The 111,156-nt window shown below is 67.4% G+C and carries 92 protein-coding genes, 1 tRNA gene, 3 pseudogenes and 1 riboswitch; of the genes and pseudogenes, 41 read left to right on the top strand and 55 right to left on the bottom strand.

The genetic code is table 11. The features are described 5' to 3' along the window. The first annotated feature begins 719 nt into the window (after window positions 1-719). Window positions 720-3,377: an McrB family protein gene (locus ACXC9Q_RS38880; RefSeq protein WP_457061788.1), complete on the top strand. Its 2,658-nt coding sequence runs from the start codon at window positions 720-722 to the stop codon at window positions 3,375-3,377. After that, complete coding sequence (locus ACXC9Q_RS38875; protein ID WP_457061787.1) at window positions 3,349-4,590, top strand: McrC family protein; 1,242 nt, start codon at window positions 3,349-3,351, stop codon at window positions 4,588-4,590. Before ACXC9Q_RS38880 ends, ACXC9Q_RS38875 begins: the two co-directional genes overlap by 29 nt. 884 nt (window positions 4,591-5,474) lie before the next feature. On the opposite strand, the gene ACXC9Q_RS38870 is transcribed toward ACXC9Q_RS38875, so the two are convergent. The 4 genes from ACXC9Q_RS38870 to ACXC9Q_RS38855 all read right to left on the bottom strand — a co-directional run bounded on the left by ACXC9Q_RS38870 (window position 5,475) and on the right by ACXC9Q_RS38855 (window position 15,067). Continuing rightward, window positions 5,475-10,601: an FtsK/SpoIIIE domain-containing protein gene (locus ACXC9Q_RS38870; RefSeq protein WP_457061785.1), complete on the bottom strand. Its 5,127-nt coding sequence runs from the start codon at window positions 10,599-10,601 to the stop codon at window positions 5,475-5,477. Then, on the bottom strand, window positions 10,585-12,162 hold the full coding sequence (dptG, locus tag ACXC9Q_RS38865) for a DNA phosphorothioation-dependent restriction protein DptG (protein ID WP_457061784.1): 1,578 nt from the start codon (window positions 12,160-12,162) through the stop codon (window positions 10,585-10,587). The genes ACXC9Q_RS38870 and dptG overlap by 17 nt, the downstream gene beginning before the upstream one ends. 122 nt (window positions 12,163-12,284) lie before the next feature. Further along, entirely contained in the window at window positions 12,285-14,204 is a 1,920-nt protein-coding gene (locus tag ACXC9Q_RS38860; protein WP_457061783.1) for a hypothetical protein, read from the bottom strand. Continuing rightward, a complete protein-coding gene (locus ACXC9Q_RS38855) occupies window positions 14,201-15,067 on the bottom strand; it encodes a helix-turn-helix domain-containing protein (RefSeq protein WP_457061781.1) in 867 nt (288 codons plus the stop codon). The genes ACXC9Q_RS38860 and ACXC9Q_RS38855 overlap by 4 nt, the downstream gene beginning before the upstream one ends. Before the next feature lie 155 nt (window positions 15,068-15,222). On the opposite strand from ACXC9Q_RS38855, the gene ACXC9Q_RS38850 reads away from it, so the two are divergent. Further along, the gene (locus tag ACXC9Q_RS38850; protein WP_457061779.1) at window positions 15,223-15,762 is read left to right on the top strand and encodes a hypothetical protein; all 540 of its coding nucleotides are present in this window, start codon (window positions 15,223-15,225) and stop codon (window positions 15,760-15,762) included. A 325-nt stretch (window positions 15,763-16,087) separates the two neighbouring features. Here ACXC9Q_RS38850 and ACXC9Q_RS38845 read toward each other — a convergent pair whose 3' ends face one another. Next, window positions 16,088-16,780 carry a hypothetical protein gene (locus ACXC9Q_RS38845; RefSeq protein ID WP_457061778.1) on the bottom strand — a complete coding sequence of 231 codons (693 nt, stop codon included), beginning with the start codon at window positions 16,778-16,780 and terminating at the stop codon, window positions 16,088-16,090. Window positions 16,781-16,880: 100 nt separating this feature from the next. On the opposite strand from ACXC9Q_RS38845, the gene ACXC9Q_RS38840 reads away from it, so the two are divergent. The 3 genes from ACXC9Q_RS38840 to ACXC9Q_RS38830 all read left to right on the top strand — a co-directional run bounded on the left by ACXC9Q_RS38840 (window position 16,881) and on the right by ACXC9Q_RS38830 (window position 20,945). Then, window positions 16,881-18,290 carry a hypothetical protein gene (locus tag ACXC9Q_RS38840; protein ID WP_457061777.1) on the top strand — a complete coding sequence of 470 codons (1,410 nt, stop codon included), beginning with the start codon at window positions 16,881-16,883 and terminating at the stop codon, window positions 18,288-18,290. Beyond that, the gene (locus ACXC9Q_RS38835) at window positions 18,287-20,110 is read left to right on the top strand and encodes a DEAD/DEAH box helicase (RefSeq protein ID WP_457061775.1); all 1,824 of its coding nucleotides are present in this window, start codon (window positions 18,287-18,289) and stop codon (window positions 20,108-20,110) included. Before ACXC9Q_RS38840 ends, ACXC9Q_RS38835 begins: the two co-directional genes overlap by 4 nt. A gap of 127 nt (window positions 20,111-20,237) precedes the next feature. Then, window positions 20,238-20,945 (top strand): DUF3883 domain-containing protein, encoded by a 708-nt coding sequence (locus tag ACXC9Q_RS38830; protein ID WP_457061774.1) that lies wholly within the window; start codon window positions 20,238-20,240, stop codon window positions 20,943-20,945. Between the two features lie 153 nt (window positions 20,946-21,098). Here the strand turns inward: ACXC9Q_RS38830 and ACXC9Q_RS38825 are convergent, their stop codons facing one another. Beyond that, window positions 21,099-21,554, bottom strand: a complete 456-nt coding sequence (locus ACXC9Q_RS38825) for a very short patch repair endonuclease (RefSeq protein WP_457061773.1) — start codon at window positions 21,552-21,554, stop codon at window positions 21,099-21,101. Window positions 21,555-21,680: 126 nt separating this feature from the next. Here ACXC9Q_RS38825 and ACXC9Q_RS38820 point away from each other — a divergent pair, with 126 nt between their 5' ends. Further along, window positions 21,681-22,667 carry a DNA cytosine methyltransferase gene (locus tag ACXC9Q_RS38820; protein ID WP_457061772.1) on the top strand — a complete coding sequence of 329 codons (987 nt, stop codon included), beginning with the start codon at window positions 21,681-21,683 and terminating at the stop codon, window positions 22,665-22,667. Window positions 22,668-22,773: 106 nt separating this feature from the next. Here ACXC9Q_RS38820 and ACXC9Q_RS38815 read toward each other — a convergent pair whose 3' ends face one another. The 3 genes from ACXC9Q_RS38815 to ACXC9Q_RS38805 all read right to left on the bottom strand — a co-directional run bounded on the left by ACXC9Q_RS38815 (window position 22,774) and on the right by ACXC9Q_RS38805 (window position 25,670). Continuing rightward, a complete protein-coding gene (locus tag ACXC9Q_RS38815) occupies window positions 22,774-23,616 on the bottom strand; it encodes an HNH endonuclease (protein ID WP_457061771.1) in 843 nt (280 codons plus the stop codon). Window positions 23,617-23,920: 304 nt separating this feature from the next. Beyond that, complete coding sequence (locus tag ACXC9Q_RS38810; protein WP_457061770.1) at window positions 23,921-24,250, bottom strand: hypothetical protein; 330 nt, start codon at window positions 24,248-24,250, stop codon at window positions 23,921-23,923. A 502-nt stretch (window positions 24,251-24,752) separates the two neighbouring features. Then, entirely contained in the window at window positions 24,753-25,670 is a 918-nt protein-coding gene (locus tag ACXC9Q_RS38805) for a hypothetical protein (RefSeq protein ID WP_457061769.1), read from the bottom strand. Between the two features lie 1,238 nt (window positions 25,671-26,908). Between ACXC9Q_RS38805 and ACXC9Q_RS38800 the strand changes: the two genes are divergently transcribed. Then, window positions 26,909-27,334 carry a hypothetical protein gene (locus tag ACXC9Q_RS38800; RefSeq protein ID WP_457061768.1) on the top strand — a complete coding sequence of 142 codons (426 nt, stop codon included), beginning with the start codon at window positions 26,909-26,911 and terminating at the stop codon, window positions 27,332-27,334. An 81-nt stretch (window positions 27,335-27,415) separates the two neighbouring features. On the opposite strand, the gene ACXC9Q_RS38795 is transcribed toward ACXC9Q_RS38800, so the two are convergent. The 10 genes from ACXC9Q_RS38795 to ACXC9Q_RS38750 all read right to left on the bottom strand — a co-directional run bounded on the left by ACXC9Q_RS38795 (window position 27,416) and on the right by ACXC9Q_RS38750 (window position 40,720). Then, complete coding sequence (locus tag ACXC9Q_RS38795; RefSeq protein WP_457061767.1) at window positions 27,416-28,336, bottom strand: bifunctional DNA primase/polymerase; 921 nt, start codon at window positions 28,334-28,336, stop codon at window positions 27,416-27,418. A gap of 303 nt (window positions 28,337-28,639) precedes the next feature. Beyond that, complete coding sequence (mobF, locus tag ACXC9Q_RS38790) at window positions 28,640-33,316, bottom strand: MobF family relaxase (protein WP_457061766.1); 4,677 nt, start codon at window positions 33,314-33,316, stop codon at window positions 28,640-28,642. 244 nt (window positions 33,317-33,560) lie between these two features. Further along, complete coding sequence (locus tag ACXC9Q_RS38785; protein WP_457061765.1) at window positions 33,561-35,006, bottom strand: DUF2637 domain-containing protein; 1,446 nt, start codon at window positions 35,004-35,006, stop codon at window positions 33,561-33,563. Further along, window positions 35,003-35,761 (bottom strand): hypothetical protein, encoded by a 759-nt coding sequence (locus ACXC9Q_RS38780; protein ID WP_457061763.1) that lies wholly within the window; start codon window positions 35,759-35,761, stop codon window positions 35,003-35,005. Before ACXC9Q_RS38780 ends, ACXC9Q_RS38785 begins: the two co-directional genes overlap by 4 nt. Beyond that, on the bottom strand, window positions 35,761-36,591 hold the full coding sequence (locus ACXC9Q_RS38775; RefSeq protein ID WP_457061762.1) for a deazapurine DNA modification protein DpdA family protein: 831 nt from the start codon (window positions 36,589-36,591) through the stop codon (window positions 35,761-35,763). The genes ACXC9Q_RS38780 and ACXC9Q_RS38775 overlap by 1 nt, the downstream gene beginning before the upstream one ends. Next, window positions 36,588-38,876 carry a type IV secretory system conjugative DNA transfer family protein gene (locus tag ACXC9Q_RS38770; RefSeq protein ID WP_457061761.1) on the bottom strand — a complete coding sequence of 763 codons (2,289 nt, stop codon included), beginning with the start codon at window positions 38,874-38,876 and terminating at the stop codon, window positions 36,588-36,590. Before ACXC9Q_RS38770 ends, ACXC9Q_RS38775 begins: the two co-directional genes overlap by 4 nt. Then, a complete protein-coding gene (locus tag ACXC9Q_RS38765; protein ID WP_457061760.1) occupies window positions 38,873-39,388 on the bottom strand; it encodes a Pycsar system effector family protein in 516 nt (171 codons plus the stop codon). The genes ACXC9Q_RS38770 and ACXC9Q_RS38765 overlap by 4 nt, the downstream gene beginning before the upstream one ends. Next, complete coding sequence (locus tag ACXC9Q_RS38760) at window positions 39,385-39,807, bottom strand: hypothetical protein (RefSeq protein ID WP_457061759.1); 423 nt, start codon at window positions 39,805-39,807, stop codon at window positions 39,385-39,387. The genes ACXC9Q_RS38765 and ACXC9Q_RS38760 overlap by 4 nt, the downstream gene beginning before the upstream one ends. Before the next feature lie 92 nt (window positions 39,808-39,899). Then, on the bottom strand, window positions 39,900-40,220 hold the full coding sequence (locus ACXC9Q_RS38755) for a helix-turn-helix domain-containing protein (protein ID WP_457061791.1): 321 nt from the start codon (window positions 40,218-40,220) through the stop codon (window positions 39,900-39,902). 119 nt (window positions 40,221-40,339) lie between these two features. Next, entirely contained in the window at window positions 40,340-40,720 is a 381-nt protein-coding gene (locus tag ACXC9Q_RS38750) for a DUF6284 family protein (RefSeq protein ID WP_457061758.1), read from the bottom strand. Between the two features lie 550 nt (window positions 40,721-41,270). On the opposite strand from ACXC9Q_RS38750, the gene ACXC9Q_RS38745 reads away from it, so the two are divergent. After that, the gene (locus ACXC9Q_RS38745; protein ID WP_457061756.1) at window positions 41,271-42,464 is read left to right on the top strand and encodes a helix-turn-helix domain-containing protein; all 1,194 of its coding nucleotides are present in this window, start codon (window positions 41,271-41,273) and stop codon (window positions 42,462-42,464) included. A gap of 882 nt (window positions 42,465-43,346) precedes the next feature. On the opposite strand, the pseudogene ACXC9Q_RS38740 reads toward ACXC9Q_RS38745, so the two are convergent. Further along, window positions 43,347-43,548: pseudogene (locus ACXC9Q_RS38740) on the bottom strand (helix-turn-helix domain-containing protein); the annotation flags it as partial. 2,092 nt (window positions 43,549-45,640) lie between these two features. Here ACXC9Q_RS38740 and ACXC9Q_RS38735 point away from each other — a divergent pair. Together ACXC9Q_RS38735 and ACXC9Q_RS38730 are read left to right on the top strand one after the other, a co-directional pair. Then, entirely contained in the window at window positions 45,641-46,327 is a 687-nt protein-coding gene (locus ACXC9Q_RS38735) for a polymorphic toxin type 5 domain-containing protein (protein WP_457061754.1), read from the top strand. Window positions 46,328-46,335: 8 nt separating this feature from the next. After that, window positions 46,336-46,695, top strand: coding sequence for a hypothetical protein (locus ACXC9Q_RS38730; RefSeq protein ID WP_457061753.1), 360 nt, complete (start codon window positions 46,336-46,338; stop codon window positions 46,693-46,695). A 1,505-nt stretch (window positions 46,696-48,200) separates the two neighbouring features. Here the strand turns inward: ACXC9Q_RS38730 and ACXC9Q_RS38725 are convergent. From ACXC9Q_RS38725 to ACXC9Q_RS38715, 3 genes and pseudogenes are all read right to left on the bottom strand, one after another. Beyond that, window positions 48,201-48,938, bottom strand: coding sequence for a tyrosine-type recombinase/integrase (locus ACXC9Q_RS38725; RefSeq protein WP_457061790.1), 738 nt, complete (start codon window positions 48,936-48,938; stop codon window positions 48,201-48,203). 279 nt (window positions 48,939-49,217) lie between these two features. Next, window positions 49,218-49,535, bottom strand: a pseudogene (locus ACXC9Q_RS38720) (hypothetical protein); the annotation flags it as partial. Between the two features lie 85 nt (window positions 49,536-49,620). Beyond that, window positions 49,621-49,693 (bottom strand) — tRNA-Thr (locus ACXC9Q_RS38715). A 30-nt stretch (window positions 49,694-49,723) separates the two neighbouring features. On the opposite strand from ACXC9Q_RS38715, the gene ACXC9Q_RS38710 reads away from it, so the two are divergent. Next, complete coding sequence (locus ACXC9Q_RS38710; RefSeq protein ID WP_457061752.1) at window positions 49,724-50,932, top strand: MFS transporter; 1,209 nt, start codon at window positions 49,724-49,726, stop codon at window positions 50,930-50,932. Here the strand turns inward: ACXC9Q_RS38710 and ACXC9Q_RS38705 are convergent. After that, window positions 50,862-52,049: an MFS transporter gene (locus ACXC9Q_RS38705; RefSeq protein ID WP_457061751.1), complete on the bottom strand. Its 1,188-nt coding sequence runs from the start codon at window positions 52,047-52,049 to the stop codon at window positions 50,862-50,864. The two genes, ACXC9Q_RS38710 and ACXC9Q_RS38705, sit on opposite strands and share 71 nt — an antisense overlap. 77 nt (window positions 52,050-52,126) lie before the next feature. On the opposite strand from ACXC9Q_RS38705, the gene ACXC9Q_RS38700 reads away from it, so the two are divergent. Next, window positions 52,127-53,506, top strand: coding sequence for a pyridoxal phosphate-dependent decarboxylase family protein (locus ACXC9Q_RS38700; RefSeq protein ID WP_457061750.1), 1,380 nt, complete (start codon window positions 52,127-52,129; stop codon window positions 53,504-53,506). Here ACXC9Q_RS38700 and ACXC9Q_RS38695 read toward each other — a convergent pair. Continuing rightward, window positions 53,462-54,070, bottom strand: a complete 609-nt coding sequence (locus ACXC9Q_RS38695; protein WP_457061749.1) for a TetR/AcrR family transcriptional regulator — start codon at window positions 54,068-54,070, stop codon at window positions 53,462-53,464. The two genes, ACXC9Q_RS38700 and ACXC9Q_RS38695, sit on opposite strands and share 45 nt — an antisense overlap. A 53-nt stretch (window positions 54,071-54,123) precedes the next feature. Here ACXC9Q_RS38695 and ACXC9Q_RS38690 point away from each other — a divergent pair, with 53 nt between their 5' ends. Together ACXC9Q_RS38690 and ACXC9Q_RS38685 are read left to right on the top strand one after the other, a co-directional pair. Then, the gene (locus ACXC9Q_RS38690) at window positions 54,124-54,888 is read left to right on the top strand and encodes a GAF and ANTAR domain-containing protein (RefSeq protein WP_457061747.1); all 765 of its coding nucleotides are present in this window, start codon (window positions 54,124-54,126) and stop codon (window positions 54,886-54,888) included. Window positions 54,889-54,960: 72 nt separating this feature from the next. Further along, window positions 54,961-55,257 (top strand): DUF4287 domain-containing protein, encoded by a 297-nt coding sequence (locus ACXC9Q_RS38685; RefSeq protein WP_457061745.1) that lies wholly within the window; start codon window positions 54,961-54,963, stop codon window positions 55,255-55,257. Here ACXC9Q_RS38685 and ACXC9Q_RS38680 read toward each other — a convergent pair. Next, window positions 55,247-55,978 carry an ACT domain-containing protein gene (locus ACXC9Q_RS38680; protein ID WP_457061744.1) on the bottom strand — a complete coding sequence of 244 codons (732 nt, stop codon included), beginning with the start codon at window positions 55,976-55,978 and terminating at the stop codon, window positions 55,247-55,249. The genes ACXC9Q_RS38685 and ACXC9Q_RS38680 overlap by 11 nt on opposite strands. 195 nt (window positions 55,979-56,173) lie before the next feature. Here ACXC9Q_RS38680 and ACXC9Q_RS38675 point away from each other — a divergent pair, with 195 nt between their 5' ends. From ACXC9Q_RS38675 to ACXC9Q_RS38635, 9 genes are all read left to right on the top strand, one after another. Next, entirely contained in the window at window positions 56,174-58,732 is a 2,559-nt protein-coding gene (locus ACXC9Q_RS38675; RefSeq protein ID WP_457061743.1) for an ATP-binding protein, read from the top strand. A gap of 157 nt (window positions 58,733-58,889) precedes the next feature. After that, window positions 58,890-59,738: a DUF11 domain-containing protein gene (locus ACXC9Q_RS38670; protein WP_457061742.1), complete on the top strand. Its 849-nt coding sequence runs from the start codon at window positions 58,890-58,892 to the stop codon at window positions 59,736-59,738. Window positions 59,739-59,920: 182 nt separating this feature from the next. Further along, a complete protein-coding gene (locus ACXC9Q_RS38665; protein ID WP_457061741.1) occupies window positions 59,921-61,540 on the top strand; it encodes a sugar ABC transporter substrate-binding protein in 1,620 nt (539 codons plus the stop codon). Between the two features lie 3 nt (window positions 61,541-61,543). After that, window positions 61,544-62,503 (top strand): ABC transporter permease, encoded by a 960-nt coding sequence (locus ACXC9Q_RS38660; protein ID WP_328524014.1) that lies wholly within the window; start codon window positions 61,544-61,546, stop codon window positions 62,501-62,503. After that, window positions 62,500-63,375: a carbohydrate ABC transporter permease gene (locus ACXC9Q_RS38655; RefSeq protein WP_328524013.1), complete on the top strand. Its 876-nt coding sequence runs from the start codon at window positions 62,500-62,502 to the stop codon at window positions 63,373-63,375. Before ACXC9Q_RS38660 ends, ACXC9Q_RS38655 begins: the two co-directional genes overlap by 4 nt. Before the next feature lie 29 nt (window positions 63,376-63,404). Continuing rightward, on the top strand, window positions 63,405-64,409 hold the full coding sequence (locus ACXC9Q_RS38650; RefSeq protein WP_457061740.1) for a LacI family DNA-binding transcriptional regulator: 1,005 nt from the start codon (window positions 63,405-63,407) through the stop codon (window positions 64,407-64,409). 35 nt (window positions 64,410-64,444) lie between these two features. Further along, entirely contained in the window at window positions 64,445-65,155 is a 711-nt protein-coding gene (locus ACXC9Q_RS38645) for a phosphotransferase (RefSeq protein WP_457061739.1), read from the top strand. A 4-nt stretch (window positions 65,156-65,159) separates the two neighbouring features. Beyond that, window positions 65,160-65,699, top strand: coding sequence for an MOSC domain-containing protein (locus ACXC9Q_RS38640; RefSeq protein WP_457061738.1), 540 nt, complete (start codon window positions 65,160-65,162; stop codon window positions 65,697-65,699). Window positions 65,700-65,921: 222 nt separating this feature from the next. Then, complete coding sequence (locus tag ACXC9Q_RS38635) at window positions 65,922-66,425, top strand: sortase domain-containing protein (RefSeq protein WP_457061737.1); 504 nt, start codon at window positions 65,922-65,924, stop codon at window positions 66,423-66,425. Here the strand turns inward: ACXC9Q_RS38635 and ACXC9Q_RS38630 are convergent. The 6 genes from ACXC9Q_RS38630 to ACXC9Q_RS38605 form a co-directional block, all read right to left on the bottom strand. After that, window positions 66,409-68,349, bottom strand: a complete 1,941-nt coding sequence (locus ACXC9Q_RS38630) for a hypothetical protein (RefSeq protein WP_457061735.1) — start codon at window positions 68,347-68,349, stop codon at window positions 66,409-66,411. The two genes, ACXC9Q_RS38635 and ACXC9Q_RS38630, sit on opposite strands and share 17 nt — an antisense overlap. Window positions 68,350-68,498: 149 nt before the next feature. Next, window positions 68,499-68,822, bottom strand: coding sequence for a hypothetical protein (locus ACXC9Q_RS38625; RefSeq protein ID WP_457061734.1), 324 nt, complete (start codon window positions 68,820-68,822; stop codon window positions 68,499-68,501). Between the two features lie 284 nt (window positions 68,823-69,106). Then, window positions 69,107-69,529 carry a hypothetical protein gene (locus ACXC9Q_RS38620; protein ID WP_457061733.1) on the bottom strand — a complete coding sequence of 141 codons (423 nt, stop codon included), beginning with the start codon at window positions 69,527-69,529 and terminating at the stop codon, window positions 69,107-69,109. 42 nt (window positions 69,530-69,571) lie between these two features. Continuing rightward, window positions 69,572-70,309, bottom strand: a complete 738-nt coding sequence (locus ACXC9Q_RS38615) for an SAM-dependent methyltransferase (RefSeq protein ID WP_457061731.1) — start codon at window positions 70,307-70,309, stop codon at window positions 69,572-69,574. A 76-nt stretch (window positions 70,310-70,385) separates the two neighbouring features. Further along, on the bottom strand, window positions 70,386-71,111 hold the full coding sequence (locus ACXC9Q_RS38610) for a hypothetical protein (protein WP_457061730.1): 726 nt from the start codon (window positions 71,109-71,111) through the stop codon (window positions 70,386-70,388). A 24-nt stretch (window positions 71,112-71,135) separates the two neighbouring features. Then, a complete protein-coding gene (locus ACXC9Q_RS38605; protein ID WP_405071157.1) occupies window positions 71,136-71,903 on the bottom strand; it encodes an SDR family NAD(P)-dependent oxidoreductase in 768 nt (255 codons plus the stop codon). A gap of 200 nt (window positions 71,904-72,103) precedes the next feature. On the opposite strand from ACXC9Q_RS38605, the gene ACXC9Q_RS38600 reads away from it, so the two are divergent. Genes ACXC9Q_RS38600 through ACXC9Q_RS38590 form a run of 3 tightly spaced genes read left to right on the top strand, consistent with a single transcriptional unit; the run spans window position 72,104 to window position 75,560 of the window. Continuing rightward, on the top strand, window positions 72,104-73,294 hold the full coding sequence (locus ACXC9Q_RS38600) for a neutral zinc metallopeptidase (RefSeq protein WP_457061728.1): 1,191 nt from the start codon (window positions 72,104-72,106) through the stop codon (window positions 73,292-73,294). 23 nt (window positions 73,295-73,317) lie between these two features. Next, window positions 73,318-74,640: a neutral zinc metallopeptidase gene (locus ACXC9Q_RS38595; protein WP_457061727.1), complete on the top strand. Its 1,323-nt coding sequence runs from the start codon at window positions 73,318-73,320 to the stop codon at window positions 74,638-74,640. Further along, window positions 74,640-75,560, top strand: coding sequence for a neutral zinc metallopeptidase (locus tag ACXC9Q_RS38590; RefSeq protein WP_457061726.1), 921 nt, complete (start codon window positions 74,640-74,642; stop codon window positions 75,558-75,560). The genes ACXC9Q_RS38595 and ACXC9Q_RS38590 overlap by 1 nt, the downstream gene beginning before the upstream one ends. On the opposite strand, the gene ACXC9Q_RS38585 is transcribed toward ACXC9Q_RS38590, so the two are convergent. Beyond that, window positions 75,553-75,705, bottom strand: a complete 153-nt coding sequence (locus ACXC9Q_RS38585; protein WP_457061724.1) for a hypothetical protein — start codon at window positions 75,703-75,705, stop codon at window positions 75,553-75,555. The genes ACXC9Q_RS38590 and ACXC9Q_RS38585 overlap by 8 nt on opposite strands. Window positions 75,706-75,945: 240 nt before the next feature. Beyond that, window positions 75,946-76,401: a GNAT family N-acetyltransferase gene (locus tag ACXC9Q_RS38580; RefSeq protein ID WP_405071163.1), complete on the bottom strand. Its 456-nt coding sequence runs from the start codon at window positions 76,399-76,401 to the stop codon at window positions 75,946-75,948. A gap of 235 nt (window positions 76,402-76,636) precedes the next feature. Between ACXC9Q_RS38580 and ACXC9Q_RS38575 the strand changes: the two genes are divergently transcribed. Continuing rightward, window positions 76,637-77,434 (top strand): mechanosensitive ion channel family protein, encoded by a 798-nt coding sequence (locus ACXC9Q_RS38575; RefSeq protein WP_457061722.1) that lies wholly within the window; start codon window positions 76,637-76,639, stop codon window positions 77,432-77,434. A gap of 60 nt (window positions 77,435-77,494) precedes the next feature. On the opposite strand, the gene ACXC9Q_RS38570 is transcribed toward ACXC9Q_RS38575, so the two are convergent. From ACXC9Q_RS38570 to ACXC9Q_RS38510, 13 genes and pseudogenes are all read right to left on the bottom strand, one after another. Next, the gene (locus ACXC9Q_RS38570) at window positions 77,495-78,022 is read right to left on the bottom strand and encodes a hypothetical protein (RefSeq protein WP_457061720.1); all 528 of its coding nucleotides are present in this window, start codon (window positions 78,020-78,022) and stop codon (window positions 77,495-77,497) included. A gap of 33 nt (window positions 78,023-78,055) precedes the next feature. Next, a complete protein-coding gene (locus tag ACXC9Q_RS38565) occupies window positions 78,056-79,435 on the bottom strand; it encodes a P-loop NTPase fold protein (protein ID WP_457061719.1) in 1,380 nt (459 codons plus the stop codon). Beyond that, a complete protein-coding gene (locus ACXC9Q_RS38560; RefSeq protein WP_457061718.1) occupies window positions 79,393-81,078 on the bottom strand; it encodes a P-loop NTPase fold protein in 1,686 nt (561 codons plus the stop codon). The genes ACXC9Q_RS38565 and ACXC9Q_RS38560 overlap by 43 nt, the downstream gene beginning before the upstream one ends. 99 nt (window positions 81,079-81,177) lie before the next feature. Then, window positions 81,178-82,197 carry an N-acetylglucosamine kinase gene (locus ACXC9Q_RS38555; protein ID WP_457061717.1) on the bottom strand — a complete coding sequence of 340 codons (1,020 nt, stop codon included), beginning with the start codon at window positions 82,195-82,197 and terminating at the stop codon, window positions 81,178-81,180. After that, complete coding sequence (locus ACXC9Q_RS38550) at window positions 82,188-83,441, bottom strand: 6-phospho-beta-glucosidase (protein ID WP_457061716.1); 1,254 nt, start codon at window positions 83,439-83,441, stop codon at window positions 82,188-82,190. Before ACXC9Q_RS38550 ends, ACXC9Q_RS38555 begins: the two co-directional genes overlap by 10 nt. Window positions 83,442-83,451: 10 nt before the next feature. Beyond that, window positions 83,452-84,639 (bottom strand): ROK family protein, encoded by a 1,188-nt coding sequence (locus tag ACXC9Q_RS38545; protein WP_457061714.1) that lies wholly within the window; start codon window positions 84,637-84,639, stop codon window positions 83,452-83,454. A gap of 152 nt (window positions 84,640-84,791) precedes the next feature. Continuing rightward, complete coding sequence (locus tag ACXC9Q_RS38540) at window positions 84,792-85,769, bottom strand: DUF2891 domain-containing protein (protein ID WP_457061713.1); 978 nt, start codon at window positions 85,767-85,769, stop codon at window positions 84,792-84,794. A 22-nt stretch (window positions 85,770-85,791) separates the two neighbouring features. Further along, window positions 85,792-86,196 (bottom strand): hypothetical protein, encoded by a 405-nt coding sequence (locus tag ACXC9Q_RS38535; protein ID WP_457061712.1) that lies wholly within the window; start codon window positions 86,194-86,196, stop codon window positions 85,792-85,794. 19 nt (window positions 86,197-86,215) lie between these two features. Further along, window positions 86,216-86,893, bottom strand: coding sequence for a uracil-DNA glycosylase (locus ACXC9Q_RS38530; protein WP_457061710.1), 678 nt, complete (start codon window positions 86,891-86,893; stop codon window positions 86,216-86,218). Window positions 86,894-87,033: 140 nt separating this feature from the next. Continuing rightward, window positions 87,034-87,597 (bottom strand): DUF1990 family protein, encoded by a 564-nt coding sequence (locus tag ACXC9Q_RS38525; RefSeq protein WP_457061709.1) that lies wholly within the window; start codon window positions 87,595-87,597, stop codon window positions 87,034-87,036. Further along, window positions 87,594-88,109, bottom strand: a pseudogene (locus tag ACXC9Q_RS38520) (YndJ family transporter); the annotation flags it as partial. The gene ACXC9Q_RS38525 and the pseudogene ACXC9Q_RS38520, both read right to left, overlap by 4 nt. A gap of 111 nt (window positions 88,110-88,220) precedes the next feature. Then, on the bottom strand, window positions 88,221-89,243 hold the full coding sequence (locus ACXC9Q_RS38515) for an LCP family protein (RefSeq protein WP_457061708.1): 1,023 nt from the start codon (window positions 89,241-89,243) through the stop codon (window positions 88,221-88,223). Window positions 89,244-89,327: 84 nt separating this feature from the next. Further along, a complete protein-coding gene (locus tag ACXC9Q_RS38510) occupies window positions 89,328-90,167 on the bottom strand; it encodes a helix-turn-helix domain-containing protein (protein ID WP_457061707.1) in 840 nt (279 codons plus the stop codon). 34 nt (window positions 90,168-90,201) lie between these two features. On the opposite strand from ACXC9Q_RS38510, the gene ACXC9Q_RS38505 reads away from it, so the two are divergent. Both ACXC9Q_RS38505 and ACXC9Q_RS38500 read left to right on the top strand, forming a co-directional pair. Further along, a complete protein-coding gene (locus ACXC9Q_RS38505; RefSeq protein ID WP_457061706.1) occupies window positions 90,202-90,981 on the top strand; it encodes a phytanoyl-CoA dioxygenase family protein in 780 nt (259 codons plus the stop codon). Window positions 90,982-91,108: 127 nt separating this feature from the next. Continuing rightward, window positions 91,109-91,402 (top strand): HU family DNA-binding protein, encoded by a 294-nt coding sequence (locus ACXC9Q_RS38500; RefSeq protein WP_328523980.1) that lies wholly within the window; start codon window positions 91,109-91,111, stop codon window positions 91,400-91,402. A gap of 5 nt (window positions 91,403-91,407) precedes the next feature. On the opposite strand, the gene ACXC9Q_RS38495 is transcribed toward ACXC9Q_RS38500, so the two are convergent. Then, window positions 91,408-92,412: an SMP-30/gluconolactonase/LRE family protein gene (locus tag ACXC9Q_RS38495; RefSeq protein WP_457061704.1), complete on the bottom strand. Its 1,005-nt coding sequence runs from the start codon at window positions 92,410-92,412 to the stop codon at window positions 91,408-91,410. Between the two features lie 126 nt (window positions 92,413-92,538). Between ACXC9Q_RS38495 and ACXC9Q_RS38490 the strand changes: the two genes are divergently transcribed. Further along, window positions 92,539-94,494 (top strand): M13 family metallopeptidase, encoded by a 1,956-nt coding sequence (locus ACXC9Q_RS38490; RefSeq protein ID WP_457061702.1) that lies wholly within the window; start codon window positions 92,539-92,541, stop codon window positions 94,492-94,494. Window positions 94,495-94,554: 60 nt separating this feature from the next. Here ACXC9Q_RS38490 and ACXC9Q_RS38485 read toward each other — a convergent pair whose 3' ends face one another. The 6 genes from ACXC9Q_RS38485 to ACXC9Q_RS38460 form a co-directional block, all read right to left on the bottom strand. Then, window positions 94,555-96,066, bottom strand: a complete 1,512-nt coding sequence (locus tag ACXC9Q_RS38485; protein ID WP_457061701.1) for an aminopeptidase P family protein — start codon at window positions 96,064-96,066, stop codon at window positions 94,555-94,557. Window positions 96,067-96,102: 36 nt separating this feature from the next. Next, window positions 96,103-96,525 carry an aspartate 1-decarboxylase gene (gene panD, locus ACXC9Q_RS38480; protein WP_457061700.1) on the bottom strand — a complete coding sequence of 141 codons (423 nt, stop codon included), beginning with the start codon at window positions 96,523-96,525 and terminating at the stop codon, window positions 96,103-96,105. Between the two features lie 140 nt (window positions 96,526-96,665). Continuing rightward, on the bottom strand, window positions 96,666-98,087 hold the full coding sequence (locus ACXC9Q_RS38475; RefSeq protein WP_457061698.1) for an FGGY family carbohydrate kinase: 1,422 nt from the start codon (window positions 98,085-98,087) through the stop codon (window positions 96,666-96,668). Window positions 98,088-98,105: 18 nt separating this feature from the next. Beyond that, on the bottom strand, window positions 98,106-99,503 hold the full coding sequence (locus ACXC9Q_RS38470) for an alpha,alpha-trehalose-phosphate synthase (UDP-forming) (protein WP_457061696.1): 1,398 nt from the start codon (window positions 99,501-99,503) through the stop codon (window positions 98,106-98,108). A 7-nt stretch (window positions 99,504-99,510) separates the two neighbouring features. Further along, the gene (locus ACXC9Q_RS38465; RefSeq protein WP_457061694.1) at window positions 99,511-100,512 is read right to left on the bottom strand and encodes a Gfo/Idh/MocA family protein; all 1,002 of its coding nucleotides are present in this window, start codon (window positions 100,510-100,512) and stop codon (window positions 99,511-99,513) included. Continuing rightward, window positions 100,503-101,906 (bottom strand): amidase, encoded by a 1,404-nt coding sequence (locus ACXC9Q_RS38460; RefSeq protein WP_457061692.1) that lies wholly within the window; start codon window positions 101,904-101,906, stop codon window positions 100,503-100,505. The genes ACXC9Q_RS38465 and ACXC9Q_RS38460 overlap by 10 nt, the downstream gene beginning before the upstream one ends. Before the next feature lie 149 nt (window positions 101,907-102,055). Here ACXC9Q_RS38460 and ACXC9Q_RS38455 point away from each other — a divergent pair, with 149 nt between their 5' ends. Genes ACXC9Q_RS38455 through otsB form a run of 3 tightly spaced genes read left to right on the top strand, consistent with a single transcriptional unit; the run spans window position 102,056 to window position 103,832 of the window. Then, entirely contained in the window at window positions 102,056-102,364 is a 309-nt protein-coding gene (locus tag ACXC9Q_RS38455; RefSeq protein WP_457061691.1) for a DUF3263 domain-containing protein, read from the top strand. A 2-nt stretch (window positions 102,365-102,366) separates the two neighbouring features. Beyond that, the gene (locus ACXC9Q_RS38450) at window positions 102,367-103,002 is read left to right on the top strand and encodes a LytR C-terminal domain-containing protein (RefSeq protein ID WP_457061690.1); all 636 of its coding nucleotides are present in this window, start codon (window positions 102,367-102,369) and stop codon (window positions 103,000-103,002) included. Next, window positions 102,999-103,832 carry a trehalose-phosphatase gene (otsB, locus tag ACXC9Q_RS38445; RefSeq protein ID WP_457061688.1) on the top strand — a complete coding sequence of 278 codons (834 nt, stop codon included), beginning with the start codon at window positions 102,999-103,001 and terminating at the stop codon, window positions 103,830-103,832. Before ACXC9Q_RS38450 ends, otsB begins: the two co-directional genes overlap by 4 nt. Here otsB and ACXC9Q_RS38440 read toward each other — a convergent pair. Then, entirely contained in the window at window positions 103,798-104,151 is a 354-nt protein-coding gene (locus tag ACXC9Q_RS38440) for a hypothetical protein (RefSeq protein WP_457061686.1), read from the bottom strand. The genes otsB and ACXC9Q_RS38440 overlap by 35 nt on opposite strands. A 226-nt stretch (window positions 104,152-104,377) precedes the next feature. On the opposite strand from ACXC9Q_RS38440, the gene ACXC9Q_RS38435 reads away from it, so the two are divergent. From ACXC9Q_RS38435 to ACXC9Q_RS38405, 7 genes are all read left to right on the top strand, one after another. Continuing rightward, window positions 104,378-105,541: a Fic family protein gene (locus tag ACXC9Q_RS38435; RefSeq protein WP_457061684.1), complete on the top strand. Its 1,164-nt coding sequence runs from the start codon at window positions 104,378-104,380 to the stop codon at window positions 105,539-105,541. 29 nt (window positions 105,542-105,570) lie between these two features. Continuing rightward, the gene (locus ACXC9Q_RS38430; protein WP_457061682.1) at window positions 105,571-106,518 is read left to right on the top strand and encodes a DNA-3-methyladenine glycosylase family protein; all 948 of its coding nucleotides are present in this window, start codon (window positions 105,571-105,573) and stop codon (window positions 106,516-106,518) included. Window positions 106,519-106,545: 27 nt separating this feature from the next. After that, the gene (locus ACXC9Q_RS38425; RefSeq protein WP_457061680.1) at window positions 106,546-107,802 is read left to right on the top strand and encodes a cation:proton antiporter; all 1,257 of its coding nucleotides are present in this window, start codon (window positions 106,546-106,548) and stop codon (window positions 107,800-107,802) included. Between the two features lie 65 nt (window positions 107,803-107,867). After that, window positions 107,868-108,007: riboswitch (SAM riboswitch) on the top strand. 13 nt (window positions 108,008-108,020) lie between these two features. Then, window positions 108,021-109,283: a threonine synthase gene (gene thrC / locus ACXC9Q_RS38420; protein ID WP_457061678.1), complete on the top strand. Its 1,263-nt coding sequence runs from the start codon at window positions 108,021-108,023 to the stop codon at window positions 109,281-109,283. Next, complete coding sequence (locus ACXC9Q_RS38415; RefSeq protein ID WP_328523962.1) at window positions 109,280-109,555, top strand: ubiquitin-like small modifier protein 1; 276 nt, start codon at window positions 109,280-109,282, stop codon at window positions 109,553-109,555. The genes thrC and ACXC9Q_RS38415 overlap by 4 nt, the downstream gene beginning before the upstream one ends. A gap of 50 nt (window positions 109,556-109,605) precedes the next feature. Beyond that, entirely contained in the window at window positions 109,606-109,986 is a 381-nt protein-coding gene (locus tag ACXC9Q_RS38410) for a VOC family protein (RefSeq protein WP_457061676.1), read from the top strand. 13 nt (window positions 109,987-109,999) lie between these two features. Next, on the top strand, window positions 110,000-111,022 hold the full coding sequence (locus tag ACXC9Q_RS38405) for a zinc-dependent alcohol dehydrogenase family protein (protein ID WP_457061675.1): 1,023 nt from the start codon (window positions 110,000-110,002) through the stop codon (window positions 111,020-111,022). The last annotated feature ends 134 nt before the right edge of the window (window positions 111,023-111,156 follow it).

Raw genomic sequence — 111,156 nt, 5'->3', positions numbered from 1 at the left:
TTCTTCCAACCCGCCCGCGGCATGCACCCAAACTACACGACTGTCATCTTAACTGAACGGTATTGGGCCTTGAGGGGCATTCACGAGCAAGACCGGCAACGGTCGCCGGTTCCACGATCTAGTGATCACGCTGCCAAAGCGCTCCGAAAGCGGTCACTTCGATCCGTGTGGGATACGCATATGCCCAGTCCAGGCTGCGATGCGGCAGACGCTCAAACTCGATTTGCCCCCGTTGAAGCCATAAGCACTCGACCCGGAACGCCGCACCGGCGATCTTCCACAGCAGCTCGCTGGATCGGCCAAGTCGCTCGGCGGTTGGGGTGGCCTCGTGCGACAAGTGCGTGACGGAAGTCGGCGCCGAGCAGCGTCAGGACGTGCGCGGAATGGTAGCGCGCCTTCTATCCGGAACTCCGGGTTGCTTGGTCAGACAATAGTGGTCGGCGCGGATCTATGTCGCCGGCGGATTGGGCCAAATTGAGTTGTTGCTCGACGCAACCGGCCAATGGCCTGCACATCACTTCATAATCCAGATCTCTAAACCGACATCAGCGGCCGCCGCATCCTTTGACTAGGTCAAGTACTCCGGCTCGAAACCTTCCCTCTGGCGCAGCGCACGATCCGGCCCAGAACTAAACTGGGAGGTCGGCCCCGCGCCGAGCTCGCGAACCATGAGTGGTGCTATCGGTGACGTATGTGATCTGAGCTGCAACAATCACTGCATGGTGGAGCGATCTTGGCAGAACGTCTGGGCGCAGATCATCGACAGCGCGTGGATGCATCGACTGAGTGGTGAGCGAATACTGACGCTGGACCGCGAGGTGCCCAACACGATCGTCGAGGTCACACCGTTGGCGATCCGGCGACGTTCGGCGCTGCCCACGGGCAGCGATGGTGCGAGCAGCATCCCCGCATCGGCGGTAGAGAATCTCTGGCGACAGTTGGTCGAACGCGGGGAGACGTACCAGTCTGGGCCGGTCGCTTTTGCGTATGCGCTGATTGGGCGTCTAATCCCGGGCATCGGATACGCGACCGAGCCTCTGCGGCTGTCGATCACGGATCCGGCAGCCGCCATGGCGGCGTGGTCTGGGCCGGCATTGATGCACGTGTTGTTGAAATGGTCACCAAGCCGGAATCCAGCCACCATCGAGTCTCATCGCACGATTGCTGAGCAGCGGGGCAGTGTCTGGTGGGGCTACATCGGCAGTCAGCCACCGGCAGACCAGCGCGAGCGGATGTACCGGATCGAGCTCGAGGGTGGTGCGGACGTCTTCGCGTACCTCTATGAAACCGGGTCAGACCCAAGCGAGGCTCGGTGCACTCGGGCGCGCGTGGTCGACATCTCAAGCAGTGGTGAGGCCATTGACGACGTTGATCGTCCTGACTACTACAGCAAGTCCGACTGCAGCTTCTTCTTCCGTTTGACCGACTTTGAAGAACTTCCACCCGGTTGGGCGGCCGACAACCTGGCCCATATCGACAAACCGACGGCGCCGCATGGCGGTCTGCAGACTCAAAGCGGGCTTCTGTACGTAGTGCACCGCGTCGACGCCGATGAGCCGGTAGAACGCCTCATCCACACGTGGTGGGTGAACCAGGGCAGCAACTACAGTCAGGAGCGCGCCGGAGGGTTCGTGTGGGCACCGATCAAGACACAGGCAGGCTACAGCGTGGCACACCACACGAACGTGTCCCGTCTGCGCCCTGGCCACGTTGTCATCCACTACGCGAACTCCGCGATTCAGGCCATCGGCCAGGTCACTGGATGGCCTGAGAGACGAGCCAGGCCTGGTGCCACCGCCACTCGACCGGGGGACGAGGAAGGACACCTCGCGCCGGTGACCTACTACCCGATCGACACGCCCATTTCGATCACTGACGTGGCCGGCAGGGCCGCCGGGGTGGGACCGTTCGCCGCCTCGGGCGCCGTAAAGCAAGGCTACCTATATCCCCTTGACGCGACCTTCGCTCAACGGCTCAGAAATGACTTCATTGACACGTGGCCGCTCGAATCACCCTGGTCCTCCACTAGTCCCGAGCGTTGGCTGTTCCAGGCTGTGCCCGACAGGTGGGATCTCGCTGAGAACCTGGAGACGTGGGCAGTCGGCGACGAGGACACCTGGACGGCGACGAGATACCGCAAGCGGATGCGCCCGGGCGATGTCGTTGCCCTCTGGTCCGGTGGATCGCGCGCTGGCGTCCTCGCGCTCGCAGAACTGACTGGTGTCCCGTTCGAAGACACGGCGCCGGACTGGATGCAGCCAACCGAGGAGCACACCAGCTGGCGCGTGCCGCTTCGGCTGACCCGAGTCCTCGAAACACCGATAATGAAGACAGACCTGCAGGATCACCCCATTTTGAAGGACCTGCAGATACTGAAAATGGCACAGGCGACGAACTTCGAGGTCACCAACGAGCAGTGGGACGCCCTGCTGGCTCTCGTCGACGAGCCTGAATCGGAGTCGGGCGCGAACACGCTGGTTGACCTGGGAAAGCAGCTTCATCTACAGCCAGAGGACTACCTACTGGAAGTGGAGCAGCTCCTGCGAGACAAGCGTCAGGTGATCTTTTATGGACCACCAGGAACCGGGAAGACCTACATTGCCAGAGCGCTCGCACGGTTCTTCGCCCGTGACATGAGCCGAGTCGAGATTGTGCAGTTCCATCCGTCGTACGCCTACGAAGACTTCGTGCACGGATACCGGCCCGTGCTACAGGCGGGCACGGTCGGGTTCAGTCTCCAGCCCGGGCCCCTGCTGCGGATCGCTGACCAGGCGCGCCTCGACCCGCAGCACATCTACGTGTTGATCATCGACGAGATCAACCGCGGCAACGTCGCGAAGATCTTCGGTGAGCTGTACTTCCTGCTCGAATACCGTCGCGAATCCATGACGCTTCAGTACTCGAACGAGCCGTTCTCGATGCCGGAGAATGTGTGGATCATCGGCACCATGAATACTGCCGACAGGACCATCGCTCTGCTCGATGCAGCGCTCAGGAGACGATTCCACTTCGTGCCGTTCTACCCCAACCGACCTCCGGTCGCGGGCTTGCTGCGACGCTGGTTGCAACACAACAAACCTGCGCTGGAATGGGTTGCGGATGCGGTGGATGCAGTTAACGACAGCTTGCCGGATCCGAACCTCGGCATCGGCCCCAGTCATTTCCTCAAGGAGACCCTCGACGAGCGGTGGGTACAGCTCACCTGGGAGCACTCCGTTCTGCCCTATCTCGAGGATCAGTTCCTCGGCGAGGAGGACCGGCTAGCCGAGTATGGCTTCAATGTGGTACGGGCCAAGGCGAAAGCGGCCAGCCTGACGCCCACGGATGACGACTCGTTAGTGAGCGACGATGAGCAAGCGCCGCCAGCTGACGCTTAGAGAGTACGAACCAAGCGCAAGCGTCGCGCTCAGTGAGTCAGACGTCGACGGCTTGCGGCAGGCTGTTCCGAGCCTGCGCATCACGCCGACGATTGGCCGCGGGGGGCACTTCGACCTTGTCCCTGGAGCAGTCATCGGGGCGATCACTACCAACGGCCTCGATGTCGTCATCAACCCAAAGATCCCGCTCGATCGTCTGCTGTTTCTGCTGTCGTACACACTCAACCCTAAGCACTGGAGGCCGACCTCGTTTACGTACGAGGCGCACGCGTCGATCGTCGACGCCGTCATCCCGAGCTTCCTGTCCCTCGCAGAGTCGGCGCTGCGACGAGGACTCCTGCAGGGGTACCTGAGCGTTGAAGACGCGTTGATGGGCGTTCGCGGCCGCGTACAGTTCGACGAACAGCTTCGCCGGCGGCAAGCAATTCCGCTCCCAATCCAGGTCCGATGGGACGAGTTCACGGAAGACATCGAGGAGAACCGCCTACTCAAAGCAGCGACCCGAATCTTGAGAACCCTGCGTCCTCGGTCGCCGGCCTATGGAGTGCGGATGCGACGCCTCGAGGCGCAACTCGAGCCAGTAGCCGCGGTGCGATACGACCCACGCGCCGTCCCGGAGCCCATCATCACGCGGCTCAACGCGCACTACGAACCAGCGCTGCGACTGGCCCGCATGATCATCCAAAACACGACGTTCGAGATCCGGCACGGCCACGTGACGGCCTCGGCGGTCCTTCTCGACATGAACAAGGTCTTTGAGGACTTCGTCGTCATCGCACTGCGCGAGGCCCTTGGGCTGAACAAGCGCGATTTCCCACAAGGCGCTCGTGGCCGACAGTTACGTCTCGACGACGCACGAGAAGTCCGTCTTGAACCGGACGTCTCGTGGTGGCGTGAAGGGCAATGTCTGTTTGTCGGGGATGTGAAGTACAAGCGGGTTGCCGTTGAGGGCATCAATCATCCGGACCTCTACCAGGTCCTCGCCTACACAGTGGCCGCTGAACTCCGGCGTGGTCTATTGATCTATGCGGCAGGTGAAGCGCCACAGGTGACGCACAAGATCTCGGCACTCCAGAAGGAGCTGGTTGTCCGCACGCTCGACCTCTCCGGCGAGCCTAGCGAGGTACTCGAGCAAGTAGATGCATTGGCCGTCGCCGTGAAGTCAATGTTCGCTCAGGCGCGGATCGAGGCGGCCGACACCGTCATGGCATAGCGGACCGCGACTGGCGACAGCCTCCAAGCTGCCCGGGTCGCCCATTCTCGTCCGGGGTCTTCCTAGTCCAGCTCCCGCGGCAAGCCGAGTGGTGTGTAGACGATACGCATCCAGTCGGATGCCGATCCGCACGGTCACGCCGAACCAAATCGGACGGGAACGGCCGCCGCGTACATCGCTCCGCGACGTGCGACCTACAGAGTAGTTCCTCGCATCCGCTGCCGCCTAAACTCACCGTCGTGCCGATTGTGAGCAAGAACGTTCTCTGTCGGTCCGCCTGGATACTCGACCACTCCGCCGGCCGGATGATCCTGGTAGAGACAAGCAATCCGTTTGGTGAGCAGCCACCCTGGTTCGTTTGCTATGCAGTACTCCCATCGTGGCTAGCCAGCCCCGCCCCAGTGGGCATGTCGTAACCGTCAATACTCGACCGGGCTCGGGACCTGCCCTTCGCGAAATCAACATGATCTAGACGGCACAACACTTCCGCGGCTTGCGAGAGTCGCACACCACGCCAGCGGTCGCCACTGGCCGCCTGATGCTGAAGGAAGGCTTGTTCAATCTTCCCTCGCCGGATCGAACAGACGCTGGCGACCGCTGGGCCGGCGCGGTTGGCGGAGACCTTCCGGAACGCGATCAGAAAGGAACGGACACAACGAGCGAGCGCAGTGGCTCAGCGGGTTTGCAGCGGCTGAACCAGGTCCGCTGTCCCGACGACCTCTTAGTCACTTTGGCGGCGCGTCCCGGCCCGGCTGCCTGAGTTCACGGGTACCGAAGTCGATCGAGACTGGATACGACGATCCCGCCGCTCAGAGAGTCAGCTCCTCCGCCATGTAGAGGATTCTGTCTTAGCCGGCGGGCCAGGATTCGGGCCGATCTTCGCATCACAAGATGACCTTCCTTACGTCCTTCAGCGTCGTAAGCGGTGCCTGCAGCCGCTCGATTCGGCCGTTGCGGTAGAAGAGGAGGTCGCCGTCGCCCAGAAGATCTTCGGCCCCGTTGCGGTCCAGCACGGTCCTAGAATCCGTGCCGCTTGGTAAGGAGAAGGCGATACGCGCGCTCAGGTTGGCCTTGATACTTCCTGACACAACGTCGACGCTGGGCCGTTGTGTAGCAAGGACAAGGAAGATGCCGTAGGCGCGGGTCAATTGAGCGTAGCGCTGAATGAGTTCGCTGAACGCCCTTCGATCCGAACCGGCGAGGACCAGATCCGCGAACTCGTCGACTAGGATCACAAGTTGGGGCAGGTCTTCGAGACGGCCTCCCATCTCGTAGTATTCCGCGGCCGAGCTGACACCGGCATCTTCCAGGATTGGCTGCCGAAGCGTGATCTCCGCCTCAAGCGTGGCTGCGAGGAGGTCCAGCGCCTCATTCGGGTCGAAGATGATCGCATTGCCTCGCACGTGGGGGGCGCGGGCGAACGCGGCGAAGTCCAAACGCTTCGGATCGACAATTAGAACCTGGAGTTGTTCGGGAGTTCGCGCCCGAAGCAACTCGAGCAGCATCCCGCGCAGAAAGACGCTCTTGCCGGAACCTGTTGCGCCCGCGACGAGCAGATGAGGGAGCCGCGACAAGTCGGATACTTCGATGCGACCGCTGGGCGCTACACCTGCGATGAATTGGAGAGCGCCTGGCTTGCCGGGGCTGCTGTCCAGGATGGGTAGAACAGACGCGAGCGGAACTGTGTCGCGTTCAGTGCGCGGCACATCCACCGTAACGAAGCCTGGCTCGTCACCCACCTGAACCTCCCCCGGGGCCGCAATCTCCCTGCCGATGTCCCGCGCTCGGCCCTCAACTGCGGTGATTGACAAGCGGCCCAAGGTCCGGGTGCGGAACCGGACCAGGCTGGGACCGACCTGGGCAGGAGCGGCGTTGAACGGTTCCACCGCTAAGCCGTACTTGGCGAAGGCAGCGTCCAGTCGACTCGACATGATCCCAACCTCGGTTAGCGTCGATTCGGCTGGCTCGTCCACAAGTCTAGGTTGCGGCGATGGAGCCGCTGTGTCTGCTGGTGCTGAAACGACGGGTCGATTGGCCGGACCTGGACCTGGGGGTGCGGGTGAGCTCGGCTCCTGTTGGACCGATTCGTCGTCGTGTTCGCCGCCGTACCTGACATCGGGAAGCGACTCGGATCGTGGAATTGGTTTGCCCGCGGCGATCGCCTCGAGTGCGGGACGTCCGAGGCGCACGTGCCCGAGCGCCAGCCCAGCGCCAGCGAGCAGCTGCCTGTGCACGGGCGCCCCGCTGTCGCCTTCAATGGAGATGAAATCGCCGTTGAGGCTGGCGGGACCTGCGCGATAGTCGAGTCTGAGCTCAAAATCCCCTCGCGAGATTGCCTCGAACGCGGGTTCCAATGCTGCACGGTCGTCGGGCCGGATCAGACCGAAGGCGGATGCTCGGGTCGCAGCTGCACGCAACAGTTCCGACAGATCGCGCGCCCGGAACGCTCGCTGAGGGGTATCCCTATCAGCGTATGTGGTTAGCAGCCACTTGTGGGCTCGCTCAAGCTGGCGTCGAGCGTACGCTGCAGCGCTCGGATCGGTCGAACCGCGATACTTCACTTCGAGCAGGCGCCCTTGCAGCAATATCGTGCCGGTGTCGCTGTCCGGGATGCGAACGTACAGTAAATCGTCGCACATGCGGTCCTTGCTGGGTCGCGCGCCGGGGGGCAGCGCGTCAAGCATCTCGTCCATTGGAACGATTACGCCGACCGGACCGTCAGCATGGAGCCCTCCTTCCAGGTCATGCACCGCGGCAATGGCGCACGCCAGTCCAATCCGCTCATGCAAGTCGTTTGGATTGGCACCGACGAGGTCAAGTGCCCAGCGCCCGCTAACGCCATTGAATAGTTGCAGGAGCCGGTCGAGGCCTGCCTCTGTGGGACGACCGAGCTCAGTTAGCGCCTGCCTTAACGCTCGGCGGTAGGGCTCCACGCGGTCCGTGGCAGTGATTGCGTCGAGGCCCGGCTGCGTGAGATCGAGCCGGTCCTCGTAGTCGATGAGATACCGCGCGTGCCGCCCTGCCGCGTCGGGCGCGAAGGCCTCGAGCCCGAGCAGCTTGTCGAGGTGAACTACCCAGGCGCTGCCGCGGTAGAGATTCGCAAGGAAGTCGCGCCCAACGCGCGCGGACGGCATGCGGGTGCGGCCGAGCGCGATTGGGTCTCGCGGCATCCCACTGACGAGCTCGAGCGTCTTATGCGTCAGGCCTGGAAGCCACCCCCCGCTGTGCACCGAGCCCGTGAAGGTGCCCCACATGAATGTGGTCTCGTTGCGCCCTGGCTCGATGTATCTGCCGGGAACTGCAGCAAGGCCGTCGGCGAAGAGGGTGCTTGCTCGCGCGTTGAGGTCGACGGCAGCGGGCTGCCGCAACAGGGTTGACTCAAATACGAAGGACAAGTGCGCGAATCCAGCCACTCCTTCCTCTGGAGTTACGCGAACCACCTCCAGCCTGTCCTGCAGGAGACGGTCAGTAGGTGTGTCGGCTTCACCCGAGTGCACTTCGCCAGAGACTAGGGCCTCGATCCTCGTAGCTGCTTTGCTTGAGCTGACAATGGTGACTGCCAAACGTGGTACGGGGTCCGTCGTCTTTCCGTTCGCGCTCGGGCGGACCAGTGCTCGTAACGCGTCCAAGATCACAGCTCCGTCGCCGGGCTCATGGAACGCGAGCGAGAGTCGCTGGCGTACGTCTCGATATTCGGGGTGGACCCGCATGAAGTGGTTCATCCTGCGGGCGATGTAGGAAGGCCTCTGGTCGCTCGACACGCCCACGGACGTTGGGCGGTAGCGTCGCCAAAGCAGCGGCGCAGGGGCGCCTGTTTCGTACCAGTCGCCGTCAAGTGAGAAGTATGGGACTAGGTGGCGCATGGTGCATGCTTCGATGTCCTCGCGGAGCACCTCGCTGGCTCTGTGGAGCCATGTGTCGAATTTGTCGCCCAGCGCAAGCAAGTATGCAACGCTGAGCGGGCTCGTCGGGGCAATCAGCAGCTCGCCTGACTCCCCGTCAGCTACCGCATCACAGAGGAAGATCTTCTCGTATTCGGCGGAAAAGCGCCCGCCTGCCAAGACAGCGTCGAGCAATGCCGAATATGTCTCGAGGTACGCCTGCACTTCCGCCTTTCCCACGCCGGCCACCATTGCGTGGACGGATCCCTTCGGCCCTACGGCGCCGAAGAATGTCTCACGGGCCGCAAGGAAATCGTTGAAGCCGGGGACGCCTGACACGTCTAGCGTGTCAAGGTGTGGATGGCGGTCGAGCTTCGCTCCTTCGCTTGTGCGAGTCACAACGAATGCGGTGGTGCGCGGGTTGTCAAGGATCTGGCGCTCCAACTCAAGCCCCTCAAGACCTTGGGCAAGCCGCTGAGGCACTAGGTCAAACCTGCCCGGAGTGATGATGTTGCCGGTGCGGCGTCCATCGTCATCAGTGGTTACGAAGAAGTCTGCCGGTCCGAGCTCTTGCCCTGCCCGGCTGGCGGCCAGCCGGGCGTGAGCTACCGACGCCGCCTGTGGTGCGTGCAGATCAGACACTGACTCGGTGTCGGGTTCGGTCGATTCGGGGTCGTCGGATGGAGCCTGCTCGTCTCCGGATCCTGGCAGGTCTCCGTCGAAGCCGTTGCCGGTCGTCTCTTCTTCAATCAGAAGATCTATTGGGTGGCGTTCGCCCAGCATGACTGCACGACAGTGCTCGAGTTCACCGTCCGCGGCTGATTCACTTGGCCGCTCGAGTGCGGGCTGTCCGGCGAGCTCGCCGCCGGGGCCCAATGCTAGGAGGCGCATCTGGCTGCTGCCACGAAAGGCGGCAGAATCGAGATCGAGGTCGAGGCCCGCTTCGAATGGAGCCCACTTACCTTCGTCCAGGAAGACCGCGAGCTCCGCACTCAGACCCGACGGTAGATCGAGGCGGCCGAATCGCCAGCCTGTCCCATCCGCGCTAAGCCGGATCTCTCGGTCGCCTGCAGCAATTGGAAGGTCCACGGTGGCGCCGCTGCCGGACCAGGTGACCGAGGCGCTGGCATCCGCTGATGCCGGCGCGGCGAGAGACACGCCGAAGGACCCCCCTTTGGGCTTCCACACAATGGCTCGGTTGCCTAGCGAGGCGCAGACTGCGTTCGTCGTGGCGAGGGGATAGGCCAGTCGCAATGGCCTTCGCTTGGGCTGGTCCGTTGGAAGGTCGTCAAGCGTGAACCCGGAGTAGTTGAGGCCGAAGGGCGTGCGAGAGGCGAGCACGCGACCTAGACCAGGGGCGCTCCCGTCGAGGTAGCGGTTAGCAAGCGACTTCTCAAAGTCCTGTCCCGGAGCGAGCCATCCTTCAAGCGTGACGCGCCACTTGGCGGCCTTTCGAAGTCGGCGGGTCGGATCGCGGTAAGCCTCAGGATCAGCGACGTAGCAGCCCAGCTCCTGGAGTGCGATTCCCGCCTGGATGACGTCGGGAAGCTGCGCCAGCCGCCGCAATGCGCCCAGCGCGATGTGATTTCGAGGCAGCCGTCCATACGCATTGTCGTCTGCGAGGATCGCAGCGAGCAATGGCCTCAGCGATGCGCGCGCACCGGCGACGGCGGCATGCGCCAGTGTCCGCCATTGCAGGCTGTGGAGTGTCGCCGCGTCCTCTGCGGCCGTGCGAACAGTCTCGACGGGCGTCGCATCGAGGATAAGAAGGACGTGGCGTCCGTCGCCGCTAGGAACCTCGTCCCGGAGCAGAGCAGCAAACCCAGCAGTTCCGCTGTTCGCGCCAGCCTCTCCGACTAGATATGGAACGAGAAGTCGACGATCTCCCGGCTCATCTCCAGGAAGTGTGATCGCATGAAGTGTCACTGGCTCTCGGCCGGCGCTGATTGTGACGAACGCGTTCGGGTCCATTCGATCCGACAGGCTTGCGAATATCGCGTCCGGCGTGACGTCGAGAAAAGTGCGGAGGAGCAGGCGGCGGTGCCCTGTGGATGCCGCGGCCTCGCTGAGAAGCGCGTCGGCAATTAGGTTGGCCGCAAACCGCAGATCCGAGTCAGGCGTAGTGAACAAAGGATGCCTCCCCGGCGTCCGAGTACCTGTCGAGCAATCCCAGTCGTTCCAGAGTGTTCGCGAGCGCATCTCGCTCAGTGTCATCTTGTGGTGCTAGACCGTAGGCCCGCAGTTCGCGCAGAAATGTGTCAAATGGCACCTCACGGTCCACGCATACGAGGCGCACTAGGAGGACAAGAAGCTGCTCGTCGATCTCGAAGTAGCCGTAGCTAGGGCCATTGCGTGAGATCAGTGATCCGCGTCCGACTGTCCCCTTCAGCATGAGTGAGTTGACGACAGAACTGCTGATCCGCCGTAGGTCGCGGCTTCGCATATGCCGGATGTCTTCGCGCAGAGCGTGAAGGCCGGGCAGCGTGTCGCTAGTTCGGCTGGCGTGCTCCAGCTCCTCACGCGTCGACTCCCCTTTCCTGCAGGCGTCATGGTGGAGGACAGCCATCGCTGCCGCTGCGGCGCCCATCGATCGCCTGAGGTCCCGGTCGGAGCCGAGGGCAATTGCCAGGGCTCGCATGTCATTCCTTTCTGCAGCGGCGCCGCCACCAAGGGCTTGCCATGCGCGGCTCGCGAGGTTGCGCGTGATAAGCGTCGGCAGGAGATCGAGCAATCTTCGGCGGTCGACTTCGACATAGGCCGCCCGGCAGCCGTCGGTTCCTTGGACGCGCCGGAAATGGCCACTTCCAGTGCGGAACCGCAGCAGGCCGGCTAGCGCGCACGACTGTAACTGTTCTGGGTCGCGGCCTATGCAGGAGCAGCCTTGCGCGCCGGGCGGTGGCGGGATCTGTGCAGATGCAGCAATGACGCGGTCAATGTCGCCTCCTAGGGCGACGGCGATCCGGTAGAGGCGCAGCGCCAGGTGCAGGCTGATGAGTATCGTGAGCCATTCGGCGCGCTCGGGGCGAGGTAGTTCAGTAGCGAGAACGGTCTCGAGATCTCGCCTGAAGAGTGCGAGGCTCGGCTCGCAAAAGGGGCCGCCTCGGGATTGGAACTCGGCCGCAAGCTCCTTCTCGTACCGGCTGACGAGCTCTCGGGCGTCGGGTACCGCGTTCGGACGAGGTGCTTCCTCCAGCGCGATGTCGAGGAACCGGCGGTCCAGGATCGTCAACTCGTTAGAGGTGGCGGCTCCGTCCAGCAAACTCTGAATGACTTGCTCGCTTATGCCGTCGGACCCGGAATCCCAAAGCAGGTACGGCAAGACCTTACCGTCGAACATCTTGTAGCCGACCGGGATGGACTTGCCATTGCGTAAGCGCGCGTGCCGGTAGTTGAGGGGCAGAGCCGCATGGACTGCGAGCATTGTCGAGGCTGTCCTGCTGCTGAAGAACCGCTGCTTCAGAGCCTCTGCAGCTACCCGCGAGGCCTCAAGGCCGAGGCCGAGGCGGCTGGGCAGCTGCTGAGCTAGGCGAAAGTCATCCAGCAATGGACCCGCCGATTTAGGTGCTGACTCGGCGATGATGTGCCATAGCAATTTATCGCGGTCATCACCGTGCGGCACGGTTGGCAGCAGGCCGGCTATTCCAAGAAGATCGCTCTTCTCGCCGCGCAGCATCGGCTTGCCCTTGTCCATGCCTGCGTCTTGAACGGGCAGGGGAACGATTCTCCCGGCGACCGATAGGTGTGTGCCATTGAAAGTAACGTCAACACCGGTTTGGGAGCTCACGGACTCGAGGGCGGCTCTTACGTTCTCACTCATAGTGCCTCCGTGGCTCGCAGAACGCGGGCAGCCGCGTTTCGAGTGACGATTCGGAATTTCCGGCCCCCCGGCCCGCGCTCACGAACGAGCAAAGGCCGATCCGGTTCCGCCGCGGCGCGGACGCCGACCACGCGAATGGCCTGCCGCAGCGCGAGGAACCGTTCCAGGTCGATGGCAGATGGCGCAGCCCCGCGTGCGGCCTCTCGGAGGAGCTGCCATAGCGGGTAGTCGACTGCGATAGAGCGGTGCGCAGCCCGTGCAGAGCTCGGCGGCGTATGCGAGCTCTTCGTCGGGTCGTCCAGCTCAAGGGAGATAGTCAGCGGCCGGTACCTGACGAGCGACGACCCCACAGGGTTGTGCTGCGTGACCGGATCCGGCCGTGTCTTGAGCCAGCCCTCCTCGATTAGCCGGACTCTCACCATCAGATCCGCAGCAGCATCCGCCGAAGGGCTCGATGTCGGGTAGTAGTGCTCAAGACCCGTTGCCAGACCAAAGACAATCGCAAGTCCCTCCTCGACGGTTCCCAAAGCCAGCTCGAGGGCGCGGCCCTGGGGTGAGTCATCAAACTCGGTCGCATTCGAAGCCTGCGCGGCGAGCGCGTCAGCGAAGTCTTCGGACAGCCCGCTACGCCCTTCAAGATGGCCGCCAAGCCAGGCCGCTCTAGCCACGACACGTCCCCAGACTCTCTCGCCTCCATGCGATGTCGTACGGCCGTGCCGGAGTGCGTCCGCCGCTCGGACGACAGCTGGGTGAGGCTCTGCCAAGCCACCACGGAGATTACTGAGGAGCAGATCCGCGTCAGCATCCGGATCCAGCCCCGCATCGGCGATCAGCTTGTGGGCCGGAAATGACGCCTCATAGCTTGGATCCCGAGACGCTATCTCTGCAACCAGACTCCCAGGGCTGGAAGGAGCAAGCATCCCGTCCTCAAGCAGCACAGGTCCAAGGGCGCCGTTGCAGGCCATTGCGTGGAGGAGCAGCGACTCGTCCCTCGCCGCCGCGAGATCAGCGATCGCAAAGCACGGGTCACGGCCATCCCCTCCGCTGAGGTCGAGGCCGCCGAGCGCGAGTTCAGCTGCAGCATCCCAGAGCGACCGGGGGGCAAGCTGCCGGCCGCGGGCCAGGGCTACGTCACCGGCAGCAATGTTGAGCGCGCGGCGCCCCTCTTCGCTGGCGACCAGCGCCGCATTTGCCATCGGCCAGCACCAGTCCCGCACACCGCAGGTTGAGCATCGCGGCGTTCCCTCCAGTACGCCGTCCGGGTCGGAGGGGTCGAAGCGGCTGAGGATGTCCTCGAATAGGGAACCGGGCGGCCCTGCCGTAGTGCGGTGGTCCAGGTTGACGACCAGAATGCCCTCGCTCATCCATTCGGGCGGCGTCGGCGCACCTGGCAGCGGCGGGAGGTTGAGGCGGGCGCGCAGCAGGGCCTCGAGATGGGTCAGCTTCGGGGCTCCGTCGAGCCCCGGGAGATCTGTGAAGAAGCGAAGTGCCATGCCGGTGTTCATCGCGATCGCGCGGCATGGCTGGGTAGGTTCTAGTGACCCGTCCGCGAACGGAGTAAAGAACTCCGCAAGGCGCTCGGCCTGGTTCCTGTCTGGCGCGTCGGCGTGGGTGGCGTCGGCGAGGTGGTCGCCGATTCGGCCGGCCGCAGTTTCTGCCTCTCGTTGCAGTAAGTGGTTCAAGGTTGCGGATTTTCCGCTGCCGGCGCTCCCGGTGAGCACGAGAAGCCGTCGATGAGCGTCAGGTCGGAGTGCTTCCCAGATCGCGTCCTCGAGCGAGCCCCACCGGGCCATGAGCAGCTGTACATCGCTCGGCTTTTGATCCCGGACCACGGCCTCACTGGCGCCTGCACGCAGCTGCTCGAGTCGGCCGATCGGGCTTGGCAGCTCCGTGTTGAACGGCTCTTCTGCATTCACAGCTGGTCCCCTAAGTAGTAGAGCATGGCGTCCTCATCGAGCAGGGCTTCTTCAGCCAGCCGCCGCAGGGCCATCCAACCGGGTACGGAGAGGCGCTCGGCGACCGCCGCAACGACGTCTCCCGATCGGAAGGTCCACGGGTTCTGGGCATCTTCCTCGAGCTCCCGCTTGACTGTCTCAACCGCGCGGTCCAGTAGGGATCGAGGACAGAGGAGATGGGCAGCGACGTCGACAGCTTGCTCCTCGTCCTGAATCATCCGAGGAAAGGCGCACGACCGTCGTCCGATCAGGACGTGAGCGACCGCGTGTGCCACGAGAAAGCGCACTCTCGGCGAGGCCGCAACATCGCCAGGCGAGCCGGGATCAAAGATCGTGACCACATCCCCGTCAAATGTCGCTGCCGGGCGGTCCTCACCAGAGCGCACCTGCAGACGCAACCCAAGAGTTCGACCCAAGGTCTCAGGATCCACCCGGCCACCCTCAATGCCGCGGCCCGGAGCCTGCTGGAAGAGCGAGCTCGCCAGCGCTCCAGCGTCGATCCGCCGGAGCGCTGGCACAGTTTGATCGGATAGCGCAGGCTCAATCAGCGCATGCGGAAAGTTGGCTAGTACCCGTTCCGCTGTTGGGGTCACCATACCGGCGGCGGACGTGAGCCGCGCCCCCATCTCGGGACCAAGCACTTGGGCCAGGCGGCTGAGCAGGCCCCGGCTGATCTCGCGACCCGCTCGCCCACGTTCGAGCCGCGAGAGGTGCGTGAAGTCGCTGCCGGATTGGCGGGCGAGTTCGCGCAGTGTCAGCCTGCTCGCGGTGCGCAACTCGCGGAGCCGGTCGCCGAAGCTATCCGGCCTCTCGCCCTCTGTCATGACAACCAAGGTCACGCAGATTGCGAGGGATGTCTAGGTAGACATGTTGTGTTTTGCCGCAACAACCAACACCGATTGCTTGCCCACCCAGGGTGAATCGATCACCGTGGGAGGCGAACAGGTGACGGACAAGTAGATCGAGGGAAGGAGGAGCGGTGGCCGCGCGGTCCGCGTTCGTTGATGAATCAACCACGCAGCACGACTATGTCGTCTGTGCGATCCTGCTCGGACCGCACAAGCTGGAGGATGCGCGCCGTGCTCTGAAGCAGCTGCGCATGCCGGGCCAGCGGCGGATCCACATGACTAAGGAATGCGACAGCAGACGTCGGCGGATCCTGAGCGCCGTAGCCGACCTCGAACTCGAGGCGGTGCTGTACCGCGCTCTTCTGGACCGTCGGCCACATCGGGAAGCGCGGGATGATTGCCTGCGGGCGATGGTCCCCGACCTGCTCGCCCGTGGCGCCGCGCGCCTTGCCATAGAGTCCTGCGATCAGGACCGCCAGGACCGCCAGATCATCGGCGACGTTCTGGCGAAGGAAAGGGCCCACGACCGCCTCGCATACCGCCACGAGAAGCCGTCCAGCGAGCCGCTGCTGTGGCTTCCAGACATCATCGGGTGGGCTTATACCAGGGGTGGCGACTGGTACCGCCGTGCGCGCTCCTCGAGCATTGAACTTCGCGTGATCGACGCTTAGATGCGCGAAACCCGGCCGACTCACCGTCCGGAAAGCTGCCGGGCTCACTTCCACAGGCCACCGCCCGCGGCGCAACCATTCTTACACACACTTTCGTTTCTATGGATGTCCCGGACAGGCCCCTACGGCACGACGACCGACTCGCGACAGCAAGGCGCCCCCGACGGGTACTGACGTCGGGGGTGGCGGAACAGCAACACTTCGCGTGTACGCAGCCTGTACACGGACCGTCGTCGCTGTCGCCCGAACATCTATGCGAGCCTGTCTGACGTCAAGTGCTGAGCGCTTGCTGTGGTCGGCGCGCGGCGCCGAGATCGGTGAAGCGTCAGGCAAGGCCCAAATCTCTGACGATCTGCTCCTTCGACTGAGCAGGCATGCGCCTGTAGGTGGTCCACGCTCGATCGAGTGGTGTGGGCCCTCGATGGGCTCGACGCATCCACCGGTAGATCCGGTCCTGGTCGACCTTGTCGAGGTTCCGGACATCTGCGAGCAGTCGGCCGATATCGGCACGGTCTGATCGCTCAGTTCCGGCGCGGCAGAGCTTGCATACCGTCACCAACTGCTCGGCGTCCGTCCCGTCCGGCAGAGCAACGCTACGCAAGGTGACGGACAGAACGGCGGTCTGGTGGGGTGCCTCTGGATAGGGCTCGCCGCCGGCTATGCCGCAGGTGGTGCACTGATAGTTGTCAGCTGCGAGCGTGGCCTGGCGCTGCTTGGCCGAGATCGTCGTGATCGTGGCCTCGCGGCGGGCGTTGCTGTCCCACACTGGTATGCCGATCTTGACGAGGCGCTGCTCCCCGGACGCGAGCGAGGCGTCGTCGGTGTTGGTGTGGATTACCCATCCGTAGTCGCGAAGGTCGCGGATCCGCCGGTCGGCTTGGGATATCCCTGGGAACGCCTGCCGTACCTGCTCCTTGGTGAAGACCCCTCCCTCACCAACTTCGGCAGCGAGCCACAGGGCGCCCTTGATCATCGTGCCCGCCTTCAGTGTGGGATCGTCCCACCTAGGAACACTCACGGTAGCTCCGCAAAAGCCGGCTGCAGGGTCATGGGTTCTCACTGTTCGTGATCGCTGGCAAGATTACACGGACGCCGAACGAATCGGGGAAGGGGCTGGCGTGACAACCAGAAGCGACGTGCCGCCGCAGGGTGCGCAGATTCATTCGATGGTGAAGGAGCGGCTGGAGGAGGCGAGCAAGGCCAACGGGGAGAAGCTGACGATCGAGTGGCGGGGGGAGCAGCGGCATCTCTATGTCGTCTCCATGCCGGTCGATCTCCTGTTTTACAACCCGGACACGCACCGGATTCGGGCACAGCGAACGCTCGATCCAGAGCGCGATCGTGCGCTCGACGAAGACCCGTGGAGCCAGGCGAGCCAGGACTATCTTGACCGGCTGCTGAAGTCGCAGCCTTCCGACCCGGACAAGATAGATCCAGACTTCGAGGCGTTGCGTGACAACCTTGAAACGTTCGGCCAGATGACGCCTGGCCTGATCACCGTGTTCGGTGTGCTGGTCAACGGGAACACCCGGTGTGCTGGGTTGCGCGAGCTCGGTGAGAAGTACATCCGCGTCGCCGTCCTGCCGGAGACCTCAACATGGGATGACATCAGCACCGTCGAGCTGGCGCTCCAGCTCCGCAAGGAGCACAAGCGGGACTACTCCTACATCAATAGGCTGATTGCCGTCGACGAGCAGCTCAAGCTGGGACGGCGCCCAGAAGACATCGCCAGAGACTTCCACGTCAAGACTGCGACTCTCGAGCAGGACCGCTGGGTCTACACCGTCATCAAGGACGCCATCGCGCGCAGCCAGACCGATGATGGAGCCGCTCTCCGCATGGTGGACTTCGAGGATCATCAGGAGAAGCTGCGGGAGCTTTATCGGGCGTACACGAAGACTGCGGCGAGCGACCGTGATGAAGCGGAAGCGCTGAAGGAATCGCGGCTGGCGATGATCGTTCTGGGCTACGCCAAGACTGATGTCCGGCTGGCTCAGGCGGACTTCCACACCAAGTACTTGGATCCGAAGCTCCCGGAAGCCATCAAGCCATCGGTATCGTCGGCGAGCGCGGTTGCCGTTCCCGGCTTGGGGGACCTGACCGTTCCCGAGACGACCCCAACGGCGAAGGTCAACAAGGCGCTTACGGATTCGCTGTTGAAGGCCAAGGCCCAAAGCCAGCAAGGCCACGCGGACCAAGCCGCTGTCGCCGCGGCCTCTGACACGCTGATGCAGGCAAAGGATGCCTTCGACCGCGCACTTACCCCCGCAGGCCGCGATGTTCGCCTGCAGCAGCGCCGCCTCGCGGCGCCCGAACGGCTGTCGGACGCGTGCGATGACATCGAGCTTTGCGCTGGCGAGCTGGCGCAGGCTCGGGCTACGCGGGCGCTAGACGAGGCGGCGTTCGACGACGCTGTGCTGCGTCTGCGTGAGGTTATGCGCAAGCTGGCCAGAGAAGCGGCCCGGACGTTCATTGAGCCCGGTGACGGAGTCGCCTGGCTCCTCGAGAGGGTCGAGGACCGTTCGTGACAGTGCCGAGCTTGCAGCTCGCGCTGGGCGATGATGCGGTGACGGCGCGGCTGCGTGCGGGATCGGGCCGGGAGGAGGATCTCCACAGGCTCGCCACCCGGTTCCGGACGGCGCGTTTCCGGACGTACGGAACGGTCGACCTGGCGATCGAAGATCTCCTGCTGAATCTTGCGGAGCTGACGGCCTGGCCTGAGCCGGAAACGGTGACATGGGATCCCGAGCTCGCCGCGCTCGCACGGGACACCACCATGGATGCGCGATCCGTTGGAAGCCGACTTGAGGGTGAGGCGATCCCCGAGAGCGCCGAGGTATCACCCGACGATGTTCCAAGGGTCCTGGGGCCTGCCTGGGCAGGGCCGCTCACCGAATTCCAGCGCCGGGATATCGCGAAGCTTCTCTCGCTACGGCACGGCGCCAACTTCTCCGTGCCGGGTGCCGGCAAGACACGCGTCGGCCTCGCCGTCTTCCATGCACTGCGGCAGGCAGGTCAGGTAAACAGGCTGCTGATCGTCGGGCCGAAGTCCTGTTATGAGGCCTGGCAGGAAGAGAACCAGCTCTGCCTCGCCGATCCGCTTCATATGGAAGTACTTGCCTCCGGCATCGATCCGGCTGCGAACGCACTGCTTGTGAACTACGAGCGTCTTCAAGGCTCACTCAACGGGCTGGCCCGTTGGCTGACGGCCCAGCCGTCCATGCTCATCCTCGACGAGGCGCACCGAATGAAGCTGGGGACCGAGGGCGTGTACGGCGCCGCCTGCATGGCGCTCGGTCCTAGGGCGCGCCGGCGCCTGATTCTTACCGGCACACCGGCTCCGAACGGCGCGAGGGACCTCGAGAACCTGCTCGGCTTCGTCTGGCCTGGGTATGGACGCCAAGCCGTTGTGAGGGCTGTTGCGGGTGGCGATCTCGCGCAGGCAAGCGAGGTGTTGCGCCCGCTGTTCACCCGCACGACGAAGGGCGAGCTCCAACTGCCGCCTGTGACGGTCACGCAGCGGTATCTCGATTTGCCGCCACTGCATCAAGAAATCTACGAGGCGCTGGTAGGGCTCTACTCGGCCCGTGCAGCCACGTCACAGGGCGATCTGGAGGCCATCGGCCGGATCGTCGTCTATCTGCTCATGGCTGCGATTAGTCCAGCCTTGCTCGCCGTCGGGACGACCAGGTACGAGCCACTGGCCTACCGGGTCCCACCCCTTTCCATCCCGGAAGGCTCACCGCTGCTCGACCTCATGCGTGATCTCCCGAGCTACGAGATGTCGCCGAAGTATCGCGAGACACTCGCAATCGTTGCGGCGAATGCGGCTGCAGGCCGCAAGACCCTGGTCTGGTCAACATTCATCCGAAGCGTGGCCACCCTCGAGGTGATCCTGAAGGAGTTTCAGCCTGCCGTAGTCCATGGCGGCACGGAGGACCGCGAGGATCAGATCGCGCGGTTCCGCAAGGACCCGGACTGCCTGGTGCTGTTGTCGAATCCCGCGACACTCGGAGAAGGGATAAGCCTGCATCACGAATGTCATGACGCCGTCTATGTCGACCGCGATTTCGCCGCCGGGCGATTTCTGCAAAGCCTGGACCGCATCCACCGCCTCGGCCTGAGCCCCGACACGCAGACCAAGATCACCGTGCTGACCAGTACAGGCACCATCGACGAGATCGTGAACCAGCGCCTGGAGATGAAGCTCCAATTCATGGGACGCATCCTGGACGATCCAGCAGTCCAGCAGCTGGCCGACCTTGACGAGGAGCCAGCCATCGGAGCAGGCCTCGACCAGCGGGACATGCAGGCCCTGATGGGGCACCTTCGTGCCAGTTCCACCTGAACCCGTCCTGAGGGCCGCAGCGCGCTGGCTCGAGCATCTCCCCGCAGCCGACCTCGCCCGGACCCGCGCTCTCTTCACGACACACAGCGCCTTCACCGACATCACACCAACTCAGTACGCCGCAGCATTGGACTGGCTGAAGGACCACGCGCTACTCAGCACCGCCGGGACACGCAGCTCAAAACGAGCGTCGCTGTTCGAAGCCGCGGTCGTGGAGAGTCTCTGGTTCAGAGACGCCGACACTCTGATCAGCTCCCCCGAGTCGCTGCCAGACGACGCCCTGCGTGCCGCGGAGGCGCTCGGCATCGGCCCAGAGGCGGCCCACGCAGTCATCCGGGCCGCATGGGGAAAAGTGGACACAGCCGAACGCGCCAGGCTGGGGTCTGCAGGTGAGCAAGCTCTCGTCGAACTGCTGTCTTCAATACCCGGTGTATCTGTCCTTCACGTCGCCAAGGAATCTGATGGCTACGGCTACGACATCCAGGTTACGACCGACGCGCAGACCCTGCACTTGGAGGTCAAGACGACAACACGCCGGGGGAACCTGAGGATCTATCTGTCCCGCAACGAATACGACACCATGCTCCGCGATAGAGCCTGGACCCTTGTCGCCGTGCGGCTGACCGAGGAACTCAAGCTTGCCGCCATCGCGACTATCAACCGGGACTGGGTACATGCCGCTGCCCCAGTGGACAGCGCACCTGGCTCACGGTGGGAAAGTGTCAGGCTCGATGTTCCACCGGACGTCTTGACCGTCGGCATGCCGGCGCTAGTCGATGCGATCCCGCCGCCTCTCGATCCGCTCCTGCGCGGCGAGCCTATCTGGCCAGGGTGAGATCCTGGTCCGTTGCCGACCTGGTCACCGGACGGGACGCACCACGTCTTGGATGCTCTCGCGGGGTCGCCAGGGAAGGAATTGCCGATCATCGAGCTAAGGGATTCGTGGCTCCGATCGAACCACACGGAGTCCCAGCGCGCCTGGCGATTTCTATCGTGCTCGTCTGACCGCCTCGAGTATTCTCTCAGCTGCGTCCGAGACGGGATCGTGTTCCCAGATCCGGACGACGGTCCATCCCGCCTCGGTCAGCCCTGCCGTGTTCATCTCGTCCCGCGCCAGGTTCCGCTCGAGCTTCGGTCCCCAGTACGCGGTGTTGCGCGTGGGTGGCCTGCCGTGCTCGGGACAGCAGTGCCAGAAGCAGCCGTCAACGAAGACCGCGACGCGGGCGCGGGTGAACACGATGTCCGGCCGGGGTTTGATCGAGCCTAGGTCGATGCGCAGATCCTTCCGGAACCGCAACCCTGCACGATGCAGAGCCGAGCGTAGCGCCAGCTCAGGCCTGGTGTCCGTACGGCGGATGGCGGCCATGTTGCGGGACCGGCCCGGGGTTGGTGGCAGGAGATGGGCTTCCCGTTCCCGCGGGTCAGTGGCCTCCGGCTTCGACACGGTGCGCAAAATGTCGGTGCCTCCCGCAATGGTGGGGGTTCATAAGAGAAGATGCCTTACGGCTAACCTTCCCCGAGCAGCATCGCTCGCCCTCATGCTACGCACGCCCGGACGGATTGGAGCACCGTGACCGACCTCACGACCCTCGAGATTTGCGCTGGCGCCGGCGGGCAAGCGATCGGTCTCGAACTAGCAGGCTTCGGCCACTCACTGGCTGTGGAAATTGACCCTGACGCCTGCGAGACCCTCCGACTCAACCGGCCACAATGGAAGGTTCACGAGGGTGACGTCCGAGAGGTGAATGGCCGCGACTATCGAGGCATCGACCTGCTCGCCGGCGGTGTACCTTGCCCGCCGTTCAGCATCGCAGGCAAGCAGCTAGGCGCGGACGATGAGCGCGACCTGTTCCCAGAAGCCATCCGGCTTGTCCGCGAGGCAAAGCCGACAGCAGTCATGCTGGAGAACGTGAAGGGCCTGGCCACCGCCAAGTTCGCCACGTACCGCGAGTCGATCCTCGAGTCTCTCAGCAATCTTGGCTACGCATCCGACTGGCAGATACTCAACGCCAGCGAATATGGGGTACCGCAGCTGCGGCCACGCTTCATCCTCGTCGCCATCCTGAAGAAGTACGCGAACAACTGGCGCTGGCCGGAACCCGTCGGGACCCCGCCGACTGTCGGTGAGACACTCCTTCCGTTGATGAAGAAGGACGGCTGGCCCGGTGCCCGGCTCTGGGCGAAGAAGGCCAGCGGAATTGGCCCAACCCTTGTCGGCGGATCGCGGAAACATGGTGGGCCTGACCTCGGCCCCACCCGTGCCCGTGCTGCCTGGCTGGAGCTCGGTGTTGACGGAAAGGGTCTCGCCAACGTGGGCCCGAATGGTGAGACGGCCGTCGACCACATCCCGCGTCTGACGTTGCCGATGGCCGCGGCAATTCAGGGCTTCCCGTCAGACTGGCAGTTCGCAGGTCGGAAGACTGCGGCCTACCGCCAGATTGGCAACGCGTTCCCGCCGCCGGTCGCCGAGGCAGTGGGGCTCAGTATCCGCCGGGCCATGGGAGCTAGTGAGCTGACAAGCGAGGATCGCACAGCGCGCCATCTCATGGCGGTGTAGAACCCCAGTAGGTCAGGGGCTGAGCTCAACGTGTAGCCGCGTTAGGCGTCATTGGCCGACGACGCTGCGACTGCGGCGGCCAGTTCCTCGAACGCGACGTGAGCTGTCACGCGCGGCCTTCCTTTTCTGCCGCCTTGTTCGCGTGTTCGCGGCGCCGGATTTCGCCGCTGATACTTCCCTCCGGCCAAGGCTCCCAATGGGTGCACTTGTAGTAAGTCCTTACCCGGGCGCCTTCGGCGTAGCGCTTGTCAACCTCGATCACCCAGCCGAGTGCGCGGAGCTCCCTCAGCCGCTTCTGGTAGTCCTCCTGGTAAGAGACCGCGCTCGCTACGATGCCGATCAGCTCGGTGTATACCCACTCACCGTAGAACGCCTTGAGCAGCTCACCGATCCGCCTGTGCACTTCCTCATGTCCTATGGCGGCCCGGATCTGTTCGACGTGGGCGCTATAGGTCTGATACCAGGCACGTTTACCGCCGTTACATCGCTCGCAGAGTGGCTGGAGATTCTCAATCTCGTCGCCGCCACCCCAGTCCCGGGGCACGCGGTGGTCGACAACTAGCACGACATCATGTTCGAGAGGAGTCATCCCGCACTGCGCACACCGCTGCGGCGCGAGGACCTGGGCGCGGACGCGGTCACTGATTCTTGGCCCGGGATCTCTCGGGCCGCCAGGTCGCCAGCCTCGCAGGTGGTACCGATGGTCCTTTCCATCCTGGATCGCGCGAACGTCGAGGCCGACTTCGCGAAGGGCTCGAACGCGCCGGCTGACGTGGGTGGCGTGTTTGCCAGCCTGGTCAGCGGCGAAGGCCTCGATCTCGGCCATCGTCGGAGGGTGAGGCATGCGCCGGTAGAGGAAACCATAGATGCGCTGCTCGACCGTACCCGGCACGAGAATGCGGAGTTCTTCACTGTCGGGTTCCGGCAGAGGCCACTCCTCGCCATTCACTCTGCGCAAGGTAGCCGGCACCCGGTCTCGGTGACGAGCCTAGATCGGTGACATGGCGCAAGCGCCCGGCCGCCCCCTCCGTCGCGAAGTTGTTACTGCCGGTCCCCCCGGCCAACGACGCCGGTCATACCCTGAAGTCCCGTGTAAGCGATGAGGGCCCTGCGGACTATCTCGGAAAGGCTCTCGCCGTTGTCGGCGGCCCTGGCTTGGGCAGCCTCCCAGAGGTCGTCGGAGACCCGAACCGCTCGGACCTTCGTCGCCGACCTGTCACCCTTGCGTGCGTCCGACTGCCCCGGGGCCGACATCATTCCTGTTCGTTCTCGTGAGCGTCGAACCAGACCCAGCCGGTGAGGTCGTAGAGAGGCGTGCCATCCGCGGCCTCGCCCGCGCGGGGGAACTCCTCGGGCTCGTCGTCGTCGTTTCGCAGGTAGATGAGGGTGGAGCCAACCTCTGTTACGTATCCCCAGGTGCCGTTGGGGTCGTTACGGCGCCAGGCGTAGAGGAAGTCACCGAGTGCGTCGGCGGTCGAAAGCGGTCGAAGCCAGCCGTTCCACCGCTCGTCGAGGACGCGCTCAGCCTTGAGAGCGAGCTCGGGCGTGATGTTCTCCGGTGCGCTGTCGAGGTAGACGTCCATAGGGGCAAGATTACGCGTGGTCATTGGGTGGCCTCTCCATTCAAATGGTGTATATACACCAGAGCATACTTGGTGTATATACACCAGTCAACCGCGGGGCGCCGCAGAGTTTGTCCCCATGCCGTCTAGCGCGGAGATGGCGTACGACGTCGTCTCGAACCAGAGCGACCCGGAGGCGCAGCTCAATCAGCACGAGGGGGAACGCGCGCCGATGGCTTGGGAGCCGGACGTTGGTTACAGAGGTGCTCGGCGCGTGCTCGCTGGTTCTGTCAGGTGCTATGCGCGAGGATGCCGCGTCCCGACGGTGAGCTCAGATCTCTGTGGATAACCCCGGGAGCTCAAAGATCAGATTTGCCAGACTGTTGCGGTCTCGCCAGTTCACGGCCTGGAGCCACCGGCGGGTGGAGCCGTCGCCGCATGGCGTCGAGGCGCGAGGCCCCATCGGCAGGCCCGGGACTGGCGACACCACGGATGGGTGACACGACTGGCCAGCTGGTTGGCCTCACTTATTGAAAGCTTCGAGACGCTGCTGCTGCGCGTCACGGCGGCGGGTTGCTGCCGCGGCGGCCCGGGCGGCGTGAGTGGGGGCACGTTCAAGCTTCCGGGTGCGGCCCTGGGCTTGGCGTAGTTCGCGGCGGGTCTGTTCCAATTCGCCGGTGAGACGTTCGATGGTCATTTGCATGTCGGCGATGTGATGTTCGTTAGCGTCCAGTTCGGACTCGGACGCCCGGCGGGTTTCCTCGGCTTCCGCGTAGTCGGCCTCGACCTGTCGCAGGCTGTCCTGGAGCTCCGCGCGTTGTCGCCGCAACAGCTCCTGCTGTGTGGTCTTCCTGGTCGTGGCCGACTTCTTGGACGGCGCCGCCTTCCGCGCGGGCATCCTGACTGCCGGCGTGGGCCTTGATGTCTTCTTCGGTACCGCCGCTACAGCAGCTGGCTCGCCGCTCTCGTCTACGACGCCGAATCCGACGTGGCGCAGTGCGCTGGTGAGGCATCCGCTGCGTAGCAGTTGGGCCGCGCCTGGATCGACGAGGGCTGCGTCGAGGGTCTCGGCGAGACGCTGGGCCGCGGTGGGAGTGATCGTTCGGGCGGTGCTGGTGGTGTCGGCTCTTGCCGTGTCGATCAGCCGCTGGACCATTGCGTGGCGGCGCGGTGTGAGGCGCTTCAGGCGGTCGCGGTCGGCGGTCGAGTGGGCCTCGCGCAGCTGGTCGCCGAATTCGGTCAGTTCTGCGATCTGTTCGGGTGCGATGCGGACGAGGCGGTTCGCCAGCCAGGCCGCGACACTCGGTTTCCGCAGCGCTTTCACGGAGGCGCTGCCGGTAGCGTCTCCGGCGTCGCGGAGCGTGTTGGCCAGTTGGTTGCGGGCAGCGGTGAACTGTTCGGGCGGTAGCCCGTACAGTTCCAGCACCGCGGTGAGGCCCACACAAGAACACTGACGTGGCCGGTTGCCACCGGCAACTCTCGCCCGACCGAACCGGGTGGTCCTTATGTCAAGTGTTGCCTTGACCACGCGGAGCGGAACGAGCAACAACACGGAGTCCGATGCGGCGGGTGAAGCCGCCCAATCGCTGGCCGCGTTCTGGGTGGCTGGTGTGGAGTGCTCTGTCCGGGCCTGGCCCCCCGGGGTGGGGATTAGGCCGCCGTCCTGGCGAGGGGCTTCTTCGGCCAGTTCTCGGCGGCGGTCCAGACCCAGCGGGGCTCCGCGGCGTCTCGAGCCGGTACGCGAGTGCAGCTTCCCCGCCTCCGCGTCGTGCAGGTGCGCGCCGTACGGGCGGAGCAGTTCAGGGTCGAACCGGTCCGGGGGCTGGCACACGTCGCCGTCGGCCCACACCCACTCCGGGCCGTTCCGGGTTGGCCGGTAGGCCCAGTACCCAGCCTGGCCCTTCAGGGGTACGGTGGCCCATCCTCAAAAGCGGCGAGGATCTGCGTCTGCCAGTCGGCCATTGAGAAGCCCTGACCACTCCCCGGGCCTCCCTTCAGCCTGCTTCCGCGATTGTCGGCGCGCCCGTCATCAGCCTGCTCTTCGATCAAGACCCATGTCAGCCGCGGCCCGACTTCGCTGCTCGATCACCGGGGCGGGCCGCAGGTCGCGGCCGGGGCACCACTCGACGCGTCCGGAGTCGTCGGTAACCCGCGCCAGCCACTGGTCGGATTGCTTGTCGAACAGCCACACGTCGATCGCGCCCGCCGGCCGCCAGCTCGCGGCGCGACCTGCTCGGATAGAACCCATCGCACCGCATCGATTTGGTGACCGGCCGCCACCATGGCGTTCAGCTCGGCGGCCAGGCTCTCAGCAGCGGACTGCTCTAGGTCGTCCGGCGTACACGCGGCGCTAGCCAGGTCGATCACAACGAAGCCGTCCCTTGTACGCCGCGCCGCGAATCGCTCCATGAGTAGATTCGAACACATGATCGATAGAAACGCCATCCGTCGGTCGAGCTGCCTGTCGGTCGAGCTGCCGGCCGGGCCGCGTCCTGTGCTGGAGGCTGGACGCTACGGTGCCGCGCTCGGCTTTCGGCCGATAGGCGGATGATCGCCGGTCGCCCGGTTTTGAGGAGGCATGTGATCCGGGATTTGCTCATCCCGTAGATGGGCCTGGCGCGCACTCGAGGCGCGCGGAGCACTGGAAACTGTCGGCGCCCACTGGGATCGTCGTGTGGTATGGAGCTGACAGCCCGGGATTTCGAGCGGATACCGCCGGAGAACCTGCGTGTGTCGGCGCGTGAGTTCGCCCGGCTGTGGTTGACAGCTGAGCGCCGCGGCGATGCGCTGTCGGCTAAAGGCCAAGGCGACTGGTATCTGGCCGGCGTACAGGTCACGTGCAGTTGGCTGGCGTGTGCCTTCGTGACCTTCAACTACCCGGCGGGGCCTGTCCGGCAGCGGGCGTACGCTCCGATCACCCGAACCACGGAGAAGGCGTACGAGGAGTTGATCGCGCGGGAGACTGAGGCGGCAGAGCGCGCAGTTGCTCGCGGTGGGCTGCCTGGTCGTCCGGGTTTTGCTGAGGGTGCATTGGCGACGCTGGCGTGGGCGTGGCGGCGCTCGGGTGTGCCGCCGATCGAGGTAGAGCACGCCCGGACAGGTTGACAGGCAGGTCGCCGAGTCACGGAGGTGGCATCAGGAGCCTTTGCACGGCTTCCTGAGGCCCCCTTGTGTGTTCCCCGACTGTCAGGCGGTTCGTCGGCGGGGGTGGCGTGTGCCGGCGGTGAGTCCTGAGGTGATGGTGCGTTCGGCTTCGGTGCGAGGTAGGCCGATGCGGCCGGCGGCGGATAGGAGTTCGTCTCGCGCGAGGTGCTGGTCGAGCAGTTGGGCGCCGACGAGCTGGCCGAGTGCGAACGCGGCGCGGTTGAGGGTGTCGTTGCGTTGACCGGGTGTGGCGGCGAGTACCTTCTCGAGTTCCCCGCTGAGCGCGGCCAGGGCGTACCCGCTGGTGTTCCGCAACGTCGGTGCCGGCCGCGGCACCTCGACGGCTGGTGGGGTCGTGTCGAGGGCGTCGATGATCCAGCCGGGTAGTGGCTGTGGCGGCATGGTGGTCTCGGCGAGGTAGCGGCCGGCGGCGGTGATCGATCCGGCTCCGACGACGTAGCCGCCGTGGCCGCGGGTGTCGATCTTCCATCCGACGCGGCCGGCGCTGTTGCCAAGCTGGCCGGTGGCGGGCTGACGGTAGTACATGTGTCGTCCGGCCGATGGCGTGGTGACGGTGTAGGTGTCGGGCAGCCAGGTCGCGTGATCGGCGGCCACCAACGCCAGTACATCGGCTCCGCTTGTTGCTCCGCGGCTTCGCCATGGCTCGGGCGCCCGGTCGGCGGGATTCTTGGGCTGGTCCAGATCCACGACGAGTAGCCGGGACGGCCCGGCCGCGACGCCGACGTTGTACGGCGCTCTGCGCCAGGTGCGGGCGATCGCCAGGTGGTCGGTGGTGGCCGCGGTTTCCCAGTCTTCGACTGCCGGCACTTTCCGTCCGGGCACCAGCGGGAAGACCGCGAATCCCTGATCGGCGTGCCAATGCGCAACGCGGCTGAGCTCCTGCGGGCTGCACCACGGCTGGCAGGCGGTACGGGATACGTTCTTGATCCGTCGGTTCCTCATCGGTGTTCTCCCTCGCTAGTGGCCGTTGTGTGACGGCAGCCCCTTGGGGCCTGCCGGCAACTGCCGTCTGCCGGGCCGCTAGAGGCTCCGAAGTCAAGGGGTTCTCGGCTGGTGGACAAGGAAATTAGCGAGCTTGCGAGCGCCGTCGTCCTCCAGCCGAGAACCCCTTGACTTTGGAGGGGGCGGTCTGGCACCCGGCCACCAAACCCAGCCACAGCAGGCTTTTCGTCCCGGCCCGAGGCCGGGGTGCTCTCCCGCCCGCTAGGGGCAGGAGAGCCTGGACAGCGCCTTTCACGGGCGTGGCTACTCGTCGTCGTAGCCGCCGAGCTCCAGCACCGGTGCGTGATCATCTGTGGCCTGATCGGTGCTGTCCGCCGTGACCGCAGTGGCCTTGTGCTGCTCGGTGTTGGTGTCGTCGGCGTGCCACCGGGCGAGTTCTTCGGCCCGGGCTTCGGCCTCGGCGTCTGCGTGGCGGTCTTCGGCGTCGCGGCGGTGCTGAATCTCGATCAGTGCTCGCTGCGCGCGGCGTACCGCTTCGGCGGTTTCGTCTGCGGACGGAACTCGCGGGGTGTCCGACTCGGCGACGCGCTGCTCGTCGGCGGCGACCTCGCGGATGTCGGTCGGTGCCTGGCTCTCCAGGGCTGGGCGGTCGTGAACCGGCTCGGTTTCGACGGCGTTAACGTCGCCGATCGCTTCCATGCCGGTGGTGTTGTCGTCGGCCACGATCTCCGCGTCGGGGATCTCGTCGGCGTCTGCGTCGGGTTGTGCGGTCCTACTGGGGAGTTGCTCGTTGACCAGCTCGGCCTCCACGAATTCATCGGCGGGTACCGCGAGTGCGGTGTCGGTGTCGCGCTGTTCGGCGACGTCGGCCAGCTCGTGCTCCGCGGTGACCTCGCGGTGCTCGTCCTCGACGGCCTCGGCGTCGATGGTTTCGAGCAGTTCCTCGGGGGTCGGACCGTCATCGCTGTTGTCGATGCCGCGGGCCTCTAGTTCCGCCTCGGCGCGCTCGGCGTTGGCGCGGGTTTCGGCGGTGTGTGCCCACCAGACGGCGCGGGCATCGTCGGCGACCTGCAGCTCGTCGGCCCGGGTTTCCAGCGCCTCCGCGAGCGCCCTGGCTTGCTCGGCCTCCGTCCGCAGCCGCTCACGCGTCGCCGCGTCGTCGCTGGCGTCGGCTTCCGCGGCGCGCAGCGCGGCGGTGCGCCGTTCGCGCTCGGCGGCTTGGCGGGTGCCGGCGAGTTCCTCGGCGACGTACGGCGGTGCCCACGCTTTTTCACGCTCGTAGGCGCGGACCCGGACCCGCAGCTGACCGTTCGACATCTCGGCCTCGGCGCGGTCGGCCTCCGGGCGGCCGAGCGCGCGCCACGCTGCGCGCCAGGAGGCGTACTGCTCGACCTGGCCCGGCTTAGGCGGCGTGCCGAGCGCGTCGTCGCTGGCCTCGTGGCCCATAACCTCGCGGTGCGCGGCCACCATGCCGGCCTTCTGAATCCACTCGTCGCGCTCGCGGCCGGGATCGCTCGGCGGCCGGTCGAAGACCTCGATCGCCCATTGCGGCTGTTCTGCGGCGACCTGCTCGCCGAGTTCGTCGGCGCGGGCATCTGCCTCGGACGCGAGGTTGGTCAGGTATGCCGACCAATTCGGGTCATCAATCTGCGGGAGGCGGGCGGTGTAGGTGTCGCCGAGCGGGTCGAGGTCGCCGCCGATGCGCTTGATACGGTCCTGGATCACGTGACTGATTCGGTGGGCGTCGTGCAGGGACCGTTGCTGGATCGCCTCGGCCAGCACCCGACGCGGGTCCTGCCCCGCGAGCTCAACCCGGCGCAGCAGCGTCTGGAGCGTCCCAGCACCGTCCTCGGCCGCGACAGCGGTGCGCTGATCGGCCGTCAGCGCGCCGGCGTCGGTGAGTTCGTCCAGCCAGCGGGCGGTGCGCCCGGCGGTCGCGAGCGCGAGGCCGTCGGCCAGCAGCTCGGCCGGGGTCCGGAGCCGGTCCGCTTCGGCAGCGGACTCGGCGGCGGCCTGCAACGCCGACAGCTGCGGGTCGTCCAGCTCGAACGCGCCCCGCAGCACCGACAACGCCGACCGCTTCGCCGCGGTGGTGGTTTCGCCGTACTCGGATTCCTTCGCCAGCGACTGAGTGACGACGTGCGCGGTGTTCGCGATCCGGCCACGCGTCATCGCGACATACAGCGCATACACCGATGTGTTCTGCGTGGCGACCAGATGGCTGGAGTCCACCGTCAGCCCTTGGGAGGAGTGCACGGTGGCGGCGTAGCCGAGCGCGACCCAGTCCCGCACGTAGCTCGCCGGCAGCACCACAGTCTCGCCCGGCACGGGCTGGCGGGTGCCGCGGATCAGCGGCGCGACCCGCAGTCCGCCGTCGTCCAAGACCTCTGTCACCGTGAACTCGTCGCGGTTGAACGCGGCGCGCTTGTTGCCGCGGTAGTCGTTGAGGTGCCAGGCGTTGAGCCGGGTCTGGATCAGGTCCCCGGCACCGACCCGATTGCCGGTCGACGCGAGCCAGGCGGTGCGTTCGTCGTCTACCTGGCCGTACTCGACCAGCCGGGCGCGCAGCTGCGCCGACAGCTCGGCGGCCTGGGCGTTGGTGTCCACGATCAGCAGGGCATGCCGGCCGGTGAGGTGGTCGGCCAGCCACGCGTCGGATGCGGACCGCTGCGCGGCTTCGAGGGCGCCGCCGTCGAGAATGCGGCCTTGCTTGTGGTACTCGTGCAGGACCGACTCGTCACCTTCGCGCAGCCGCAGGGACGCCGGGCCTTCCCAGTCGGTGGTGAAGCGGCGGGTCTCGGTCAACTCGTGGGTCAGCGCGCCCGCGGTGACCAGTTCCATGCCGCCGCCGGCGCCGACCGCGGCGAGCTGACGGTGGTCACCGACCAACAGCAGTTTCGCTCCCGCGGCGTCGCAGTGCGCGTGGATGGCGGCCAGGTCGGTGGTGTTCGCCATGGCGGACTCGTCCACCACGACCAGGTCACCGGTGCGCAGCGCCCATGCCTGATCCTCGGTGGCGGCTGAGCCGTCGGCGATGCGCTGCTGGGTCGCCAGCCAGCGGGTGATGTTCTTCGCGGTGACGCCGTCGGCGGCCAGGACTTCGGTGGCGACCTGGGACGCGGCCAGCCCGATCATCCGGCGCTGGTCGCCGCCCCACAGGTCGGGGTCTTCCCACGCTTTGGCCAGCGCGCCAACGACGCGGGACTTGCCGGTACCAGCCGGTCCGATCAGCGTCTCAACCTTGGCGCCGGAGGTGAGGATGCCGCGCACCGCGGCGGCCTGGTCGTCGCCTAGTTCCAGCCCGGCCGCGGCCAGCCGCTTCACGAACCCCTCGGCATCGGGCGCCGTCATCGCCACCGAACCGCGGGCGTACCCCGCTGTGGCGAGCTGCCGCTCGGCCTTCAGGTGATCCGGTGTCACGTACCGGGTCGCCCCGGGCGCGGAGTAGGCCGACGAACCGTCCGCGCGGCGCAGCTCGTCGGGCAGCTGCCCGGTCTGGCCCAGGTGGCGGGCATCGACTTGCTGGGCAAGCTTCAGACCGCGCTCGGTCAGTCGGTCCAGCAGCCGGGCGATCCGGTCGGGCTTCAGGTTGCCGAGGTTGTCGGGCAGCGCGTTGCTGATCGCGCGGGTCAGGTCCGAGGCGCGCCACGTCGCGTGGGCGGATTGGACCTCGGCCAGGGCCGTCTCGAGCACCTTGGCGGTGTTGATCCGCCCGGGCAGCCACTGACGCTGCCGCAACGCGAGCACATCCGTCGCGACCTTGCCGAGTCCCCCGCGCACCTCGGCGCGCAGCTGCGCGTCCCACCGCTCCAGCCGCTGCGCGACGGTCTCACCGTCGTGCGACTTCGCCTTGCGCGTCGCCAGCGTCGCGGTGCGCTGGAGCCGGTCGAGCTCCAGGCTGTTCGGCTCCCGGCCGAACTTGGTCTCGAACTCGGCCACCAATCGCGCGGTCTTCTTCGTGATCGCGCGGCGCCGCGAGCTGAACAGGTCCATCACGGCCTGGTCGATCCCGACGACCTCGCGGGCCTTGCCATCGGGCCGCATCGCGAACCGGAGCCCGAGCGCCCTCGACAGGTGCTGCTCCATCACCCGCTCGCCGACCGCCCCGGCCGCGGGCTTGTAGCGGTGCAATGCCTTCGAGTCAATCGTGCGCCACTGCCCGTCGCTGCCCTGAACGCGATTCAGGATCGCGTTGTGGATGTGCAACTGCGGGTCGTGGTCGCGGGAGTCGTGCTGGAAGAACGACGCGATCGTCCAGTCGTGTGCGTCGTCCCAGCGCCCGGCCGCGCCGCCGTGGTGGCCGACGCGGGTGTAACCGGACTTGTCTTGCAGGTAGGTCAACGCGGCCTGGTTCCCGGCCCAGATCGCGTCCTCGACCGCCTGGCGGTGCTTCGCCCAGTGCACCGCTTCGGCCTCGGCCCGGTGCACCGCAGCGGAGTGCCGATGCACCGCTTCGCGGTCCCCGGTGCGGCGCGCCTGCTCCAGTGCACCGCGCGCCGCCTCGGCGGCGGTGCGGGCCTGCACCTCCTGGGTCTCGAACGCGGTGTGCAGCACCGTCACCGACTTCTGCACCGAGAACGTGGCGTCATGAAAGGCCACGTTCTTGCGCACCGCCTTGCCGGCCAGCGCACGCAGCTCGGCACGCCGCTCCGGTGACGCACCAGGCTCACGAGCCAGTGCATCGGCGTACACCTGCTCCTCGGACTTGTAGGCCCGCCCGGTGTGACCGAGGGTCTCGGCCTCGTCCCACCGCGCCGGGTCCCGAAACGCGTCGTCGCGCGGATCGATGAACCGCTCATACAGCGCGGTCATGTCCTGCGTGCCGACCTCGCCAGACAGCCCGAGCGCCTCGGCGCCCTGGCCGAACCAGCGCCCCGGCGGCTCGCCGGCCGCGACCGCGCCGGTGTAGTAGTTCTCCCGACCGGACGCGACAGCGCCGGTCAGGTAGTCGGCCCGGTGACCGCTGGAGATGCTCAGCACGAGCCACCCCCAACCCGCGCCACGACCAGCGCGACAGCACCCCCAGCCGCCGTAGGCGGCAAGCCGATACGACGACGCGAAGCGGAGTGACGGCTCCACTTGATCGTGATGCCTTGGTGTGATCTGAGTTCTTTGGTCTTGCTGCTGCCTGTTGGCTGCTGCCGGATCGTCGTCTTGGTCATGGTCGCTTCGGAGGCGTTGCTGTCTTGGCTGTTGGCTGCTGATCGGGTTTTGTGTGGGTTGTTCATCGGCTGCTGCTCGTTTCGAGTTCGCTGCTGCTGTTGGTGTCGTTGGTGTTCTCGGTGGGGTTTTCGCCGGGCTCGGAGACGAGCTGGAGCTGTCCCCTGGTCTGTGCCGTGCTGTCGTCGGTGGTCGGAGGTTCGGCCCACCCGGCCAGTTCCTGCAGGCGCTTGGCGCGGCCGAAGCCGACCGGGCGCCCGAAGGCTTCCTCGGTGGCGCGCCGGATTTCGCGCTGGCCCAGCGGCGCACCGCCGTTGTCGGCGGCGTGGCGGCGCACCGCGTCGAGCAGTTCGGCGTCGGTGGGCCCGGCACCCTTGCGCGGTGCGGTCTCGCGCGACTCGTCGGCCGACGCGGACGTGGTGTCGGTGCGGTGCGGTGCCTGCACCGGTGTGGGTGCACTGCTCGGGTCGTCGTGACGCACTGGTGCAGGCGGTGCGGTGCGGGTCGAGGGGTGCGCCGGTGCGGTGGCCGATTCGGCGCGCAGTGCACCGAGCAGGTAGGCCACCAGCCACGCCGGTGCACCGATCTCATCCCGGGGCGTGTCCACGGTCGGCGCCTCCGGCTCGCCCGGGCTGGTCAGACCGAGCGCCGCGGAGTCAACGAGCGCGAGGAGTTCACCTGGCGTCAGTTGCCCGCCGGTCGGCAGCAGCGCGGCCAGCTCGCCGGCCGACAGCAGCCCGTCGCGGATCGTCTGCAGGCACGCGGTCCGGGCGGCTCGGGCCGAGTCGAGCGGCCACAGCTTGCGGCTGGGGCACAGCGTCGCCAGCCGCGACGCCATGCGCACGACCTGCTGGACCAGCGCCCGAGCAGCGGCCGGGTCGTCGGCGCCGGTCCGCGACAGATGCAGCCACACCCGGGTCGTGATCACCGGCGAGGTGAACCAGGTCAGCGCCGACAACCTGGGCTTCGCGGGCTGGGCCAGCTTCATGTGCAGCCGCAGCAGGTGGGCGAGCATCTCGACCAGCACCGCGTAGGCGAGCGGGGCCAGCGCGTGGGCGACGGCATCGGCGACACCGTGAGCGGTGTCGATGTTCAGCCACACCGTGCCGAAGATGCCGACATACGTCGTGACCAGCGCGCCCGGGATCCGCCACCCGCGCGTCAACGCAGCCAGCCGCAATGCGGTGCAGGCGATGATCATGCCGTCGGCAACCAACGGCACCAACGCGCTATCGAACTTCTCCGATACTGCATTGAACGAGCGCGCTCCGCCGATCCCCGCGACGCCGAGCGCTGCGACGACGGCAACCGTGATCAGGATCCGCCGGGTCGTGAGCCGCCCGGCCTCGATCACGTCGGTGACAGCACGGACCATGCGGCGCGCCGACCAGACCACGGTAGTGACGATCGTCGCTAGCATCAGCAGCCCGAGGGTGCCGGCGACAATCATCGGCCAGGTCACCGAGCCGAAGTCAGGCAGGTCGGCCAGGTCGATCAAGTGGGTGCTCATCGGTAGCCTCCGGCGGTGGTGTTCGGCACGAAGGTGAGGTCGCCGCGGCGACCTGCCTTGATCTGCTCCGGGGTCGGTGCGGGGCCGTTGTCGTCGCGACCGGCAGCCCACCAGGTGACGAATGGGTCAGCGTCGGCTGCGAGCGGCACCACCACAGCGCGAGCCTCGGCGTCGTCGCGGTGCGCGAGCACGTCACAGGCCGGGGCGTACTCGCCGATGCGGCGCGTGACGCCCGGGCGTTGCCGGTCGTGCCAGTCACCGACGAGCTTGTTCGACCCCTCCTCGCCTTCGTAGGCGGCGGTCCAGGCGTCCATCAGCCACAGCAGTTCCTCAACGATCTCGGGGTGCCACAGCCAGCACGGCGGCAGCGTCTCCCGCGCGGTCGCGTACCGCAGGTACGTCGTCTCCATCCACGGAAGCAACTCGCTCAGCACCGCCTGCACCGCCGCCTCATCGTGCTCGGGCAGCCGCAGCCACGACCGCACCGACTCCACGTTGCTCGCGCCCGCTCCGTTGCCGCGGGTGCTCCTGGGCTTGGGGGCGAGCCGGGTCAGCAGGTCCTCGAACGACGCGACCGTGTTGCCGAGCGCGGCAACCGTGTCGTTCAGCCGCGCCACGGCGGTCTTGGAGGCGGTCTGCTTCAGACCGGCCTTCATCGCCGCGACCTCCCGGGTGAGCGCTTCGACCGAGCGGGCCAGCCCAGCTACCGCGGCCAGGGCCGCGATGCCGGGGTCCTTGTCGTCGTCGTAGCGCATCAGCCCACTCCCCTCTCGTTCCGCGGGTTGGTCGCGGCCTGCTGGCCGTACGGGGCGTCGAACAGCGTCAGCGGTTCGTAACGCGGAATCGAGGCGAGGACGCGGTGCCGCCACAGATGGGCGTAGACGCGGCAGTTCTGGCAGTTCTTGTGTCGGCAGCCGGGGAGCGGAGCCTTCCGGCGTGCCTCGATCGACCACGCCATGGAGTCCGCCGATGTGAGCGCGTGTCCGCAGCGGCGCAATCCCAGGACCTTGAAACCGAACCCGTGAAGTCGGGTCACGCCGGCGGCACGGAGCGCGCTGACAATCGCGACCGCTTCACCTGTCGCCTGGCGACGGCACACCGAGCCCAAGCCAACGACGGACTCGGCGGACAGATCGACGCCGGCGTCGGTGTAGAGGCCGACGCAGGCCAGGTAATCGTCCAGACGCCAGCCCTGCAGCACCGGCACGAACGGAAGGTCCGGCGCGATCGACCGCAGCAGCAGGTAGTTGTCGACCGTGCGAACCTGGTGCTCGTGCAGGCTCAGTCCCGTCTTGGACAGGATCCAGGGCTCGCACATCCAATCTTGGGGTGCTGCCCACGCGAGCCGCCCGACCTCGTCGTGATAGCGGCGGACTCTGGCCGAGTACTCGCGCGGACTCGGCCCCTGGTCCCACGACCCATGGGCGGATAGCTCCGTGAAGCCACCGGAGTCCAGCGCCCACCGAGCAGTAGCCTTCGGCAACGTCTTGTAAGCCCTCAGTCGGCGATCGGACACGAACAGCGGCACGCTGCTGGTTCGCAGCCAGCCCGGCTGGTGCGTCCCGAGGAAGAACTCGACCGTCATCGGTTCACCTCCCGGCCGGCGTCCTCACGGCCGACCAGCTCGCGCGTCGCGGCGCGAGTCGCATCGCGGGAGGCGAGCGCGGCGCGGGCCTTGTGCATCGCTCTCACCAAGCGGAGCCGGGCCAGCAGCTCGCGGGCCGGGTCGGCGGCGTCCAGCCACGACACCGCGGCGTCAAGCCGAGCCATGATCCGCCGTACAAGGGGCGCGGTCAATTGGTGCCGTACGGCGGCTACTCGGTCGATGCGTGTGAGGATTTGGCTGCGGAGCCACGCGGTGTCGGTCAGCAGCCGGGCACCGATCCGATTCTCGAGTGCGGCCAGGTGACCGGCGGCCCACTGGACGGTACCGCGGTTGTGGAACCGCTCCATGCGCAGGTCGCCGCGGTTCCAGGCCATCTTGACCCGGCCGATCGCGGGCGGCATGCCGCGGGTGATGATCAGCGCCTGCCCGGCGCGCAGCTGGGCGACCTGGCCCGGGGTGAGGACCGGGACGCGGCGGTCGCTGATCGACACCCCGCCGGTGGTGCGGTCGCGGGTGGTGACCTGCTCGAGTCGTTCCCCGCACAGCGTGGACCAGAACTGCAGGTCGTCATCGTCGGCGGTGCCGGCCAGCAGGACCTTGGTCGTGACGTTGGTTAGCAGGGCGCCGGTGGCGGCCTCGCCGAACCGGTCGCGCAGCTGGGCGCGGGACTGGGCGGAGATGTGCAGGGTGATGCCGCGGGAGCCGAAGTCACCTGTCCAGCGGTCGAGCGGGATCAGGCAGATCAGTGCGGCCTCGTCCAGCACCATCGTCAGCTGCGGATCCAACCTGCGGCCCGGCGTGCGGACGGCGAGGGTCTTGGCCTGGCGGGCGATGTGCGCGGTCAGCGCCGTCACGAGCGGTGCGGTCTTCTTGTCCTCCGCGCCCAGTAGATACACGGTGCCGGCCTCGTCCAGCAGCCGCTCTACGTCGAACGGCACCCCACCTGGTGCCGCCGCAGCGGCGGCGGTCGGGACCGACAGCCAGCTCAATGCGGGCATGATCGTGGTGGAGATGCTCGAGCGGGTGCGCTCGTTGTTGGTGAAGAACTGCATGGCCTGCTGCTCGAACCCCGAAGCGTTGGCGACGCGCAGCTCCCACAGCGCGTCGGACTTCGCCTGGTCGTCGGGGTGCGCGATCCAGCGCTGAACGTCGGCCATGGGGTAGCCGCCGAGCGCGGCGGCGTGCATCAGCGCCGTGAGCGCCTGGCGGGCCAGGTTGAGCCAGTGCTCGGCGTCGTCGGATTTCGCCCCGACCCCGTCGAGAAGGTCCGAGGCGCGGTCCATCACGACGCCGGGATCGGTGCACCCGGTCAGCGGGTCGAACGTGATCGTGGACCCCTCGCCGGTGAGGCCGTCGGGGTCGAATACCCACACCGGGCCGCGCTTGGCGCGCTGGGTGCGGGTGATGTCGAGGATGTCGGTCTTCGTGCTGGTGGCGATCACCGCGCCCGGCGCGTCCAGCAGGTGGTTCATCATCAGGCCGGTCTTGCCCGCGCGCGGCCCCGCCACGGTCAGCGTGTGGTCCTCAGCCGAGGACCGGACCTTGACCCAGCCGACCGTGGCCACGGTCGCGCCGATCTGTGCGAGCGGCACGAACCGCCGCTTCCACGCGGGCAGCTCGGCCAGGGACGGGCGGATGATCTTCGCCTTCTTGCGCAGCATCCGCGCCGACGACACCCGCCGCACGTCCCACCCCGATGCCAGCCCGTCAGTCACGCGCCCAGCACGGCCCAGGCGACGCAGCAGCCCGCGCGAGCTGGACCGCGACCGCAGCGTGAACCCCGCAGTACCGAGCAGCATCACGCCCGCGGCCAGCAGCAGCTGCCACCAGCGCCCAGACGCCTCCACCGTCCCCGGCAGCGCGCGCAGCACGAAGCCGACGTAGGCGAGCCACAGCGCCACGGCGAGCCCACCGCCGACCGGGCGGTTCACAGCCACCACGGCCAGCGTGATCAGCAGCAGTACGCCACCGGCGATCACCCACCCGGCCACGCCACCTGGCGCTCCGAGACGCAGGCCCACCGCACCGGCCATCAGGACCCACAACGGCGCGGCGAGCAGCGCGCCGTGCAGCAACCGCCAAAACAGCAATCCGGCCGTCACCAACCCGACCGCGCCTGTCGCAGCGGCCCAGTAGCCCAGCTCGGTCAGTTCCGGCGTCTTGTCCCACGCGACCGCGGCCACGCCGACGGCCAGCAGAGTGACCATGGCGAGAGTGAAGTTCGGGACCATCGCGCCCTCGGTCCTGGTCGGCCGCCGCATCATCGCGCACCACCGATCAGCACACCGGCCACCGTGAACACCGCGCCGAGAATCGCAGCGGCGAACGACACCCGCAGCCACTGGTGCTTCGTCCACGCGATGTCGGCCAGCCGCTTGGCCTGATGCGTCACCGCCGCCAGCGGGTCGGCCACCTTTTCGCCGGACAGCTGCGGGTCGAGGTGGCGGTCAAGCAGCTGCTCGACCGAGCGGCGACGTACTGCACCGAAGTACAGGAACTCTCCCGATACCAGCGCGTCGGCCGGACGGTGCATCCGCGGCACCACCACCAGCAACGCCGAGCCCAGGGCCACAGCCAGCGCCACCAGCGCCACACCGAACGACACCCGCGCGGCCAGCGGGGCTCCGTGCGACTGTGACACCAGAGTCAGCACCACCGCAGCGAGCGCGGTCTCCACCGTTGCCGCGAAACCAGCCCTCATGTCGGCCTTGTCGACCGCCGCAGCAGCCGAATCATGCACCCGCCAGGCCAGATCGAGCCCAGCCCGCCCGCTCATCGAGCACCATCCGCCGGAACGGACTCGCTCGGCTCTGGCTGGACGTTGTCGCTGTAAGACATCGTCGCCTCGTATCGAGCCATCGCCTGCACGGTGATTGCGACTGACACGACCCGAATCGGACCCATGTAGCGCTCGGCGCTGTAATGGCCCGAATCGCGGTCATCCTCGGGCACGACGCCCAGAGCAGCGGCCAGCTCGTCAACAAGGTCGCGCTCGGCGCCGTACCAACCCTGGCGCCGTAGCTCCCAGGGCAAGTAGAAGCGACCGTGCACGTTCGGCACAGGCAGCTCCGGGTGATCCGCCACGAATGCCGCCAGCTCGAATAGCCCACGAATCAGCTCCGCATGCTCCCGCGGAACCTCCAACAACCCCAACCGCGGCACCCACTCCGTGCCAGCCTGCACTGCGTCAGTCATGCTGTAGACCTCTCCAACTCGTACCTGAGTGACGGGAGAACCGGCCCTGTTCTGGTTGGCGCCTGGGCAGGGCCGGTCCATCGGATTTGTACTCATGCGGCACCGCCGCGGGCGCGTCGATGCCGTTCCTTCCACTCGGAGCCCCAATCCGCGATGTCCATCGACGTTCCGGATTCGAGCAGGTCGGTCACCGCGGCAGATGGCACGCTGTACTTCTGACCGACTCGCACAGCGGGAAAGTCCTCGCGCCGCACAAGCCGATATAGAGCCTCCGGCGAGATGCTGAGTAGCGCCGCGGCTTCTGGCACGGTGTACGTCGGAACACCGCGGCTGCGCTTGTGAAGCGCGCTCTCCAGGGCGCGGTTTCGCGCAGCGGTTCGAGGCGCCGCCGCTCCAACCTCTCGAGCATCCATCGTGTGCGTTGACGCGGCCGATGGTCGCGTCGTCTGGGGCTCGATGCCCACAGCGTCGGAGCTGTCGATGCCACGCCGGTCGGCCAGGCCCTCATCCAGGCTCATCACGCGACGGCGGCTCATGCGGCACTGTCCGAGCCGGCGGGGCCATCGAACGCGATGGTTTGGTCATCGCGGTCCCACGTCGAACCGCAGCGTTCACCCATCACCCCTCCGATGCGGAGGGAGCACCCCACGACATCCCCGTCGCTGGCGCACGGCAAAACCGGGGCAACCTCGAGGTACGCCAGCTTGTCCTTGACGGTCATTACGCGCTGCTCGGCACGTCGGACTCGGCGACGGTCCAGCACCGACGCATGCGGACCGGCGTTGATGAAAGCGATCTGCGCATCCAAGAGATCCCGCTCGGCCGCAATGAGCGGCCATTCCTTCTCGATGCCGGCCAAGTCCGCCGCGGATGGTTCGCAGCTACCGCCGGCCGGGGGATGGATGATGCTCATTGGGTTCTGCTCCTGTTCGTGAAGGGACTGGTGCGGCCCGGACGCCCCGGCGGCTGCAACCGCCGGGGCGTCACCTTCTGGCGCCTGACCAAACATGAAGCGATACTGAGGTGCGCACCACGGTAGCGCTTGCTCATTGGTAGCGCAAGCGAGGTGCGATACTTTGGATAGGTGAGTGATCTACGCGAAGAGTTGACCTCAGCGACGCGCCGATACCGTGAAACCGAGATGGCCCACGAGCAATCTCGGACAGAGATGCTGGCGGCCGTCCTGGCTGCGCTCCGTGGCGGTGTGCCGCCTACCGAGGTTGAACGGTTGTCGCCGTTCACGGCGGCGTACATCCGCAGAGTTGCCCGCGCAGAAGGCATCCCGCCAGCGGCACCCGGGCCGAAGCGGGTGAGCTCCTGAGTGGTCGGCTCGTTCATGCGTCCAGCGTCGAGACGAAACGAGCGATTGATGTGCACTCGGCAAGCTGCGCACTTTTGTGCGCATTGTTCATGCTGATAGCCGGTTCACTAGAAGGGACCACATCAACCGAGGGGAAGTGCAGATGCACGTAGGTGAGCGCATCGGGGCCTACCGCAAGCGACGCGGCATGTCGCAGGACGCCCTGGCTGGCCTCATCGGAATGTCGCGGTCTTGGCTCTCGCAGGTCGAGCGCGGCATTCGTGGTGTCGATCGACTGTCCACCCTGAACGACCTAGCAACCGTCCTGCGCGTCGACGTGGCCGACCTCATCGGCCGCGACTGGATTCTGGCTCCAGACGCGCCGCAGCAGGTAACGGCAGTCGACGCCGTGCGCAGCCAGCTCGCGAGCTATCACCACCTCCTGGGCGAGCCAACGACCCCATGGCCCCTTCCCCAGCTTCGGAATGGCGCTGTGCAGGTCAACCAGGCGTATCAGGCGGCAAAGTACCGCCAGGCGACCGCAATGCTCCCCGACCTCATCCTGGCGGCCGACGCGTACGACGGTTACCAGGGCCGCGACGGCCGCGAGACTCATCTCGCGCGGTGTTCGGTCTACACCGCCGCCGCAAAGCTCCTGACGAAGGTCGGCGAGCACCAGCTCGGTTGGCTGGCCGCGGATCGCGCAACCCACGCAGCCCTGGCAGCTGAGTCAAAACCTGCTCAGGGCATGGCCGCGTATCAGGTCGTCATCGCGCTGCTACGCAGCCAGCGAACCGACGATGCCGAACGCGTTGCCGTCCGGTCAGCAGAAGGGCTCATGGCTCTTGCTGGCTCGGACGCCCCGGATGCTGTATCGCTGGCCGGTTCACTGTGGCTCATCTCTTCCGTCATCGCCGCACGACGCTCCGACCGCGCGACCTCAACACAGCGGTTGGCCGAAGCTACACGGCTCGCTGACATCCTGGCGCACGACGGCAACCACTGGTGGACCGCCTTCGGCCCCACCAACGTCCTGATTCACCGCGCCTCGGTCGCAGCCGAGTTTGGAGATCCATCCGGCGTACTGCGCGTGGCCACCGAAGTCGACACCGAAGATATGCCGGCCGGTCTTCGGGGCCGCCGCTCTCGTCTGCATCTCGATCTCGCCTGGGCACAGACCCAAGCCAAGAACGACATGGAAGCGATCTTCCACCTACAGCAGGCCGAACGCGTCGCGCCAGAGTCGATCCGATACCACACCATCGCCCGCGAGCTCGTCCGCGAGGTTCTCAAGCGCTCCCGCAAACCCACCCCAGCCCTGACAGCCATCGCAACCCGCGCAGGAGTCCTAGCGTGAACGAGCGCACTCTCTACATCATCACCTGCGGTGCCCCACTTGCCTCCCGAGTAGGCGACGGCGTACGCGCCGCTAGAGAACGCGGTTGGATTCCCTTTGTCATCCCGACCGATGCGGCTGTGCCGTGGCTCGAAGGCCAAGACTTGGCCGGCGCCCTCGTCCTAACCGGCAACCGAAAGCCAGGAGAGCCGAGGCGCACCCCGAAGGCCGACGCCGTCGCCGTAGTTCCGACTACGTTCAACACTCTGAACGCCTGGGCTAACGGAAACGCACACACCTATCCTCTTACGACACTGTGTGCAGCTCTTGGCGCGCGAACTCCGACAGTGGCCGTACCTTTCGCCAAGCATGACTTGGCCGGCCACCCAGCGTGGCTCGCATCTGCCGCGGTTCTACGATACGCAGGCGTGGTGCTAATCGACCCGCACAACGGCTCACCATCGAGTATTGAGCCAATCGACTCGGGGACCGGGGATGCTGTCGCGATGAACTTCGATTGGGCTTGGGTTCTGCAGCAGCTAGATAACTGCTCCGTCGCCTAGTCCTGCTCTCTTTACGTCAAGCGGTAGCGTTGTCTGGCGCGCTCGATGATCTGCTCGTTGTTTTCAGACTCAGCGAACACCCGGCCCACGCCCCTCTCGCGCCGAGGATGGCCGCCTGGGGAACCACCAGGGCAATCAAGCGAAACTAGTCCCCGTGCTCTCACCCGCGCTGCGGGGGTTATGGCAACAATGAAGGGCCCACCACGTGGTTCCCGCATCCGGCCAACCTTACGGCCTCCACGACCATAGAACGACGGCCTCACCAGGCGGCCACGCAACAATTTCCGCCCGGAACGGGCACCCCGCCAGGGGCACCTTGGCTAACTTGAGCCAAGTCGGGTTCCACCGTCGCCGGCGCCGTGGCCCGCGGCGAGGTCTTCGGCCGCCGTGGCCGCGGCTCCAGCGCCGCCTCACCATCCGCCTCGTAACGGGCCCTTCAGCTTGTAGACCCAAGGCCCGGTGCACGCCGTACCGCAAGGGCGACATCAGCCGGCCTGCCCCTCCACGAGCAAGGCCGTGATGACCACTCGAGCCTTCGACATGCCCAAGCATCCGGCCACTCCACCCTCTCGCCTGAGACACGTGTCGCCTATTTCGTGAGACGTCTGTCGCCGATGTCCTGAACCACAACACCACACCCTCCCCTCATGTCAGCGCCCGTGACCAGCGGAAACACGGGGCGGCGGCTGTCCGGCCCCTGTCCGGCTGCGTCCGGGTGCGTCCGGGTGCGTCCGACCAATATCGGCTGATCTCGGTTGTTCGTGCCCTATGCGTGCCTCGTCCGAGTCAAGTGAGCCTCAGGTCAGTGGGGAGGGAACCTGATCGGCACGCCACAGCGCATCCCGACACCGCCGTCCGCAGACTCGCAAGCGTCTGCTACGCGGAAAGGTGTTTACGGTCTGCCTGGCCATCCACGTGGGAAGAATTCATGGCGGGATCTGGAACCACTGCAGCCGTTTGAGCATCGAAGGTAGTGACGACGGGGTGCCCTGCGTCGGCTCTGATCGCCGAGTGCATCCTCCATCTGCCTGGGGGTCATGTCGCGAAGATCGCGTCTGCGCCAACTCTGACCGGCGGAACCAACTCCGATGCGGAAAAGAATCATTCGATGACCGCCGGTTAACGCTTCGCAACTGCTTGGAGCTGCCATGTTCACACGAAAGAGGCCGTTCCGCCCCGGTCCCCGATTCTTTGCTGGTCATCCAAGACTCGAAGATCCAGAATACTTCATTCTGTCAGACGGAGTAACCTACACGCATCCAGTGGGGGCATATCTGGCCGTGCAACCATTCAAGACTGGTGGACGCACCACACGCGGCAAGTCCGGAATCTATCTCTCCATGTTCACGCGGCCCGTCACTGAAAGCAACCAGAGCGAATATCGTGCTGTCATCCCCGCTCGTCGCTTGAAGCGAGACCAGTGGAACTCCTTCAAAGAAGACAACGGGCTCCTAATTCCATTCCAATTCATGATCTATTCGAATGGCGAGTGGGTCGGGAAGTGGCTTTAGAGGCGGCCGGAGAAACCAATGAACGACAACTGGTGGTATGAACAGCAGCGAAGCAGCGCGATTGCTGCCCAGCAAGCTGCTGATGCGGCTCGGTATGCGCAGCAGGCGGCAGACGCCCAGCGAATAGCGGCAATTGAAGGCGCGCGCGTGGCTGAGGCAGCGTGGGTAAATCGTGCACAAGAAGCGCAGCGCCTTAATCGAGACATTCAGGCGAATAGCGTGGACTACCCCAGGTCAGACCTCTCGCAGATCGACAGTATGCGGGAGGCGCAGCGACTGGAGGCGCAGAGGTTTGACGTGCAGAGGATCGACGCGCTGCGGACCGACCAACTGCGGACCGACCAGATTCGGATCGACGCGCTGCGGGAGGCGCAGCGGATTGACGGGCTGCGGACGGACCAACTGCGGATCGACGGGGTGCGGGAGGCGCAGCGGACCGACCAACTCCGGACCGACGCGCTGCGGGAGGCGCAGCGGATTGACGGGCTGCGGACCGACAGTGTGCGGGAGGCGCAGCGGATCGACGGGCTGCGGATCGACAGTGTGCGGGAGGCGCAGCGGATCGACGGGCTGCGGACCGACAGTGTGCGGGAGGCGCAGCGGATCGACGCGCAGCGGATCGACAGTGTGCGGGAGGCGCAGCGACTGGAGGATCGGCGGATCGACGGGGTGCGGGACGCGCAGCGGATCGAGGATCGGCGGATCGACGCGCTGCGGATCGACGGGGTGCGGGACGCGCAGCGGGTCGAGGATCGGCGGATCGACGCGCTGCGGGAGGCGCAGCGGACCGACAGTGTGCGGGAGGCGCAGCGACTGGAGGATCGGCGGATCGACGGGGTGCGGGAGGCGCAGCGGATCGANGATCGACGGGGTGCGGGAGGCGCAGCGACTGGAGGATCGGCGGATCGACGGGGTGCGGGAGGCGCAGCGGATCGAGGATCGGCGGATCGAGGATCGGCGGATCGACGGGGTGCGGGAGGCGCAGCGGATCGAGGATCGGCGGATCGACGGGGTGCGGGACGCACAGCGGGTCGAGGATCGGCGGATCGACGCGCTGCGGGAGGCGCAGCGGACCGACAGTGTGCGGGAGGCGCAGCGACTGGAGGATCGGCGGATCGACGGGGTGCGGGAGGCGCAGCGGATCGAGCGCGACGACGTAAAGCGCCAGTATGAGGAGCGCCGACTCGCGGTGATTCGCGAGACCACGTGGCTCGATGCTGCCCAGGAGGCTCAGCGTCTCGAATCGGTCCGAGATGCCCAGGGATCCGACCCGTCCGGGCCGCTTAGGGACGGATCGTCACCGAACTTCGAGACAGAAGTCCCTGCCGTCGGCCCAATGGAAGCGCCAACACAGAAGGGCCGGCCTGCACGCAAGTGGAACCGGCCATTCAGACGCTACGCGCTTAGGACGATTCTCGAACAGGAAGGACGTCATCCGCTCGACTTCCTCCTGACCGAGGCGGACCCGGTCGGCGATCCTGACGGCCGCAATCGCAAGTTTCGATCGTGGGAGATGTACACCCACGAGCCGACAGTTCAAGTTGGGCACCTCACGAGCCTGCACAGTGGCGCGCCCGAGTTTCTAGCGCTTGAGGACAGCACATTTAATCAGTGGAGCAATCACGTCGGGGAGACTCAGGAGGCTGTATTCGCGAAGACGGCGGTCTTGATAGGAGGTATTCCCGTGGAATATCGCACTGCAAAGCTCTGGCAGCGAGCTGGAAAACTCCCCGGAATAAAGTTTGAAGAGCTAAAACCCTCGCAGGGTTGGCAACCCGACCCGAAGCGTCAGCGGCGGCGGAGAAAGTAAGGTTTCTGATGGGCATATTTAGCAGTGTCGGCAGGTTCGCTTGGGACCTGCTTGAGGACTTCGGCAATCAGTCCAGAGCACAGGGACTGATTCGGCGGGTGGTCGTTCTGCCAACGTACGAGTCGATGGTATCCATCTTCTTCGAGGAGCTCTCGTATCACCGGAAAGAGAGCTATGTGGAAGCGGTCCCGGATGTACTGGACAGTGAGATACGCGCGATGTACATCATTGCTGATCCTCACATGGCTGAGGTAGCGGAATACACGGGCGACGCAGAGAAAGCACTCCCTTGGTTGGAGACAACGGGTCTCGAGCCAAGCGAGGTACTCGCTCGCTTGAGATTCCTGAAGAACTGCATGCAGACCTGATCTCAAGAACCGCCTCCCAGGGCAACGCTATATGGGGAGGAAGCAAGGAGGGGCTATGTTCCGCCGTAATCGTCAATACCAGAAACCCGACACGCAGCTATATGCGGAGAATCCGCCTTTGGAGGAACCTGAGTATTTCCTCCTTGAGAGCGGAAGAACGTACGTTCATCCAGGTCAGGGCCTCCTGAGCGTCACGCCACACAAGGTCGGAACCAACGAGTCAAACGGAAAACCCGGCTTGGTCTTCTTCCTTAACCATAGTATGTATGCGTATGACACATGGGTGGTGCCAACGCGCAAGTTGGCCGCGGGAAAGTGGCATGAGTTCCCTTATCGAGACCCGCGAGGGAAAAAACTCACATTGCCTTTCGCATTCCGCATTGAAACACGCGGAAGCTGGATTGGCACCTGGCGATAGCCCGGGAGAGTATACCCGGTGGTTTCGCATGACCAACGCATATTACGAACGTCTCCGTGTCGGGCCGCGCTGTTGCTGAATCGCAATGGCAACAGAACTGGACGTCAAGTCAGCTTAACTATGTTCTCGCTGAACAGCAAACGATCGCAGCGATTAACGCGGCGCGACAATACTGTGCATCGAGTGCGACGGGTTCAGCCGCGTGGGTGCCAAGTGGCGATCTGAATCGCGCGACCGAGGAGCGTATCCATGCGTACCGTCACGAGGCCGAGCGCGTTCGTGCAATTCAAGGGCTGCGGCTCTCGTGGGACAGCGCTTGGCTGCAATCTCGGAGTGCCGGCGTGTTCAGGTAGCCCAAGAGGCAGCTCGGAAGGAGCTGGATCGAATTCAGGAGGCGCGGGCAACTGCCGCTCAGCTGGAGGTTCAGCGGGTGGAGGCGACTCGGCCACTCAGCGAGCTGGAGGCGGCCCGGCAGGCTGAGGCTCTGCAGCTCCAGCGGCTCGAGGTGGCGCGCATTGAGCGCGAGTTAATCGATCGAACCGGCTATGCAGGCCAGCGAGAGGGCGAGGTAACAACGAGTTCCGAGCATCCTGATTCGGCTGCGGCCTTCGTGCCGCCACACCCCGATGCTCCAGCCGCCGGAGCCGAGTTGCCGGAGGCTGGAACACCGGGGCGTCAGCCGACCGCGGGTTCGCGACAGAAAGGGCCTACCGACTCGTGCCGCGGTTGGGTCGGCAACTTCCTGACATCTCATTACGAGGACGAACGACAGCGTCGCCTTCGCTCTCTACCAGCGGTTTTGGCAACACGGCCGCCCGCAGCGTGCGCGAGGTTCCCCATGAGTCTCAGCCATTTCGCGCCAAGGCTGATGCCGCGGCAGACGACTACCGCGGACGGCGCCGCATCAGCGGATGACCGAGCCCAGCGTGACAATTCCCGGGCGGCGACGCATGGCGGTGCGTACCGGTCGATGACGCTCAGGAGCCGCCGCCCTTAGCGCTTCCCGCACCTCAATGTGCTTGCCACAGCAAGCAAAGAGCATCGTCTGAAGATCTTGTCGCGCCCGGAGCGACGACAGTGGATTCAATCAATGTGCAGCACGCCCTGGTTTAGGCATGCGCGCGGCCAGTGCGTTGGCTGCTTGCTTGTCCGATTCAGCTACCCAGGCTGCGTAGACGCGAAGCGTTGTTGTGCCGCCACCGCCGTGGCCAAGGCGACCGGCGACTGTGCGGATATCTACGCCGGACCTGATGAGCTCCGTTGCCGAGTAATGCCGCAATGTGTGGAGGTGGCTCTTGATGCCGAGCCGTGTGCACATGTCGGCGTAGCGGTGGCTGACGCCGTCGGGGTTGCACGGGCGACTGTGGTCTGCCTCGTAGGAGAAGACGAAGGCGGACTCGTCGAAGGCCACGCCGAGCGCCGCGATCTGCTCCTGGCAGTTGAGGCGGTGTTTGGCGAGCAACTCGACGGTTCCCGGGTCCAGACTGATGCGACGCATCTGATGCGTCTTGGTGTCCTTCTCACGCGCTTTTCCGTTTCGGCGGGTGAAGTTGCGCCGGATTTCCACCACCCCTTGGTCAATGTGCAGGTCACGCCAGCGCAGCGCGAGCAGCTCGCCGCGACGCGCGCCAGTCACCATCTTCAGCCAGATCAACATTCCCCAGGCAAAGTCCTGCTCCCACGCAGCCGTGATGATCCGAGAACCCTCGTCTGACGTCGGCGGCTGCGGCTGGGGTGCTACCTGCCTCGGCTTCTTTGCCTCGGCGGCTGGATTGCTGTCGATCCACTCCCATCGAACCGCGGCCGCGAGCGCTCCGCTGATCACGAAGTGAACCTTCCGAACAGTCCCTGCGGCCAACGGCCTGCAGACGTGCGGTCGGCATTCGATGACCTTGCATTCTGCCGCGGCGCAGTCATGCTCGGCACGCGACTTCACCGACGGTCGGCCCGGAGGCCACCGATGTTTTACGACTCGGCATTCATGTACATCTGAGGTTCGATGCTCGACGAAGGGCTTCCCGCCGCAACGGACGCTGCACCGTCGCAGGTGCGCATAGAACTGTTCCAGAACACGGGTTCCGAGCTTGGAGATCGGTACATCTCCCAGGGCTGGGCCAATCGTTCGATCCGCGAGCTCGCGATACCTGTCCAGCGTGGACTCGTCGGCTTCATGCACTTCGAGCCACGCATCCAACGCGTACGACAGAGTGGCTTTCGTCGCGGCGTTCCGCTGGCGGTCGACCTTGGCTAGCAGTCGCGAACGGATCTCTGGGATTTTCTTCTCGTCGCGAGTGGACTCGCTTAGGTAAGAGTCCTTCCCGGTCACGGGGTCTACGCCGGCGTAGACCAGCACCTGGTGAGAGTTGCCTCGCTTGCGGACGTACCCCCGCTCACGACCTCCGGTACTGCGACGTCCAGCCATGAACTCATCGTACCCATTGTCAAATCCATTGACAGACGGTCGCCACGGCCGATCACTGCCTGTAGTAATGCCTGGTCAGAGTGGGAGCCGGTGAGGGGACTCGAACCCCTAACCACCGCTTTACAAGAGCGGTGCGCTGCCAGTTGCGCCACACCGGCGGGTGTTGTGCCGGACCATAGTAAGGGATCGTGTGGGGGGTGTGGCGGGGGTCGGTGGGGTTTCGGGTGTTGTGGGTGGCTCGGTCGGTGTCCTTCTTGGGGGACTCGCTCGGGCTGGTGGCGCTGTTGTTGTACGTCGAGGGGGCCACGGGAGCGGCGTTGGCGGTGGCATTGCTGTTGTTGGCGGGGGACTTCACGCCGGGGTTGTTCGGGGCGTTCGCGGGAGCCATCGGGGACCGGTTCGACCTCAAGAGGGTGATGGTCTCGTGCGATCTGGTGCAGGGGGCGCTGGTCGTGGTGATGGCGGTGGTGTTGCCGCCGTTGCCGGTGTTGTTGGTGCTGGTCGCCGTACGGAGCATTACTGCGCAGGTATTCCAGGCGAGCTCCCGGAGTGCAGTGCCGGCGTTGGTCAAGGACGAGGAGTTGGAGGCGGCCAACTCGGCGCTGGGGGCGGGAACCAACGGGCTGGAGGCGGTCGGGCCGTTGATCGCGGCGGCGTTGTTCTTGGTCACTGATGTCCGCGGGATCCTGCTCATCGATGCGGCAACGTTCTTCGTGTCGGCGGTGCTGCTGAGTCGGTTGCCGGCCATGCCCAAAGCAGAGCGTTCGGGCCACAGCCTCGTAAGAGATGCGCGCGACGGTCTGGGCTACATCTGGCGGACGAAGGCGGTCCGGGTGATCGGGCTCGGGTTCTTCGCCGTGGTCGCGTTCAGCGGGGTCGACGATGTCGCGATGGTGTTCCTGGGCAAGGACGAGTTGCACGGCAGTGACTCGGCCGCGGCGAGCCTGTACGCCGGAGTCGGCATCGGGCTCGTGACGGGGTTCGCCCTCCTGGCGAAGTACGCGACTAGATTCAGCATGCCTGCACTGATGGTCACAGGGTTCGCCGTGAGCAGCGTCGGCAACTTGTTCACCGGCCTGGCTTGGGCGATCTGGGCCGCGCTGGCGCTGCAAGTCATCCGCGGACTCGGCATCGCCGGCGTCGACGTGGGGATCAACACGCACCTGCAACGGGTCGTCCCCCCGCACCTCCGGAGCCGCGTCTTCGGCAACCTGTACGGCGCAATCGGCCTGGCAGCCGGGATCTCGTATGTCTTCGGCGGCCTCCTCCTTCAGCACACGAATGCACGTGTCACGTTCGTTGCCGCGGGTGTCGGTGGACTGCTGGCTACGACTGCGACAGCGATCGGAGTTCGGCGATCGGCCGGCGGAGAGCGCGAGCCCCGGGTACGGCGATGAGCGCGATCGCCGCCATCACCAGGAACGCCGCGGACGGGTGGTCGACGAGCAGCCCGACCAGGACCGCGACCAGCAGGCCGCCCAGGTTGCCGGCCATCCAGATCAGGCCGGCCGCGGTGCCTTCGGCCTCCCCGGTACGGCGTTCCACGAGCTCGAGCACGATCGGGAGAGCCGGGAGCAGGAGCAGCCCGATCAGCGTGATGGCAGCGAAGCCGGTCACGACGCCCGGTGCCAGCGCGAGCAGGACGCAGGCGGCCGCGGTGCAGCTGAGACTCACGACGAGGAGAGCCGACTCGGCGCGGCGCCGGACGACGAGGATCGGGATCACCGCGCTGCCGAGGACGCCGGCGACGACGTTGACCAGCAGGATCACGCTCGCCGTACCGCTGCTCACCCCGGCGGGTTCGAGCAACGCCTGCGCGAAGGTGCTCATGGCAACGAAGACGCCGAACGGGAAGATCGCCAGCACGCAGAGCCGGCGGATCAGCGGATCGCCCCAGGCGACCTGCAGTGCGCCGCGATCCGGTCGATGTCTGCCCAGCTCAAACGGACCTTGCTTGCGCAAGGCAACGATGAGGAGCAGGGCTGCCACCACGCAGAACACGGCGGTCACGGCCAGCATCGTCGGCAGCGACGAAGCCGTGGTGAAGACCGCGGAGAGCAGGAACGCGATCACCATGCCGAAGAAGATGCTGGCGGTGCCGACCGCGATCCCCGTCGGGCGATCTCGCGAGGCCAGATAGTGGCCGGTGATACCGGTGACCGCGTTCAGCACCAACGGTTGGGCGATCGAGGCGATGATCTGCCCGGCCAGCAGCCAGCCGAAGTCGTCACCGATGAGCCGTACGCCGGCACCGAGCGCGGTCAGTACGGCGCCCGCGATCAGGCCGGCCCGGAACCAGCGATCCAGGATCAAACCGCAGGGGATCGCGAGTACGACGTACAGCAGTGGGAAGACCTGGGCGAGCCAGCCGATCGCGCTTTCGGAGACGCCGTACCGGGCGGCCGCGACCGTGGTCACGCCGGCGAAGTTCAGCCAGACCAGCTGGGTCGCCGCGCCGACCAGCGCGTAACCGGCAATCGCCGTCCAGCGACTCCCCGTGACCACCCGCGCCATACGCATCCTCCCAAGGCCTGAGCGAACTGTAATGCCGTCACACGCTGCATCACACGATCCCGGCGTACAAAAGAGGCATGGTGGATTGGGAAGGGCCGCTCACGGAAGCGTTCGAGCGGGCGACGACGTACCTGACCGGGCTCCCGGAGCGCCGAGTCGGCCCGCGGGCGACGGCGGGCGAGCTCCACGACGCACTCGGCGGTCCGCTGCCCACCGGGCCGAGCGATCCCCGGGACGTGGTCGCGCACCTCGCGAAGGGGGTCGAGGACGGGCTGTTGCCGAGTGGCAGCGGCCGCTTCTTCGGGTTCGTGTTCGGTGGCGCGACGCCCGCGGCACTCGCCGCCGACTGGCTCACCACGGTGTGGGACCAGAACGCGGGCCTGTACGCCGCCGCACCCGCCGCGGCCGTGGTCGAGGAAGTCGCGGCGAACTGGCTGGTCGAGCTGTTCGGACTGCCATCTGGTACGTCGGTCGGCTTCGTCACCGGCGCCCAGATGGCCAACTTCACCGGTCTGGCGGCCGCCCGCCACGAAGTACTGCGGCGGACGGGCTGGGACGTGGAGAGCCAAGGCCTAATCGATGCACCAACTATCCGGGTGCTCGCCGGCGCCGAGCGGCACGACACGATCGACCGGGCGCTGCGCTTCCTCGGGTTGGGGACCAGTTGCATCGTGCCGATCGACGTCGACGATCAGGGCAGGATGCGGGCGGACGCACTGGCGGCCGCGCTGGAAACAGAAGGACCGCAGATCGCTTGCGCCCAGGCCGGCAACGTGAACACCGGTGCCTTCGACCCGATCGCCGAGATCTGCGACCTGGCGCACGCGGCCGGCGCGTGGGTCCACGTCGACGGCGCCTTCGGTCTCTGGGCCGCGGTCAGTCCCGAGTTGCGCCCGCTGGTCGCCGGCATCGACCGCGCCGACTCCTGGGCGACCGACGCGCACAAGTGGCTGAACGTCCCGTACGACTCCGGCCTCGTCCTCTGCGCCCACCCCGAGCCGCACCGCGCCGCGATGTCGATCAGAGCGGCGTACCTGATCCAGGACGAGAACGGGCAGCGTGACTCGCTCGACTTCAACCCCGAGTTCTCCCGGCGGGCGCGCGGTTTCCCTGTGTACGCCGCCATCCGCGCGCTCGGCCGATCCGGGATCGCCGAGATCGTGGATCGGTGTCAGGCGATGGCTCGCCGGTTCGCGGACACGCTGGCCGCGAACGGGGTCGCCGTACTGAACGACGTCGTACTCAACCAGGTCCTGGTCCGCTTCGGAGACGACGACGCGCTGACCCGGCGAGTGGTGAGCGCGGTCCAGCAAGAAGGCACGTGCTGGATGTCGGGCACGACCTGGCAGGGCAAGGCCGCGATGCGCATCTCGGTCAGCAACTGGACAACCGACGAGGCGGACATCGATCGCTCAGCTGCCGCCGTACTGACTGCTGAAGGAGTCGAGCGTGGCTAAGGCCGCGTTGAGGGAGTCGCGGAGCGGGGCGGGCCGGCGGAGGGTTTGAGTGAGCAGTACGCCGCCCTGCATCGCGGCGAGGATCGTGTTGGCCAGGTAATCGGGATCGGCGTCCGGCCGGAGTACGCCGTTGTCGCGCATGGTCCGGAGATCGGTCCGGAAGCGGTCGAGCCAGCGCTGATAGCCGGCGGCGAGGCGGGCGCGGGTCTCGGGGCGCGACTCGGCGAGCTGGCCGGCGAGTGAGCCGAAGTCGCAGCCGCCCTCGAACTTCCGGGCGGTCTGCCGCGCCACGACGCGGTCGGCCCAGCGATGCCAGGCCTCGATCGAGTCGAGCGCGGGCTCGCGATCCAGCAGGGTTTCCGCCTGCCAGCCGATGACGTCGTCGATCAGCGTCGGCTTGTCGCGGAAGTAGTGCGTCAACTGCGAACCGCTCACCCCGGCGACCCGCCGGATGTCCTCGAGCTGGGTGCCGGCGACGCCGCGCCGATGCACCAGGTCCGCCGCGGCAGCGAGGATCCGGGCGCGGGTGGCCCGTCCTTTCGCGGTCAGTCGATGGTCGGCCATTCCTCGACACTAACGCGCTGACCCGTAGCGGAGGGATGGCCCATGATGGGGTCATGGCGGAGGGGATTCTGGAACTGGCCCAAGAGCTGGCCGAGGTCAGCCGACTGGTCGAGGACGACGATGTCGCCACGACACTGGGCCGGTTCGTCAACCGGGTGGTGCGGACCGTGCCCGACTGCGAGGAGGCATGCATCAGCGTGCTCGTCGACGGTAGGGCGGAGATGGTCGCGCGCTACCACAGCACCGCGGATGAGCTCTCCGAGCCGGCCCGGGCCGCCCTCGCCGAGCGGCTGATCGCGGCCGACGGTCCGGTGTACGACGCGATGGCGTACGGCGAACCGCACCGGATCGACGACCTCGCGTCGGACCACCGTTGGCCGGAGTTCGCCGCGAGCGCGATCAACGCGGGTTATCGCAGTTGCCTCTTCCTCCCACTGCCCGCGCTGACCGGGTCCGCGGCCGCCTTCAGCCTGTTCTCGGCGACCCCGGATGCCTTCGGGAGTACGTCGTACGACGTCGTGCTGCTGTTCGCCCTGCACGCCGGGGTCGCGTTCGACAACGTTCAACTGTTCAACGACAGCCGGACTCTGGTCGAGCAACTGCGATCCGCGATCACGACCCGGACAGTGATCGGTCAGGCCCAAGGCATCCTGATGCATCGGTACGGGCTCGCGTCGAGTGTGGCGTTCGAGGTCCTGAAGCGGTGCTCGATGGACGCCAACATCAAGCTCCGGGAGGTGTCGACCGAGCTGGTGGTGGCGCAGGACTCGGGACAGCTGACCGCGGCGCTGCAGAAGTACGGCCTGCAGACTTCTTGACGGGGCCTGTCGATTTCCGGGGTGGTCGCTCGACGCAGGTGTGTACGACGACCACAAGGGAGAGGCAGCGAGATGTCGTTTCAGGCGTATCTGGACAAGATCGAGGAGAAGACCGGCCTGACGCCGCGGGAGCTGGTCGAGAAGGCGAAGGCGCGCGGGTACGACGCTGCCGGCGTGAAGGCCGGCGTGATCTGCGACTGGCTCAAGGAGGACTACGACCTCGGCCGCGGGCACGCGATGGCGATCGTCCATGTGATCAAGAATGGTCCGGGCATCAGCGACAAGCACGTCGGCAGCAAAGGCTCGCACGGCGACCCCACCAACCTCCTCTGGCTTGACGGCAAGGCGACCAACCCGCTCAACGCGTAGTGAGCGCGAGCTCGGCGAGCTCCGCCAGGCGGTGGGCTCGGGCCGACTCGGCGGGGGTGAACGGCTCGCCTGCGCGGGTGAACGCGAACAGGCCGGTCCAGGGGGACGGGATCTTGAGGACGGTGCCGTCGGCGGGGAGCGGCGCGGCCAATGTGACGTGGTCGGTGACGAGGCGGGCGCCGAGGAGTTCGGCGACCGCGTGCGGGAGTTCGCCCGGGTCGCCGACCACGCGGGCCGACAGGCTGAGCGCCTTGGTCTGGCCGTCGACCAGGGCGAGGGTGGTGGTCGGCCACGCGTGGGCGTCCCGGCCGCCGGCGGCTTCGATTGCCGTCAGCAACGAGTCTGCGTCGATCGGATCCGGCGTCGAGACGACCAGTTCGTCGCGGACGCCGTCGTCGAGCGGGTGGATGTGCAGGCCGAGGATGTTCGCGTCCAGGTCGGTCAGGTGGTGCGTCAGGCGTTCCAGCGCGCCAGTCCGGTCGTCGAGCGTGACGCGGATCCGCCACAGCGCGCCGAGTCCCGCGGCCGGCCGGGTGCGTGGCGCGTGCAGCCAGGATCGCAACAGTCGCATGGTCGACGGCTCGATCACCCAGATCACCAGGCCGGTCGTCACGACCACCAGGACGCTCACCGCGATCAGGTACGACGGGTGCAGCGCCAGGACGATCGCGTGCAGTGCGAACTCGACGGGGAAGATCGCCAGCAGTTTGGCCACTGTCAACCGGAGTCGTCGCGGATGCGGGAGTCGCCCGCACACATCACACGCGAGTCCGCCGGTGAGCGCCGTACGCAACGGTTCTATGCCTCCAGCGTGACCGGCGCACGTTGCCCGGCTGTTGCGGTGACGTGAAGTTGTGCGGCGTACGCAGAGCGCAGGCTCTCGACGGCGGTGGTCTGACCGTTGAGACTGGGCGGCATGGGTGGGGCGATGGTGGCGATGTTGTTCTCGGACATCGAGGGATCGACCGTGTTGCTGCGGCGCTTGGGGGACAGGTATCTGGATGCGCTGGAGAGCCATCGGCGGATTCTGCGTGCGGTGTGGACGGCGTACGGCGGGGTTGAGCAGGGGACCGAGGGGGACAGCTTCTTCGTCGTGTTTCCGCGTGCTGGGGACGCGGTGGCGGCGGCGGTGGAGGGGCAGCGGGGGCTCGAGGCGCAGTGTTGGCCAGGCGGTGAGCGGCTGCGGGTGCGGATGGGTATTCACACCGGTACGCCGGGGGTGCACGAGGGCGACTACTGGGGGATGGACGTCCACCTCGCGGCCCGGATCGCGGCCGCGGCGCACGGCGGGCAGGTGATCGTGTCCGCGGTCACTGGTCAGCTCACCCAGCTCCCCGACGGCGTCACCCTCCGCAATCTCGGCACCCACCACCTGAAGGACATCCCCGAACCAGAGCACCTGCTGCAAGTCACCGTCGCCGGACTCCAGTCGGACTTCCCACCACCGCGCAGCCTCGGTACGGCGACCAGCCTTCCGGTCCCGGCCACTCCACTCCTCGGCCGCGAGGCGGACCTGACCCGCGTCGTGGACCTCCTCGACCAACCGGACGTCCGGCTCGTCACGCTGACCGGACCGGGTGGCTCGGGCAAGACGCGCCTGGCGGTGGGAATCGCCGGCGGACTGACACACCGGTTCCCAGGCGGCGTGTACTTCGTCCCGCTCGCCTCCGTGACGTCCGAGCAGGTGATGTGGACATCGATCGCCGAGGCGCTCGACATACCGCCACGGGAGCGTGGGCGGATCGTCGCCTACCTGGCCCAACGCACGCTGCTGCTCGTTCTCGACAACCTCGAGCAACTCGCGGGCGCCGACAAGATCGTTGCCGAGATCATCGAAGGCGCGGCGCACGTGAAGGTCGTCGTGACGTCGCGGCGCCCGCTCGGGCTGGTCGGCGAGTATCAGCACTCCGTGGCGCCCCTCACGGTGCCGTACGACGAGGCCCTGGCCGAGAAATCCGCCGCCGTCCAGCTCTTCGTCCAGCGCGCGCAGGCCGTGCAGCCCGGATTCACGCTGACGCCGGGCAACGTGGCCGACGTGGTCGCGATCTGCCGCCGGCTGGACGGGCTCCCGCTCGCGATCGAGTTGTGTGCGCCCCGGATCCGGGTGCTGAGTGTCAAGGAGTTGCTGGCCCGCGTCGACCAGACCCTCGACATCGCCTCGACGAGCAGCGTGACGCCGGAGCGGCAGCGCACGCTGCGCGAGACCATCGCCTGGTCCTACGACCTGCTCAGTCCCGAGCAACGGCAACTGTTCCGCCGGCTGGCCGTCTTCTCCGGCGGCGCGGACCTCGCGGCGGTCGAAGAGGTTGCCACCGGCACCGACCCGCTCGACGCCATCGCCGAACTCCACGATGCGAACCTGATCACGCTCGCCGAAGGCCCCGAGAGTACGACCAGAATCGTCCAATTGCAGACAATCCATCAGTACGCCGACGACGAACTGCGAGCCACCGACGAAGCCGGCGCCGTACGCGGCAACCACGCGACCTATTACGCCGACCTGGCCGAGAACCTCGAGGCGCTGAAGAAGTCGACGCACGGCGCGGCCCAGGAGCGCGCCGAAGCCGACCTCGACAACTTCCGCGCCGCGCTCGACTGGTCCACCGAGCACGACGTGCGGACCGGGCTCCGGCTCTGCTCGGCGCTCGGGTGGGTCTGGGTGCTCGGCGGGTACGTCGCCGAGAGCCGCATGTGGCACGAGCGCGTCGTCGCCGCGGCCGGCGACACCGCCTCGCCGGAGCTGGCCGCCTGTCTTCGCGGATTGACCAATCTCCTTCTCATGCAGGGCGAAACGAGCCGCGCCCACGAGGTCGCGACGCGCAGCCTGGAGATGGCCCGGGAGCTCGAGGACCAGGCCGCCATCGCGTTCGGGATGACTGTGCTCGGTTCGGTGCAACGCCAGCAAGGGGATCTCGAGGCGGCGCGGCGGACTCTCGCCGAGGGGGTGGATCGCCTCCGCCCGCTCGACGACGACTGGCGGCTGGCCCGGGTGCTCAGCCACCTCGGCGGCATCGAGGAGGCTCTCGGGCACTTCGATCGCGCGGAGGAGGTGCTCCGGGAGTCGCTCGCGATCACCGAGTCGACAGGTGACGTGCACGAGGCCGCCGTACAAGGGCAGAACCTGGCCTTCCTGCTCGCGCTCGCCGGCCGGGTCGACGAGGCGAGCGAGCTGGCTCGCGAACTGGTCCCCACGGTCGTGGCGCTCGGCAGCCCGACTCTCACGATGGCGTTCTCGAACACCGCCATGAACATCCTGCTGCGGCAGGGAGATCCGGTCCGCGCGGCCCGATTGTTCGGCGCGGAGGAGGCGATGGGTGAGCGCCTGGAGATTGCCAACCCGTACCTGGAGGAGGAGCTGGCGGAGGCGCTCGAGCTCGTCGGCGACGCGCTGACCCGCGAGGAGTGGGAGCGGCACCGGCGGGAAGGCCGCTCCGAGCGGGTCGAGGATCTCCTCAACCGCCTCCCGGTCGGCTGAGCCAGGCGTGATCCTTGCCTGCCGCAAGGATCAGACCCGCCGAGCGGTTGTGCACGGCCGTGAGGGGACTCCATACTGCTCTCACCGCCATCGGCGGTCTGTGGGGGCAGAAGTCTAACTGGGGTTCATGGACGTGGGGGGCTTTACTGTGCATGCTTTGAGGACGTTTCGTGCTGCGCTGGTAACGGCGCTGGTGGGGGCCGGTCTGGTGACCGGCACCCAGATGGCGGTGGCCGCGCCACCGTCGAGTGAGATCTCGGTCAGTACAACCTCGGTCGCGCCGGGGCAGACCTTCACGATCACACAGACGCTGAACAACGACCGCGACTTCGACATCATCGGGGCGAAGGCGGGGCTGTACGCCAAGGAGCCGGCGTTGCTGCCCAGCCTGATCGACATCGTGTCCTGCCCGGAGGCCTACGCCTGCGACGTCCTGGGCAGCAGCATCCGGGGCGGCTTCCACGAGGTGAAGGCCGGCGAGTCCGTGACGCTGAACTGGACGTTCCGGGTGAAGGACGACGCTCCGGCCGGGACCATCCAGCTGCAGCACCAGTTCATCGGGGAGAATTACGCGTTCGAGATCATCGACGGACCGTCGCTGACGATCGAGCCGGCCCACCAGGACGCCGATGTCGCGGTGTCGCTGAGCGCATCGGTGAAGACGCTCGTCGTCTCGCGGATCACCTACACGGTCACGATCAAGAACAACGGGCCGGCCGATGCGACCGGCATCCGGGTGGTCGGGACCTTCCCGTCCCCGCTGGTGTACGTCGGGACGACGTGCGCCCGGGTCGGGACGACCAGGTCGGTCAACTGTGACATCGCGTCCCTGGCCAGTGGTGCCAGCGTCACCCGGACGTTCACGGCCGACGCCAGACTGCTCACGGTCGGCCGGCTGATCGCCACGGCTCAGCTGTCGGCGAGCTCGCCGAACGACCCGGCCGCGGGCAACAACCGCGACAGTCACACCTGCACGGCGCTGACCAGCCTGCTGGTGCGTTGCTGACGACGTACTGAGGTAGTAACCGGCCGGCGGCCGCGGGTTCTCGGACCCGCGGCCGTCGGCGTTTTGGCGTAGCCGACAAAAGTTCGTGCTTCCGCCTTGCATCGAAGGGCGAGTCCGGTTTACGGTCCCGGTTAACGTTTAAGTGAGTGTTACTGAGCACTTGTTCATGACTTGGAGCAGCTATGATCAGTCGTCGGCGATTCCTGCAGGTAACCGGGGCCGCCGTGGTTGCCGGGCCCACGCTCGCTGCCTGCGGTGACGGCGGTACGGCGAACGGCGGTGCGAAGGCGTCCAGCGAGCTGAAGCTCCCGACGTACAAGCCCTTCGAAGGGCTGCGGCCCGATCTGCCGGGCGCGGAGTCGGGGCTCGAGCCGGGGTTCCTGAAGTTCCCCGCGGACGCGATCTCGAGCGTGAAGACGCCGCCGCTGAAGAACGCGGTGACCGCGCTCACCGAGACGTTCGCGACGCCCCCGCCGCCGATGGGCAGCAACCGGATGTGGCAGTCGCTGAACCAGGCGCTCGGCGCCGAGTTGCGGCTCACCATCGGGACAGACCCGGGCTACCCGGAGAAGTTCGCCACGCTGCTGGCCAGCGACTCACTGCCGGACCTGATGTGGCTGCCGCCGAACCAGGGCATCCCGAACATCGGCCCGATGCTCGAGGCGAAGTTCCAGGACCTGACCAAGTATCTGTCCGGCGACGCCGTCCTGGAGTACCCGAACCTGGCCGCGCTGAAGCCGGCCTCGTGGCGGACCGCCGTGGTGAACGGGAAGATCTGGGGCGCGCCGATCCCGTCGACGCCGTTCGGTCAGGTGATGATGGGCAACCCGCGGACCTGGGAGAAGGTCGGCGGCCTGCAGTGCTCCAGCGCCGACGAGTTCTTTGCCAAGTGCAAGGAACTGACGAACGGCACCAACTACGCGCTCGAGCCGGCCATCATCAACATGCTGCACATGTTCGGCGAGTGGTTCGGCGCCCCGAACACCTGGCGGGTGAACTCCGACCGCTCGCTGACCCACCTGTACGAGACCGACAACTACCGGGCCGCGGTCGAGTACGCCGTCAAGCTGTGGGCCGCCAAGGTGTTCTACCCGGACCTCAACCTGGCCGACGCCACCCCGAAGACCGTGAACGGCCAGATCGCCGCGCAGGTCACGGTAGGCCCGCGGGCGACGTCGGACTTCCGCGCGCTGGACCCGACGCTGTTCGTCGACACGATGATCCCGTTCGGCCATGACGGCAAGGCGAAGCCGGTCTACGACATGGGCTACGGCACGGTCGGGTTCACGCCGTTCAAGAAGACCGACGAGGGCCGGATCCGCGAACTGCTCGCGCTGATGGACTACCTGTCCGCGCCGTTCGGCACCAAGGAGTACCTGCAGAAGAACTTCGGCGTCGAGGGCCAGCAGTACCAGCTGGACGCGCAGCAGAACCCGGTGCTCACCAAGGCCGGCACCCAGCAGGCGCCCGGTCTGGTCAGCGCGCTGCAGATCATGAACGCACCGGAGAGCGTCATCTTCAACCCGGCATACCCGGACGACACCAAGAAGATCTACGCGACCGAGCAGAAGCTGCTCGAGCACGCGATGCGCAACCCGACCGCCGGCACGTACTCCGACACGTCGAGCAAGCTCGGCCCGAAGCTGACCGCGGCGTTCCGCGACACGATCGTCGACATCGTCACCGGCCGGCAGAAGATCGACGCGTACGACGCGGCCCTCAAGCGCTGGAAGTCCGGTGGCGGCGACAAGATGCGCGACGAGTTCGCCGCCGTCCTGCCCGCCAGCGTGCCGGTGTCCTGATCGATGCTGAAGCGAGCTGCCTCGACCAGGCCGGTCAAGGCCGGTCTGCCCTTCGCGGCGAAGTGGCGCCGGGACTGGCAGATGGTGCTGCTGATGATCCCGGGTGTCGTGTTCCTGCTGGTGTTCTTCTACCTGCCGGTGCTGGGCAACGTGGTTGCGTTCCAGGACTTCCAGCCGTACCTCGGCATCATGCACAGCGAGTGGAACGGGTTGCAGAACTTCGTCAACCTGTACGGCAACCCGGACTTCTGGGACGCGTTGCGGAACACGCTGCTGCTGGCCGCCGTACAACTGCTGCTGTTCTTCCCAGTGCCGATCGGGCTGGCGCTGATCGTCGATTCGCTGGTCAGCAACCGGTTCCGGCGGTGGTTCCAGACGATCGCCTACCTGCCGCACTTCCTGTCGTGGGTGCTGGTCGTCACGCTGTTCCAGCAGTCGCTCGGCGGAGCCGGGTTCGTCAACAATCTGCTGCGGAACGCGGGCCTGAACCCGATCCCGTTCATGACGAACCCGGACACCTTCCCGCTGCTGGTCGTCGCACAGCTGGTCTGGAAGGACGCCGGCTGGGCGATGATCATCTTCCTCGCCGCGCTGACCACCGTGGACGTCTCGCTGTACGAGGCAGCCGCGGCGGACGGCGCCGGCCGCTGGCGGCGGCTGTGGCACATCACGCTGCCGTCGCTGCGCACCGTCATCGTGCTGCTGTTGATCCTGCGGATCGGCGACATCCTGAGCGTCGGGTTCGAGCAGTTCATCCTGCAGCGTGACTCGGTCGGCCCCGGTGCGGCCGAAGTACTGGACACCTTCACGTACTACGCGGGTGTCGTCGGCGGCGACTGGAGCAGTGGAGCCGCGGCCGGGTTGGCCAAGGGCGTGGTCGGGGCGTTGCTGTTGTGGGGTGCGAACTCGCTCGCGCACCGGCTCGGTGAACCAGGGATCTTCCAGAAGCGTGGTGACTCGTGAGACCAGTGTGGAAAGAGAAGCCGGCGCCGTTCTACCAGTCGATCAAGGGCGTCGTACTCGGCGGATTCGCACTGGTGATCGTGATCCCGATCCTGGTGGTGATCTCGACGTCGCTGGCCAGTGACAAGGACATCATCGACGCGGGCGGCTATGTGTTGTGGCCGTCGCATCCGACGCTGAAGGCGTACCAGACGCTGTTCAGCGGCGGGTTGATGGGCCGGGCGATCTTGGTCAGCGTCTTCGTGACGCTCGTCGGTACGGCGATCGCACTGGCGGTCACGATCGCGTTGGCCTACGCGACCTCGCGGCCGGTGCTGTTCGGCCGGCCGGTGCTGCTGATGGTGTTGTTCACGTTGCTGTTCGCGCCGGGGATCATCCCGATGTTCCTGGTGGTGAAGCAACTCGGGCTGCTCGACAGCCTGTGGTCGCTGATCCTGCCGGGCGCGTTGGGCGCGTTCAACTTCGTTGTCCTGCGCACCTTCTTCATGAACGTGCCCGGTGAGTTGCTGGAGAGCGCGCGGATCGACGGCGCGAGCGACTTCACCATCCTGCGGCGGATCGTGATGCCGTTGTCGAAGGCGGTGATCGCGGTCGTCGGGCTGTTCTACGCGGTCGGGTTCTGGAACGCCTTCTTCAACGCGCTGCTCTACCTGAACGACACGTCGAAGTGGCCGGTGCAGGTGATCCTGCGGACCTATGTCCTGCAAGGCAAGTCGCTCTCGGCGGATCAGCTCGGTGTGGAGCCGCTGCCGCAGCCGCAGTCGCTGCAGATGGCCGTGGTGGTGGTCGCGCTGGTCCCGATCGCGATGGTTTACCCGTTCCTGCAGCGACACTTCACCAAGGGCGTCATCACGGGAGCCGTCAAGGGCTGATGCCGTCTGCGAGAATCGACGGTATGTCGATGGGGCACACACAGGACCGGCCGACTCTCCGGATGGTCGCGAAGGAAGCGGGCGTTTCGGTCGCGACCGTGTCCTACGTGCTGTCCGGGCGGCACCGCAGTCACACCATCAAGGACTCGACCGCGGAGCGGGTCCGCGAGGCGGCGTCGCGGCTCGGGTACCGCCGCAACGACGCGGCCCGCGCGATCCGGACCGGCAAGTCCGACCTGGTCCTGCTGTCACTGAGCGTGCTGGCCGACCCCTGGTCGCAGGCGGTCGCGGAGACCGTCAGCGCGGCGGTCAGCCCGCTCGGCAAGACCGCGCTGATCGTGGCGGACGGCGACTGGCGGACAGTGCTGTCGAACCGGACGCCCGACGTGATCTTCATCGACAGCGTCAGTACGGATCCGGCGCAGATCGCGGAACTGGAGGCGTTCGCGGCCCAGGGTGTTCAGATCGTCGCCTTCAGCGAGACACTCGAGCCGCGCGGGTTCGACGTGATCCGGTCCGGCGCCGAGCCGCGCTGTCACCTTGCTGTGGAGCACTTGCTAGAGCACCACGACCGGGTCGGCGCGCTCACGTCGCGGACGTCCGGATCCGCTCGGTTCGACGCGTATCTGAACACGCTCCGGGCAGCCGGCAAGCCGATCCGCAATGACGACATCGAGGTCTTCGAACCGCACCCGGAGGGCGCCTACCGGGCCGCGATGGCGTTGCTGAGCAGGCCCGATCCCCCGACGGCGCTCTACTGTACGACGGACTTCGCCGCGATCGCCGCCGTCCGGGCAGCCCATCGACTGCGGATCGACGTACCCCGGGATCTGGCCGTGGTCGGCGTCGGGAACACGCCCGAGGGTGAGCATCTGGATCCGTCGCTGTCGACGGTCGGCCCGGTCGGCTTCAACGAGGCGCTGACCCGAATCATCGTCGGCCGTCTCACCGACCGCGAAGGCGCCCCCGGCGAAACCTTCGACTTTCCCTGGCAACTCATCGTCCGCGACTCCTCCAGGGTCGACCTCGCTTGATCGGCTGGGAGCCGGTGACGGTGGGGGAGTCCGCCATGTCGGTGTACCGGCGCGGCGACGTCTTCGCGAAGTGCTGCGGGGTGGCCGATGTGGCCGAGTTGCGGGCTGAGCGTGACCGGGCGGAGTGGCTCGCCGGTACGGGTCTGCCCGGTGCGACGGTGGTGGATTGGGTCGAGTCGGCGGATGGCGCGCGCCTGATGACGACCGCGGTGCCTGGTGTTCCCGGCGATTCACTCCCGCCGGCGGCTCATCTGGCGGCTGCCGAGAGTCTCGGTCGCGTCCTGCGCGACCTGCATTCGCTCACCGACTGCCCGTTCGAGCGCACGCTGTCGTCGGTGATCGCGCTCGCGGAGGACGTCGTACGGCGGGACGCGGTGAACCCGGCTTTCCTCACCGACGAGTGGCGGTTACTCAAGCCGGCCGAGCTCCTGGCGCAAGTAGTTGCTGAGCGCCCCTATATCGAGTCGGTCGCGGAGCCGGTCGTGTGCCACGGCGACGCGTGCCTCCCGAACGTCTTCTTCGACCCGGTGACGCTGGACGTCACCGGCCTGATCGACCTCGGCCGCCTCGGCATCGCGGACCGCTACTCCGACCTGGCGCTCATCACCATCCAGCTGCACGACGAGTGGTCGGCCGATCCCGCGCCGTTCCTCGCGGCGTACGGACTTCCGGAGCCCGACGAGCGCCGTCTGTACTTCTACCGCCTCCTCGACCCGCTCACCTGGGGCTGTCCGCCGTACCGTTGATCGGGTGGGCATCCCGGTCGAGATCGTCGCGTTGATGGTCTCGCCTGTGCACGCCTTCGAGGGGCGGCCGCAGCACGGTCCGCAGCCGGATCCGGAGCCGGTGGGGCGGGCGGAGGTCGAGATCCGGGCGGAACTGGGGATCGTGGGGGATCGCTACTTCGCGCAGAAGGTGCACCGGAACGCGGCGGTCACCTTCCTGGACGCCGCGTCGCTGGACGAGCTGGCTCGCGACCTGGGACTGCCGGCAGCGCCTGATCCGTTGCTGATGCGGCGCAACATCGTGGTCCGCGGCTTCCCGATCGACACCCTCGCCGCCCAGCGGACGCCCGACGGCACGCGCGTCGACGGCCGCCGCTTCACCCTCGACTCCGGCGCGGGCACGATCACCTTCCAGGCCAACCGTCCCGCCAATCCGTGCGGCTGGATGGACGTTGTCCTCGCTCCCGGCGCGTTCCGGGCTCTCCGCGGCCACGGCGGCGTACGAACCACCCCGCTGACCTCCGGCACCCTCCGGCTCGGCCCCGCCGTGCTCACCGTCCTCTGAGGTTTTCGCGCGGCTTTCGGTCTGACGGCTTACCGTCGGAGGGTGAGGCTGGTGGTGGGGTTGCTCGTGGCGGCGGCCGGGCTGGTGGCGTGCAGTGATGTTGCGCCGGCCGGTGGGGCGTCGCCTAATCCCACGCCCACCCTCTCCTCCTCAATGCCGACCGCGGCGCCCAGCAGTCCCTCACCCAAGCCTTCGCCTACCTCCAAGCCCACGGCTTCAGGTGTGACGACCCTGACGATTCCGGCGATCGAGGTCCGCGGACTGCGGGTCGTTCCTTACGTGGGTACGGCGGATGACCGGCCTGGGACTGTGATCCAGAATCGCGGCGTCGCCGCCAGTCCGCGGGGCCCGAGGGGCGGCGTCGGCCCGGGCGACGTGGGGAACTTCATCATCACCGGGCATCGGACGAGTCACGGACGGCCGCTCGGCCGGGCGACCGAGCTGGTGAACGGGGACCACATCCTGATCACCGCGGGCCGGACCGTGTACGACTACGTGGTGAACCGGACGATGACGATCTCGTTCCGCAAGCCGGCCGAGCTGGCCCAGCAGAACGCCGCCGTGCCGGGCCGGCCGGGCGTCACGCCGACCCGGGCGATGATCACGATCTCCACCTGTGCCACGCCGGAGGATCACGCCGCGGGCAACTTCTGGCACGACGAACTCGGCAACCCCGAACACCGCATCAACAAGATCGGCACCCTCGTCGCTACCCATCCTCTGTGACCTGAACTCGGTGGGTGCCGGTGGGGTCGACGCGGAAGCTGAATCCGTGGGGTGTGGTCCATTCGAGGGTCTTGGGGTCGATGCGGTGGACGGTCCAGCCGTGGGCGTGGGTCTTGACCCGGTGGCCGAAGCGGCCGAGGGGTGCGAGGTTGGTCGTGCTGGTTTGGCCGGGTGGGCCGAGGGGGTCGTAGGGCTGGATGTGGTCCAGGTCCATGCCGCGGTGGGTTTCTTGGGTGCCGAACGGGAAGAGTTCGACCGGGAGGGTGAGTTTGACGCGTTCGCGGATCCGGTCGGGGATTTCGTAGGCGTCGACGCTGACGGCGTCGTTGAGGTCGATGACGGGTTTGACGGCATACGGGCCATAGCCGATGAGGTCGGCCAGTTGGTCGGCGAGCAGCGGGCCGATGGCTTCGGCGCGCAGCACGCCGGTCCCGGTGGCGAGGGTGTGGTCGGTGAGGTGGACGTAGATCTGGGTCTGACCCGGACGGACCCGTCCACTGGTGGGGTTGGTGTAGGCGGCGTGTTTGATCTTGGCCAGGCGGGCGTGCAGGGCGCGTTGGGCGGCGGCGTTCAGAGGTTCGCCGTCATCGGGGTCGAGGTGTAGGCCGGGGTCGGACGGGTCGAAGGGTTCGACCACCCTCTGGGGTGGTGCGTCGAGGGGGTCCGGCAGGTCGCTGACGCTCGGGTGGGGTGCGTCGCGGTCGGCCTCGTCCTCCGCGCCGGGTTCGCCCCAATCATTGGCTGGGTGGTCGAGCAGGTCCTCGTCATGCCATCCGGCACTGGATCCCACGCCAGGGTCCGCACCGTCTCTGCGCGCCGCGGCCGGCGCCGCGGGGTCTATGCGGCGGCCGGGGTGGTCAGGGTGGTCGGAGCGGGTATGGGCCGGGGCGGCGCTGTGGTTGGTGGCGTACGGAGCGGTGGTGGGCGAAGCGGTCGTCCCCGGAGCGGTGGTGCGCGAAGCGGTGGTCCCCGGAGCGGTAGTCCCCGGAGCGGTGGCTCGCGAAGCGTTAGTGCCCGGAGCGGTGCTCGGGACGGTGCTGCCCGGAGCGGTCGTGTCTGATGCGCCGGTGGCGTCCGGGGCCGTGTTGTCCTGAGCGGTGGTGGCCGGGGCGGCGCTGGTGGTATCTGGGGTCGTGGTGCTGAGGCGGTGGGTGCGGGCTTGGGTGAGGAGTTCTTGGGTGTAGCGGGGGTCGGCGATGATCCCGACGGCGTCGGCGCGGCGGTGTTGGACAGGGCGGGTGTCGCCGAAGGTCTTCAAGGCCTCGGCGATCGCGTCGAGGGTGGCCTTGTTGCGGATGACTGCGCCGGCGGCGGCTTTGATGTACATGGTCTTGGTGCCGTGCTCGTTGCTGCGCGCGACGAACACGCCCCGTTCGCGGGCCTGCTCGTCGGCCTCGGCCCGCGCCAGGTCGGCATCGGCGTGCATCTTCGCGGCCTGGACGATCTTGTTCAACCGGTACGGGGTGATCGAATCGATCAGTCGCGCGATGCGCTGGTCGACGTAGGCGGCGGCGTCCTGGGTCAGTTTCGCGCAGTCCGTGACGATCCGGCACGCCTTCCACGGGGTCGCCTCGCCGGCCTGGACCCTGGCCCAGGTGAACGGGAACCGGTGCCGCAACGCCAGCGCCTGACCGATGTAGTTCGCCGCGACCCGCGGGGAGATGCCGAGCATGACCGCGAACTCGGCGATCGCGAACTCCAGGATCTCCGGGCAGCCGTCGCCGCCGAGCACGACCGCGCGTTCGCGGCCGTCGCAGGCACGGCGGCCGGGCCGGCCGGGGTGGGCGGAGGGGTGGTAGCGGTCGGCGTAGATCTGGGCGTGCAGGAGGCGCCGCGCGTCGACCCGCCGGGCCTCGGCGTCGTGTTCGGCGGCCGAGGCCAGCAGGTCGGCCGTCGTCAGCGTCTCCAGATCTCCATCGAACATGTGTTCGATCTTACGCAACCTCGATGCACCCTCGCAAATCGACCAAGGCTCCGAAAGCCCTTATCCACAAGGGCAAACATCACATCGTGACGACTGCTGGATTGGGGTAAGCCGACCTGATGTTTCGCGGGGCGGCTGGCGGTTCTGGATCAGCTGTTTGCCGGCGATCGCGGCTGGGAGGAGAGCGCGGAGACCTGGAAGGCGAAGAATCCGCAGGAGCGCCCGTCGGGCCAGGCGCTCAGTCCGCGAACCCGGCAGGTACCAGCGCGCTGCTGAGCGGCCGACGCGTTGCTCTCCTCGACGACCGGCCGACGGCTCCGTTCGTACTCGGCCAGTCTGGCCTCGATCGACGGCGCGTTCGCCAGCTGGTCCGCGAGTACGCAGGCCCCGATCTCCAGCGACGCGCCCTGCCGGCGAGCAATGAGACCGCGTACCTCGCATCCCCGACCACAACCGCCCACCCGGAGCTCCACCAGGCATCACGATCTGCGCGACCCGTCCGGAGCTCCACCAGGGCATCACGATCCGCGCGACCCGTCCGGAGCAGATCTCATCCTCGTCCGGACACAGCGCCGGCGCCCCGGGGCTACCCAGCCGAGATCGGCCTACGACGCCTTGACCACAGCCCGTGAGTCCGCCGGCAGCGACGGATCCGCCGTATGGCGAACGACGCCACCACCCGTCCCGCAGCGAGTAGAAGCCGAACTGGCCGCCGATCGTGTAACCCCGACGATCCATCGGCAACGTCAGGCGAGTGCTACTTGCGGCCGAACTTCCACCACTTCGGCTTGTTCATCTTGATCTCGTCGTCGCTGAGCGGCGGCGGCACTGGCGGCCGGGACTCCTCGGTGAGGAAGTTGCCGGACTCGGTGTCGTACGGCGTGACGCCGAGCCGCCGGCTGATCTCCATCACGATCGGGATCGAGCGCGGGCCGTCGTTCAGGTAGAACGTGATGTCGCGGACCTCGACGCCCTTGCCGATGGTCATCTCGACGTCGTACTCCGGGCTCCGCAGCGCCAGCCAGGACGGTTTGCTCGTATCCACGTCCGGTACCAGCTCGCGGACCACGGCCATCACGTCGGTCGCCGTACCGACCGATGGTGGCTCGTAGTCGAACGGCATGTCGTCGAGGCGACGTATGCCTCCTGGCCCTCGCACCGCGTACACAGCCCAACTCATGCCCCCAGCATCCCTCACTGCGGGCCTACGGGCGACAGGCGGCTACGGTTTGCGCGCGGCGAGGAGGGCGAAGGTCAGGAACTCGCCCTGATCGGCCTCGAGCATGTCGAGTGCGCCGTCGCGCGTACCGCGGTGCTCCGAGACCGCCTGCGACCAGGCCACCCAGTCCGCCCACCCCGACTCCTGCAGCCGCGCCGCGGTGACCTCGACGAGCTCGGTGATCTCCCACTGGAACCGCCACCAGTCAGCCGTGTGCCAAGCCAGCGCCTCCCAGCCGACCAGCTTCTTGATGTGGCCGGGGATGTGGCCGAGCTCGCGGACCTCCTTCCGCAGCGCCGGCGTGGCCACGCCGAGCTGCCCGCCCGGCTTGAGGAACTGCGTGATGTAGGCGAGATAGCCGTCCGCGGTCCCGAAGTACTCGTAGGCGTCGATGCACACGATCGCGTCGAAGAACCCGTGCGCGAACGGCAGCGTGTGCGCCTCCGCCTTCACCGTCACCACCCCATCGACCCCCTGCGCCGCGATATGCCCGGCCGCCTCGGTCGGGTCGATCCACAGATCCGCGGCCCACACGTGTACGCCGTACTCGCGGGCGAGGAACACCGACGTCGTCCCCTTCCCCGACCCGAGGTCCAGCACCCGCATCCCCGGCCGCAACTCGAGGTCCCGCGCCAGGTCCTCCAACAACCACAGTGGATGCGGGCCCATGTCCCCGGCCAGCACCCACTCGGCGTCATACCCGTTGGACCGCGGATACCCGTCCCGCTTCAACTCCACCATTGCCACACCCTAGACCCAGCAAAACCGGATGGTCCTGGCATTTTCGCGCCATGATGGTTGCCTCCGGCATCTGTCGTCACCCGGGGACAACGCTGATGGGGATGCCGTCTGCTTGGAGGAGTACTCGGGCTCCCAGCGGCTTGGTGAGGGTGGCGGTGACCAGGCGTCCGACGGCGACTGCGGGTATGACCTCGACCCAGTCGTAGGGGGTGGACTGGATTTGGAGGAGAACCGCGGTGGGACTTTCAAGAACTGCGGAGACCTGCACGTCGGTATAGGCCGGCGGCGACCCGTGGACGATCAGTCTGATCGTTCGGCCGCCATCGGTCAGGACGGCGGGTGGAAGGCCGCGTAGTCCACCGCGATAGGACGAATCGAAAACGGCCGGCCACCAGGTGGTTGCCTCGACGGCCGGATCAAGTGCGAGCATCGAGCGGAATTCGGATCCTTTGAACTTCGGCTCCAGCGAGCGCCGGGTTGCGACGCCCTCGAGCTCAATGCGGTACGCCGGAAGCGGCCGGTGCCCGCGGTCCGTGCGGAACTCCGGATAGACCCGCCGGACCGATCGCACCCGGACAGGATCGAGGTGCCAGTGCGGCGCGGGGTCCGGCTGGAGCGCCTCCAGCAGGCCAGGCGGCAGTTCGACGTCCGACACGACCGCCGCATGGTGGAGGACGGACACCTTGTCCTCCACCATCGGGAGCGCGCCCGGCCCGATCGCATAACTCATCAACACGATCGGCCGCGGCTGACGGTCAACCGGGAAGTCGTCCCACAACGCCAGTGCCTCTGCCGGTTCCACACTCCAAGAGTCGCACCGCCGGCCTCAGTAGACCGAGTAGCCGCCGTCGACCAGGAGCACCGAGCCAGTCATGAAGGACGACGCGGGGCTGGCCAGATAGACGACGGACGGAGCGATTTCTTCGGGCGTGGCATAGCGCTGCTGGGGCGCGTCGAGGATCCAGTGCTGCTGGAACTCGGGCTCGTCGACCGGCGACATATCGGTCTTCACATAGCCAGGCGCCAACGCATTCACCCGGATCCCGTACGGCGCCCACTCGGCAGCGAGGCTGCGGGTCAGGTGATGCACGGCCGCCTTGGACGCGTTGTACGACGCCTGCCACTGCGGACGGTTCACGATCTGGGCGGACATGCTGCCGACGTTGACGATCGCCCCGCCGCCGGCGTCGATCATCCCGCGGGCCACCGCCGTACTGCAGTTCCACAGCGCGGTCAGGTTGAGGTCGAGGACCTGCTGCCACTCCTCCGGCGGTACGTCGAGCGACGGGCGATGGATCGCGATCCCGGCGTTGTTCACCAGGATGTCGATCCCGCCGAACTCGGTGGTGACGTCGGCGACGAGACGGCGTACGTCGTCCGGATCGGTGATGTCGGCCTGGAGCGCGAGACCACGCCGGCCGCGCGCCTCGATCTCCGCGGCGACCGCCGCGTTCCGGTCGGTGTCGCGGGCGGCGATCGCGACGTCGGCACCGGCCTCGGCCAGCGCGAGGGCGAACGCGCGGCCGAGACCGCGGTTCCCGCCGGTGATCAGCGCCCGCTTGCCTGTGAGGGCAAAGGTTTCCAAGACGTTCATGCGCGGCTCCTGCGTGTGGTTACTGGGAGTAAATTCTCGGTCGGGCTGGGTAGCGGAACGATGTCAATAGCTGCAAAGCGGTATCCCGGATGCCGGTGGAGGGCTTAGCATCTTGCGTCGGTCCGGGACAGGGGGTGTCCCCGGCCAGGTTGACATGTGGGTGGGACCGGCGGAGTCCGGTACTGGGGAGAAGCGGGGACATGATGGCGGACAAGCCGGCGCCGAAGCCTGGCCATTTCTTGCCGGGCGGTGAGGGTGAGCAAGGGGCCGGCAGCACCGAATCCAAGCGGGCAGTGGCGGCGCCGTTGGCCGCGCCGATGCCGCGGTTGGGTGGCGAGGCGCCACCGACGCCTCCGCAGCTGTCCGGCTCGCGGATCGACTCGAAGCGCCTGTCCGGCACCCGCCTCGGTCCGCCGCCATCCGATGACCCGGCGGCCGCGGCGTACCGGGCCGTCTTTCACCCCGAGCCGATCCCGTTCGTCCCGAAGAAGCGGTCGAAGGCGCTGGTCGCCGCGGTCGTCGTCGTAGCGCTGCTGATCGTCGGGGGCGGGGTCGCGTTCGCCGCCAAGGTGCTCACGTCGTACGACGATTTCGTCGCCACCCCGATGGGTTCGCCGTCCGTCCGCCCGAGCGACGGGGCCACCACCGAACCGACGCGCAAGGTCACGCCGGACGCCGACGTGGTCACGAAGAACCCGCTCTACACGGCCGGCAAGTTGCCGGTGGTCAAGTGCCAGGAGCCCGCGTACCGGCCGACCTCCAAGGAGAACGTCCGGTCGTACTACCAGGCCCTGATCGCCTGCATGGACAAGGTGTGGGAGCCGATCGTCACCAAGGCCGGCTTCGAGTTCCGGTCGCCGCGGCTGATCGTCTTCGACGAAGGCCAGGAGACGGCGTGCGACGTACAGAAGGAGGTCTCGTCGTACTGTCCGGACGAGCAGGGCGGCAGCGTCACCATGCCGTGGCAGGACCTGATGGACCACTACCCGACGCACAAGGCGCTGGCCCGGGCCGACATGGCTCAGTCGCTCGGATTCGTGTACGGCGCGCACCTGCAGAACCTGACCGGTATTTTCGATGCCTCCGACAACCTCCGCGACACCGCGGCCAACCCGGCCGGGCAGTTGGAGCAGGACCGGCGGAGGGCCCTGCAGTCGAACTGCTTGTCGGCCGTCTTCTTCGGCGCGGCCAAGGCGAGCTTCCCGCTGCGCGGCGAGTTGCTGCGACAGTGGACCTCGCTGATCCAGCACGGCGGCGACGAACACACCAAGGAGAAGGTCCGTGACCACGGCTCCGCCAAGAGCGTCACCCTGTGGATGAACCGGGGCTTCGCCAGCACCGATCCCGCGACCTGCAACACTTTCGTGGCAGCACCCGCCCAGGTCAGCTGACGAGACGACGATGAGGACCACCGATGCCTGAGGAGAACGCGGACACCGGCGCGGGTACGGCGGGAGGCTCGCCCAAGCCGGGACACTTCCTGCCCGGTGGCGCCGGTGATGTGCTGACCGAGAGCGACCTGGCCGCGGCGCGCCCACTCGCCGCGAACCGCCAGCAGCCCCTCGGCCTCGGCAAAGCCCGCTCGATCTCCGCGCCCGACTCGACCCTCCGTCACAAGGCCCGCCCGCTCCCGACGGACCCCGACGCGACCGGCGACTACAGCGGCCCACCGGTGGCTCCGCTCGCGGGTGCTCCCTGGACCCCGTTGCAGGGCACCCGCCGTACCGGCGGCTCCCGCCCGGTCGGCTGGCACTCGAATCCGACCCGCGCGGCCGCCCAGTTCTCCGCCGAACCCCCGCCGGTCAAACCCCCGCGCCACTACTCGCGCGCCGTCATCGCCGGCCTCTCCGCCCTGGTCCTCATCATCCTCACCGGCGCCACCATCGCCGGCTTCAAACTCATCGACTCCTACGGCAACACCGTGGACAACCCCCTGTCCCAACCGTCGGTCAAGAAGTCGCAAGTCCCGATCCCGATCCCACCAGACCCCACCGTCACCGTCACCGCTCCCACGGTCCCGGATGCCGTTCGGGTGAAGCAGAACAAGCTCTACACCGTGGGCAAGGTCCCCTCGGTCAACTGCGCCGAGCCGAGCTACCCGCTCACCAGCCAGTCGAACATCCTCAAGTACTCACACGCCGTGGTGCTGTGCCTGGACAAGGCGTGGGGGCCACTGGTGAAGAAGGCGGGGTACCCGTTCCGGCCGGCCAAGACGCTGCTCATCAGCAAGCAGCAGCCGTCGGACTGCACGGGCGATGAACCGACCCGGGCCTTCTACTGCGGGTACGACGAGTCCGTCAACATCGACTGGAAGTGGTACTTCGACGCCCAGAAGCAGGATCGCCTGGGGGCGCGGACCGACCTGTTGGACACGTTGGCGCACGAGTACGGCCACCATGTGCAGGTGCTGACGAACATCGCGGTGTCGTCGGGGTCCCGTGAGGGCTGGATGAAATCGCAGGCTTCGAAGCTGGAGGAGAACCGGCGGTTCGAGTTGCAGGCGAGCTGCTTGGCGGCTGTCTTCCTGGGGGCCAACAAGACCTCGCTGGGGTTCACCGGGGCCAAGCTGGAGATGTGGGAGTGGCAGACCAAGCACTCCGGAGACGAGTACAACCCGAAGAAGGTCCGTGACCACGGTTCCCGCAAGAGCCAGTGGCTCTGGGCCGGCCCCGCCTTCAAGTCCGCCAACCCCGGCTCCTGCAACACCTTCGTGGCCCCCGCCGGCAAGGTGAGTTGATGTCCGGTACGGCGAAGCGCGCCGGGTTCGCCGTTGTCGCCGTACTGGCTGTGGTGGTGACTGCGGCGTGCGGGCAGTCCACCAGGCCTGTTGTGGCGGATGCTTCGCCGTCGGTCGTCTCTACGCCGACCCCGACGCCTTCGGTCACGCCGACCGCTTCGGTGTCGAGTCCTTCTGATCCGCGGACGATGGATCTGAGTGACGGGGTGCTGAAGAACAAGCTGTACCTGGCGGGGAAGGTGCCGGTGGTGCAGTGTGTGTTGCCGCGGCCGAACCTGACCACCAAGGCGGGGATGCTCGCGTACGCCCAGGTGTTCGTCACCTGCATGGACAAGGCCTGGGCGCCGGTGGTCGAGCGCTCCGACGCGTACCTCGTGCCGCCGAAGATCCTCGCCTACAGCCTGCACCACCTGTCCGCCACGCCCGAGTGTGCGAATCCCTTGGCGAACGTCGATGCGTTCTACCGCCAGGGCGGGCTGACCGGACAGATCTGCTTCGACTACGTCACCTTCCTCGGCGCGGACGACCCGGTCGAGAACCTGATCGACTTCGAGCAGTTGCTGGCGCACGAGTACGGACACCACGTCCAGCACTCGGTCGGCATCCTCACGCTGTACAACGAGCTCTACCGCGGCAGGACCCAAGCCGGCCAACTGGAAGTCCAACGGCGCAAGGAACTCCAGGCCAGCTGCCTGGGCGCCGCCTTCCTGGGCGCCAACAAAACGACGTTCCAACTCACTGGCCGCCGCCTGGCCATCTGGCAGAACATCGTCCGCCACGTAGGCGACGAGTACAACGACGCCCACATCCGAGACCACGGCAGCCGCAAAAGCCACGCCTACTGGACCCTCAAAGCCTTCACCGCCACCACCCCCGCCGCCTGCAACACCTTCACGGCACCTCCGAAGCGCGTCAGTTGATGCCCCAACCAGCCACACTCGTGCTGCTCGCCGTACTGGCCGCATCCGTCAGCACAGCCTGCGGACACCACACCACTCCCGCCGCCGCGAACCCACCACCCTCGTTCGTCACCACGCCGACCCCGACGCCAATCCCCTCGGGCACACCGAGACCCGCAGTCAGACCAACTCCCACGGCGGCCGTCCCCACGGACGACGACGGATTGGCGATGGAGACCGAGCAAGTACTGCGGCGGAACCAGCTGTACGGCGGCGGTCAGGCGGCGGCGGTGCGGTGCCCACGCTCCAGCGCCCGGCTGGCAACCAAGCAGGCGGTGATGCGCTACGCGTCGTCGATCGTCGGGGCCCGGAGCGTGCAACACCTGGGCGGCGCCGGCGAAGAAGGTCAGCTGAGCTTGAGTTTGAAGCCCTCGTGGGAGTTGGTGAAGCCCAGGCGGTCGTAGAAGCGGTGGGCGGCGGTGCGGGTTTTGTCGGAGGTCAGTTGGACCAGGGTGCAGCCGCGGGTGCGGGACTCTTCGATCGCCCACTCGATGAGCGTCGTACCGAGGCCGGAGCCGCGGGCCGGGGCGGCGACGCGGACAGCCTCGATCAGGCCGCGGGAGGAGCCGCGGCGGGACAGGCCGGGGATGATCGTGAGCTGGAGCGTGCCGACCAGTTCGTCGTTGCGTTCAGCAACTACCAGGACCTGGTTCGGGTCGCCGTCGATGAGTTCGAACGCGTGCAGGTACGGCGTCAGGTCGTCGACGGACTCGCGGACGGCGCCGAGCTGATCGTCGGCGATCATCGCGACGATCCCGGCGACGTCGGCGGCGGTGGCGCGGCGGATCACAACATCGGTCATGTCACCAGGATCTCAAGTGGCTGAAGCGGTTCAGCGGCCGGGGTAAGCACCGAAGCACCTCGACGGTAATTGCCTTATGCAAACACTTTTCGCTGAAATACGCGCCGGAGGCGACTGTTTGCTGTGCGCAACGAAGGGTACGAGTGATACTGGACAGCACTGCATCCGCCCGTGCCGGGGTCGTGTGCGGTGTTGCGCGGCAGCGGATGCGGGCCCAGTCCGGAAGGAAGATCCGATGTTCGCGTTAGCGATCGACTTCACCCAACCGTTCGAAGATGCCTTCAGCAAACTGCTGTCGTTCATCCCGAACCTGCTCGGCGGTCTCGTCATCCTGGTGGTCGGCTACTTCGTCGCCAAGGTGCTCGGGAAGCTCGTCGGCAAGCTGCTCGGCCGGGTCGGGTTCGACCAGTGGATGGAACGAGCCGGCGTGTCCGGCGTGCTGCGGCGGTCCGGCACGGGCCTGACCGCTTCGGCGATGCTGGGCAAGGTCGTGTTCTGGTTCGTGTTCCTGATCAGCTTCACGATGTTCGCCTCCGCGCTCGGCGTACCGGAGATCTCGAACTTCATGAGCGACATGCTCGGCTACATCCCGCGGATCTTCGCGGCGATCGTGATCATCTGCCTGGCCGCGCTGTTCGCGAACTTCCTGGCCGCGATCATCCGCGGTGCCACCGGCAACGAGACGCTGGCCAAGGTCGGGAAGTACGCGATCCTGGTGTACGCCGCCTTCGCCGCGCTGACCCAGCTCGGGATCGCCGTCCAGCTGACCGGCAACACGCTGCTGATCGTGCTCGCCGGCGCCGCGCTCGCCCTCGGCCTCGCTTTCGGCCTCGGGGGCCGGGAGATGGCGGGGCGTGCGCTCACCAACCTCTTCGACCGCGACACGATGATCAAGTCGTCCATCGGTTCGAACGGTGCGGCGGCCTACCCGCCGCAAGATGGTTATGCAGGCCAGCCGGGCTACGAGCAGCAGCACGCGACCCATGCCGCGCCTCAGAACGGCGGCTGGTCCAACGGCACAACTCCGACGTAACCGGAGCGGTTCTCCTCAGGCGGGCGGCAATCCCGATCGGGTTGCCGCCCGTTGGCCTGTCTACTCCTGGGCGTCCGGTCCGGCTCGGCGGACGTCTTCTACCTTGGTCATCGCCTCGCGGAGGTCGGCGAGCCAGGTTTCGCTGTGCTGGGCGACCAGCTTGACGCACCAGCCGAGGGCGTCGCTGCGGGAGCGGGCCACGCCGGCGTCGACGAGGGTGTCGAGGACCTTGCGTTCGGGCTGGCGCAGGCGGGTCATCACCGGCGCGGACAGGGACGTGAAGATCGTCGTGGTCTCACCGCAGTGGACGCCCCAGGCGACCTTGCGGCGGGTGGTGTGCTCGAGTTCGCGGGCGATCTCGATCCGGCGTTCCCGGGTGTCCTCGCGGTACTGCTTGATCCGGCCGTCCTCCGCGGCGGACCGCTCGGCCGCGCTCACGTCGTCGGCCTGCTCGGGCGCCGGGATCCGCCCGACGATCAGGATCTCGTCCCGATCGATGGTCAGCTCCGGCTCACCCTCGAACCACTCGTCCGGCAGCCGGCCGGTCAGCCAGCCGCGCACCTTTTCCTGCTCTGCGTTTGTACTCATGTAATCATGATTACACGACAACAGCTCGAGTTTTCAAGCACGGTCCGCCACGGAGAACGAGAACCGGGCGACCTCCTGCACCCACGCCGCCGCAGTCTCGGCCGAGACCTTGCCGTGGTCCGGATGCCGGTCCATCCACGCCTGAATCTCCCGGACCTCCTCCAGCCCTGCATCGTCTGGAGCCGTCAGGGCGTCGATGACGGTACGAAGACTGCTCGCCGGCTCGGCCTCGGCGATCGCCCGGAACAGCCGATGCGCACCAGCCGGCCGGCTGGTGAGGATGGCGAGCAGGAACGCGACGATCCCGGCCGGGTCGATGTGACCCGGCTCAGCGAAGGCATGCGGATGCTCCGCCCGAGCCTTCACCAGCTGGTAAGTGTTGACGAAGCGCTTGACGGTGCGCGGCGTCGTACCCACCAACGCCGCGACATCCGCCAGCGCGATCGCCTCCACCGGACTGATCTGAAGAACCTTGGCAGGCAGCGACCTCGGCTGCCGCTGATGAACGGCTTCGACGACACTCGGCGGCTGCGCAGCCGCCGGCGCCTCTGGTTTGTCGGACTGCTCAGGAGCATCGTCAGACTGCGTGGCGTCCGGATCCGGTGCTGCCTGCCGGGTCAGTCCGGAGATCATCGTCCGAACCAGCTCCTCGTCGAGCGCAGGCAATTGGATGGGGATCTGAATGATCTTCTCCAGGTAGTCGACCGGCGCCGCGGTGTTCGACTCGCCGAGCAACTGGCGGTACCGGATTCGCAAGGACTGATCGAGCCACCGCGTATCGACGGCCAGCATCACCACGAAGATCTGGAAGTCGAAGAGCAGGTGGACTGCCTCCAGCACCGACACCACCTTCTCCGCCGGACACCTGTCCAGGTCGTCGATCACGATCACCACCCGCTCGAACCCGGGCCGGGCCGCCGCAGGCTGGGTGCCACGAGGTACGGGCGCCCGGACACCGCGGACTGCCTTGTCGACGCTGGCGAAGCGGTCCCGGGTCCGCGTGACCAGACTCAGCTGATCGCGGTACTCGGTCACCTGGGCGAGGTTGTGCAGCAGGGCTCCGAGCGGTTCGTCCTGGGCGAGGTCGCGGAGCCGTTGGGCCTCGACCTCGAGCTCCTTCGTGCCTGCTTCGATCCGGTCGCGCTCGGTGGTGAGCTCCTGAAGTCTCGTCGCCGCGGCGTGCATCGCGAGTTCCTCAGGCTTGCCCGCCAACCGCCCGAACGCGTCGAACCCCGTATTCCCGGCCTTGGCCAGCTCGTCGACCTGACTCTTCGCGGACTTGGCTTGCTGGTACGCCGCCGACGCGGAACCGAGCAGTGCGATCGCCACTCCGGCTCCGGCCACGATGCGTCCGGGCCCACCCAGCAGCGCTACCGCGATGCCGATGGCCGCGACCGCCAGCACCCCGGCCACCAGGAGCCAGGCACGTCGCCGCCGATTGAGAAAGGCCTTCTGAGTCTTCTGCAGCTCGCCTTCGGCCTCTTTGACCTCCTTGTCCTTCGCTTCGTACTTGACCGCCTCGGCGGCCCGCCGTGCCTCGGCGTCCTTGACCTCCTGCGGATCCTCCGTTCCGGGTGGCGGCCCGTCTCTCGCAGGACGTGGTCGACGAGGCTCGCCCAGAGGTTGGCCTCGGCGTACTGCCAGGCGTTGAAGCGTACGATCCGCACCTGATCCAGGTATCCATCGGGCGCACCAGGCTTGCTGAACTCGTTGAGCATCGTGCCGATCCGGTTCAGCAGGAACGACTTGCCCGAGCCCCAGGGGCCGAAGAGCCCGATCGTCAAGGGCGGCCGGAGACCGCGCGAGGCCATCAGACTGGCGAGCGCCTGCGCGTCGCGGTCGGCGCCGAGCAGGTCAGGTCCGGTCGCGCGGTCCGACTCGTAGCCAGGGATGTTCCGGGCGGTCGGTCGCTGCGCGGCGGTCGTCCAACTGCCGACCCGCCCTCCGACTGCGACCGCGAGCTGGTTCCCCGCGCGGTCGCCCGCCAAGGCCGTCACCTGTCCCTCGCCGGTCGCAAGCCGCGCCTTGACCGGCCACGGAGCGGACGAGATCTCGACACCCCCACCGGGGAGTGCGGTGGCGATCTCGGCAAGAAGTGATCCGTAGACGAGCAGCGCCCGCGGACCGCCGGTTTCCGATGCCTTCCAGCCGGCCAGTTGGTTCCCGGACACGGGCCAGTCGGGCACGTCCTGGCCGCGAGTCCCCTGCGGCAACGTGCTCGGCTGGTCGGACACGATCAGTTCGTCGGAGGCGTAGCGCACCAGACCGAGGCGGCCGGACGGTCCGACCGCCAAGACCTCGGTGGCCGGCCCGATGCCGGCGGGATCAGGCTCGGTCGGCGACCAGCTGACCACACCCGCGCTGGTGCTCAACCACGCCCGGGACCCGTCGCCGGAGAGTCGGCCGCCACCGATCGACGACTCGCTGCCGAGGACAGCGCCAGTGGTGACGCGGAAGAGCTCGGCGTTGCCGGATTCGATGCGAAGGGCAACTACACCGTCGCCGTCCCAACCCAACGAGGTGACGGTGCCGGGCACGTCGCCGAGCTGGTGCGGGCGTTGGCCGGGCGCCAACTCGAAGACCATGGTGCCGGCCAAGGCCGCGAGCCGTTCGCCGCTGGGCGACCAGGCGAGCTCGGTCACCTCGTTGGGGAGCTCGACGGTCCACTCGGCCGGCGCACCGACAGCGGCCGCCAGCAGTGGCTGCTCGTCGCACCGCAGACGAGCTGCGTCGGTGAGGATGTCCCACACCAACCGGTAAGGCTCGTCAGCGCTGCCGCGGCCCGGGGTCCAGTCGCTGAGCAGTGAGGCAACTGCTCCGGACTCCACAAGTTTGAAGCCGAGGACCGGGTCGAGTGCGAAGGCCAGCACCAGATGGCGGCCGGTCAACCGTGGGACGAGCTCGGGATTCCAGACCGCCTTGGCATCCTCGAGGTGAGCGGCGATGTTCTTCTCCTCGCCGAGCTCATCGAACTGGCCGGTGTCGATCCCCGGTGCGACGTACCGATGGGATCTCAGCAGGTCGCCGACCACCGCACCGGCGGTGATCGTGGGCACGGACTGGAACCTGCTGACCAGCCCTTGGACAGATTCCGAGTACGCCGGTCGCGCGGCGCTCGGGGAACTCACAGGGGGAACCGCCGTCATTTCTTGACGCTAAGAGCGCACCGCCCACCGGTCAACGGGTGGTGCGAAGGCCGCGCGCAGCCGGGCCTGCGCGGCCGGTTCAGCGAACGTATGATCCAAGCACAGCAATGCCGCACCGACGACCGGCGGTACGTCGACCACCCGCGGTACCGCCTTCGGCACAGCGGCGGACAGCAGTCGTACGACGCGATCCAGCAAGACGGAATGCCCAGCGGTGAGGACGCCACCGCCGAGGACCACCGTCACCGGTTCGGTCAGCAGGTCGAGTCGCCGCAGCGCACTGAGCGCCATCGCGACGATCTCCTCGGCCTGTTGCTGAACGATGCCGATGGCAACGACATCGCCGGCGGACGCGACGTGGAACAACACCGGCACGATCTCCAGCTGTCGTTCCACCGGCAGCTCGCCGAGGTGGAACGCCTCGATCACAGCGTCCAGCGACGGCAATCCGAAGGACTCCGGAAGCGCGGTGAGCAAGGCGGTCGCAGGCCCGCGACCGTCAAGCGCCCGAGAGGCCGAGTAGAACGCCTCCTCGGCCAGCTGCGCCCCACCACCCCAGTCACCCGTCAGCTTACCCAACGCGGTGAACCGCGCCGTCCGCCCGTCCGGCAGCAGCCCGGAGCAGTTGATCCCCGCGCCACACACCACTGCGACACCCCGTGGCTCGTCTACTCCCGAACGCAGCAAGGCAAACGTGTCATTCGTGACGTAGACCGACTCCGCCCAGCCGCGGGCCTCGAAGACGTTGGCGAGCTGCTCCTCCTCGATCGGCAAGTCCGCGTTCGCCAAGCACGCTGAGATCTGCTGAACCAGCGGCCGGGAGCCGAGCGTCAGTCCAGCCTCAGCCGCAGCCGCTACGACCAGTGGCTCGAGCACCGCGATTGCGGCGTCCGGTCCAACTTTCTGCGGCTCGAACCCACCACCACGCGCCGTACCGAGGACTGTCCCGTCCGCCGCCACCAGGGCCACGTCCGTCTTGCTGTTCCCCGCGTCGAAGGCGAGCACGCCTCCGGGGACCATCACGCCCATGGCAGGTACGCCCGGTTGTGCGCCAGGAGCTTGTTCGTCAGTTCGCGCGCGATCGAGATCTGCCCGACCAGCGGATGCGCCAGCAAGGCCTCGAACACTCGCTCCGATCCACCCTTCACGGCAGCCTCCAGCGCCAGGTCCTCGTACGCGGTCACATGACTGACCAGACCGGCGTACACGGGCTCCAGAGCGCTCACCGGCTCAGGCGTCGTACCCTCGGCGCCGACCGTCGCCGGCACCTCAATGACGGCATCATCAGGCAGGAAGGGGAGCGTGCCGTTGTTGAGTGTGTTCACCACCTGCACGTCACCCGTGTTGTTCAGCAGCGAGGACGCGAGTGCGACGGCCGCCTCGGAGTAGTACGCACCGCCTCGCTTCTCCAGCAGTGCGGGCTTCTCGTCGAGCATCGGGTCGGCGTACATGTCCAGCAACTGCTTCTCGAGCGCTGCCACCTCAGCCGCGCGAGACGGCTTGGTCAACAGCTCCTGCACCACCTCGTCGTGTGCGTAGTAGTAGCGCAGGTAGTACGACGGTATGACGCCGAGCTGCTGCAGCAACTCGGCCGGCATGTACAGGTCGTCAGAAAGCTCTTCCATGTGCTCGGCAAGTAGCTTCGGCAGCATGTCCTCGCCGTTGACTCGGACGACGCGCTCCCAGGTCAGATGGTTCAGTCCGACGTGGTCCAGCGACACCTCCTCCGGCGTCACCCCCAGCATCCGCGCGAAGTGCCGCTGGAACCCGATGGCCACGTTGCACAACCCGACCGCCTTGTGTCCGTGCGACAGCAGCGCCCGCGTCACGATCCCCACCGGGTTGGTGAAGTCGATGATCCACGCGTCCGGGTTGGTACGCCGTACCCGCTCGGCAATGTCCAGTACGACGGGAACCGTCCGCAGTGCCTTCGCCAGACCACCGGCCCCGGTCGTCTCCTGGCCGACGCAACCGCACTCGAGCGGCCACGTCTCGTCCTCGTTGCGCGCGGCCTGTCCACCGACGCGCAGTTGCAGCAGTACGGCGTCGGCACCGTCGATGCCCGCGTCGAGGTCGGAAGTGGTGATCACCCGGCCGGGATGCCCTTGTTTTGCGAAGATCCGGCGGGCCAGGCCACCGACCAGCTCGAGCCGATCGGCCGCTGGATCGACGAGCACCAGCTCGGACACCGGCAGCGTGTCCCGCAGCCGCGCGAAGCCGTCGACGAGTTCGGGCGTGTAGGTGGATCCGCCACCAACGACTGTGAGTTTCACCGTTTGACTCCTAGGCGATCGGTGGACCCGCGGTGTCGAAGACTTCGTCGCGGGTGGTGCTCAGGGCGGACTGGAGTGCTCCGGAGACCACCGGGTCGGTGCCGAGCGCAGTCATCAGCAACCGCGGCCGCGGTACGGCGAGATCGGCCAGCTCGTCCTGGACAAGACCGCGCAGGCGTTCGCCGCCGGCGGTGATCACGCCGCCCGCCAGCACGATCAGTTCGGGATCGACGACCGCGACGATCGCGGCCAGACCGACGGCCAGCCGGTGCGCGAACTCGCTCAGCACCGCATCGCCGGCGCCCTCGGTCTGCAACGCGGCTGCGATCGCGGCCTCCGGCGTACGCGCCTTCAAGCCGTGTGCGCGGGCGAGCTCCAGCACGGGTTCGCCACCGGCGAGCTCCTGGAAACCGCCGGCGTTGTTGCGGCCGACGTTGCGGACCAGCGGCGTACCGGGCAAGGGCAGGAACGCGACCTCGCCGGCGCCGCCGGTCGCTCCGCGGTGCAGCCGGCCGTTGATCACGATCGCCGCGCCGATGCCTTCCTCGCCCCACAACAGCACGAAGTTGTCGCTGTCGCGGGCATGGCCGACCCGCTGCTCGGCGACGGCGGCCAGGTTGACGTCGTTCTCGACCTCCAGCGGTACGGCGATCGCCGCGGCCAACTCCTCGAGCAGGTGCGGGGCGTGCCAGCCGGGCAGGTGGGTCGCGTACCGCAGGCGGCCGGTGGTCGGGTCGAAGCCGCCCGGGGTGCCGATCGAGACACGGTGCAGCCGCTCCCGGTTCAGCCCCGCTTCGCCGGCCGCCCCGTCGAGTGCCTTGAGCACGCGGTCGATGGTGCCCTTGGCGCTCCGGCCGGGGGTGGGCAGCTCGTAGGTGCCGACGACCTTGCCGGTGAGGTCCGCGACGGCCGAGCGGATCCGGGCCGGCGTGACGTCGAGGCCGCCGACGTACGCGATGCTGCCGTTGATCTCGTACAGCTGCGCGTTCGGGCCCGGGCGGCCGGCGGAGGTGCCGCTGGCGCGGACCAGGCCGGCGGCCTCCAGGCGCGCGAGCAGCTGGGACGCGGTCGGCTTGGACAGGCCGGTGAGGTTGCCCAGGGTGGTGCGGGAGAGCGGGCCCTGGCTGAGCAGCAGGTCGAGGGCGGCGCGGTCGTTCATCGCGCGGAGCAGGCGCGGCGTTCCGGGTGTCGTTGCCATGAGCTAACCCTGCCTCCCGCCGTCGCCCTAGTGTGGTCGGCTCGCGGTCCGTTCGAACTGTTAGGAAGGTTTCCTATTAAGGCGAGACCGTACGGCGGACCGAAGCGGGTGTCAATCGGCGAGGGTGAGTCAGTGCCAGTTGGTGCGGAGGGCTACGCCTGATCGGCGAGCAGGGCGAACGACACCAGCCAATGGGTCGACATGAAGTCTCCGTCGGTCACCGTCGGCAGCACGGCCTCGATCTGACGGTCGGCGCCCTCGCGGAGCACCACTGCGACGTCGGGCAGGGCCGGCGCGATAGTGCGGAGCTGCCAGGCCCGCGACAAGGCTAGGCCGGACAGGTGCGCCAGTTGACCATCGCCGGAGCTGTCGGTGACAGGCACCTCGAGCAGATGCTGGTGTGCATCGGTGCCGAGACCTGGCAGGAACGCGGACAGCCAGGTGCTGAACTCGTCGGCCGGGAGGACTCGGCGCATCAACTCCGCCTCGGTCAGCGCCGGCGACAGGAAGTCCGTGCCGGACGGCTCGAAGCGCGTGTCGTACGCCGTGTCCTGGCCGAACCACTCGAGCGCACGGGCCCGGATCGCGTCGACCACGTCCGGCCGGTGCAGGTCGTCGTACGCCTCCAGTAGCAGGGCCAGGGCGAACGCGGTGTTGAGGTGGACGCCGTGGCGGACCGGGTACGCCTGGCGTGGCAGCCAGCCGAGGACGAGGTCGGCGATGACGTCGCCAAGCGGACTGAGGGCTGCCGCCCAGTTCTTGGCCCTAGGCAACTTATGGGTGGCGGCGACCAGCATCGCCGCCCAGGCCCAGCCGTACGGGCGTTCGTACGCCGGGCGGTCGCGCAGGTACGCCACCTCGGTCGCGATCGCCTCGGGGGTGAGGCGCTGGTCCAGGACCTCGATCGGGCGCGGGCCGGCCTGGTCCGGTGCCAGCGTGAGCAACCGGACCAGCGACCACTGCATGTGTGCGCTGGAGTGCCAGTCGTAGGACCCGTGGAACGCTGGGTGCAGGCGCTGCGGGGTCACGTCGACGTCGTCCGGACCACTGGACGCGTGCGCGGCGCCGTACGGGTACGGGGTTTCGAGCACCTCACAGGCAATGGCGGCCCAGGCGGCGGCGTACTTCAAGGGGGACTCCTTAGAAGAGCGGTTACCCGGCACTGAGCAGGTCCCGGAGGTCTGCGAGCGGGACCGCGCCGTCCGCCTTGGCGGCCAACTCGGGGTCCACGGTGATCAGGGCGTCGGCCTGGAGTTTGGTCACGGCCAGATACTCGGCGTCCCGGAGGGTGTCCCAGTCACGCTCGAGCGCGATGTCCCAGGCGGTCCGCCGGGACACCCGGTCGCCCAGCGTGCGGATCTTGAGCTCCGTCATGCGCTCGTGCAGTTGCAGCGCCTCCTTCACGGAGCGCTCCCCTTGCTGGACCTCACGCAGCAGTAGCTGCAGGGCGTCCGACCGGATCGCGTTGGGAGCGACCAGCTGATGAGTGGGATCGATGGTCGCGCCATCGGCCACGAGGTGCAGGAGAGTGGGGGCGTCTATCACGTAACGTGCCATGCCCGCAGCATGGCACTGACTACGGGAGGCGCCAGTCGATCGGTGTGGCGCCTTGTTCGACCAGGAGTGCGTTGACCCGGCTGAACGGGCGGGAGCCGAAGAACCCGCGGTCGGCGGACATCGGACTCGGGTGCGCGCTTTCGACGTACGGCGTACTCCCGAGCATCGGCTTGAGCGTCTGGGCGTCACGGCCCCAGAGGATCGCGACGAGTGGGCCGCCGCGCTTCACCAGTGCGTGGATGGCCTGTTCGGTGACGGTCTCCCAGCCCTTGCCGCGGTGCGAGCCCGACTTGCCCGGCTGCACGGTCAGGACTCTGTTCAGCAGCAGCACGCCCTGCTCGGTCCACGGCGTCAGGTCGCCGTTCGACGGAGCCGGTACGCCGACGTCCGCCATCAACTCGCGGTAGATGTTGGCCAGGCTCCGCGGGATCGGCCGCACATCAGGCGCCACCGAGAAGCTGAGCCCGACCGGGTGCCCCGGCGTCGGATACGGATCCTGCCCCACCACCAGCACCTTCACCTGCCCCAACGGCCGCTTGAACGCCCTGAGGACGTTCTCACCGGCGGGCAGGTACGGGCGGCCGGCGGCGATCTCGCCACGCAGGAACTCACCCATCTTGGCGATCGTGCCCTCGACCGGCTGCAACGCCTCAGCCCAGTCCGCCGCCACCAACTCCGTCAACGCCTTAGCACTCACCCACCACAGTTTCGCAGCACCCCACCGCCCGCCGCATCCCGGGTTGTCGCCTGGCGTTCGCGTGTCGGTCAGCTCCGCGGTTTGGCACGCACGGTACAAAGGACGCGGCCCCGCAAAGGTATGAGCTTGCGGGGCCTTTGCTATGGGGTGGAGAGGTTTTGGAGGGCGCTGGCGTAGCGGCGGGCGGCCAGTTGTTGGGCTGTGCGGGTGGCGGGGCCGGCCAGGCGGGTGTACCAGGTGGCGGCGCGGCTGTAGGCGCGGATGGTGAAGTGGATGCCGTCGGGGTCGCTGGTGACGACGAAGGACTCCTCGCCGGACTCGGGGTGGCCTTCGAGGGTGCCGTACGCGAAGCCGATGCGGTCGGGCTCGTCCACCGTCCAGACGACCCGGCAGGGGACCGGGAGGCCGACCATGCCGAGCGGGGTCATGGTGCGGAGGCGGCCGATCAGCATGCCGGCGCCGAGACGGCCGAGGCTGTTGGTGCCGATCGTCGGGGGTGTGTCGGTCGCCGTCATCGGCACGCCGGCAGCCCGGTGCATGCGCCAGTTCAGCAGCGCCTCTCCGGCGCGGGCAAACACCTCACTCCCCGCGCCGATCCGGGTCCGGTACTCGAGTCGGTGGTAGCCAGGCGGCGTCTCGTCGTACCGGGTGGAACCGACCACGTCGTAGCTGAACCGCAGTGCCGCCAAGTCGTCGAGCTTCATCGAACACCCTCCCCAAGTCGTCTCCAGGCCAGCAGTCCGCAGAGTGCGAACCCGATCGCGTTCGCCAGCCCGTGCGTGGCGGCCATCCACTCCAACGGTAGATAGGGCGTGTCTACGACATGCCCCAAGGCCCAACTGAGCGCCAGCAGCATTGTCACCACGAGCACGGACGCCGAGATGATCAGGAGGGCCGCAGTGACTCGGTCTGCTTGATGTGACCGTCGCCAGAGGTTCCAGCCGACCAGCCACATGCCCGCCGTCAGTACGGCGGCTCCCGCGAGCTCCACCGGGTCACCGAGGAAGAAGCCGAGCAGTACGACGCCAGTGCCGAGGGGAACGCTGATTGCGGCCGCAGTGGTTGCGGGAGTCGGTGAGTCCGCCACCAGATAGGCGATGAGCGCGGCCGCGAAGCCGGCGAAGTGGAAGTGGGCGACGGTGAGGGACAGGACCGTCAGGTTGAAGCCGAACAGTTCGTACGACGAACGCTCGGCAACCAGTGCGAGTGCGGCGATCAGCGAACGCGAACCACCAGCGGGGGCTGGTGGTTCGCGTCGGCAGGAGGGTGAGCCCGAGCGGTACGACGACGAGCATGCCCAGGCTCACCACGGCATGGACGAGGACGGTCAACTGCTCTTCAGGCCTGTGGTGTTGCCGGACTTGAGGGCGTTGAAGAGAGCCTTGGCCTTGGCGGTGTCCCACTTCACCGCGACGCCGCGGTTCTGGCCCAACTGGTAGTTGTCATCGCTGATCGGCACGGTCAGCGTGATGCCGCCGTTGCCGGAGACCGCGCGCATGCCGCGGGCGAAGCGGACGAAGTCGAACAGGCTCATGTCCTTGTCGACGGTCAGCGCGTCCACGCCCTTGGTGGCGACGCTGTAGTAGCGGATCGGGTTCAGGAACGTCGTCGGCGAGCTGGCCTTCTTCGCCACCGCGCCGACCATCGCGCGCTGCCGCTCGACCCGGCCGAAGTCGTTGTTGCCGTCGGCGTGCCGGGAGCGGACGTAGCCGAGCGCGTTGACGCCGTTGAGCTCCTGGCAGCCGGCCGGCAGGTTGATGTGCGCCTGCGGGTCCTTCATTGCCTTGGGCAAGCACATGTTGATGCCGCCGATGCTGTCGATGACCGAGGCGAAGCCGCCGAAGCCGACCTCGACGTAGTGGTCGATCCGGAGCCCGGTCACGTTCTCGATGGTCTCGATCAGCAGCGCCGGGCCCTTGTTGAAGGCGGCGTTGATCTTCTGCTTGCCCGAAACCCCCGGGATGTTGACCGCGCTGTCGCGCGGGATGCTGATCAGGACTGTCGGCCCGGAGTCGGGGACGTGCATCACCATGATCGAGTCGGTCCGGGGCGGCCCGGCGTCCGAGCCGGTGTGGAGCCGCGCCCGTTCGGCGCGGGTGAGGTCCTCGCGGGCGTCCGATCCGACCATCAGGTACGTCGTACCGGACGTCTCGGCCGGCCTGCTGCCGGTCGGCATCGCGTCGATCTTGTCGATCCGGCTCCACGCGTACAGCGGGACCGCGACCAGCATGAGGATGAACAGCAGGACGATCAGTCCGACGGTGCGGAGGAACCAGTTGCGCCGCTTCTTCGGGCGGGCCTGCGGCGGCCGGTTCGCGTATCGCGGGTCGATGGGCTGCGGTTGACTCATACCCACGACCGTATCGGTGTCCGGTGCCTGCACACGTCACCCCACTGAACGGTTTTACACGTCGGAAAGTCGGCCCCGCCTCCTTCAGAAGGAGGATTTTCGCCGCGAGACCGAACCAAACCGCCGGAACGCGCGCGGCGAAACCCCTACTCGTGCGGTGAACAAGCGGGTGAAGTAGGCGGGATCGTCGTACCCGACCTGCCGGGCGATCGCGGCGACCGGCAGATCCTCCTCGGCGAGCAAACTCTTTGCAGTGTTGAGTCGTGTGGTCAAGACCAGTTCCTGCGGTGTTGAGCCAGTGGTACGGCGCACTGCCTCGCGCAACTCCTTCACGCTGAGTCCGAGCTCGGCGGCATAGTCCTGAACACTCAGCGGCGTACAGGCGAGCTCTGCCAGCTGCGCCGCAACTCCATCACCAGACGACGGCGCCGCCTGGGCTATGAGGTCATACAACGCTGCAACGGTCTGTACGGCGTTGTGCGTCGTGCTGACGCGTAGGAGTCGAGTGAAAGCGCGATCGACCGGCCGTGGGTCGGCGTACCGGCGGACCGGTTGGCTGACGTCCAGATGGCCGAGCGTTGTGAGCGCTGCGGTCGCGGGTCCGCTGAAGAGTGTCCACACCTGTCGCCAGCGAGTCGTCGGCCGATAGCCGTGCAGAACGCCGGGATAGAGCCAGAGCATCGCGGGTGCTTTCACCTCATGCAACCGCCGGTCGGGGCCATGCAGAAACTGCCCGCGACCTTCCTTGATCCAGACCAGAGCGTGGCAGCCGAGGGCTCGTTCCGGAGGTGCGCCAGGTCGGTGATCCTGTTCGCCGGCTCCAAGGCAGAAAAGTCCAAGCTCACGCTCAGGACTTCCTGGAGTCAGGTAGATCGACCAGTTCGGCACGGCACAAGAGTCCAAGAACCGGCCGCAGCTGTCCATTCCGCTCCGGCCGCGACCCCGATGGAATGACCGTGTGCTGACTTCGAACGGATATGTGCTGGACGATCGCCGGCTCGGTGAGTTGACCGTCGTACCGGAACGGGAGCGTCGGGACCTGCCGCGGTTGCGGGACAGGTTGCAGCAGGACGGGTACCTGTTCCTGACCGGACTGCTGGATCCTGAGGACGTGTTGGCGTTCCGGCGCTACTACTTCGGGCTCAGCGGGTCCGTGACCGAGCGGGCGGCGTACCGGCGGGTGCTCTTCGAAGAGATCGTGCCGGGGCGTGAGTACGCGGACTTCTGTGCCCTGCTGAGGGACTGGTTCGAGTGGTTCCTGGGTGGTGAACCCTTCCTGCACAAGCGGAAGATCATCCGGCAGACCGCGCCGGGCGAGAACGGCATCGGTACGGCGACACAGGCGCACTATGACCTGGTGTATCTCAGAGGAGGCAGTGACCAAGTGCTGTCCGCCTGGATCCCGCTCGGTGACTGTCCGGTCAGCAGAGGCGGTCTGACCTATCTGGAGGGCAGCCACCACCGAGTGCTCGCGGAGGAGGCCGCCGGCACGCTCAAGCGACCCGCCGCCTCGATGACTGCGGACCTACCCGGCCTGGCCGAGCAGTACGACGCCGACTGGCTGGTCACCGACTACGCGGCCGGTGACGTGGTCATCCACACCGCCCACACGATCCACGCGGCCCTGGACAACGTGTCGACCGAGATGCGGCTGTCGACCGACATCCGCTACCAGTTGGCCGACGACGCCATCGACGGGCGCTGGCAGAACCACTGGCACGATCAGGACGGCCTCTGAAGACGGTCACTCCGGCGGCAAAGTTCCCTCGACTCCGGGGTTGACCGGAATGCGGATGCTTCTCGCTAACGACAATCATTTCGGCTTAAAGTGCCGATCGAAGGGTTGGTCGAGTCTGAGGAGAGCTGTGAACCGCAACGAGTTGGTCGCCGGGGTGGCGCAGAAGGCGGGCATTCCACGGAACCAGGCCGAGAAGGTTCTCGACGCGCTGGGCGATGTCGTCACCGAGGCCGTGCACAAGGGCGACAAGGTCTCGCTGACCGGTCTGCTGAGCATCGAGCGCGTGCTGCGCGCCCCGCGCACCGGCCGCAACCCGCAGACCGGTGAGCCCCTCTCGATCCCGGCCAACTACTCCGTCCGCCTGTCCTGCGGAAGTCGCCTCAAAGCCGCGGCCCGGGGCGACCTCCGCACTGTCTCCTGACCTGGCTACTGCGCCGGCGCCAGGAACCGGATGCGGTCGCACTCGCCTTCGTCGACCGCGTGCTTGATCGGCTTGGTCGTCGCTGAGATCGCTGTGGCCCAGTACGCCGTGGTCGGCGTCGGCGGCGTGGTGAACCGGGCGTTCGGCAGGTAGAGCCGGTCCCCGAAGGCAGCGGCGGTCGTCGGTACGTCGAAGTCCGGGCTGGTGACCTCCCGGACCAGCGTGCCCTTGGTGCCGGACTGGTTCAGCGTGAGGACGGCGACCTTGTTCAGCAGGTTCTGGACGACGAACAGGGTCCGGCCGATCAGCAGCAGGCCGTCGCCGTTCGTCATCACGGCGTCGCCGATGTCGATCCGCCTGGTGACTCCGGTCCGTGGCTCGACCCGGAACAGGAAGCCGGTCGAGGACTGCACGATGATCAGCGCGCGGCCGTCCGGGGTGAGGGCGATGCCGTTCGCGTTGTTGCCGGCGGTGTGCTGGTAGTCGCCACTCAGTGGGACAGTCTGGGCCTTCGCGGGCAGCTTGCCGTGCCGGCCGAGCGGGAGCTTGTAGAGCACCGGCTGCCGTGAGTCGGTGAACCAGGCCGCGTTCTTGCTCAGGATCACGTCGTTCACGAACGTGTCCGCCGACGTGGTGAAGGTATAGCTGGCCAGAACGCGCCCTGTCCGGGTGTCGATCACCCGTCCGTTGCCACCGGCGGCACCGGCGACGAACAGCCGGCCGAAGTGGTCCACCTTCATTCCGAGCGAGCCGGTGCCCGGCCCTTGGCTGATCACCTTGCCGGCGCCGGTCTTCAGGTCGACGGCGAAGATGTCCCCGTCGGCGCGGGAGCCGAAGTACGCCGTACCGCGGGCGATCGCGATGCCTTCCGGCTGGAACCCGTCGGGCAGGTTGAGCTTGGTGGGTGCGCCGGCTGTGGGCGCGGCGGCGGCGACCGAGGTGCTCACCAGGCCCAGCATCAGTGCGGGCACGCTCACCAGCGTGGCGAGGCGGCGGACGAGGTGCGACATGGCGGGGTCCTCCTGATCCGGTCCTTTACCAGGACAACGAGCCGGGCTTGTGGAAAGTTCATAACAGCCCGGGCGGCAACCGGGTATGTTCGCTGGCAGATACTCCACACGCGACAAGGGGCAGGGATGACAGCAGGGATCGACAGTTCGAGTCTGTCCGGCACGGTGCGGCCGCAGGACGACCTGTACCGCTATGCGAACGGGCCGTGGCTGGAGGAGCACGAGATTCCGGCGGACAAGGCCATCTACGGCGCCTTCCACGCGCTCTGGGACACCGCCGAGCAGGACGTCCGCGCGATCGTGGAGAAGTCCGTCGCAGCCGGGCACCCCGAGGGCAGCGAGCCGCGGAAGATCGCTGACCTGTACAGCAGCTTCATGGACGAGGAGGCGATCGAGCGACTCGGCGCCGAGCCGATCGCCGAGCAGCTCGCCCTGGTCCGCGGGGTCGAGGACCTGCCCGGCCTGGTCGCGGCCCTCGGACAGCTCGAGCTGCAGGGCGTGCCGGGGGTCTTCCATTACTGGGTCGACGCCGACGCCAAGAAGTCCGACGAGAACATCGTCTACCTCACGCAGGGCGGTCTCAGCCTACCGGACGAGTCGTACTACCGCGAGGACAGCTTCGCCGAAGTGCGTACGGCGTACGTCGCGCACGTGACGCGGATGCTCGAGCTCGCCGGGCTGCCCGATCCGGCCGGTGCCGCGGAGCGGATCATGGAGCTGGAGACCCGGGTCGCCGGCGCGCACTGGGACCGGGTCAAGAACCGCGACGTCCAGCTGACCTACAACAAGGTCGACCGGGCCGGGCTGGAAGAGCTGACCCCCGGCTTCGACTGGTCGACGTGGCTGACGGGTGCCGGCGTACCCGAGAGCGCCTTCGCGGAGGTCGTCGTTCGCGAGCCCGACTTCTTCACCGCGGCCGCCGCGGCCTTGCAGGAGGTCGAGCTGGACCGGTGGAAGGAGTGGCTCAGCTGGCGCATCGTGCACAGCGCGGCGCCGCTGCTGAGCACGGCCTTCGTCGATGAGAACTTCGCCTTCTACGGCAAGACGCTGACCGGTGCGCCCGAGCTGCGCGAGCGGTGGAAGCGCGGCGTCGGTGCGGTCGAGTCCGCGCTGGGCGAGGCGCTCGGCAAGCTGTACGTCGCCGAGCACTTCCCGCCGGCCGCCAAGGCCCGCATGGTCGAGCTCGTGCAGAACCTGGTCGAGGCGTACCGGCAGCGGATCGAGGCGCTGGACTGGATGGGTCCCGACACCCGGCAGCGGGCGCTCGACAAGCTCGGGACGTTCGTGCCGAAGATCGGCTACCCGGACGAGTGGAAGGACTACGACGCGCTCGACGTCGACCCGGCCGACCTGTTCGGGAACGTACGCCGCTCGGTCGCGGTGGAGACCGCACGGGACCTGGCCAAGCTCGGGCAGCCGGTGGACCGGAACGAGTGGAAGATGACGCCGCAGACGGTCAACGCGTACTACAACCCGCGGATGAACGAGATCGTCTTCCCGGCCGGTATCCTGCAGCCGCCGTTCTTCGACCTGGACGCCGACGACGCGGTCAACTACGGCGCGATCGGCGCCGTGATCGGACACGAGATCGGCCACGGGTTCGACGACCAGGGCTCGCGGTACGACGGCGACGGCAACCTGAACGACTGGTGGACCGACGAGGACCGCGCCGCCTTCGAGCAGCGCACCGACAAGCTCGTCGCGCAGTACGACGTCCTCTCGCCGGACGAGACACCCGGGCAGCACGTGAACGGCAAGCTCACACTCGGCGAGAACATCGGCGACCTGGGCGGGCTGTCGATCGCGTACGTCGCCTACCAGTTGTCGCTGGACGGTGGCGAGGCGCCGGAGGTGGGCGGGCTGCGCGGGAGCGAGCGGTTCTTCGTGTCGTGGGCGCACGCCTGGTCGACGAAGACGCGGCCTGAGGAGGCGGCGCGGCGGCTGGCGATCGACCCGCACTCGCCGCCGGAGTTCCGCTGCAACGCGGTGGTGAGGAACATCGACGAGTTCCACCAGACCTACGGCATCACCGAGGCCGACGGCATGTGGCTGTCCCCCGAGGACCGCGTCCGCATCTGGTGACAACCGAACGGCAGCTCGCCGCCTGGGGCGGCGAGCTGCTGGCTGGTTGTCGGTGCTCGGCTAGGAGGCCATCCAGTTCTGGAGGCCTTCGATGTCGCGGGGCATGGCGTCGGAGAGGTTCTCGGCGCCGTCGTCGGTGACCAGGATGTCGTCCTCGATCCGGATGCCGATACCGCGCAGGTCCTCCGGCACGGTCAGGTCGTCGGCCTGGAAGTACAGGCCCGGCTCGACCGTCAGCACGTAGCCGGTCTCCAGTTCGCCCTTGCCGAAGAACTCGCTGCGCGCCGCCGCGCAGTCGTGGACGTCGAGACCGAGCATGTGGCTGACCCCGTGCAGCGTGTACCGCTGGTAAAGCCTGCTCTCCGGGTCCAGCGCCTCCTCCGCCGAGACCGGCAGCAGGTCCATCGCGTCGAGGCCGTGCACGATGACCTCCATCGCGGCCTCGTGCGCGGCGCGGAACGCGGCGCCTGGCCGGATCGCGGCGATGCCCGCGTTCTGCGCGTCCAGCACCAGTTGGTACAGGTCGCGCTGGCGCGGGGTGAACTCGCCGTTCACCGGCAGCGTGCGGGTGATGTCCGCGGTGTAGAGCCGGCGGTTCTCCACGCCCATGTCGAGCAGCATCAGCGTGCCGTCGGCCACTGCGCCGTCGTTCTCGATCCAGTGCAGCGTGGTCGCGTGCGGTCCGGCCGCGGCGATCGAGGTGTACCCGACGTCGTTGCCCTCGGCCCGGGCCCGGCGCCAGAACGTGCCCTCGATCCAGCGTTCGCCGTACTCGCGGACCTTGTCCATCTCCGCGAGAACGTCGGAGAAGCCGCGGTGCGTGATCGCGACCGCGTCGCGGAGCTGCTCGAGCTCGAACGGGTCCTTGACGAGCCGGAGCTTGGACAGCATGGCGGCGAGCTCCTGGTCACGGTCGGCGTCGGTCTTCGCGCCGCTGAGCACCGACGTGAGTGAGGCGTCCTCACCTCGCCGGACACGGGTCGGCACATCGCCCTTGAGCGCGTCCGCGAGCCGGTCGACGTGCCGGGTCTCGATGCCGAACTCCTTGGCGGTCTCGGTCAGCGACGGACGCCGGCCGGCCCAGAGTTCGCCGTACATCCGGTCGCGCCAGAACTCCTCGCCCTCGCCGCGGTCGGCGCGCGGGCGGAAATACAGGACGGAGTCGTGGCCGCTGGTGCCGTTCGGCTCCAGCACCAGCACGGCGTCCGAGGTCTGGTCGCCGGCCAGCCAGACGTAGTCGGTGTGCGGGCGGAACACGTAGTCGGTGTCGTTCGAGCGGACCTTGTAGGTGCCCGCCGGGACGACGAGCCGCTCCCCGGGGAACGCCTGCGACAGCGCGTCCCGCCGCTTCGCCGCCCACACGCCCACATCGCTGAGCGTCACGTCCTGCCGCTCGGAGTCGGCCCAGCCCGAGTTCATGAACGCGCGAAGCTTCGGGCTCGGCTCGTTGTCGTGGGACGCCGTCTTCGGCGCGGCGCTCTCGATCGCGGCGCTGCCGGCGGGGGTGGTCGTGGCGGTGCCCGGCTCGGTGGCGTTGTCAGCTGCGGTCGTCGTCTCGGTCGTGTCGGTCATGGTCGACCAGTCCTCATCTCGGCGCGCGGTCTGCGTTCAGCGCTTGGTGTGCAAATGGTCACCGCGGAGCGTGCCGCTGTCGGGCAGCGCCTCGGCGGGGTCCGAGCCGATGCGGGTGATCGCATTGTGCTCGTCCACGAAGACTACGCTCGGCTCGAACACCTTCGCCTCCGTGGTGTCCAACATCCCGTACGCGATCAGGATGACCAGATCGCCCGGGTGGATCAGGTGCGCCGCGGCCCCGTTGATCCCGACCACCCCGGACCCCCGCGGCCCCTCGATCAGGTACGTCGACAGCCGGTTCCCGTTGGTGATGTCGACGATGTCGACCTTCTCGCCGGGCAGCAGGTCGGCCGCCGCCATCAGCCCGGCGTCCAGCGTGCACGACCCGACGTAATCCAGATCGGCCTGCGTCACCGTCGCCCGGTGCACCTTCGACTTCATCATCTCCCGCAGCATGCGCGCCATGATCCAGCCTGGCCCCCACACTGTCAGTGGCGACCGTCACCTGCCCGGGCCCCGTGCCAGTCCGGGGAGGGTTCTACCCCCGTGAGGGGACATTTCCCTCCCCAGTCGACGCAGACGCAGCACCAGCGGTGCTAGATGTGGGAGGCCTGGATTGCGAGGGCGCGCAGGCGCTCGTAGCGCGACCGTAGGGCCGCGACTCGCTCGACCTCGGCATCCACCGGGATGAGGTGTTCGCCGCCAGGCGCGGGAGACAACCCGAGGGCCACGGCCGCTGCGCCGCGGGCGCCGACTTCGGCCTCGGCACAGACCGTCGTGGGGCGGGAGAACGTCGCGGTCGCGCAGCGGCGCAACCAGGCGGATGCGTCGATGCTGCCGCCGCCCAGTACGACGTCCAGTTGCCGCCCGAACACCGCATCGAGCATCCGTAGCCCGCGGTCGATCTCCAGCGCCGCGCCCTGCAACGCCCCGGCCAGCACGCCGGAGGCGTCGTCGTCGAAGGACAGGCCGAAGAACACCCCGGACCCGCTCGGCACGGTCGCCGGCGGCCTGGTTCCGGCCATGAACGGGATCGCGATCACCCGGGACGCTCCGATCGGTACGCCGACCGGCTCGTGGGACTCCAGTCGCAGCAGGCTGGTCAGCCAGGCGTACACGTTCCCGGCCGCGGAGAAGGCCATCCCGGTCACCGCCCGCTGGTCGTCGACCCGGTAGCGCCACAGCTCCCACGGCAGCTCCGGTGCATCGTCGATCGGATGCACGACGCGTACGGCGGCCGACGTCCCCACGGTCACCGCCGCAGTGGTCTCGTCGTACCCACCGGACCCGACGTTCGACGCGGCGCCGTCCCCGGTCGGCGGATGCACCGGTACGCCGACCAGCCCGGGCCAGCGGCGTCCGTACTCGGCGGACAACGACCCGGTCCATCCGGTCGGAACGATCGGTGGCAGCCGGTCGGCCTTGACCTGGGCGATCTCGAGCGCCTCGTCGTCGTACAAGCCCGTGGCGAGGTCGAGCGTGCCGGTCCCGGAGGCGACCGACACCGAGGTGACGCGCTCGCCGGTCAGCCGCTCCAGCACCAGGTCGGGCAGGCCGGCGAATGTCGCGGGGGACGACGATGACAGCAGCCACGGGATCCGCCGGGTCCAGTAGAGCCGGTGCAGCCAGGCGCCGGTGCGGGCGTGGAAGGCGTGCTCGTCGAACGACGAGCCCAGGTCGAGGTCGACGGATCGCGTGTCCGCCCAGGTGATCACCGGCGTCAGCGCGTCACCCTTGTTGTCGAGGGCAACGATCGAGTGCCACTGCGAGGACAGCACGATCGCGGCGATGCCGTCGAGGTGACCGTTCTGCTGGAGTAAGTCCAGGCAGCCCAGCAGCCCCTCGACGTACTCGTGCAGATCCAGGGTCGCCGAGCCGCCGGTGGCATAGGTGGGCGAGATCTTGTGCCGGGCCAGGGCACCGGGGATCGGTGCTGCGTCGTCGGCGGACAACACCAGGGCGCGGGACGACGACGTACCCAGGTCAAGCGCCAGTACCCGGCCGTCGATCGTGCTCATTGGGCCGGCGCCCGGCTGTCAGTCTTCGTCATGCAGCGCCTTCAGGAAGCTCGCCGCCCACACGTTCACGTCGTGCGCGGCCAGGTGCTTGCGCATCGCCTTCATCCGGCGGCCGAGCTGCCGGTCGTCGGTGTTCATCGCGTCGACGATCGTGTCCTTCATGCCGTTGATGTCGTGCGGGTTCACCAGGAACGCCTGCCGGAACTCGTCCGCCGCGCCGGCGAACTCGCTCAGCACCAGTGCACCCGTGTCGTCGTACCGGGTGGCGACGTACTCCTTGGCGACCAGGTTCATGCCGTCGCGGAGCGGGGTCACCACGGCGACGTCCGCGGCCCGGAACAGCGCGGCCATCTCGGTCCGCGAGTACGACGTGTGCAGGTAGTTGATCGCCGGCGTGCCGATCCGGCCGTGTTCGCCGTTGATCCGGCCGACCAGCAGCTCGATCTCGTCGCGAAGTACGCGGTACTGCTCCACGCGCTCCCGCGACGGCGTCGCCACCTGGATGAAGACGGCGTCGTCGACCGAGACCCGGCCCTCGTCCAGGAGTTCACCGAAGGCGCGCAGTCGTTGCCGGATGCCCTTGGTGTAATCGAGCCGGTCCACCCCGAGCAGGATGTGCGCGGGATTGCCGACCTCCTCGCGCATCTCGGCGGCGCGGGCGAGAGTCTCCGGCTTGCGGGCGAGGGTCTCCAGCTCGCCGACGTCGATGGAGATCGGGAACGCCTTGGCCCGGACGATCCGGTCGTCGGGCAGGTGGATGCGGTCGCCGCGAGTCCGCAGGCCCATCCGGTTGCGGGCCAGGCGGGCGAAGTTCGAGGCGGCGCCGGGTCTCTGGAAGCCGACCAGGTCCGCGCCCATCAGCCCGTCCAGGATCTGCCGCCGCCACGGCATCTGCGCGAACAGCTCGGTCGGCGGGAACGGGATGTGCAGGAAGAACCCGATCCGTACGTCGGGCCGCAGCCGGCGCAGCATCGCCGGAACCAGCTGCAGCTGGTAGTCGTGCACCCAGACGTCCGCGCCGTCGTCGGCGGCGTCCGCGGCGGCCTCGGCGAACCGGCGGTTCACCGCCACGTACGACTCCCACCACTCACGGTGGAACTCCGGGGCCACGATCACGTCGTGGTACAGCGGCCAGAGTGTGGCGTTGGAGAAGCCCTCGTAGTACAGCTGCACGTCCTCGGCCGACAGCATCACCGGCACCAGATGCATCCCGTCGGCCTCGAACGGGTCCACCTTCTCGTCCGCGCTCCCGGTCCAGCCGATCCACGCGCCGTGGTGCCGCTGCATCACCGGCGCCAGGGCGGTGACCAATCCGCCGGGACTGCGGCGCCACGCCGTACTGCCGTCGGGCATCTCGATCCGGTCGACCGGCAGCCGGTTGGCCACCACCACGAAGGAACTTCGTCCGTTCGGCATATCAGCGTCATCCACTCAGGTCGTCGTCGTCACCGGGGTAGCGGACCCCGATCTGGCTCCGGGTCTCGTCGAGCAGTTCGAGGATCTCGAGTGTCGAGGCATGCGGCAGCGACGGCACCTCGGTCCGTCCGTCGCGCAGCGCCTGCATCACTGCGGTGGCTTCGTAGTGGTACCCAAGGCCATGCACCGGTACGTCGATCCGCTCCGCCCCGGCCGCCGTACTGCGCACGTAGTACTCGGGGTGGTGGAAGCGGTGTGGCAGCTGCAGACTGCCCTCCGGGCCACTCACCGACGCCACCCACGGGTTCTGCGACCGCAGCCCGCAGGTGAGCGCCGCGACAGCGCCGGAGTCGTAGCGCCAGGCCATCGCCACATTCAGGTCGATGCCGTCGTCGTTGAGCGAGCCGACGGCCTTCAGTTCGGCCGGGCGACCCAGAGCCATATAGGCGAACGTCATCGGATAGATGCCGCCGTCCATCAGCGAGCCACCACCGAGCGCCGGGTCGAGCAGACGGGTCGGCAACGACGGCTTGTAGAAGGCGAAGTCCGCGACCACTTGCTGTGGCTCGCCGATCACACCGCTGTCCAGATCCTTGAAGAAGGCCTGGATGACCGGGTTGGTCCGCATCCACATCGCCTCGGCGAACAGCGTCTTGTGCTCGGTGGCGACCGCGATCAGGTCGCGGGCCTGCTCGGCGGTCAGCGTGACCGGCTTCTCGCAGAGGACCGCGACTCCGGCCTGTAACGCGGCACGGGCGATCGCGTAGTGCTGTGGGTGTGGTGTACCGATGTAGATCACGTCGACGGTGCCCGAGTCGATCAGCCGGCGGTAGTCGCCGTACCCGTGCTCGATGCCGAACTCGGCGGCGAAACGGTCTGCGCTGGTCTGGGAACGGGACGCGACCGCGGTCACCTCGGCGTCGTCTGCGAGTAGCTTCAGATCCCTCGTGAACGACGTCGAGATGTTGCCCGTAGCAACGATGCCCCACCTGACGCGATCTACACCCACTGGGTTAACTCCGGGGTCGGGAACGGTCCGTCTGCTGCGATTCTCGCTGTTTCGAAGGCGTGAGCCAAGCGAATGAGCGTGGCATCACTCCGCGCGGTGCCACTGAACGTGATCCCGACCGGCAATCCGGCGACCAGCCCGGACGGCACCGAGAGCAGCGGGTAGCCGGCCAGGGCGGCGTGGGAGGACGAGCTGCCGAGCACGTGGTCGCCGTTGACCAGGTCGATGGTCCAGGCCGGGGAGTACGACGGGCAGACCAGCGCGTCGAGCTGGTTGTCCCGGAGCAGGCCGTCGATCCCGTCCCGGCCCGCCCGGAGAGCCGTCAGCCGGGAGGCGACATAGATCGGGGAACTCAGCCCCTCCGTGGCGGCGGCCCGCTCGAACAGCTCCTGGCCGAACCACTGCAGCTCGACGTCCGCATGCTCCCGGTTGAATGCGATCAACTCGTCCAGCGTCCGCGGGCCGCCGGGCACCCGCGTGGCCAGATACGCCGTCAGGTCGACCTTGAGCTCGTGGGCCAGCACCTGGAGCTGGTCCTCGTCCCCACCGGGTGTCGGCAACGACAGATGGTCAACCAGCGTGGCTCCGCACCGGCTGAGCGTCTCCAGCGCCTGCTCGGTGACCTGGTCGAGGCCGGTCGAGTAGCCCCAGAGCGGACCCCGCGGTACGCCGATCCGCATGTCGCGGAGGTCGGCACCACGGCAATGCTCGGTGTAGTCGGTCCTGCTGCCGGTCATCACCGAGAGCAGGGCTGCCGCCTGGGTGACGGTCCTGGTCATCGGTCCGGCGGTGTCCTGCGAGTGTGAGATCGGAACGATGCCCTGCTGCGGGATGAGGCCCACTGTGGGCTTCAGGCCGACGATGCCGTTCAGTGCGGCCGGGCAGACGATCGAACCGTTGGTCTCGGTGCCGATGGCGTAGTCGGCGAGCCCTGCGGCGACCGCTGCGCCCGATCCGCTCGAGGAGCCGCCGGCCGAGCGGTTCAACGCGTACGGGTTGCGGGTCAGACCGCCGTACGCGCTCCAGCCGGAGGAGGACGCCGAGCCGCGGAAGTTGGCCCACTCGCTCAGGTTGGTCTTGCCCAGGACGACGCAGCCCGCCTCACGGAGCCGCCGTACCAGTGGGGCGTCGTCCGGTGGCGGTGGCTGATCGGCCAGCGCCAGGGAGCCGGCCGTGGTCGGCAGGTCGGCGGTGTCGATGTTGTCCTTGACCAGGACCGGTACGCCGTGCAGCGGGCCGCGGACGCGGCCGTCGCCACGCTCCGTGTCGAGTTGGGCGGCTTGGGTGAGAGCGGCGGGGTTGGGCGTGCAGATGGCGTTGACCAGCGGGTCCACCTCACGGCTCTTGGCCTGCAGCTCTTCCACCAGCGCCATGCTGGAGAGAGTTGAGCTCACCCCTTCGATCCTGCCAGAGTTGACCGCGTCTGGCTGTCCGCTCAACGACACGCTTCGTGTCGCCCGACCGGTGAATGACATCGCTGTTGTTCAACCCGTAGTGTGGAGCTCGGACGGACGATCACCGACCGCACAGGAGTTACCAGCAGATGGACAGCGCCAACGCCAGCTCTCCCGGCCCCGCCGAAGCTGCGCCGCCGGCCATTGCCGGACTCTCCGAGCGTGACGGGGCAATCCTCGCGTTCGAGCGGCACTGGTGGAAGTACGCCGGTGCCAAGGAGCAGGCGATCCGGGACCAGTTCCAGATGTCGGCCACCCGCTACTACCAGGTCCTGAACGCACTGATCGACCGGCCCGAGGCTCTCGCTCACGACCCGCTGTTGGTCAAGCGCCTGCGCCGCCTCCGCGCGGCCCGTCAGCGCGCCCGCTCCGCACGCCGCTTGGGTATCGAGGTCTGACCATGTTCCGCCCGAAGGGCGACGACCGGGGGCAGGTGCTCTCGTCGCTCGTCGCTGTGGCCGCGGTCGTCGCGATCGTGGCCGGTCTCCTGGTGCTGTTCGGTACGCGCGGGCACGACAGCAAGGCCGACGAGCCGTCGGGCGCGACAACCCCGAAGCCAAGCACGAAGCCCACCTCCGGGCCGTCGACGATCGCCGCCAGCATCCCCGGGCCGTCGTCGAAGCCGACCGAGCCGGCTACCACGCCTACGCAGCCCCCGTCGTCCACGCCGACCACCGCGCCGACGACCGAGCCGAGCTCGCAGCCGACCCAGCCGCCGGCGACCCAGGCTCCGGCAACCCAGCCGACGACCATCCCGCCGGCTGAGCGACCGGCCGCGGAGATCTACAACAACACGCCGCGCAAGGGCCTGGCCGACTCGGTCGCGGGCCGCGCCCGGCAGGCGGGCTGGACCGTGGCCGGCGCCGACAACTGGCACGGCAAGATCGCCGAGAGCACCGTCTACTACCCGCCGGGCATGCTCGTCGCCGCCAACGAGCTCGCCCGCGACATCGGCGTCGGCCGGACCAAGGGCGCGCTGGACAACATGAAGAAGGACCGCCTCACCGTGATCCTGACCTCGGACTACGCGGGATGAGTACTCCGGTCATCCAGACCGACGCCGGCCGCGAAGGGTGGGAGGCGATCGTCGCCGACCCGGCCACCGCGGTGATCTCCACCGACTTCGACGGCGTACTCGCGCCCCTCGTCGAGGACCCGGCCATGTCCCGGCCGGTCGAGGGCTCCCTCGACGCATTGGCCCGGCTGGCCCGCTCGGTGCAGCAGGTGGCGATCGTCACCGGCCGTCCGGCGCTCGTGGCCACCGAGCTCACCGGTGTGACGGGCCATCCCGGCCTCGGGAGCCTCGTCGTACTGGGGCACTACGGGCTGGAGCGGTGGGACGCGGCGACCGGGATGGTGACCAGTGACCCGGTCCCGGCCGGCGTTGCCGAAGCGCGCTCGCGAATGCCGGAGCTGCTGCGCGAGGCAGGGGTGCCGGACGCCTATGTGGAGGACAAGGAAAGCTCGCTGGCCGTGCACACGCGCCGGCTCGCCGATCCGACCGGTGCGCTGGACAGACTGCGTACGCCGCTCACCGAGCTGGCCGAGTCGACCGAGCTGCGCCTGGAGCCCGGCAACCTGGTCCTGGAGCTCCGGCCACCGGGCATCGACAAGGGCGTCGCGCTCCGACGGCTGATCGAGTCCACGGGCGCCCGGTCGATCCTCTACGCCGGTGACGACCTCGGCGACCTGGCTGCGTTCCGGGCGGTCGAAGAACATCGCAAGACCGGACTGCGCGCCGTACTGCTGGCCACCCGCTCGTCCAACGCGACCGAGCTGATCCAGGCCGCGGACATCGTGGTGGACGACCCCACGGGTGTGGTGACTGTCCTCACGGCCCTTTCGGACGCGATCGCAGCACGCTGAACGCCTGCGTCACGGTCTTGCCGATCGGCTGGATCGGCCGTTCGACATAGCCACCGTCCTTGAGGCTGGCCAGTCGCTCGAACGGGTTGCGCGAGGCCGGGTCGCCGGTGAGCAGGAACGAGATCACCACGCCGACGACGTACAGCGGGAACATCGGCAACCCGAGCAGGCAGAAGTACTGCCATGAGTGCCGCTCCTCGTGCCGCACCAGCGCCGCGTCGTCGAAGTACGTGCGCTCGTTCTTGCTCAGGACGACGTTCCCGATCGTGAACGCCCCCGCGATCGGAAACCCCAGCTTGTACCCGTTCGCGAAGTACAACCCCCGCGGCCCCGACTGACCCGGGCCCGCCCGATCACCCCGACCGCGAGCCCGACCAAGGTCGTCAGGTTGACGAAGTTCCCCACCACCTTCACCCGCTGCCACCCGGTCATGGGCCTCAGTATCGGCTCGGTGACCGCGCTTTGTCTCGATGTCGCAATCATTAGGACCTCGGCGTAGGATGTCCTAAGAATTAAGACATAGAGACATCGGGACATCGAGGCCAATGACCATCTTCAGCACGCCGGAGCCGGATCTCGAGGATCGACAGGTCCTCGAGCAGATCCACGCGTTCCGATCCGAGCTCACCGACATCCTCCGCGTGCCTCGGCGCTGGGCGGGCGGGCTGCGGCGGAGCATGCTCGCCCGGGCGATCCAGGGCTCCAACAGCATCGAGGGGTACGACGTCAAGCTCGACGACGCGGTGGCCGCGTTGGATGACGAGGAGGCGTTGAGCACCGACGAGCGTACGTTCGCCGAGATCCGGGGATATCGGCAGGCGCTCGGCTACGTGCTGGCGATGGCGAAGGACGCGGACTTCCGGCTGGACGTGTCGGCCGTTCGTGGCATGCATTTCATGATGCTGAGCCACGACCTGGCCAAGAGTCCGGGCAGCTATCGGCAGGGTGTCGTCTATGTGCATGACGAGACCACCGGCGAGAACGTCTACGAGGGCCCGCCTGCGGACGAGGTGCCCGATCTCGTGGCCGAGTTGATGGACGGGTTGGACGCCGTCGGAGCGGCGGATCCCCTCGTGGACGCGGCGATGGCGCACCTGAACCTGGTGATGATCCATCCGTTCCGGGACGGCAACGGCCGGATGGCCAGAGCCCTGCAGACGCTAGTTTTGTCCCGCGGAGGAATTGGCGAGCCGGCGTTCTCCAGCATCGAGGAGTGGCTGGGCAGCAACACCGAGGACTACTACCGGGTGCTGGCCGCGACCGGCGCGGGGGCGTGGCATCCCGAGCGGTCGGCCGCACTCTGGGTCAAGTTCAACCTGCGCGCGCATCACATCCAGGCGCAGACGGTGCGGCGGCGGTACCGGGAGGCGGGCAAGCTGTGGCTGGCTTTCGATGAGCTGATCTCGCAGTTCGGCTTGGCGGAGCGCGTCGCTGACGAGCTGTTCGACGCGTCGCTCGGCTTCCGGATGCGCCGCTCGACGTATGTCCGCCGAGCGGGCATCGAGGAGCGGACAGCCAGCCGCGACCTGGCGAGGCTCACCGAACTGGGGCTGCTGCGCTCGGTCGGTGAGACCAAAGGGCGGCATTACGTGATGGGCGATCGCCTCGCCGACCTTGTGCAGAACGCACTCTCCACCCGCGAGCCGCTGGTCGATCCCTACCCCTGGATGCGCGAGCGGGTGGCCGGGGCGCCGACGCCGATCCGCTAGTTGTCCGTGGGGTGAGTAAGACTTGGCGGGTGAGTTCGGTGGTGCGGGTCTGGCGGGCTGGGCGGGTGGTGGATCCGCATTCGGTGATCGGAGGGCTGCGGAAGGGGCCGGGGGACCCGGCGTACGTGTTCGATCCGGGGCGACGGACCGTGTGGCGGGCGACTCGGACGCCGGACGGACCGGTGCTCTTGCGGCTGACGCCGTACGCCGGGGAGGTGGAGGCCGAGGCCTGGGGGCCGGGGGCTTCGTGGGCGCTCGACGGGGTGCCGGAGTTGCTGGGCGACGCGGACAGTTGGGACGGGTTCGAGCCGTTGCCGGAGCACCGCGCGCTGGTGGATGCGGCGCGGCGGTTCCCGCATGTCCGGGTGCCGCGGACGCGGGCGGTGTTCGAGGCGATGGCGGCCGCGGGGATCGAGCAGGTCGTCACTGGCAAGGAGGCGTTCCGCGCCTGGCGGGTCCTGCTCCGTGAGTACGGCGAACCCGCGCCGGGCCCGACTGCGCCGGACGGCCGCGTGATGATGGTGCCGCCGGCGCCGGAGGAGTGGCGGCTGATCCCGTCGTGGCAATGGCTGCGGGCCGGCGTGGAGAACCGCCGGTCCCGCGTGGTCGTGACAGCGGCGACCCGGGCGAAGGCGCTGGAACGGACGCTCGAGCTGACCGACTCGGCCGAGATCGAGCGGCGGCTGCGATCGCTCCCGGGCGTCGGGGTGTGGACCGCGGCCGAGGTGCGGCAGCGCGCCCACGGCGACGCCGACGCGTTCTCGTTCGCGGACTATCACGTGTCCCGCGACGTCTCCTACGCCCTCATCGGCGAAGAGCTCGACGACGAGGGCTGCGCCGAACTCATCGAGCCGTACCGCGGTCATCGCTTCCGCGTCCAGCGCCTGTTGGAGCTCACCGGAATCGGCCATCCCCGCTACGGCCCGCGCATGGCGCTGCCCACGCACACGCCCGGCGCGACGCATCGCTTGAGGTAGCTTCGCCAGGGGCACAGGATCGCCACCATGACGATCAACGGGGACGGGCTCTACCTGGTGGCAGGGCTGGCCCTGTTGCTCGGTGCGGTGCTGCCGCGCATGCTCCGCCGGTACGCCGTCTCGGCGCCGATCGGGTTCCTCGGCGCCGGCGTACTGCTGGGCCTGGCCGTCGACCGTACCCATCTAAGCCCGATCGTGGAGTCAGGGATCGTCGAGCACCTCGCCGAGCTGACGATCCTGGTCGCGTTGATGGGCGTCGGCCTGGCGATCGACCGGCCGATCGGATGGCGCCGATGGATGGTGACCTGGCGTCTCCTGCTGGTGGCCATGCCTGCCTGCATTGCCGCGGTTGCCGGCGCCGGCTGGCTGCTCGGGCTGGCCCCGGCGACCGCGCTGCTGCTGGGCGCAGTCCTCGCCCCGACCGATCCGGTGCTCGCTTCGGACGTCCAGGTGCAGGGGCCGTCGACCGGCGCGGGCGCCGAGCCGGAGGAGGACGACGAGGTCCGCTTCGCGCTCACCTCTGAGGCCGGTCTGAACGACGGTCTGGCCTTCCCGTTCGTGTACGCCGCGGTGTTCGGGGTCACCAAGGGGTCCGTGGGCAACTGGGCGCTCGAGTGGTTCGCCTGGGACCTGGTCGGCCGGATCGCGATCGGGGTGGCGGTCGGTGCGGGCGTGGGCTGGTTGCTTGGCCGGATGGCCTTTTCCGCGCCTTCGCGGACCTTCCGCCTGGCCGACTCACGCGAACCCGTGCTGGCCCTCGCGATGACGCTAGGTGTCTACGGTCTCGCTCAGGTGCTCCATGGCTACGGCTTCCTGGCAGTGTTCGTCGCGGCTCTGACGCTCCGGGCGGCCGAGCGGCAGCACGACTTCCACGAGGAACTGCACGGATTCGTCGAGCAACTCGAGCACATCCTCACCTGGGGGATTCTGCTGCTGTTGGGATCGGCGATCACGGCCGGGCTGCTCCGCCCGCTGACCGTGGCCGGCGCCGCGCTGGGACTGCTGCTGGTGCTGGTGATCCGACCGGTGACCGCGTGGGTCGCGCTGGCCGGGACCCCGATGCGCCGCTCCGAACGATGGGTGACGGCCGCATTCGGAGTGCGTGGTGTCGGGTCGGTGTTCTATCTGGCGTACGCCGGCGCCGCGTTCCACACGGATCTGCCCTGGTTGTGGGCGACGGTCGGTTTCACCGTCGTACTGAGCGTGGTCGTTCACGGCGTCGCGGCGACGCCGATGATGCGAATGCTCGACGTGCGCCGGGGCCTCCAGGATCGGCCGGGCTGAGATCGCGCGTCTCGAATAGTGGGAACGGAAGACACAATATGGACCGTATTGGGTAATCTCGGGGGAGCTCATCCAGAGGGACTGAGGGAAACGGCCCGTTGAAGTCCCGGCAACCCTCCCCGTTGAGGTCCCAGTCCGGGGCCCTCGCGGCGGAACGGTGCCAAATCCGTCCCGTGCCGAGATCCGGTTCCGGGGAAGATGAGAGGGGAACCTCACTCATGAGCCTGACCGCCGCCACCCACACGATCCGCGAAGGTGCCTTCGGCAACGGTACGCACCTGAGCTGTCGCGCCTGCGGGGCGAAGTCGCCGCTCGGTCCGTTCTACGCCTGTATGGAGTGCTTCGGTCCGCTCGAGGTCGGGTACGAGTACCCGACGATCACGCGGGAGCAGATCGAGGCCGGTCCCAAGAACATCTGGCGCTACCAGCCCTTGCTGCCCGTCCCGGTCGATGTGGCCAGCTTCCCGAACACCGAGCCCGGCTACACCCGGCTCGTCGACGCGCAGAACCTGGCCCGCGAGCTGGGGCTGCGCAAGCTCTGGGTGAAGGACGACTCCGGCAACCCGACCCACTCCTTCAAGGACCGCGTGGTCGCGTCCGCCCTGAGCGCCACCCGCGAGCTCGGCATGACGGTCTTCGCCTGCCCCTCCACCGGCAACCTGGCCAACGCCGTCGCCGCGGCGGCCGCCCGCGCCGGCATCCGCTCGGTCGTGTTCATCCCGCACGACCTCGAGCGCCCGAAGGTGATCACCACCGCCGTGTACGGCGGGACCCTGGTCGCCGTCGAGGGCAACTACGACGACGTGAACAAGCTGGCCTCTGAGATCGCCGGCGAGGAGGAGGGCTGGGCGTTCGTCAACGTCAACGTGCGGCCGTACTACTCCGAAGGCTCCAAGACGCTGGCCTTCGAGATCGCCGAGCAGCTCGGCTGGCGGCTGCCGCAGCAGATCGTGATCCCGGTCGCGTCCGGCTCGCAGCTGACCAAGATCGACAAGGGCTTCACCGAGCTCGGCAAGCTCGGCCTGGTCGACGCCACCGACTACAAGGTGTACGGCGCTCAGGCCACCGGCTGCTCGCCCGTGGCGCAGGCGTTCCGGGACGGCCACGACGTGGTCAAGCCTGTTCGCCCGGACACCATCGCCAAGTCGCTGGCGATCGGGAACCCGGCTGACGGACCGTACGTGCTCGACGTCGCCCGCCGTACCGGTGGAGCGATCGAGGACGTCAGCGACGAGGAAGTCATCGAGGGCATCCAGTTGCTGGCCCGGACCGAGGGCATCTTCGCCGAGACCGCGGGCGGGGTGACGGTCGCGACGCTGAGGAAGCTGATCGCCACCGGGCAGCTCGACCCCGAGGCCGAGACCGTGATCATCAACTCCGGCGACGGGCTGAAGACGCTCGACGCCGTGGCCGACCGGGTCGGCCCCAAGGTGACCATCCCCGCGTCGTACGACGCCTTCGTGAAGGCAGGCCTGCAGTGAGTGTGAGCGTTCGCGTCCCGACCATCCTGCGGCCCTACACCCAGGGCGTGTCCGAGGTGTCCGCCGAGGGTTCGACGCTGATCGAGGTGCTCGACTCGCTCGACGGCTCGTACCCGGGCATCAAGGGCCGGGTCCTGGACGAGTCGGGCGAGCTGCGCCGGTTCGTGAACGTGTACGTCGACGACGACGACGTACGCTTCGCCGACGGCCTGCAGACGTCGATCAAGGACGGCGGGCAGGTCTCGATCATCCCGGCGGTCGCCGGCGGCTGAGCTGTTGTTCCGGGCGTGGATCGTCCGGAATGCGCGTTAGCGTTAACGCTATGGCGACCAACTGGACCCTTGGTGGGGACGCGGCCGAGCCGCAGCGGCTGGCGGAGTTCTGGGCGGCGGCGCTCGGCTACATCCTCGAGCCCGGGTACGACGACCCGGACGGAGCCTCGATCGTGGACCCCGACGACGTCGGGCCGGCGATCGGGTTCCTCCGGGTGCCCGAGCCCAAGACCTCGAAGAACCGGCTGCACATCGACATCCGCGTGGCCGGCCCGACCCGTGACGACGTGACCGCCGACCGGATGCGCGCCAAGGCTTTGGAGCTCGTCGGCCTCGGTGCGACCCAGGTCCGCGAGGAGTTCTACGGTCCCGACGTCCTCGGCCACATCGTGATGCTCGATCCCGAGGGCAACGAGTTCTGCGTCGGCTGACTACGATGCCTTGGTGCGCGCTGTCGTCATCGAGGAGTACGCCGTTCTGCCCGTCGTACGCGAGGTTCCGCGGCCTGAGCCGGCGGAGGGTGCGGTCGTCCTGAAGGTCGAGGCGACCGGGCTGTGCCGAAGTGACTGGCACGGGTGGATGGGCCACGACGCGAACATCGTGCTGCCGCACGTGCCGGGTCATGAGCTCGCCGGGACGATCGCCGCCGTCGGTGCGGGAGTCACGGGGTGGCAGATCGGCGACCGGGTGACGACGCCGTTCATCTGCGCGTGCGGGTCCTGTGAGCAGTGCCGCGAGGGCAATCAGCAGGTCTGCGTTCGTCAGCAGCAGCCCGGCTTCACCTACTGGGGCTCGTTCGCCGAGTACGTCGCCGTGCCGTACGCACAGGTCAACCTGGTCCGCCTGCCCGATGAGCTGGACTTCGCCACCGCGGCAGGGCTCGGCTGCCGCTTCGCCACGTCGTTCCGCGCCATCCGCCAGGTCGGCCGGCTCACCGCCGGCGAAACCGTCGCGATCTTCGGCTGCGGCGGCGTCGGCCTCTCCGCCGTGATGATCGCCGCATCCCTGGGCGCCCGGGTGATTGCAGTCGACACCAACCCGTCGGCGTTGAAGCTGGCCCGCGAGTACGGCGCCGCCGACGTGCTGGTGGCGTCACCGGCCACCGTCCAGGACATCCGCGACCTCACCGCCGGCGGCGCCCACGCGACGATGGACGCCCTAGGCTCCAACGACATCGTCCAACAAGCCCTGCAAGCCCTCCGCCCCCGCGGCCGCCACCTCCAGGTCGGCCTCCTCCCATCCGGCGTCCACCTGGACGTCAGCCGCTTGATCGGCCAGGAACTCCAGTGGCTAGGCAGCCACGGCATGCCCGCCCACGCCTACCCCGAGCTGCTGCAACTTGTTGCTGAGGGCAACCTCAACCCCGCAGGCCTGATCACCCGCACCATCACCCTGGAAGAAACCCCAGCCGCTCTCGCCGCGTTGTCGGACGGCACCCCCGCCGGCGTCACCATCATCCGCCCCTGACGCCGCCCCCGAACCCAGGCCCAGACCCCGGCCAGCGCCCGCCCTGCACTTCCCGCCCATTTCAGGGGTCAACCCCAAAGCCGGTTAGTTAGGTGGGTTGGGGTGGTGTCAAGGGCGTGTTGGACGTGGAGCAG

The organism is Kribbella sp. CWNU-51 (assembly GCF_054073265.1).
Note: the sequence above shows the minus strand (reverse complement) of the source record. Positions and strands in the feature narration are given on the sequence as shown.

What these genes read in the sequence shown, in the direction of transcription:
- ACXC9Q_RS38595 (WP_457061727.1), top strand. Translation starts at nt 73,318, where the DNA reads ATGCCTGAGGAGAACGCGGACACCGGCGCGGGTACGGCGGGAGGCTCG.
- ACXC9Q_RS38780 (WP_457061763.1), bottom strand. Translation starts at nt 35,761, where the DNA reads ATGCGCTACGACGACGACAAGGACCCCGGCATCGCGGCCCTGGCCGCG.
- ACXC9Q_RS38695 (WP_457061749.1), bottom strand. Translation starts at nt 54,070, where the DNA reads ATGGCCGACCATCGACTGACCGCGAAAGGACGGGCCACCCGCGCCCGG.
- ACXC9Q_RS38515 (WP_457061708.1), bottom strand. Translation starts at nt 89,243, where the DNA reads ATGAGTCAACCGCAGCCCATCGACCCGCGATACGCGAACCGGCCGCCG.
- ACXC9Q_RS38855 (WP_457061781.1), bottom strand. Translation starts at nt 15,067, where the DNA reads ATGACAGAGGGCGAGAGGCCGGATAGCTTCGGCGACCGGCTCCGCGAG.
- ACXC9Q_RS38745 (WP_457061756.1), top strand. Translation starts at nt 41,271, where the DNA reads ATGCACGTAGGTGAGCGCATCGGGGCCTACCGCAAGCGACGCGGCATG.
- ACXC9Q_RS38600 (WP_457061728.1), top strand. Translation starts at nt 72,104, where the DNA reads ATGATGGCGGACAAGCCGGCGCCGAAGCCTGGCCATTTCTTGCCGGGC.
- ACXC9Q_RS38650 (WP_457061740.1), top strand. Translation starts at nt 63,405, where the DNA reads ATGGGGCACACACAGGACCGGCCGACTCTCCGGATGGTCGCGAAGGAA.
- ACXC9Q_RS38775 (WP_457061762.1), bottom strand. Translation starts at nt 36,591, where the DNA reads ATGACGGTCGAGTTCTTCCTCGGGACGCACCAGCCGGGCTGGCTGCGA.
- ACXC9Q_RS38425 (WP_457061680.1), top strand. Translation starts at nt 106,546, where the DNA reads ATGACGATCAACGGGGACGGGCTCTACCTGGTGGCAGGGCTGGCCCTG.
- ACXC9Q_RS38665 (WP_457061741.1), top strand. Translation starts at nt 59,921, where the DNA reads ATGATCAGTCGTCGGCGATTCCTGCAGGTAACCGGGGCCGCCGTGGTT.
- ACXC9Q_RS38755 (WP_457061791.1), bottom strand. Translation starts at nt 40,220, where the DNA reads ATGGATGCTCGAGAGGTTGGAGCGGCGGCGCCTCGAACCGCTGCGCGA.
- ACXC9Q_RS38675 (WP_457061743.1), top strand. Translation starts at nt 56,174, where the DNA reads ATGGGTGGGGCGATGGTGGCGATGTTGTTCTCGGACATCGAGGGATCG.
- thrC (WP_457061678.1), top strand. Translation starts at nt 108,021, where the DNA reads ATGAGCCTGACCGCCGCCACCCACACGATCCGCGAAGGTGCCTTCGGC.
- ACXC9Q_RS38750 (WP_457061758.1), bottom strand. Translation starts at nt 40,720, where the DNA reads ATGAGCATCATCCATCCCCCGGCCGGCGGTAGCTGCGAACCATCCGCG.
- ACXC9Q_RS38800 (WP_457061768.1), top strand. Translation starts at nt 26,909, where the DNA reads ATGGAGCTGACAGCCCGGGATTTCGAGCGGATACCGCCGGAGAACCTG.
- ACXC9Q_RS38555 (WP_457061717.1), bottom strand. Translation starts at nt 82,197, where the DNA reads ATGGGCGTGATGGTCCCCGGAGGCGTGCTCGCCTTCGACGCGGGGAAC.
- ACXC9Q_RS38645 (WP_457061739.1), top strand. Translation starts at nt 64,445, where the DNA reads ATGTCGGTGTACCGGCGCGGCGACGTCTTCGCGAAGTGCTGCGGGGTG.
- ACXC9Q_RS38485 (WP_457061701.1), bottom strand. Translation starts at nt 96,066, where the DNA reads ATGACCGACACGACCGAGACGACGACCGCAGCTGACAACGCCACCGAG.
- ACXC9Q_RS38495 (WP_457061704.1), bottom strand. Translation starts at nt 92,412, where the DNA reads ATGTCGCACCTCGTCCGCCGCCTCGCCACGCTGGTGAGCGTGCCCGCA.
- ACXC9Q_RS38875 (WP_457061787.1), top strand. Translation starts at nt 3,349, where the DNA reads ATGAGCAAGCGCCGCCAGCTGACGCTTAGAGAGTACGAACCAAGCGCA.
- ACXC9Q_RS38810 (WP_457061770.1), bottom strand. Translation starts at nt 24,250, where the DNA reads ATGGACGTCTACCTCGACAGCGCACCGGAGAACATCACGCCCGAGCTC.
- ACXC9Q_RS38535 (WP_457061712.1), bottom strand. Translation starts at nt 86,196, where the DNA reads ATGGCACGTTACGTGATAGACGCCCCCACTCTCCTGCACCTCGTGGCC.
- ACXC9Q_RS38615 (WP_457061731.1), bottom strand. Translation starts at nt 70,309, where the DNA reads ATGGTGGAGTTGAAGCGGGACGGGTATCCGCGGTCCAACGGGTATGAC.
- ACXC9Q_RS38605 (WP_405071157.1), bottom strand. Translation starts at nt 71,903, where the DNA reads ATGAACGTCTTGGAAACCTTTGCCCTCACAGGCAAGCGGGCGCTGATC.
- ACXC9Q_RS38470 (WP_457061696.1), bottom strand. Translation starts at nt 99,503, where the DNA reads ATGCCGAACGGACGAAGTTCCTTCGTGGTGGTGGCCAACCGGCTGCCG.
- ACXC9Q_RS38525 (WP_457061709.1), bottom strand. Translation starts at nt 87,597, where the DNA reads ATGAAGCTCGACGACTTGGCGGCACTGCGGTTCAGCTACGACGTGGTC.
- ACXC9Q_RS38630 (WP_457061735.1), bottom strand. Translation starts at nt 68,349, where the DNA reads ATGTTCGATGGAGATCTGGAGACGCTGACGACGGCCGACCTGCTGGCC.
- ACXC9Q_RS38705 (WP_457061751.1), bottom strand. Translation starts at nt 52,049, where the DNA reads ATGGCGCGGGTGGTCACGGGGAGTCGCTGGACGGCGATTGCCGGTTAC.
- ACXC9Q_RS38690 (WP_457061747.1), top strand. Translation starts at nt 54,124, where the DNA reads ATGGCGGAGGGGATTCTGGAACTGGCCCAAGAGCTGGCCGAGGTCAGC.
- ACXC9Q_RS38545 (WP_457061714.1), bottom strand. Translation starts at nt 84,639, where the DNA reads ATGGCAACGACACCCGGAACGCCGCGCCTGCTCCGCGCGATGAACGAC.
- ACXC9Q_RS38570 (WP_457061720.1), bottom strand. Translation starts at nt 78,022, where the DNA reads ATGAGTACAAACGCAGAGCAGGAAAAGGTGCGCGGCTGGCTGACCGGC.
- ACXC9Q_RS38795 (WP_457061767.1), bottom strand. Translation starts at nt 28,336, where the DNA reads ATGAGGAACCGACGGATCAAGAACGTATCCCGTACCGCCTGCCAGCCG.
- panD (WP_457061700.1), bottom strand. Translation starts at nt 96,525, where the DNA reads ATGCTGCGGGAGATGATGAAGTCGAAGGTGCACCGGGCGACGGTGACG.
- ACXC9Q_RS38450 (WP_457061690.1), top strand. Translation starts at nt 102,367, where the DNA reads ATGTTCCGCCCGAAGGGCGACGACCGGGGGCAGGTGCTCTCGTCGCTC.
- ACXC9Q_RS38410 (WP_457061676.1), top strand. Translation starts at nt 109,606, where the DNA reads ATGGCGACCAACTGGACCCTTGGTGGGGACGCGGCCGAGCCGCAGCGG.
- ACXC9Q_RS38685 (WP_457061745.1), top strand. Translation starts at nt 54,961, where the DNA reads ATGTCGTTTCAGGCGTATCTGGACAAGATCGAGGAGAAGACCGGCCTG.
- ACXC9Q_RS38590 (WP_457061726.1), top strand. Translation starts at nt 74,640, where the DNA reads ATGTCCGGTACGGCGAAGCGCGCCGGGTTCGCCGTTGTCGCCGTACTG.
- ACXC9Q_RS38620 (WP_457061733.1), bottom strand. Translation starts at nt 69,529, where the DNA reads ATGAGTTGGGCTGTGTACGCGGTGCGAGGGCCAGGAGGCATACGTCGC.
- dptG (WP_457061784.1), bottom strand. Translation starts at nt 12,162, where the DNA reads ATGGACAAGGGCAAGCCGATGCTGCGCGGCGAGAAGAGCGATCTTCTT.
- ACXC9Q_RS38880 (WP_457061788.1), top strand. Translation starts at nt 720, where the DNA reads ATGGTGGAGCGATCTTGGCAGAACGTCTGGGCGCAGATCATCGACAGC.
- ACXC9Q_RS38475 (WP_457061698.1), bottom strand. Translation starts at nt 98,087, where the DNA reads ATGAGCACGATCGACGGCCGGGTACTGGCGCTTGACCTGGGTACGTCG.
- ACXC9Q_RS38455 (WP_457061691.1), top strand. Translation starts at nt 102,056, where the DNA reads ATGGACAGCGCCAACGCCAGCTCTCCCGGCCCCGCCGAAGCTGCGCCG.
- otsB (WP_457061688.1), top strand. Translation starts at nt 102,999, where the DNA reads ATGAGTACTCCGGTCATCCAGACCGACGCCGGCCGCGAAGGGTGGGAG.
- ACXC9Q_RS38765 (WP_457061760.1), bottom strand. Translation starts at nt 39,388, where the DNA reads ATGAGCGGGCGGGCTGGGCTCGATCTGGCCTGGCGGGTGCATGATTCG.
- ACXC9Q_RS38760 (WP_457061759.1), bottom strand. Translation starts at nt 39,807, where the DNA reads ATGACTGACGCAGTGCAGGCTGGCACGGAGTGGGTGCCGCGGTTGGGG.
- ACXC9Q_RS38770 (WP_457061761.1), bottom strand. Translation starts at nt 38,876, where the DNA reads ATGATGCGGCGGCCGACCAGGACCGAGGGCGCGATGGTCCCGAACTTC.
- ACXC9Q_RS38510 (WP_457061707.1), bottom strand. Translation starts at nt 90,167, where the DNA reads ATGGACAGCTGCGGCCGGTTCTTGGACTCTTGTGCCGTGCCGAACTGG.
- ACXC9Q_RS38490 (WP_457061702.1), top strand. Translation starts at nt 92,539, where the DNA reads ATGACAGCAGGGATCGACAGTTCGAGTCTGTCCGGCACGGTGCGGCCG.
- ACXC9Q_RS38575 (WP_457061722.1), top strand. Translation starts at nt 76,637, where the DNA reads ATGTTCGCGTTAGCGATCGACTTCACCCAACCGTTCGAAGATGCCTTC.
- ACXC9Q_RS38580 (WP_405071163.1), bottom strand. Translation starts at nt 76,401, where the DNA reads ATGACCGATGTTGTGATCCGCCGCGCCACCGCCGCCGACGTCGCCGGG.
- ACXC9Q_RS38660 (WP_328524014.1), top strand. Translation starts at nt 61,544, where the DNA reads ATGCTGAAGCGAGCTGCCTCGACCAGGCCGGTCAAGGCCGGTCTGCCC.
- ACXC9Q_RS38700 (WP_457061750.1), top strand. Translation starts at nt 52,127, where the DNA reads ATGGTGGATTGGGAAGGGCCGCTCACGGAAGCGTTCGAGCGGGCGACG.
- ACXC9Q_RS38785 (WP_457061765.1), bottom strand. Translation starts at nt 35,006, where the DNA reads ATGAGCACCCACTTGATCGACCTGGCCGACCTGCCTGACTTCGGCTCG.
- ACXC9Q_RS38435 (WP_457061684.1), top strand. Translation starts at nt 104,378, where the DNA reads ATGACCATCTTCAGCACGCCGGAGCCGGATCTCGAGGATCGACAGGTC.
- ACXC9Q_RS38730 (WP_457061753.1), top strand. Translation starts at nt 46,336, where the DNA reads ATGGGCATATTTAGCAGTGTCGGCAGGTTCGCTTGGGACCTGCTTGAG.